General features: G+C 44.6%; 94 protein-coding genes (2 of these 94 running past the window's edge). 41 read left to right on the forward strand and 53 right to left on the reverse strand.

What is annotated here, in order from left to right; all coding sequences use genetic code 11:
- Positions 1-979 carry the 5' portion of a FecR family protein gene (locus FAM09_RS00505; RefSeq protein ID WP_136575123.1) on the reverse strand. Its footprint begins 320 nt before the window's first position, so the window shows 979 of its 1299 coding nt (coding positions 1-979); its start codon is at positions 977-979; its stop codon lies off the left edge, out of view.
- A gap of 674 nt (positions 980-1653) precedes the next feature.
- Here FAM09_RS00505 and FAM09_RS00510 point away from each other — a divergent pair.
- Positions 1654-2907: a DUF2130 domain-containing protein gene (locus tag FAM09_RS00510; RefSeq protein ID WP_136575124.1), complete on the forward strand. Its 1254-nt coding sequence runs from the start codon at positions 1654-1656 to the stop codon at positions 2905-2907.
- 51 nt (positions 2908-2958) lie between these two features.
- On the opposite strand, the gene FAM09_RS00515 is transcribed toward FAM09_RS00510, so the two are convergent.
- Positions 2959-3603 carry a 4'-phosphopantetheinyl transferase family protein gene (locus FAM09_RS00515; RefSeq protein WP_136575125.1) on the reverse strand — a complete coding sequence of 215 codons (645 nt, stop codon included), beginning with the start codon at positions 3601-3603 and terminating at the stop codon, positions 2959-2961.
- Positions 3604-3692: 89 nt separating this feature from the next.
- On the opposite strand from FAM09_RS00515, the gene dcd reads away from it, so the two are divergent.
- On the forward strand, positions 3693-4229 hold the full coding sequence (gene dcd / locus FAM09_RS00520) for a dCTP deaminase (protein WP_136575126.1): 537 nt from the start codon (positions 3693-3695) through the stop codon (positions 4227-4229).
- Positions 4230-4337: 108 nt separating this feature from the next.
- Here dcd and FAM09_RS00525 read toward each other — a convergent pair whose 3' ends face one another.
- Positions 4338-5417, reverse strand: coding sequence for a DUF3810 domain-containing protein (locus tag FAM09_RS00525; protein ID WP_136575127.1), 1080 nt, complete (start codon positions 5415-5417; stop codon positions 4338-4340).
- Between the two features lie 145 nt (positions 5418-5562).
- Between FAM09_RS00525 and FAM09_RS00530 the strand changes: the two genes are divergently transcribed.
- The 4 genes from FAM09_RS00530 to rnhA all read left to right on the forward strand — a co-directional run bounded on the left by FAM09_RS00530 (position 5563) and on the right by rnhA (position 9205).
- Positions 5563-6189 (forward strand): hypothetical protein, encoded by a 627-nt coding sequence (locus FAM09_RS00530; RefSeq protein WP_136575128.1) that lies wholly within the window; start codon positions 5563-5565, stop codon positions 6187-6189.
- 2 nt (positions 6190-6191) lie between these two features.
- The gene (locus FAM09_RS00535; RefSeq protein ID WP_136575129.1) at positions 6192-6857 is read left to right on the forward strand and encodes an O-methyltransferase; all 666 of its coding nucleotides are present in this window, start codon (positions 6192-6194) and stop codon (positions 6855-6857) included.
- Positions 6858-7060: 203 nt separating this feature from the next.
- Positions 7061-8689 carry an acyl-CoA carboxylase subunit beta gene (locus FAM09_RS00540; protein ID WP_136575130.1) on the forward strand — a complete coding sequence of 543 codons (1629 nt, stop codon included), beginning with the start codon at positions 7061-7063 and terminating at the stop codon, positions 8687-8689.
- A 36-nt stretch (positions 8690-8725) separates the two neighbouring features.
- Positions 8726-9205, forward strand: a complete 480-nt coding sequence (gene rnhA / locus FAM09_RS00545) for a ribonuclease HI (RefSeq protein ID WP_136575131.1) — start codon at positions 8726-8728, stop codon at positions 9203-9205.
- A 40-nt stretch (positions 9206-9245) separates the two neighbouring features.
- On the opposite strand, the gene manA is transcribed toward rnhA, so the two are convergent.
- Complete coding sequence (gene manA / locus FAM09_RS00550) at positions 9246-10466, reverse strand: mannose-6-phosphate isomerase, class I (protein ID WP_136575132.1); 1221 nt, start codon at positions 10464-10466, stop codon at positions 9246-9248.
- Positions 10467-10501: 35 nt separating this feature from the next.
- On the opposite strand from manA, the gene FAM09_RS00555 reads away from it, so the two are divergent.
- Positions 10502-10861 carry a YraN family protein gene (locus FAM09_RS00555; RefSeq protein WP_136575133.1) on the forward strand — a complete coding sequence of 120 codons (360 nt, stop codon included), beginning with the start codon at positions 10502-10504 and terminating at the stop codon, positions 10859-10861.
- 79 nt (positions 10862-10940) lie between these two features.
- On the opposite strand, the gene FAM09_RS00560 is transcribed toward FAM09_RS00555, so the two are convergent.
- A complete protein-coding gene (locus FAM09_RS00560; RefSeq protein ID WP_166436984.1) occupies positions 10941-11420 on the reverse strand; it encodes a YkgJ family cysteine cluster protein in 480 nt (159 codons plus the stop codon).
- Positions 11421-11439: 19 nt separating this feature from the next.
- Between FAM09_RS00560 and xerD the strand changes: the two genes are divergently transcribed.
- Complete coding sequence (gene xerD / locus FAM09_RS00565; RefSeq protein ID WP_317130669.1) at positions 11440-12423, forward strand: site-specific tyrosine recombinase XerD; 984 nt, start codon at positions 11440-11442, stop codon at positions 12421-12423.
- Between the two features lie 104 nt (positions 12424-12527).
- Here the strand turns inward: xerD and FAM09_RS00570 are convergent, their stop codons facing one another.
- Positions 12528-13568, reverse strand: a complete 1041-nt coding sequence (locus FAM09_RS00570; RefSeq protein WP_136575135.1) for a carboxypeptidase-like regulatory domain-containing protein — start codon at positions 13566-13568, stop codon at positions 12528-12530.
- A 63-nt stretch (positions 13569-13631) separates the two neighbouring features.
- Positions 13632-14687 carry a carboxypeptidase-like regulatory domain-containing protein gene (locus FAM09_RS00575; protein WP_136575136.1) on the reverse strand — a complete coding sequence of 352 codons (1056 nt, stop codon included), beginning with the start codon at positions 14685-14687 and terminating at the stop codon, positions 13632-13634.
- 181 nt (positions 14688-14868) lie between these two features.
- On the opposite strand from FAM09_RS00575, the gene FAM09_RS00580 reads away from it, so the two are divergent.
- The 4 genes from FAM09_RS00580 (at position 14869) to FAM09_RS00595 (ending at position 19045) form a co-directional block, all read left to right on the forward strand.
- Entirely contained in the window at positions 14869-15465 is a 597-nt protein-coding gene (locus FAM09_RS00580) for an RNA polymerase sigma factor (RefSeq protein ID WP_208025457.1), read from the forward strand.
- Positions 15466-15504: 39 nt separating this feature from the next.
- On the forward strand, positions 15505-16944 hold the full coding sequence (locus tag FAM09_RS00585; protein WP_136575137.1) for a TonB family protein: 1440 nt from the start codon (positions 15505-15507) through the stop codon (positions 16942-16944).
- A gap of 69 nt (positions 16945-17013) precedes the next feature.
- The gene (locus tag FAM09_RS00590; RefSeq protein ID WP_136575138.1) at positions 17014-17853 is read left to right on the forward strand and encodes a DUF2911 domain-containing protein; all 840 of its coding nucleotides are present in this window, start codon (positions 17014-17016) and stop codon (positions 17851-17853) included.
- A 241-nt stretch (positions 17854-18094) separates the two neighbouring features.
- Positions 18095-19045, forward strand: coding sequence for a bifunctional helix-turn-helix transcriptional regulator/GNAT family N-acetyltransferase (locus FAM09_RS00595; RefSeq protein WP_136575139.1), 951 nt, complete (start codon positions 18095-18097; stop codon positions 19043-19045).
- 142 nt (positions 19046-19187) lie between these two features.
- On the opposite strand, the gene FAM09_RS00600 is transcribed toward FAM09_RS00595, so the two are convergent.
- The 5 genes from FAM09_RS00600 to FAM09_RS00610 form a co-directional block, all read right to left on the reverse strand.
- The gene (locus tag FAM09_RS00600) at positions 19188-20933 is read right to left on the reverse strand and encodes a sodium:solute symporter (RefSeq protein WP_136575140.1); all 1746 of its coding nucleotides are present in this window, start codon (positions 20931-20933) and stop codon (positions 19188-19190) included.
- Positions 20930-21055 (reverse strand): hypothetical protein, encoded by a 126-nt coding sequence (locus tag FAM09_RS31350; protein ID WP_262711623.1) that lies wholly within the window; start codon positions 21053-21055, stop codon positions 20930-20932. The genes FAM09_RS00600 and FAM09_RS31350 overlap by 4 nt, the downstream gene beginning before the upstream one ends.
- A gap of 17 nt (positions 21056-21072) precedes the next feature.
- Positions 21073-21228, reverse strand: coding sequence for a hypothetical protein (locus FAM09_RS30585; RefSeq protein ID WP_153825433.1), 156 nt, complete (start codon positions 21226-21228; stop codon positions 21073-21075).
- The gene (locus FAM09_RS00605) at positions 21229-23745 is read right to left on the reverse strand and encodes a PIG-L family deacetylase (RefSeq protein ID WP_136575141.1); all 2517 of its coding nucleotides are present in this window, start codon (positions 23743-23745) and stop codon (positions 21229-21231) included.
- A gap of 204 nt (positions 23746-23949) precedes the next feature.
- Positions 23950-26481, reverse strand: a complete 2532-nt coding sequence (locus tag FAM09_RS00610) for a M14 metallopeptidase family protein (RefSeq protein WP_136575142.1) — start codon at positions 26479-26481, stop codon at positions 23950-23952.
- A gap of 457 nt (positions 26482-26938) precedes the next feature.
- Here FAM09_RS00610 and ggt point away from each other — a divergent pair, with 457 nt between their 5' ends.
- From ggt to FAM09_RS00630, 5 genes are all read left to right on the forward strand, one after another.
- Positions 26939-28651 carry a gamma-glutamyltransferase gene (gene ggt, locus FAM09_RS00615; protein WP_136575143.1) on the forward strand — a complete coding sequence of 571 codons (1713 nt, stop codon included), beginning with the start codon at positions 26939-26941 and terminating at the stop codon, positions 28649-28651.
- A 19-nt stretch (positions 28652-28670) separates the two neighbouring features.
- Complete coding sequence (locus FAM09_RS00620) at positions 28671-29222, forward strand: DUF1572 family protein (RefSeq protein WP_136575144.1); 552 nt, start codon at positions 28671-28673, stop codon at positions 29220-29222.
- Between the two features lie 180 nt (positions 29223-29402).
- Positions 29403-29819: a KilA-N domain-containing protein gene (locus FAM09_RS31175; protein WP_262711624.1), complete on the forward strand. Its 417-nt coding sequence runs from the start codon at positions 29403-29405 to the stop codon at positions 29817-29819.
- A gap of 161 nt (positions 29820-29980) precedes the next feature.
- Positions 29981-30166 (forward strand): hypothetical protein, encoded by a 186-nt coding sequence (locus FAM09_RS31500; RefSeq protein ID WP_243751625.1) that lies wholly within the window; start codon positions 29981-29983, stop codon positions 30164-30166.
- Positions 30167-30935: 769 nt separating this feature from the next.
- Positions 30936-35717 carry a translocation/assembly module TamB domain-containing protein gene (locus tag FAM09_RS00630; protein WP_136575145.1) on the forward strand — a complete coding sequence of 1594 codons (4782 nt, stop codon included), beginning with the start codon at positions 30936-30938 and terminating at the stop codon, positions 35715-35717.
- A 130-nt stretch (positions 35718-35847) separates the two neighbouring features.
- Here the strand turns inward: FAM09_RS00630 and FAM09_RS00635 are convergent, their stop codons facing one another.
- Positions 35848-37050, reverse strand: coding sequence for a bifunctional 3,4-dihydroxy-2-butanone-4-phosphate synthase/GTP cyclohydrolase II (locus FAM09_RS00635; RefSeq protein ID WP_136575146.1), 1203 nt, complete (start codon positions 37048-37050; stop codon positions 35848-35850).
- A 730-nt stretch (positions 37051-37780) separates the two neighbouring features.
- Between FAM09_RS00635 and FAM09_RS00640 the strand changes: the two genes are divergently transcribed.
- Together FAM09_RS00640 and FAM09_RS00645 are read left to right on the forward strand one after the other, a co-directional pair.
- Positions 37781-41032, forward strand: coding sequence for a TonB-dependent receptor (locus tag FAM09_RS00640; RefSeq protein WP_166436985.1), 3252 nt, complete (start codon positions 37781-37783; stop codon positions 41030-41032).
- 413 nt (positions 41033-41445) lie between these two features.
- Positions 41446-44784, forward strand: coding sequence for a TonB-dependent receptor (locus tag FAM09_RS00645; RefSeq protein ID WP_136575148.1), 3339 nt, complete (start codon positions 41446-41448; stop codon positions 44782-44784).
- Positions 44785-45310: 526 nt separating this feature from the next.
- On the opposite strand, the gene FAM09_RS00650 is transcribed toward FAM09_RS00645, so the two are convergent.
- Positions 45311-46138, reverse strand: coding sequence for an alpha/beta hydrolase (locus tag FAM09_RS00650; protein WP_136575149.1), 828 nt, complete (start codon positions 46136-46138; stop codon positions 45311-45313).
- A 139-nt stretch (positions 46139-46277) separates the two neighbouring features.
- On the opposite strand from FAM09_RS00650, the gene FAM09_RS00655 reads away from it, so the two are divergent.
- The 4 genes from FAM09_RS00655 to FAM09_RS00670 all read left to right on the forward strand — a co-directional run bounded on the left by FAM09_RS00655 (position 46278) and on the right by FAM09_RS00670 (position 49801).
- Positions 46278-47276: an ATP-grasp domain-containing protein gene (locus FAM09_RS00655; RefSeq protein ID WP_136575150.1), complete on the forward strand. Its 999-nt coding sequence runs from the start codon at positions 46278-46280 to the stop codon at positions 47274-47276.
- A 116-nt stretch (positions 47277-47392) separates the two neighbouring features.
- Entirely contained in the window at positions 47393-48505 is a 1113-nt protein-coding gene (locus FAM09_RS00660) for a carboxylate-amine ligase (protein ID WP_136575151.1), read from the forward strand.
- A 299-nt stretch (positions 48506-48804) separates the two neighbouring features.
- Positions 48805-49344, forward strand: coding sequence for a hypothetical protein (locus FAM09_RS00665; protein WP_136575152.1), 540 nt, complete (start codon positions 48805-48807; stop codon positions 49342-49344).
- A 43-nt stretch (positions 49345-49387) separates the two neighbouring features.
- Positions 49388-49801, forward strand: coding sequence for a DUF5004 domain-containing protein (locus FAM09_RS00670; RefSeq protein WP_136575153.1), 414 nt, complete (start codon positions 49388-49390; stop codon positions 49799-49801).
- Between the two features lie 133 nt (positions 49802-49934).
- Here FAM09_RS00670 and eutC read toward each other — a convergent pair whose 3' ends face one another.
- From eutC to eat, 3 genes are all read right to left on the reverse strand, one after another.
- Positions 49935-50705 (reverse strand): ethanolamine ammonia-lyase subunit EutC, encoded by a 771-nt coding sequence (gene eutC / locus FAM09_RS00675; RefSeq protein ID WP_136575154.1) that lies wholly within the window; start codon positions 50703-50705, stop codon positions 49935-49937.
- A gap of 190 nt (positions 50706-50895) precedes the next feature.
- Complete coding sequence (locus FAM09_RS00680) at positions 50896-52272, reverse strand: ethanolamine ammonia-lyase subunit EutB (protein WP_136575155.1); 1377 nt, start codon at positions 52270-52272, stop codon at positions 50896-50898.
- Between the two features lie 131 nt (positions 52273-52403).
- Positions 52404-53702, reverse strand: coding sequence for an ethanolamine permease (eat, locus tag FAM09_RS00685; protein WP_136575156.1), 1299 nt, complete (start codon positions 53700-53702; stop codon positions 52404-52406).
- Positions 53703-53994: 292 nt separating this feature from the next.
- On the opposite strand from eat, the gene FAM09_RS00690 reads away from it, so the two are divergent.
- The 4 genes from FAM09_RS00690 to FAM09_RS00705 all read left to right on the forward strand — a co-directional run bounded on the left by FAM09_RS00690 (position 53995) and on the right by FAM09_RS00705 (position 57320).
- A complete protein-coding gene (locus FAM09_RS00690) occupies positions 53995-54660 on the forward strand; it encodes an SGNH/GDSL hydrolase family protein (RefSeq protein ID WP_136575157.1) in 666 nt (221 codons plus the stop codon).
- Positions 54661-54765: 105 nt separating this feature from the next.
- Positions 54766-55614: a type 1 glutamine amidotransferase gene (locus FAM09_RS00695; protein WP_136575158.1), complete on the forward strand. Its 849-nt coding sequence runs from the start codon at positions 54766-54768 to the stop codon at positions 55612-55614.
- Between the two features lie 171 nt (positions 55615-55785).
- Positions 55786-56979 carry a circularly permuted type 2 ATP-grasp protein gene (locus tag FAM09_RS00700; protein WP_136575159.1) on the forward strand — a complete coding sequence of 398 codons (1194 nt, stop codon included), beginning with the start codon at positions 55786-55788 and terminating at the stop codon, positions 56977-56979.
- A 23-nt stretch (positions 56980-57002) separates the two neighbouring features.
- Positions 57003-57320 carry a cupin domain-containing protein gene (locus tag FAM09_RS00705; RefSeq protein ID WP_136575160.1) on the forward strand — a complete coding sequence of 106 codons (318 nt, stop codon included), beginning with the start codon at positions 57003-57005 and terminating at the stop codon, positions 57318-57320.
- Positions 57321-57433: 113 nt separating this feature from the next.
- On the opposite strand, the gene FAM09_RS00710 is transcribed toward FAM09_RS00705, so the two are convergent.
- From FAM09_RS00710 to FAM09_RS00720, 3 genes are all read right to left on the reverse strand, one after another.
- Entirely contained in the window at positions 57434-58570 is a 1137-nt protein-coding gene (locus FAM09_RS00710) for an efflux RND transporter periplasmic adaptor subunit (protein WP_136575161.1), read from the reverse strand.
- 7 nt (positions 58571-58577) lie between these two features.
- The gene (locus tag FAM09_RS00715) at positions 58578-62948 is read right to left on the reverse strand and encodes a CusA/CzcA family heavy metal efflux RND transporter (RefSeq protein WP_136575162.1); all 4371 of its coding nucleotides are present in this window, start codon (positions 62946-62948) and stop codon (positions 58578-58580) included.
- Positions 62949-63137: 189 nt separating this feature from the next.
- On the reverse strand, positions 63138-63527 hold the full coding sequence (locus FAM09_RS00720; protein WP_136575163.1) for a hypothetical protein: 390 nt from the start codon (positions 63525-63527) through the stop codon (positions 63138-63140).
- 134 nt (positions 63528-63661) lie between these two features.
- On the opposite strand from FAM09_RS00720, the gene FAM09_RS00725 reads away from it, so the two are divergent.
- Both FAM09_RS00725 and FAM09_RS00730 read left to right on the forward strand, forming a co-directional pair.
- Positions 63662-64543 (forward strand): LytR/AlgR family response regulator transcription factor, encoded by an 882-nt coding sequence (locus FAM09_RS00725; RefSeq protein ID WP_136575164.1) that lies wholly within the window; start codon positions 63662-63664, stop codon positions 64541-64543.
- 251 nt (positions 64544-64794) lie between these two features.
- Positions 64795-65481, forward strand: coding sequence for a hypothetical protein (locus FAM09_RS00730; RefSeq protein ID WP_136575165.1), 687 nt, complete (start codon positions 64795-64797; stop codon positions 65479-65481).
- A 2-nt stretch (positions 65482-65483) separates the two neighbouring features.
- On the opposite strand, the gene FAM09_RS00735 is transcribed toward FAM09_RS00730, so the two are convergent.
- The gene (locus tag FAM09_RS00735) at positions 65484-67481 is read right to left on the reverse strand and encodes a putative porin (RefSeq protein ID WP_136575166.1); all 1998 of its coding nucleotides are present in this window, start codon (positions 67479-67481) and stop codon (positions 65484-65486) included.
- Positions 67482-67652: 171 nt separating this feature from the next.
- Complete coding sequence (locus FAM09_RS00740) at positions 67653-68474, reverse strand: purine-nucleoside phosphorylase (protein ID WP_136575167.1); 822 nt, start codon at positions 68472-68474, stop codon at positions 67653-67655.
- A gap of 247 nt (positions 68475-68721) precedes the next feature.
- Here FAM09_RS00740 and sucC point away from each other — a divergent pair, with 247 nt between their 5' ends.
- Positions 68722-69933, forward strand: a complete 1212-nt coding sequence (gene sucC, locus FAM09_RS00745; RefSeq protein ID WP_136575168.1) for an ADP-forming succinate--CoA ligase subunit beta — start codon at positions 68722-68724, stop codon at positions 69931-69933.
- A gap of 277 nt (positions 69934-70210) precedes the next feature.
- Here sucC and FAM09_RS00750 read toward each other — a convergent pair whose 3' ends face one another.
- On the reverse strand, positions 70211-70735 hold the full coding sequence (locus FAM09_RS00750) for a hypothetical protein (protein ID WP_136575169.1): 525 nt from the start codon (positions 70733-70735) through the stop codon (positions 70211-70213).
- A gap of 1570 nt (positions 70736-72305) precedes the next feature.
- Between FAM09_RS00750 and FAM09_RS00755 the strand changes: the two genes are divergently transcribed.
- The gene (locus FAM09_RS00755; RefSeq protein WP_136575170.1) at positions 72306-72791 is read left to right on the forward strand and encodes a GNAT family N-acetyltransferase; all 486 of its coding nucleotides are present in this window, start codon (positions 72306-72308) and stop codon (positions 72789-72791) included.
- Positions 72792-72931: 140 nt separating this feature from the next.
- On the opposite strand, the gene FAM09_RS00760 is transcribed toward FAM09_RS00755, so the two are convergent.
- The 4 genes from FAM09_RS00760 to FAM09_RS00775 all read right to left on the reverse strand — a co-directional run bounded on the left by FAM09_RS00760 (position 72932) and on the right by FAM09_RS00775 (position 75131).
- The gene (locus FAM09_RS00760) at positions 72932-73546 is read right to left on the reverse strand and encodes a SprT-like domain-containing protein (protein WP_136575171.1); all 615 of its coding nucleotides are present in this window, start codon (positions 73544-73546) and stop codon (positions 72932-72934) included.
- Positions 73539-73943, reverse strand: coding sequence for a hypothetical protein (locus FAM09_RS00765; protein ID WP_136575172.1), 405 nt, complete (start codon positions 73941-73943; stop codon positions 73539-73541). Before FAM09_RS00765 ends, FAM09_RS00760 begins: the two co-directional genes overlap by 8 nt.
- 343 nt (positions 73944-74286) lie before the next feature.
- Positions 74287-74721: a bactofilin family protein gene (locus FAM09_RS00770; protein ID WP_136575173.1), complete on the reverse strand. Its 435-nt coding sequence runs from the start codon at positions 74719-74721 to the stop codon at positions 74287-74289.
- Positions 74722-74735: 14 nt separating this feature from the next.
- On the reverse strand, positions 74736-75131 hold the full coding sequence (locus FAM09_RS00775) for a hypothetical protein (protein ID WP_136575174.1): 396 nt from the start codon (positions 75129-75131) through the stop codon (positions 74736-74738).
- A gap of 137 nt (positions 75132-75268) precedes the next feature.
- Between FAM09_RS00775 and porW the strand changes: the two genes are divergently transcribed.
- From porW to FAM09_RS00790, 3 genes are all read left to right on the forward strand, one after another.
- Positions 75269-78376: a type IX secretion system periplasmic lipoprotein PorW/SprE gene (gene porW, locus FAM09_RS00780; protein ID WP_136575175.1), complete on the forward strand. Its 3108-nt coding sequence runs from the start codon at positions 75269-75271 to the stop codon at positions 78374-78376.
- 236 nt (positions 78377-78612) lie between these two features.
- On the forward strand, positions 78613-81006 hold the full coding sequence (locus tag FAM09_RS00785; protein ID WP_136575176.1) for a transglycosylase domain-containing protein: 2394 nt from the start codon (positions 78613-78615) through the stop codon (positions 81004-81006).
- 193 nt (positions 81007-81199) lie between these two features.
- The gene (locus FAM09_RS00790) at positions 81200-82309 is read left to right on the forward strand and encodes a DUF2911 domain-containing protein (RefSeq protein WP_136575177.1); all 1110 of its coding nucleotides are present in this window, start codon (positions 81200-81202) and stop codon (positions 82307-82309) included.
- Between the two features lie 184 nt (positions 82310-82493).
- On the opposite strand, the gene FAM09_RS00795 is transcribed toward FAM09_RS00790, so the two are convergent.
- The 16 genes from FAM09_RS00795 to FAM09_RS00870 form a co-directional block, all read right to left on the reverse strand.
- Positions 82494-83594, reverse strand: coding sequence for a TlpA disulfide reductase family protein (locus FAM09_RS00795; protein WP_136575178.1), 1101 nt, complete (start codon positions 83592-83594; stop codon positions 82494-82496).
- 1 nt (position 83595) lies between these two features.
- Positions 83596-84216 carry a bifunctional phosphoribosyl-AMP cyclohydrolase/phosphoribosyl-ATP diphosphatase HisIE gene (hisIE, locus tag FAM09_RS00800; protein WP_136575179.1) on the reverse strand — a complete coding sequence of 207 codons (621 nt, stop codon included), beginning with the start codon at positions 84214-84216 and terminating at the stop codon, positions 83596-83598.
- A 145-nt stretch (positions 84217-84361) separates the two neighbouring features.
- The gene (gene hisF / locus FAM09_RS00805) at positions 84362-85147 is read right to left on the reverse strand and encodes an imidazole glycerol phosphate synthase subunit HisF (RefSeq protein ID WP_449406768.1); all 786 of its coding nucleotides are present in this window, start codon (positions 85145-85147) and stop codon (positions 84362-84364) included.
- A gap of 85 nt (positions 85148-85232) precedes the next feature.
- Entirely contained in the window at positions 85233-86369 is a 1137-nt protein-coding gene (gene hisA / locus FAM09_RS00810; RefSeq protein ID WP_136575180.1) for a 1-(5-phosphoribosyl)-5-[(5-phosphoribosylamino)methylideneamino]imidazole-4-carboxamide isomerase, read from the reverse strand.
- 1 nt (position 86370) lies between these two features.
- Positions 86371-86973, reverse strand: coding sequence for an imidazole glycerol phosphate synthase subunit HisH (gene hisH / locus FAM09_RS00815; protein ID WP_136575181.1), 603 nt, complete (start codon positions 86971-86973; stop codon positions 86371-86373).
- Positions 86974-87029: 56 nt separating this feature from the next.
- Complete coding sequence (gene trpA / locus FAM09_RS00820) at positions 87030-87800, reverse strand: tryptophan synthase subunit alpha (protein WP_136575182.1); 771 nt, start codon at positions 87798-87800, stop codon at positions 87030-87032.
- A gap of 128 nt (positions 87801-87928) precedes the next feature.
- Entirely contained in the window at positions 87929-89179 is a 1251-nt protein-coding gene (gene trpB / locus FAM09_RS00825) for a tryptophan synthase subunit beta (RefSeq protein WP_136575183.1), read from the reverse strand.
- 12 nt (positions 89180-89191) lie between these two features.
- On the reverse strand, positions 89192-89923 hold the full coding sequence (locus FAM09_RS00830) for a CTP synthase C-terminal region-related (seleno)protein (protein ID WP_136575184.1): 732 nt from the start codon (positions 89921-89923) through the stop codon (positions 89192-89194).
- Positions 89924-89952: 29 nt separating this feature from the next.
- Entirely contained in the window at positions 89953-90471 is a 519-nt protein-coding gene (locus FAM09_RS00835; protein WP_136575185.1) for a GNAT family N-acetyltransferase, read from the reverse strand.
- A 12-nt stretch (positions 90472-90483) separates the two neighbouring features.
- Entirely contained in the window at positions 90484-91119 is a 636-nt protein-coding gene (locus FAM09_RS00840) for a phosphoribosylanthranilate isomerase (RefSeq protein WP_136575186.1), read from the reverse strand.
- Between the two features lie 49 nt (positions 91120-91168).
- Positions 91169-91954 carry an indole-3-glycerol phosphate synthase TrpC gene (gene trpC / locus FAM09_RS00845; protein ID WP_136575187.1) on the reverse strand — a complete coding sequence of 262 codons (786 nt, stop codon included), beginning with the start codon at positions 91952-91954 and terminating at the stop codon, positions 91169-91171.
- Between the two features lie 106 nt (positions 91955-92060).
- Positions 92061-93053, reverse strand: coding sequence for an anthranilate phosphoribosyltransferase (trpD, locus tag FAM09_RS00850; protein WP_136575188.1), 993 nt, complete (start codon positions 93051-93053; stop codon positions 92061-92063).
- 51 nt (positions 93054-93104) lie between these two features.
- Positions 93105-93782: an anthranilate synthase component II gene (locus tag FAM09_RS00855; protein WP_136575189.1), complete on the reverse strand. Its 678-nt coding sequence runs from the start codon at positions 93780-93782 to the stop codon at positions 93105-93107.
- A 162-nt stretch (positions 93783-93944) separates the two neighbouring features.
- Positions 93945-95369 carry an anthranilate synthase component I family protein gene (locus FAM09_RS00860; protein WP_136575190.1) on the reverse strand — a complete coding sequence of 475 codons (1425 nt, stop codon included), beginning with the start codon at positions 95367-95369 and terminating at the stop codon, positions 93945-93947.
- A gap of 316 nt (positions 95370-95685) precedes the next feature.
- Positions 95686-95868: a type II toxin-antitoxin system RelE/ParE family toxin gene (locus FAM09_RS31505; RefSeq protein ID WP_136575191.1), complete on the reverse strand. Its 183-nt coding sequence runs from the start codon at positions 95866-95868 to the stop codon at positions 95686-95688.
- Positions 95853-96098 (reverse strand): hypothetical protein, encoded by a 246-nt coding sequence (locus FAM09_RS00870; protein WP_136575192.1) that lies wholly within the window; start codon positions 96096-96098, stop codon positions 95853-95855. The genes FAM09_RS31505 and FAM09_RS00870 overlap by 16 nt, the downstream gene beginning before the upstream one ends.
- Positions 96099-96336: 238 nt before the next feature.
- On the opposite strand from FAM09_RS00870, the gene FAM09_RS00875 reads away from it, so the two are divergent.
- Complete coding sequence (locus FAM09_RS00875; protein ID WP_136575193.1) at positions 96337-96615, forward strand: GNAT family N-acetyltransferase; 279 nt, start codon at positions 96337-96339, stop codon at positions 96613-96615.
- 128 nt (positions 96616-96743) lie between these two features.
- Here the strand turns inward: FAM09_RS00875 and FAM09_RS00880 are convergent, their stop codons facing one another.
- The 9 genes from FAM09_RS00880 to FAM09_RS00920 form a co-directional block, all read right to left on the reverse strand.
- Entirely contained in the window at positions 96744-97460 is a 717-nt protein-coding gene (locus tag FAM09_RS00880; RefSeq protein ID WP_136575194.1) for a pyridoxine 5'-phosphate synthase, read from the reverse strand.
- A gap of 180 nt (positions 97461-97640) precedes the next feature.
- A complete protein-coding gene (locus FAM09_RS00885; protein ID WP_136575195.1) occupies positions 97641-97904 on the reverse strand; it encodes a hypothetical protein in 264 nt (87 codons plus the stop codon).
- A gap of 367 nt (positions 97905-98271) precedes the next feature.
- Positions 98272-98538, reverse strand: a complete 267-nt coding sequence (locus FAM09_RS00890; RefSeq protein ID WP_136575196.1) for a T9SS type A sorting domain-containing protein — start codon at positions 98536-98538, stop codon at positions 98272-98274.
- 603 nt (positions 98539-99141) lie between these two features.
- A complete protein-coding gene (locus FAM09_RS00895; RefSeq protein WP_243751553.1) occupies positions 99142-101628 on the reverse strand; it encodes a TonB-dependent receptor in 2487 nt (828 codons plus the stop codon).
- A gap of 739 nt (positions 101629-102367) precedes the next feature.
- Positions 102368-102697: a hypothetical protein gene (locus FAM09_RS00900; protein WP_136575197.1), complete on the reverse strand. Its 330-nt coding sequence runs from the start codon at positions 102695-102697 to the stop codon at positions 102368-102370.
- A 229-nt stretch (positions 102698-102926) separates the two neighbouring features.
- On the reverse strand, positions 102927-104009 hold the full coding sequence (locus FAM09_RS00905) for a Gfo/Idh/MocA family protein (RefSeq protein ID WP_136575198.1): 1083 nt from the start codon (positions 104007-104009) through the stop codon (positions 102927-102929).
- A 139-nt stretch (positions 104010-104148) separates the two neighbouring features.
- Positions 104149-104907, reverse strand: a complete 759-nt coding sequence (locus tag FAM09_RS00910; RefSeq protein WP_136575199.1) for a class I SAM-dependent methyltransferase — start codon at positions 104905-104907, stop codon at positions 104149-104151.
- Positions 104908-104912: 5 nt separating this feature from the next.
- The gene (rpe, locus tag FAM09_RS00915; RefSeq protein WP_136575200.1) at positions 104913-105566 is read right to left on the reverse strand and encodes a ribulose-phosphate 3-epimerase; all 654 of its coding nucleotides are present in this window, start codon (positions 105564-105566) and stop codon (positions 104913-104915) included.
- Positions 105567-105625: 59 nt separating this feature from the next.
- Positions 105626-106639, reverse strand: coding sequence for a tetratricopeptide repeat protein (locus FAM09_RS00920; RefSeq protein WP_166436986.1), 1014 nt, complete (start codon positions 106637-106639; stop codon positions 105626-105628).
- 327 nt (positions 106640-106966) lie between these two features.
- Here FAM09_RS00920 and FAM09_RS00925 point away from each other — a divergent pair, with 327 nt between their 5' ends.
- The 4 genes from FAM09_RS00925 (at position 106967) to FAM09_RS00940 (ending at position 111666) form a co-directional block, all read left to right on the forward strand.
- Positions 106967-108079, forward strand: a complete 1113-nt coding sequence (locus tag FAM09_RS00925; protein WP_166436987.1) for a TolB family protein — start codon at positions 106967-106969, stop codon at positions 108077-108079.
- A 126-nt stretch (positions 108080-108205) separates the two neighbouring features.
- Complete coding sequence (locus tag FAM09_RS00930; protein WP_136575203.1) at positions 108206-108673, forward strand: hypothetical protein; 468 nt, start codon at positions 108206-108208, stop codon at positions 108671-108673.
- 512 nt (positions 108674-109185) lie between these two features.
- Entirely contained in the window at positions 109186-110511 is a 1326-nt protein-coding gene (locus tag FAM09_RS00935) for a hypothetical protein (RefSeq protein ID WP_136575204.1), read from the forward strand.
- Between the two features lie 273 nt (positions 110512-110784).
- Positions 110785-111666, forward strand: a complete 882-nt coding sequence (locus FAM09_RS00940; protein WP_136575205.1) for a bestrophin family protein — start codon at positions 110785-110787, stop codon at positions 111664-111666.
- A gap of 136 nt (positions 111667-111802) precedes the next feature.
- Here the strand turns inward: FAM09_RS00940 and FAM09_RS00945 are convergent, their stop codons facing one another.
- Complete coding sequence (locus FAM09_RS00945; RefSeq protein ID WP_136575206.1) at positions 111803-112888, reverse strand: M48 family metallopeptidase; 1086 nt, start codon at positions 112886-112888, stop codon at positions 111803-111805.
- 289 nt (positions 112889-113177) lie between these two features.
- Between FAM09_RS00945 and FAM09_RS00950 the strand changes: the two genes are divergently transcribed.
- Complete coding sequence (locus tag FAM09_RS00950; protein ID WP_136575207.1) at positions 113178-114617, forward strand: DUF4403 family protein; 1440 nt, start codon at positions 113178-113180, stop codon at positions 114615-114617.
- Positions 114618-114914: 297 nt separating this feature from the next.
- Positions 114915-115343: the 5' portion of an RNA polymerase sigma factor gene (locus tag FAM09_RS00955; protein ID WP_208025460.1), read on the forward strand. Its footprint extends 159 nt past the window's final position; only the first 429 of its 588 coding nucleotides appear in the window; its start codon is at positions 114915-114917; its stop codon lies beyond the right edge, outside the window.

Genomic DNA, 115343 nt, shown 5'->3' on the forward strand with positions numbered 1-115343 from the left:
GGGCTTCCGGTTGGCGATCAGCAGTGGCAGGCTTCGTTTTTTGAGCAGCGTCAACAACACCTTCTGTCCGAAAATGGTTGCAGACCTTTACCTTTCCACGCAGCAGCGTTGTCTTTATAACCGGCTCATCGCCATAAGCATTTACATTAAAATGCGTACCTATCACTTCTATTCTGGCGCCTGCGCCCCTGCTGCCTGGCAAAGGATTCACGTTTACGATAAACGGCTTCCTCTCTCCTCCTGAACCAAGCGATACCGGATGTGGATTCACTTCAAAATACACTTCCCCTGTTATTTGTACCCTACGCTCCTTTTCAACAAAGGCCGTTGGGTACGTGATGCTTGAAGAAGCATTCAGCCAGGCCCTGCTGCCATCGGGCAATTCAAGGGTAATCTTTTTTGCCCGCGGGGTAATGATCGTATTATATTCCAGTTCAGGCTGGGCGTTGCCGGTTGACCATTCATACCGCACCAGGTCGCCTCGTTTATAGATAACTGATCTGTATTGCAAAGCAATATGACCATTCACGTTGCTATCCAGGTATACTATACGACCGTTTGCCAGTTTCAGTTGTATCCTGCGTTCGTCAAAAGCAACTTTTTCTTTCAATCCTTCTTTTACAGGGCTTTTAACAGATACGTTTTTTTTATCATGGCCCCTGTTCAAAATAGAATATACTGTCAACCCTGTTAATAATAAACCAATTACAATGGCCGCATACATTATAACTGTTACAAAACGGCGCTTTTTTCGATCAGGGAACATTTGTCTCACTTTACCGCCTTCTTCGTTTATTGCTTCGCTATATAATTCAACCAGGGTTCCTGTAGCATCACCGGCATCGTGCAACCGATTAAATAACAACTGGTTCTCTTCACACAGGTTACACCATGCTTGCAGTTCTTCTTTTTCCCGCTCGTTTAAAGTATTCCTACGGTACCTGACAATTAGTTCAGGAATATGTTTATAGGTAGCCACAGCGACAGGGGTTTAATACACAAATATGATTAACCGTTAGATATAACCATTTGCCATACGTTCAGTGCACTATATGTACATACATCCTTTGGTATAGTCGGGAATAACCTCTGTTATCTTTGAACTGCCGGGTCAGGAAACAGTGCCACCTTTCAGAAATATAATATTGAAGTTTAAAACCAGTGGTATTATTAAGCCAAAACGCCGTAGTAGACATATTGTACGGTATTATAATGACTTTAAATACATTCTGTCGGACAAGGTAGATTGCTTTGATCTGAAGGGATATAGAACAGTGGGCAATCTCTGATTTTTGCTATTGGCTGGGCCCTGCACGGGGAACAGGGTATGCAGGCTTATACGAAAATAACAAAATTCCTGAATGCTAAAAAAAAATATAGGACCAGCGGATAAAGGTTGGTTTTCGTTTACCGGTTACCAGTTGCCGGTTTCAGGGTATGTAAGTTTCAAGCTATTTGTTTAATGGCTGGCGAAATTAGGTGCCTGAAGCTTGAACGAGACTGCAATCAGGCGCACCTTTCACGCTTCAGTTTCCCGTTTCACGACCAATTACCGTTTCACCATTGACCACCACCCTTTTTCACCAATCAGCCCCCCACCAGCTACTTTCTACTTGCCACTTGCCTTTTCCTTAACTTGCGCAAAATTCGTACATGGCTACAGATATCAAATGCCCTAGTTGCGGACACAAGTTTGCCATTGAAGATGCTGTTTCTGAGGAATATAAAAAAGAGCTGCGCGAGCAGATGCTAAGTTTTAAAAAACAGAAGGAGGATGAATTTGCGCGGCGCGAAAAAGAACTGATCCAACAAGTCCAAAATAAAGAAGCTGAGTTTGCAAAAAAATTGCAGGAAGAAACCGTTCGGGTACAACAATCGCTCGAAGAAAACCTTCGTAAAACCATAACCGCCGACTTCGATACTAGACTGCGGTTACTACAGCAAACCAATAAAGATCAGGAAGATAAATTGATACAAGCCCGGCAAAAAGAACTGGAGTTCTTACAAAAAGAACAGAACCTGAAAAACAAAGAAGCCGAGCTGGAGCTTTCCGTACAACGCAAATTACAGGAAGAACGGGTTAAATTATCAGAAGAGTTGCGCAAATTAGAAGAGCAAAAAACAGCAACCCGGGAAAACGAATACCAGTTGCGGTTACGCGAACTGGAAAAGCAACTGGACGATCAAAAAAAACTGGCGGAAGAAATGCGGCGCAAAGCTGAACAGGGTTCCATGCAATTACAGGGTGAAGTTCAGGAACTTATCCTGGAAGAAATGCTGAAATCATCATTCCCTTTTGACCTGGTTTGTGAAGTGGGCAAAGGCGTACGCGGCGCAGATTGCATTTTGACCGTTCGCAACAACCTCGGACAGGAATGCGGGAAGATCATCTTTGAAAGTAAACGCACCAAGCACTTTGATAAGAACTGGATCGAAAAACTAAAGGCCGATATGCGAAGCACGGCTGCCGATATTGGCGTTATCGTAACCCAGGCATTGCCCGAACAGGTGACAACATTCGGCCAGTTAGACGGGATCTGGATCTGCTCGTTCAGCGATGTATCGGCCCTGGTGCATGTACTGCGGGATGGCATTTTAAAAATATTTATGGCCGCCAAAACGCAGGAAAACAAGGGCGATAAGATGCAAATGCTTTACAGCTATTTAACCAGCAACGAATTCAGCGAACAATGGAAAGCCATCCGGGAAGGTTTCCAGTCCATGAAACAATCTATACAAAAAGAACGGGATGCCATGGAAAAGCTGTGGAAGATGCGGGAAAAGCAATTGGAAAAAGTATTACTCAATGCCGCCCATATCAAGGGATCTATTGAAGGTATCGCTGGAAGCGATAATATTCAACTGGACCTTGTTGATGATACTGATCCGTTTTTGCTGGAAGATTGATCGGTACCGGGGAAATCAGATTGTAGCCAGCTGTATTGCTTGCAGCTTTTCCTACCCCCCCGTCAGCACCCAGGCCAGCGCCAGTTGGTCGAATATTCTCGCCTCTACTGTTAAGGGTACAGGGTCTTGTTTTCTGAACACGAAAGGCAACACAATGGTTTCATCGGCCTTGAAGGTAATAGGGCCAGATAACTGCATATGCTGCCTGAAATCAAGTTCCCCGTGACCATACCATTTGTAAATGGCTTCCTTGGCGCTCCACAGCACGGTGGTAAGCTCCAGGTGCATTTTGGTTAAATGGATCCAGTCGTTCAGGAACACTTTTTCATCGTGATGCAGGAATTTATGCGAAATAGCGATGATGCGGGGGGAAACCAATTCTATATCCACCCCTACCCGGCTATGGCTGCTCACAATGGCTGCGGCAAAATTGCCGCCATGCGAAATAGAAAAATGGTACTGTTCCCGCTCCAGGAAGGGTTTCCGGGTATCGGCCACCAGGATCTCTTCCAACGGAAAGTCGGCATATAATGTCGGCAGCAAAAACCGGCCCGCCAGGTGCTGCAACCGTTTATAGGGATGGGATACCCCCTTTTTCAGGGGAACTTTTTCCAGGTAAAACGCTTCCGGCTCTTCAATACGCCAGATGCCCAATTTTGTATGTTCGTTAATATTATGTTGATAAAACAATGCCACAGTAGCGTTTTAGATTTTACATTGCACCAATTTTCAGGTGCAGCAAAGTGTCTGGTAAACAACAATCAAATATAAACTAATCACATCACATGATCTTGTCGGATAAACGCATATTGGAAGAAATTGAGAAAGGCAGCATCCGCATTGAACCCTATAATCGTGAATGCCTTGGCAGTAATTCCTACGATGTGCACCTGGGTAAATACCTGGCTACGTACCGGGAGCATATCCTGGACGCCAAAAAGCACAATGAAATTGAATATTTCGAAATACCCGATGATGGGTTTGTATTATATCCCCATGTTTTTTACCTGGGCGTAACGCTGGAATATACCGAAACCCATGCCCACGTTCCGTTCCTGGAAGGCAAGTCCTCTACAGGTAGGCTGGGGATCGATATTCATGCGACCGCCGGCAAGGGCGATGTTGGTTTCTGCGGCAACTGGACGCTCGAGATCTCAGTAAAACAACCCGTAAAAGTGTATAAGGGTATGCCTATCGGACAGCTGATCTATTTTCCGGTTGAAGGGGAAATTGCCATCAAATACAATCAAAAGAAAAACGCCAAATACAGCGGCCAACCCGATAAACCGGTTGAGAGCATGATGTGGAAGAATAAATTCTAATTAGTAAATGTGAAATTGGAAAATGTGCAAATGAGGTGTCCGCCATTGAGAAGTGTATACAAAATTCAGCAACCAATTTGCACATTTTCGCATTTGCTAATTTGCAAATTAAATGGCTTCAGTTCCAAACTTCTTGTAATACGCCACCAGCCAGGCTACCACTTCATTATAACTTAATTTACCGCCTGGCTGCTCATTGGCTTTCAGGTATTCCCCGTATAATTTGTCGATGATCACTTCAACGGGGTTCCGGTATTTTTTTACAAATTCCCTTAATACCCGGTGATCGGCTTTTATCCCGGCCGGCAATTGCGCATCGAGCTGCTTTGCCGTTATAGAATCCTGTGCGTATAAGTAATACCGTGAATAGCTGTATAGGTCGAAGTACACTGAGTACCGGAATAATGCGTCCTGCGATGATTTAGCAGATAGATATCCGGCAAAATTGGCCTCATTCTCCTTGGCATATCCCAATTGGTGACCAATTTCATGACAAGTTGTAAAAGGCTGTACAAACAGCGGGACTGTCGTGTTCACCTGCGCTTCGCCGCTAAAAGGATTATAATACCCGGTATAACCCAGGTAATTGCCCAGGTAACTGTATAACGAAGGTTTTACCGATTGAAATGAATACGTGAACTTGGTTTCATTATGTGCCAACTGACCATAGGCCGATACCGCGCCATCAAATAAATTTCTTTTGCGCGCTAAGGCTTGCCGGTTCACCCTCGATGGAGAATCCAGTGCATGCAGCCGGTACACGATCGTTTGCATCAGTTGCACCAGGTCGTTCTTTGAATAGCGTTCAACCTTTAACCCTAACTGGTAGGCTACTCCGCGCCGGTTGTAATTCAGTCCCCACAACAAATTGAACGATACATACACCACCACCACTACAAAAGCAGTTTGCAACAGGGCATGTAACCAATACTTTTTATTCGTTTGTCTTTTTACAATGCGACGGGTAGTATGGTACAATTTGTATAACAGCCAAATAATCACCAATCCGTAAAAGATATCGCCCACGCTAAATGGCAGCCAGCCAAACAGGATGCGCTGCAATTTTGAAATAACAGGATAGATCCCCGAGGCATAATATTTTTCCACTGCATCGGGGAATAAAGAAAAAATTTTAATGCTTATTGCCAGACCTATTAAAACCAACCAGGCATTTTTTTTCCTCCACATAAATTGTTAATGTGCTGATGTGCTAATTGAGTTGTTGATTATTGAAATGGTCTTGTGAATTTAAGGCATTTCTTAATGCACATTAGCATATTAGCACATTATCTAATTAGCATATTTTGCTTAAATTCACAATAACAATACTACTATGAAAAGTTTAATTTTTCTTGTGGGTATACTTATAACCTGGTCTGCAAGCGCTCAGAATTACCCGTTTGCGCAGCATTTTGTACCAGGGACCATTACACTAAAAGATGCTACTCAACAAAAGGGGTTCGTCAAATGGTGGCCCTACCCAAACGAAAAACTCCGGTTTAAATTAAATGATCAACACGAAGATAAATATGCTGTTACCGATCTGCTGGGGTTTGCAACCGATAGCTTGCAGTTCAAAACCCTTACCAACCTGCAGGTATATGGAGAAGAATTTCCGATATTCAGCAGGATGTCGGTGCTGAAGCAAACATTTGCCCAGGTCGTTTATACCGGCAAGATCAATATTTATTATGTGTTGTATTATGGATACGATGCGCTACAAGGTGGTTTTGTAACATATCCGAATATTATCTTCGAGAAAACAAAAGAAGAGAAACAGGAATATGCCGCTTTTCCTGTATACATAAGAATGAAGGAAAAGAAATATGAGAAGGCAAAACAAAACCTGTATCCATTCTTTTCAGAGTATCCGGCTATTTTGGAAAAATTAAAGCAATACAGCCGGGGGAACGATATTATTACACTGGTGGAATTTATAAAAACAAATACCGACGATTAAAAATGAATAATGAATTGTTTGAATCTGTAGATAATTATATCAGCAACCTGCTGGGGCATGAAGATGAAGCGCTGATTGCCACCACCCGATCGCTCAAAGAAACAGGCATGCCTGCCATCAGTGTATCGCCTAACCAGGGTAAATTTTTACAATTGCTTGCCTTGTTGTGTAATGCCAAAAACATCCTCGAACTGGGCACGTTGGCCGGGTACAGTACCATCTGGATGGCAAGGGCATTACCGGAAGACGGACAATTGGTGACGCTTGAATCAGATCCCAAACATGCAGAAGTAGCACAAAAGAATATTGAGCGGGCCGGATTGGCATCCAGGGTACACATCAAAACAGGCAAAGCACTCGACCTATTGCCCCAATTGCATGCCGAGGGCGCCGGGCCTTTCGACATGATCTTCATTGATGCCGATAAACCGCCTTATGCCGAATATTTTCAATGGGCGCTTCGGTTATCGCGTCCCGGTACCCTCATCGTGGCCGATAATGTGATCCGCGAGGGAAAAGTACTTGATGAAAATTCAACGGAACCCGCTGTAGCCGGCGCACAACGATTTAATAAAATGCTTGGGAACAGTACGGCTGTTACCGCTACCATTCTTCAAATGGTTGGGGTGAAAGAGTATGATGGAATGGCGTTGGCAGTAGTAAAATAATTAGCCCAATGTGATAATGGGATAATGTGCTAATTTGCTAATAATATAGCGAGCAGTAAGAAGCGAGTAGCAAGTAAGAAAAACCTATAATAGGCATACGAAAACCTATAGTGAGTGCCGAATTTGAGCCGCCCCACTAGCCATTTTCCACTACCTACTGGCCTTTCACGATTCACGACATAAGCACATTAACAAACAACTACATGAATTTAGAGTTCAACCGCAACGAAGATGTTATAAAACGGGCCCTTAGCGAAATGCAACAACGTTTTGCACACGTAGCCCTTGGCGGTGGTAAAAAAGCGATTGCCAAACAGAAAGAAAAAAACAAATTAACGGCCCGCGAACGCATTAATTATTTGCTCGATCCCGATGCCCCGTTCGTTGAAATAGGCGCCTTTGCAGGATGGGACATGTATGAAGAACAAGGCGGTTGCCCGGCGGCAGGTACGGTGGCCGGTGTAGGGTATGTAAGCGGACGGCAATGTGTTATTCTGGCCAACGATCAAACCGTGAAGGCTGGCGCCTGGTTCCCCATTACCGGTAAAAAGAACCTGCGCCTGCAGGAGATTGCCATGGAAAACCACTTGCCGGTAATTTACCTCGTCGATAGCGCAGGAGTATTCTTACCCATGCAGGATGAGATCTTTCCCGATAAAGAACATTTTGGCCGCATATTTCGCAACAACGCGCGTATGAGCGCCATGGGCATTACGCAAATTGCAGCGGTGATGGGCGCCTGTGTGGCCGGCGGCGCATACCTGCCCATCATGAGCGATGAAACTTTGATGGTAGAAGGCAATGGCTCCATTTTCCTGGCCGGGCCTTACCTCGTAAAAGCAGCCATTGGTGAGAATACCGATACCGAAACCCTGGGCGGCGCAGCAACCCATAATGCTATCAGCGGTATTGCCGATTATAAATTCAAAACCGAACAGGAATGCCTCGACCAGGTAAAAAAGATCATGTCAAAACTCGGCCATACACCCAAAGCCGGCTTTGATCGCAGCACGCCCAAGGCGCCCAAAAAGAAGGCAAAAGATATCTATGGCCTTATTCCAGCCGATCCTACCCGTTCCTACGACATGCTGCAGTTGATTGAACACATTACCGACGACTCGGTATTTGAACAATTCAAACAGGATTATGGCAAAACCATTTTGTGCGGTTATGCCCGCATTGATGGTTGGGCAGTGGGCATTGTAGCCAATCAACGCACAATGGTAAAAAGCGCCAAAGGCGAAATGCAAATGGGCGGTGTCATTTATAACGACAGCGCCGATAAAGCAGCCCGCTTTATTATGAACTGCAACCAAAAGAAAATTCCCTTGCTGTTCTTACAGGATGTAACCGGCTTTATGGTAGGCTCGCGGAGTGAACATGCGGGCATTATAAAAGACGGTGCAAAAATGGTGAATGCCGTAGCCAATTCGGTAGTGCCCAAGATCACCGTCATTGTAGGCAATTCATACGGCGCCGGTAATTACGCTATGTGCGGAAAAGCATACGACCCGCGTTTTATTTATGCCTGGCCCAATGCCAGGATGGCTGTAATGGGCGGTGAACAAGCCGCCAAAACCCTGTTACAGATACAGGTAACCGCCATGAAAGCAAAAGGCAGCGAGGTATCGGCAGAAGAAGAACAAAAATTACTGAACGACATAAAAGGGCGGTACGACAAACAAACCACACCGTATTACGCCGCTGCCCGTTTATGGGTAGATGCCATTATTGATCCCGCGGAAACCCGGCAGATCATTTCAGAAAGTTTGGCCGCCGCTAATAACAATCCGGTTATTCCGCCTTTTAATACGGGTGTCATTCAGGTATAGTATCTTGCCGGCTCAAATCATTAATCTGTATTCAATTTGGCAACTTCTGCGAATAAAGAATTAGTTATTTATACCGATGGTTCATCCCGTGGAAACCCAGGTCCGGGCGGGTATGGCGCTATATTGCAATGGGGCAATAGCCGCAAAGAGTTATCGGCCGGTTACCGCCGCACCACCAATAACCGCATGGAATTGATGGCGGTGATCGCTGCGCTGGAAGCATTGAACCGCGAAGGATTAAAGATCACTATATACTCCGATAGCCAGTATGTTGTAAAAGCTGTAATGGAAGGCTGGCTGAAAAACTGGATCGCTACTGATTTCAGGGGTGGTAAAAAGAATAAAGACTTATGGACCCGCTTTTATAAGCTGATGCAAAAACACCAGCTCAAATTTGTGTGGGTGAAAGGTCATGCCGATAACCCATTCAATAATCGCTGCGATCAATTGGCCACCGCCGCCGCCGATGGCGGTAACCTCCTAATTGATTCTGGTTTTGAGAACGGGGACCTGTAAATCCCAAAATCCCGCAATCTCAAAATCCCGAAATCATACCTTACTGCGGGACCGTTGCCCTGAACACCACAGCATCATGCGATGGTTGCAATTCAAACGCGGCACCGGCGGTAGACAACAGGGCTTCTCCTTTGCGTAAGGAAATTTCACGCTGGCCATCTGTAGCTTTCACAGCGCCTTCATACACAAAGTAGATCTCGGCGGTAGCGGCTGTCAGCGAAACCGGGGAACCAGTTTTCAGCTCCAGCTTACGCAACTCAAAATCTGCAGCCGGCGTAGGAAATACCGTTTCAACAGCAACTGCCCCCGCCGTACCTTTTATAATATCAGGAATTACCGCTTCAAATTTCGTGTGGTGCATGAGCTCTGGCACATCGATATATTTATTCGTCAACCCGCCGCGCAATACGTTATCAGAATTGGCCATGATCTCCATGTTCTGTCCTTCGAGGTAAGCATGAGGAATGCCCGCATCCTGGAAGATGGCTTCGCCGGGTTGCAGTTTCACCAGGTTAAACAGGTAAATAGAAAAAATGCCGCGGTCAATTTTATTCGGCTCACAAAAGGTTTTCGCTGCCCTGGCTGCCCAGAAATCTTCCTGGCTTCTATTTAAAAAACCTTTTTCGTACAAGGGTACAATACGATCGAGTAAAGGTCGCAAATGTTCATCCACTTCAATCTGGTCCATAGTCATTACCATTTCATACAAAGCATGGTAATTTTTATTATTGAACACCGGTACTAAAAACTGCAGCTCGGGAGTTTGCATGAGGATGGATACCAATGCCTGAGGCGATTTAAACCCATGCAGCAGCCAGAAATTGCTCAGTGCCAGCATTAGTTCCGGCTTATGGTTATCGTCCTTATAATTGCGATTGGGCGCATTTAATGGTGTGCCTTTCATATTCTCTGCTGCAAAAGCCGACACCGCTGCCGCTTTGGTAGGATGCACCTGTATACTCAGCATGTCTTTTACATCCAGCACTTTCAGCAGGTACGGCAACCGGCCGAACCGCTGATGAACAGAATTTCCCAATAAGGCAACGGCATCCTGTTTTATAAAGGCATTCAACGGTTGCAGACTACCGTCAGGCAGCACAACTTCAGCGGGCACATTGTCATGAGCCCCCATCCAGTATTCGGCAAAAGGCTTCTTATCGGAATTGGAAAGGTGTAACAAGGCCGGAATAAAATCCATTCCGCCCCAGGTATAGTGTTGAACCTTACCCTGTAGTTTGAATATTTTAGTATTATTCGCCATAGAACTTCAGTAATTTGCAATGATACAAAAATGCAATGAGCTATCAGCATCATGATACAGGCAAAAAAGGAGAAGACATGGCTGTTGTTTATCTGCAGCAGCAAAACTTCACCATTTTACATCGCAACTGGCGACATGCGCGGTATGAAATTGATGTGATTGCATGTCGCGACAACGTGCTGCATATTATTGAAGTAAAGACCAGGTGCAACCTGTTGTTTGGCCATCCTGAGGAAAGTGTTTCAAAAAAGAAAATAAATCACCTGCTTCGCAGCGCAAGGGCTTTTATGTCTCAATACCCGCAATGGCGGGAAGTGCAGTTTAATATCTTATCGATTACAATGTTACCCAACCAGCCGGTAGAGTACTTTTTTATTGAGGACGTTTATTTGTAGTTCTGAGTTTTTAGTTTTTGATTTCATTTTTTATGAACCCAACTAAGAACTTCGAACCAAGAACTCAGAACTAAATAACTTACTTACTATTCGCATTCTCCATCATTCTCTCCACCAACCTGAAAGTAGCCGGACAATACTCAATGTTTTGTTTAAATACGTGCATGTAATCAATCATCTTACGGCGGGTATGGTGTGGAAAACCGGAACAATCTTTCGGCCGCACTTCATAAATGGAGCATTTATTATCCTTAAGGTTTAGGAATTGACATGGTTGACGGGTATTTACCCAATCGCCTGCCCGGTCTTTCTTCAGCCACTTCTTCTTAAAAGCCTCCTCCGTCATTTCAAGATGGGCAGAGATCCGCTTGATATCTGTATTGGTGAATGTGGGCGTCATGGTCTTGCAGCAATTGGCGCAGGCCAGGCAATCGGTTTCGGCCCATACTTCCTTATCAGCCTGTACTGCCATGTTATCGAGCCCGCGAGGCGGATTCTTCTCCAGTTTAGTCAAAAACCTTTTAAAAGCAGACCGGTTAAGGAGCATCTTTTTTTTCATTTTACCAAGACTAAGCAGCATGTCGACAGTTGATTTTAAAGTGGCCAATGATATGGAAACCTTATTTTTGAAGTACGAATATACAGCTTCAAACAACACTATGTGGGATCCGTATAAAAAAGGGTTTAAGGCATTCTTACAATTGGAAAAATCGCTTTCTGATAATTCGGTAGAAGCGTATCTGCGCGATATTGAAAAGCTCACCCAGTTCTTACAGGAGAAGAACAATGTGTTAAGTCCGGCCAATGTAACCCTGCCCGATCTGCAACAATTTATCCGCTGGGTAAGCGAGCTGGGCATGACGCCTACTTCACAAGCCCGCATTATATCAGGCATCCGCTCGTTTTATAAATATTGCCTTATTGAGAACATTGTTTCCAAAGACCCCACTACCCTGCTGGAAGCCCCCAAATTGAAACGCGCCTTACCCGATGTGCTCACCTTTGATGAAATAGAAAACATCATTGCACAAATTGACCTGAGTAAACCGGAAGGAGGTCGCAACAAGGCTATCCTGGAAACCATGTATAGTTGCGGATTGCGGGTAAGCGAGGTCGTGAACCTGAAGATATCCGCCCTTTATATGGATGTGGGCTTTATTCGTGTAACCGGTAAGGGCGATAAAGAAAGGCTGGTACCTATTGGCGATTCGGCCATTAAATATATTACGATATACAAAAGAGATATCCGCGTGCATGTACCGGTGAAAAAGGGCCATGAAGATATTTTGTTTTTAAATCGACGCGGCGCCAGGCTCACGCGGGTAATGATCTTTTTGCTGTTAAAAGACCTGGTAAAAAAAGCAGGCATTACGAAGAACATCTCACCACATACTTTTCGTCATTCCTTTGCCACGCATTTGGTTGAAGGAGGCGCCGATCTGCGAGCCGTACAGGAAATGCTGGGGCATGAAAGCATTACTACCACAGAGATATATACGCATTTAGATCGCGAGTTCTTACGCGACACTTTGCAACAATTTCATCCGGCGTTTAAAGGGTAAGCCACAAAAAAATACCGGCCTTGCGACCGGTATAGAACCATGAAATAGAAATAATCACTACCTCATTTAGAACTGAACGAACCCACATATAAGGGAAAGGGAAATTATTGTATGGCCACTTTTGCCTGGTAAATATTTCTGCCCGGCGTTGAAATGCGAATGCAATATATACCCGTGTTCCAGTCAGGCTGGGTGGGTATAGTGATCTTTTGCTCTTTTGAGGTCATCACTAACTTCTGTACAGCTACTACCCGCCCACCTATATCAAGCAATTCAAGATTATAAGTGCCGGATTTTTTTAATGATACATTGGCTTGTATCGCATTTCCCCGCGCCACCGGGTTGGGATAAATCCTTATGTCTTTCTTTGGCGTTGCAGGCACCCAATCGTTGACCCTCTTTGCAACATTTTCTTCCTCTGTAACTTTTTCCGCCTCTGTTAATTCTTCCTGATCCGGCACTTTTTCCGCCACTACGATCAGGCCCATGAACATTTCCTTTTCTGCCATCATCACTTTTATGTTCTGCCAGTTGGTCTTACTATCAACCACCAACGTTTTTGTTTCATAACCAATTACGCTGATCTCCAGTGTAACAGATTTTTTTGTTTCATCAATCAAGAGCATAAACTTACCAGTTGAATCGGTAATCACCCCTTTTGTAGTACCCTTTATCCAAACACTGGCGCCATCTATCGGCTGATTGGAATTACTATCCAAAACCAAACCATCGATTTGTTTTGGCGGTAAGGGATCGGGTACAACTACAGCTATAGCTCCCATTCTTGGTGAACAATCTGGCATCTGCACCACCGGCTTTTTTTTGATCACCGGCTTACCCTGTGCAAATGAATCGGTGAAAAGGAAAGTGGCCAGTAACAGGTTCCAGATATAAGCCCATGAAAAACGCCGTTTGTTTTCTGTAACTGTTATATCCGTATTCAACTGGTCATTCGAAAAACGGCCACATACATGTTGCCCCGCAGCTTTGGAAATATGATCCAGCATTTCTTTATCGCTCATTATACTAAAATCAATTACTGTTTTCTGACATGACCCACAAAAGCGGCCCTGTTCCTTAGGCGTCATGTTCTGCCAGTTCTCATGACAGGGGGAAGGGATCTGTATTTGTACGGCTTTAGACATAAACACTATTTTTATTAGGATGCAGATGCGTGAAAAATTCCATAACAAGCATTGCCCTCATTGTTAATGCAACAAAAATTTTTCCTGGAAAACATTTTTTGTATTAGGCGCAGAGATGCGTATCCAGTAAATACCGGCGCTCCAGTTTGCGGCAGTATGCAAATCAAGCAACTGTTCTTTTGTTTGCATTAATAAAGGCTGCACCAGCATTACCTGCCCCGCCGCATTCAAAACTTCCAACTTATAACTACCGGGTTGTTTCAAGGCAAGACTCACATTAATACTATTACCATGCATAACGGGGTTGGGAGATATTTTAACATTTTTCTTAAAGGCAGCAGGTAGCCAATCATTAATAAAGTTTTTTATGGTATCTACCTTTACTGTTTTAACCTGCCTAACACCGCCCATTATTACTCTACCCTTGGTAATGCTACTGGTAATGTACACATCCTTTAATACGACAGCGGCGGGTTGCAGGTATACCTGTATATCCTGCCAGTTGGTAAGATCATCTACTACCCGGGTTTGTGTTTCGTAGCCAATGGCACTGAATTCAAGCACAATGGAATCTTTCTGCTGAACTTTCAAAATAAACTTACCCGAGGTATCTGCCATGACGCCGCCTGTTGTTCCTGCTACACTGATACTGGCCCCAATAATCGGTTGGTTATTTGATTCATCAACCACCTTGCCTTTCATTATTATTGGTATCGCACTGTTAATTGCAGGTCTTCCGGGCACATAGGCAACTTTACCCATTTTGCGATCCTGAGGTATATTTTCTGTTACCGGCTTTTTGGGTTTAGGTTTTACCTGCGCATTGGTTTCGGTAATGAGTAAAGTGGCCAATATTACATTCCAGGCATAAGCCCAGGAAAAGCGTTTCTTCTTTCCAGTTACTACCAATTCCTTGTTCAACTGGTCGTTTGCAAACCTGCCGCAAACGTTATGGTCTGCTTTTAAAAAATAATTCATCACCTCCTGGTCGGTCATCAGGCTAAAATCCACAACCGTCTTCTGACAGGCTCCGCAAAAACGCCCTTGTTCCTGCGGGGTCATATTTTGCCAGTTTTCATGACAGGGTTCGGGTATTTGAAGTTGTATAGATTTCGGCATACAGATCGTATTTGCTATACTGGATGTAGCTACCGGAAAAATTACATACGCCCGAATTAAAAAATATTTTAACTCTCCTCCAACGCCGCCTTTTCAACCACCTGGCCATTGCAACCTATACACCGGTTATTCGTCTTATTATTAATTACATACGCCGGTTTTTTGTTAATTTTAACCGCCAGTGGCATTTTTAAAGAACATACCAACCAATGAGTTGCCCGATAAGGAATTGGTCAACCTGTTTCGCACATCCGGGAATATGGATGTGTTGGCTGTTCTTTTTCAACGTTATATGGACCTTTTATACGGGGTTTGCCTGAAATACCTGAAACAACCCGAAACGGCCAAAGACGCAGTGATGCAGATTTTTGAGGAATTAGTGGCCAAACTGCCTAAGCATGAGGTAGATAACTTCAAAAGCTGGCTGTATACCCTGGCTAAAAACTACTGCCTGATGCAGTTGCGAACGCCTAAAAACCTCAAAACAACAGAATTTAAGCCGGAGAGTATGCAATTGGAAGAAGAAGTGCATCTGAATGGCATACAGTTGAAGGAAGAAAACCTGCAAAAGCTGGAGCGTTGTTTGCAAACCTTATCATTAGAGCAGAAGAACGCCGTGGAACTGTTCTATCTGCAAAATAAATGCTATAAAGAAATTTCGGAAGCTACCGGTATTGAGTGGAATAAAGTACGCAGCTTTATCCAGAACGGCAGGCGCAATTTAAAAATATGTATGGAGAAGGGACAGGAAACAGAGGAATTGGAAATGAGAAAATAAAAAAGGGAAAGAAGAATAAAATGATCAGGCATTAGCATCATGAACGATCATAAGGAACATATTAGTCATTATTCAACGGCAGATATTCAGCGATATGTGCAGGGAAAATTATCTGCCCGGGAAATGCACGCAATGGAAAAAGCGGCGCTGGATGACCCGTTCCTGGCTGATGCCATTGAAGGAATGCAACAGGCTTTAACAGATCACCCTGAAAGTCTTGTAACCGGTCAATTTCAGCAGTTACAGCAACAATTTCAAACCCGTACAGCAGCCACCGGAAAAGTAGTATCGTTTAAGCCATTCCGGTATTGGCAGGCCGCCGCTGCTGCTTCAGTGGTGATCATAACCGGCGTTTGGATCTATACGCTTGTTACCAGGCCGAATGAAAGCAGTATGAGCCCGGTAGTGGCAAAAACGGAAGAACAAAAGCAAGCGCCCGCACCAGTGTCTACGTTACCAGATAGCGAAAAAAACATCAATTCAACACCTGCACAAGAAGTTACCGCTAATGCAACAACCGGTAAAACCAATACATTCCAGGAAAATAAAAAAGAAGTAGCGGCGGCAACCATTCCTGCTGCGGCCCCACCTGCTGAGCAAGCGCCTGCATTGGCACGCCAACAATTTGATTCATCCAAGGCAGGGGCGGAAGAGTTAAAGTTAACTGACCAACTCGCTGATAGAGCTAACGGTGTAGCTATTACAAAGCAGGAAACTGCCGAAAAACAGAAAGCTGCTGTAACGCCGGCCGCTGTTCCTGAAACATTGAGGTCCCGGAAAGAATCGGACACAAAAGCGTTCGATAAAGACCGGGAAACAGAACTGATCACAATTGCAAAAAGCGATAGCCATTATAACAAATATAAAAAATCGACAACCGTTAATAAAGAATTGTCGGGTGTTATTAAAGGCCAGGTGACTGATCTCAATAACAACCCGGTTGCCAATGCGTATATACAGATAACTAAAAACAACAATAATATTATTACGGATAAATCAGGATTTTTTAAAATACCCGTAACGGATTCCGTAGTAGATGTGGCAGTAAATGTTACCGGTTATGGTACGCAAAACTTCACACTACAAAATAATTTGGCCATGAACCAGTTGCAATTGCAACCTGCCAATGTGACCTTGAATAAGCCTGCTGCACCTGATGTAAAAGGGAAAAAAGCAGCGGCGGCTCTTAATACTTATCCCAATACCATGATATATGAGGCAGAACCGGTATTTGGGTGGGTAGCCTTCGATCAATATCTTGAAAAAAATAAAAAAATACCGGCTGGAAGTACAGGCACCACCGGTAATGTAGTAGTATCCTTCCAGGTCAATAAAAAGGGAACGCTTTCTGATTTCAAAATACAGCAATCACTGTCAAAAGCATACGATGAAGAAGCCATCCGGCTTATTTCGCAAGGCCCTTCATGGAAAGTGCTCAATGGACGCAAAGCCCGCGTAACTGTCATGGTACGTTTTTAATGATCCGTTCATCCCAACTTCCCATTGTACATACCTTTAATGTCTTACTTTCGCAAAAATTTGTTCGTCATGAGAAAGACATTACTGATAGGATGCTTGCTGGCATTTGCTTTTACCACTGAAGCGCAATTAAAAACACCTGCGCCTTCCAGTACACAAACCATTAAACAGGATTTTGGGCTGGGTTCAATTGAATTGTCATATTCCCGTCCAAATATAAAAGGCCGTAAAATATACGGCGACCTCGTGCCTTTCGGCAAAGTATGGCGTACCGGCGCCAACGCGGCCACCACCCTTACATTTGCTGATGAAGTAATTATCGGCGGTCAAAAAATTCCCGCCGGTAAATACGGTTTGTTGACCATTCCCGACAAAGGTTCCTGGACCATCATTATTTCCAAACAAACGGATGTAACCTCACCCGCTGCCTACAAACAGGAAAGTGATGTGGTGCGTGTACAGGCAAAACCTGAAAGCATTAAAAACAAGATTGAAACCTTTACCATGCAATTCGCCAATGTAAAACCAACCAGCATTGAGTTGCATATTTTGTGGGACAAAACCGATGTTATTCTGCCCATCACTGCCGATGTAGAGACCAAAGTAATGGCCAAGATCGATGAACTGATGAAACTGGAAGATAAAAAGAGCCATCCTTATTTCGGCGCTGCCATGTATTATATGGATAATGGCAAAGACCTGAACCAGGCGCTGGAATGGTTCAATAAAGCATCAGAACAAAATCCTAAAGCCTTCTGGGTGCTTCACCAAAAAGCCAATTGCCTGGCCAAACTGGGTAAAAAACAGGAAGCGGTTGAATCAGCTAACAAATCGATCGAGCTGGCCAAAGAAGCTAAAAACGATGATTATGTAGCCCTGAACCAAAAACTGTTGGCTACTTTGAAGTAGTTTAAGAAAATATTTTAAACAAAAAAGGTGTATCCGCCAGTTGGCGGATGCACCTTTTTTGTTTCCGGTTACCCCTGGGAGCCGGTTACCAGCTCCGGCGGCCAATGTCTTTGTTCTTCCCGGAAACAGGAACCGGGAACAGAAGCAATTCACCGTTGACCATGCAACCTTCCCGAATTTTAATATGCAAGTCCCAAATAAAGTCGTAAATTACGTAATCAATTACATAATTGCTTAAATAATGGACTTCTATAATAATATCGGCAAAATGGCCCTGGGGAGCAGACTGCGTCGTTTAAGTGAGCAAATAACTGAAGACGCCAGCCAGGTTTATAAGATGTACAATGTATCGTTGCAACCAAAATGGTTCCCGGTTTTTCATGCCTTATCACAGGGCCAGGATAAAACAATTACTGCTATAGCAGAGGAAATTGGCCACTCCCACCCTTCGGTAAGCACCATCATCAGGGAAATGGTTAAGCAAGGCATTGTAGTGGAGAAAAAAGATAAGCTCGATGGCCGAAAGAATGTGATTGGTCTTTCAAAAAAAGGCAAAGAAGTGGTGACCAACATGGCGCCGCAATACCTGGATGTGACCAATGCCATTGAAGAGGCCTTATCGCAAACCCGGTATGACCTGTGGAAGGCGATTGAAGAATGGGAGTTCTTATTAAAACAGAAATCTTTATTGCGCAGGGTGCAGGAGCAAAAAAAACTGCGCGAAAGCCGCGATGTACAGATCGTTGATTACAAACCGGCTTACCAGGAAGCGTTTAAGAAATTGAATGAAGAATGGATCTCAAAATATTTCAAGATGGAAGCGGCAGACCATAAGGCGCTGGACCAGCCGCAAAAAAACATTATCGCCAAAGGAGGACATATTCTGGTGGCCTTGTACAACAATGAACCAGTAGGCGTTTGTGCGCTGATGAAGATGGATGATCCGGTGTATGAATACGAATTGGCGAAGATGGCGGTATCCCCTGCCGTACAGGGTAAAAGCATCGGCTGGCTATTGGGAAAAGCTGCTATTGATAAGGCCAGGTCGCTGGGCGTTAAAAAACTCTATCTCGAAAGCAATACCATATTGCAACCGGCCATTAACCTGTATCACAAATTAGGATTTAAAAAAGTGATCGGGCATGCTACTCCGTATGAGCGGTGCAATATTCAAATGGAGCTGGTTCTTTAGTTAGTAAGTTTGCCGCGAGGTCTCAGAGGTTAATAGTTGTTGAGTTATTTGTTACCGGGTTCAGGGTTTATTTTTCATAATCCATAATTATAATTTACCTTCTCTTCCCGGGAACTGGAAACCGGTAACTGGTAGCTGGTCTTTATTTCTCAATGGCAGGTTGTTGTTTAACAGAGTTGTTTTTTCCCACAAACGCAACCTGAATAATCCCCGCGAACAACACAACGCCAACAGCGCCAATTACGTTCAACCATAAAAAAGAGATCAGATCGAGCGAGTATATGCTGATTACAATTGCTTCCGCAATAAGCGCGGCAATGAAAACCGCATGTCCGCCTACCCATTTCATATAAAAGGCAACGAGGAATATGCCCAATATGGTTCCATAGAACCAGGAGCCCAGGATATTCACGGCTTCTATTAAACTATTACCGAGGTTATAACCAAACTGAGCTACTACAATACAAAACACCCCCCAAACCAATGTATACGCTTGCGACCAGCGATATTCCTGCAATGGTGTAGCGGTAGATTTCGATAACCGTTTATGAAAATCTACCATAGTACAGGAAGCCAACGCGTGTAATGCCGCGGCAATACTGCTCCAGGAGGCCAGAAAAATAATGGCGATTATCAACCCCACTAATCCATTGGGTAAAAAATCACCAACAAAGCGGAGGAAAACATAATTGGTATCATTGCCATCACTGCCAGGAATTGTTTTTTTAACGATGTTCTTGATAGAATCGCGCACCAGCCCGGCCTGTTGCTGTTGCTGTTGCAATTGAGCGCGTAACCGGTTGATGTTGTTATGATCATGCTGTTGCAATGCCTGACCTAACGCTGCCACCGTTTTTCTTTTTTCGTCCTGTACCTTTTGATATTGTTGAGAAACAGCGGCATATTCACCGGCATTGCTACTCTGTTGTAATGTTCTTTCCTGTGCCAGGTTAAAATAAGCCGGCGCTTTATTGAATTGATAGAATGCAAAAAGAAAAATGCCTATAAGCAGGATGCTAAATTGCAAAGGAACCTTTACGAGTCCGTTCATCAATAAACCGATCCTGCTTTCCTTTTCGGTACGGGCAGTGAGGTAACGGCCAACCTGGCTTTGATCGGTGCCAAAATAACTCAACGCTAAAAAGAAACCGCCGATCACACCACTCCAGATATTGTACCGGTCTTTCCAGTCGAACCCCTTTTCTGTGAAGCCAGATGTAATTACATTCAGCTTGCCCGACTTGCCGCCAATGTGCAGCGCTTCTGTAAAACTTATTCCCTGCGGCAGCATTTTAATGGCCCACCAGGCCGCAATAAACATAGCCGCATAAATAATAATGAACTGTAATTGTTGGGTATAGGCTACCGCTTTAGCGCCACCGCTCACAGTGTAAATGATCAACAAACCACCCATAAACAAATTGGTGAAGATAATATCCCAACCCAGCATACTATGCAGTACAATGGAAGGTGCGAGAATGCTTATACCGGTGGATATGCCGCGCGACAATAAGAACAGGGATGAAGTGAGTAACCGGGTCTTTACATCGAACCGTTGCTCCAGGTATTCGTAAGCAGTGAAAACCTTTAACCGGTGAAAGATGGGCACAAACGTGATACATATCACGACCATGGCTATGGGCAATCCAAAATAGTATTGAACAAACCGCATCCCATCGCTATACGCCTGACCCGGCGCCGTTAAAAAAGTGATGGCGCTGGCTTGCGTACCCATGATGCTTAACAACACCAGCCACCAGGGCATTTGCCGGTCACTTAATAAATACCCTTCCAGGTTTTTAGACGTGCGGCTGCGATACACCCCATACACAATAATGAGTAATAGGGTGAACACCAATACTGTCCAGTCTAACCGGGAAAAGTTCATGCGAAGTATTTAGTGAAGAGATAAAATAGCACCACCAGCAACAACAAAAAACCGATCACCAGCCAGTACCAATACCGCCACTTTTTAAATACAGGTATTTGTTCGTTTTCTACCGGTGACATGCAACGTATTTAATGTATTATTTCTTTTTATTCGAAACGATCATGATCGCCATAATCGTCAGTAATAATCCCAATGCCAGTCCTAAGGTTACTTTTTTTAACAGCTTACCCAGTATAAGTCCAACACCAATAGCAATAATGAAGAACCATTCACGCTTTGTTAAAGGGCCCATCTAAAATCCTTTCTTTTTATTTAATGCAATAATATTTGCCAGCAACCGGTATGCACCGGGTACGCCGGCAGGTAACTCACGAAAGAACACCAGACCGGTATATACAAATTTTCCTTTGCCATAATTAGCAATGATCAGGCTGCCTTTCTGTTCTTTTTCATTCGGATCGGCCATTGCCAACGGTGTTTCATAAGCGGCGTCTAACTGGTCGGCAAAATAAATACCACGCTCCTGTACCCAGTTATTAAAATCTTTGGCGGTGATCTTGTTAGGATAGTTTAATACGGGATGACCGGGCAACAGGAAGTTAACGGTAGCCGTTTCATCCGTAACACGATTGCGTGAAATAGCAAATGGGTAAGGTCCTATTTTGGAAGTTACAGAACTGATAAAATTGCTGGTGTTGTATTGAACGATGAGGTTGCCGCCGTTCTTTACATAATCCATCAACACCTCGTGTTTTCCTTCCAGGTAATCATGCACGTTGTATGCCCGCACACCGGTGATCACTGCATCAAACTGCTTTAACATAAAGGGGTTGAGGTCCTTTTCTTTCAAAATGGTTACTTCGTACCCCATTTGCTGCAAGGCAATGGTCACTTTATCGCCAGCACCTTCAATATAACCGATCTTTTTGCCAACAGTCTTTATGTCTATATTCAACACTTTGATGGCATCCTGGTAAAAATAATGGATATGTGGAATATGATCGTACCGGATGTTGGTCAAATTTAAATAAGCAGGTTGTTCTTCCGTGCCATTCTTCAGTTCAACAAAGGCCTGCACAAAATCCTGCTCCTTTTCTTTTAACATGCCATTATCTATAGCAAATATGTATTGCCGTTGCATGCCCGGTTGCACCGTGAAGTTGCTATCGGTCTTTATGCTGTTATCATATGTAAGCCGCTTCGATACTTTTGCTTTATAACCGGTAAATCGTTTATTGGCGGTTACGGTAACAGCTACTTCAGCGCTTTGCTTTTCATTTTTGCGGAAGATGATGACGCTTGGTTCGGTAGTAACTATAGAAGAAGGCACTACTACCAATGGCTGGTACAATTCGCCTTTCACCGGATCGGTATGTTTGTACTGGACCGGTTTAAAAAAGGTGAACGGTTGCCCGGCGATAACCAGGTCGAAACGCGCCTGGTAAGCAGGATCGTTTTGTGGCATTCCTATCAACAACTGGTTATTAACGGTAAAGGACCCATCGTTCATCTTATGCTCCAGCCAGTAAGGTTGTGAAATGGGTTTGTTGGTAAAAACATAAAATGTTCGCTGCAGGCTTACATTCCGGTTCTTTTCCAGGTTCATAGCCATCGTTGTGTCCAGCACATCGAGGTTGATCTTGCTTAATTGAATGGGGGCGCCTAACCGGTTATTGATGGTGATATTAATTTTTATAGAGTCGCCTTCAACAGCCTGTTCATTACCGGTAGTGGCTTCCATAAATAATCCGCTGCATTGTTCAATCAGGCGTTGCACTTCTTCCATTTTCTGTTTCTTCCAATAATCATCTTTTAACGCCTGTAATGATTTATACAAATTCACCAGTGCAGGAATAGTGTTCTCAGGGTTCAACAGGGAATAGTTCTTTAGTATTTCATCTATCATTGCATCTATCGCACTCCCGCCTTCTATTTTTGCCCAACTGGTGTTTACGCCATCCATCAGGTCGCTTTGCGGCGCGTCGCCTTCCGTCAATGAAAAATATTCCAGTTGGCTGCCCCTGCTGGCCGGCACGCCAAATCCCTGGCTTTTATGCTGGCTACGGCTTTCAGCGGCTATTTCTCCATAACTTTTTCCTACTAAAGCATTGTATCCGCCTACATCAATTTTCAATTGATCGTTGCTGGTCGTATTGGTACTGCCGAAGTTATAGGTGTTCCAGAATATGCGCTTTGCTTTCCAGGGTTGTACGCCCTGTTTTAATTGTTCGGGAAAGCGGTTGGGATCGGCAGCCGCGCGAAATGCTTCATGAGCAACCACGGCTGATGCGGAGTGATGTCCATGACCGGCCCGGCTGTCTTCAGGGAACCGGGTAATAATTATATCGGGTTGAAATTTGCGAATGATCCAGACCGCGTCACTAAGCACTTTTTCTTTGCCCCACTTTTCCATGGCTTCATCGGTGCTTTTGCTGAACCCAAAATCATAAGCGCGACTGAAAAACTGTTCGGCGCCATCTGTACGGCGGGCAGCCAGTAGTTCCTGGGTGCGAATTAAACCCAGGTCAATACCCTGTTCGTCGCCAATGAGGTTTTGGCCACCGTCGCCCCGGGTCAATGATAAATAACCGGTGCGGTATAATCGTTCGCGGGCAAGCCATGCCAGTAAACGGGTATTTTCGTCATCAGGATGTGCGGCTATATATAATACCGATCCTAATACTTTAAGTTTTTTTAATTGCAGGAAGATATCGGCCGAGGTAGATGCAGCGGGCGACTGTCCTGATACAGGCAGTACATACAGCAAAGCAAGCAATATCAGTAATCGCCCGGGGTATAATTCATTCATTCGTTTAGTTTTGAGCTGAAACCGGGGACAAAATAACACAATGCGGAGGAGTGTGCCAATCCGCTGGTAAATTTTAACACCTTACGCAATATTGAATATCGAATTTTTAATTTCGAATAACGAAGTTCGGCCCTTTTCAGCAGGCTGACCTTTGTTAAGTTTTCCTTCAACATTCGAAGTTCATTATTCAATATTCGACATTCTCTACTGCCCTACCATAAATACCGCATTGCTAAACAGCAACCTCCCATTCTCCCAAAAGCTTCTGAACAGGGGATTGTCGGCCAAATAAATAACGTTACCCCTTCCCATGTCCTGAACGCCAAATAACAACCCATCTTTCAGCTTATCCTTCAATTTGGAGCCAACAAAGCCCGCCACCTGGTTGTCTTTTTTGATCACGCCTACGTTCCAGCCCATATCTTTAAAAAATTCGTAAATGGTATTGTCCTGCTTCAGGGTATAATAGGCATCATCATAACCGAACGCCAACGGGTGCGAATTATCCAATTCTACTTTATAAATAGAACCGGGATTGAAGCCGGGAATAAAATCCCGCTCACGGTTCTCATACCGGCGCAACAGACTGTAATCTTCTTTCTTCTCCTCTTTATCGCTTTTGTCATCATCGCTTTTCTTGATCTTGATCCCCCAGTCGGCCGCCGACAATTGCGCTACCCCACTTTCAAGGGCAATCAACCGGCCCCCGCTGCTCACCCAGTCTTTCAGAGCATCATTCATTGTGCGGTCTGCTAAAAAGCGGTAATTGCCATCGGGCATGATCAGTACATCCAGTTCGCGCAGGGTATTTTTAGTAAGGTCGTTCGACCAGATGATATTGATGGGATAACCGATCTGCACATCAAAAAAGTGCCAAACTTCGCCCATTCCTAATGAAGAAACGCCATCGCCTGCGAGCAAACCTATTTTGGGCGCCTGCATGCTGTGTACTTTTTCCGAACCGAAATCAAATCCTTTATCAACAAAAGAGGAAGTAACTTCAGTATACCCTATGTCTGCCTTGTCTGCAGCCTTACTGATAATATCCGCCAGTGAAGCGCCGATCGACTGGTTACTGGTACGGGTAATGATGAGGGTACCTTTATCAAAATCTTCATTGCCGATATTGAATGGTTGCTCTGCATACCGCACTTTTACTTTCTGTTGCAGAATGGAACTCAGGAATTGCACACTGTTCAATCCATTCCAACGTACAAGCCAGGCTACTGGTGACTCCTTAACCTGAGATTTTTTGGTAGTCGTGCTGGCTTCACGTTTTGTCAACCCTGTTACATAGGTATTCAGGCCGTAAGTAGTAAGGCCATATACAAAAGGCACCGACCAGGCGGTGATATCATAAGTCACAGAGTCGCTGAGGCGGGAATTCCTTTCAAAAAGCACTTTCACCAGGTTGGCATTGGGTTGATTGGCATTGATCACAACATCATTGCTATCTGTTTTAACCGTTGCCATTTTTCCGGTGAAATAATTAATGCCCGTATAATTGGCATTGCCGGCATCAGACCATTTAATGTTATTCCGGTCGAGCAATTGCTTCAGCCGGACAATCTTTTTGCCTTCATCTGCTTTTATAACATACGCTTTAAATTCGCCGGGAGGTGCAGTTCGTGCTTTGTCGTAATACTTTTTAAATTCCTGCACCACTTTATTTGAATGCTGCGCAGTAGCTTCAATGGTGCTCATACCAGTGGTGAAATGATGGTACAGCCGGTCCCACAAGGTAAGAGTATCGCCATCGTGGTTAATGACTGCCGCGCCACCACGACTATGGCCGCCTTGCTCATAGGTCATACCAATGGCGCCTTTATATAATGGATAGGTATCGCCATAACTGGGGTAGAAAAGATCGAATCGCTCTTTGGTGAAGAACAACCAGCCGTGCTGATCGAAATATTTTGCATTGTTTTTACCAATGATGGTTTGAAATTCGCGTTGCCAGCCGGTGATCACTTCATGATACGGCTCTGCAGCCGGCGCAAAGTAATAGGGACTATTATACGATTGTTCATGATAATCGACATGAACCTGCGGCAACCATTGGTTATATTTTACTATGCGTTGTTGCGTTTCAACCTGTGTTTGCCAGGCCCAGTCGCGGTTCAGGTCAAAATAATAATGATTGGGCCTGCCACCCGGCCAGGGTTCTGAATGCTCCCGCGTATAGGGTTGTGGATTGGGCTGTATGCCTACCACCGAATTGAACCAGTTTACATATCGATCGCGGCCATCAGGGTTTATACAAGGGTCGATTATAATAACTGTATGCTGCAACCATTCTTTTGCTTTTGTATTGGCAGGGTTTACCAGTTCATACAGCGTAAGCATAGCTGCTTCAGAAGAAGAGGTTTCATTACCATGCACATTATAACTCAGCCAAACGATGGCCGGCGCTTTTTCATCGGGCGCCATTTTATCTGATGTCATTCCCGCCAGCCGCAGGTTATTTTGCCTGACGGCCTCCAGGCGTTCCATGTTCCCGGGCGATGTTACATACAACAATAACAAAGGGCGGCCTTCATTGGTAGTCCCGTACTGCTCCAGCTTTACCATATTGGGTGCCGCCTCCGCTACCTGTTTACAATAGTTAACGATATTATAATGGGGTGTATACCGGGTACCCAATTTATAACCCAGAAATTGATCGGGCGATTTTACCTGCGACAATGCCAGACTCGTGATAAGCAATAATGCCAGAACTACCGGAACTTTCTTCATAATAAACAAAATGTACTGTGAAAGTAATTAAATCGCTGAAAATGAAAAAAGCACCTCACAAATGGAGATGCTTTTTATTTTCTCATGTGACCACTAAGAGTTTATAATAAACGCAAAGTAACTTTGCGCAAGTGATCGTTTTTAACCCCGCAGGGGTCACTACCTGCAAGGAATACTACTTATTGAAACGTCTGCGTGAATATATGGGTAAATAATATATTTAAACTGTGTGAATAACAGGGAAATGGCAAAAACCCGCAAAACACATGGGAATGTATATGGTAAGAAGATAGGTATACGCTCTGTACATATGCGTTCTCTCATAAGCTCATGTAGTTTGGTCCCCGTAAAACAGTTTTTGTTAGTGTTCTAAAATTAGAACTTTTACTTCAAACAGAAAAAAAACCGGAAGCTAATTTTGGTTTGTTAATTTTAGCTACTCAACTTATTCCTTAATATGAAAGTATTGTTTTTATACTCGTTCCCGTTAGTACTGCTTTTCACCGCATGTTCAGGTACGCGTTCCACCACTTCCCTGCCGGTTAACCCTTATGAATATACTATACAGAAAAAGGTAACGGGAACAAATGGCGCTGTTGTTTCTGCACATCCGCTGGCCAGCGAGATCGGTGTTGCCATTATGAAACAGGGCGGCAATGCCATAGACGCTGCTATTGCCACCCAGTTAGCGTTGGCAGTAGTGTACCCCGGTGCAGGAAATATCGGAGGTGGCGGATTTACGGTGATCCGGTTAGCGAACGGTTCAAACATTACGATCGATTACCGGGAGAAAGCGCCGGCTACTGCACACCGTGATATGTACCTTGATAAATCGGGCAATGCCCAAACTGAATTAAGTCAAAATGGTCATTTGGCAGCCGGTGTGCCCGGCACCATTGCCGGTTTATTCGATTGCATGAAGTACGCCCGCCTGCCATTTAAAAAGTTAATACAACCGGCCATTGACCTGGCCGAAAAAGGATTTGTATTAACTGCTTCAGAAGCCAAAAACTTAAACGGCAACAAAGATGAGTTTATTAAATACAATACCGTTACCCCTGTTTTTGTAAAACCCGGAGGCTGGAAAGCCGGTGATACATTGGTGCAGCAGGACCTGGCCAACACCTTAAAACGCATTCGAGATAACGGGGCGAAAGGTTTTTACGAAGGAGAAACCGCCCGGCTGATCGTTGAAGAAATGAAACGGGCCAATGGCATCATCAGTTATGATGATTTAAAAAACTATGAAGCCAAAGAGCGGGAGCCGGTAGTTTTCGGGTATAAAACATATAAAATAATCACCATGCCGTTGCCCAGCAGTGGCGGTATCTTATTACCACAAATGATGTACATGATAGAAGATCAGCCGGTGAAGCAGTATGGATTTCAATCGGCCCAGGCGGTGCAACTGATGACGGAAATAGAACGCCGCGCTTATGCCGACCGTGCTAAATACCTGGGTGATGCTGATTTTTATAAAGTGCCTGTAAAAAAACTTACCAGCAAGGCGTATGCCCTGGAAAGAATGAAAGATTACAATGCCCAAACGGCTGGCAGCAGCCAAACTACGCAGGCAGGTGTTATTACCGAAAGCGAAGAAACTACCCACTTCAATGTGTACGACAAAAACGGCAATGCCGTATCAGTGACCACTACCCTAAATGGATCTTATGGCAGCAAGACCGTCGTAGGCGGCGCCGGATTTTTATTGAATAATGAAATGGATGATTTCAGCATTAAGCCGGGCGTACCCAATATGTATGGCGCCATTGGCGCCGATGCCAATGCTATTGCGCCGGGTAAACGTATGCTTAGCTCCATGACGCCTACCATTGTTTTAAAAGACAACAAACCGTTCCTGATAGCCGGCACACCGGGCGGCACAACGATCACAACATCGGTATTTCAAACTCTTGTTAACATTATGGAATTTGAGCTGAGTACGGAAGATGCGGTGAACAAACCCAAATTCCATCATCAATGGCTGCCGGATGAGATCTTCGTGGAAGCCGAATTTCCGCAAGCGGTACGGCAACAATTGAAACAAATGGGATATAAAGTAACGCAGCGTAGTTCCATCGGCCGCACTGAAGTGATACGTATTAATGCAAATGGCGTTATTGAAGCTGTAGCCGACAATAGAGGCGATGATGCCGCGGCCAGTTATTAACTTGCATAAAATTCCAGTCATGCCAACCACATTAGGAACCGAATACCTGCAAACAGCCATCAGGCGGTTACGGTATTATAAATCGTTGGGTGAAAAAACATTTGAACAGTTAACAGATGCCGATTTTCATTTTACGCCCAATGAAGCCTCTAACAGCATAGCCGTTATTATTCAACATCTCTCGGGCAATATGCTCAGCCGCTGGACCAACTTTTTAACAGAAGACGGTGAAAAGTTGTGGCGGCAACGGGATGAAGAGTTTGAAGTGCACGATTATTCCAGGCAGCAATTGGTGGCGTTGTGGGAAAAAGGCTGGAACTGTTTTCTAAGCTCACTTACGGCTTTAACAGAAAATGACCTGTTAAAAACGATTTACATCCGGGAAGAACCGTTATTAGTAGTAGATGCCATCAACCGGCAACTGGCGCATTATCCCTATCACGTTGGACAGATCCTTTACATTGCCAAAATTATCAAAGACGCCGGATGGAAAAGCCTGTCGATCGAAAAAGGAAAATCGGAGGCGTATAATAAAAGCGATGGCATTAAAGACCCGGCGAAGAATCAATAGGCAATAGACATGGGCAAAAGCAGCCTAAAGCTATAACTGCCCTATCATCTGCAAGCAAGGCCAGAAATGTGCTGTAATAGATGCACATCAACGCCAATTTATATATTTATTTTTTGACCAATATTAAATAGCGCATAACCTACTTTGTTGTACTTTCAAACTGCTAAATCAAGTAGTGGTATGCCAAACAGTAAGGTTATTGTTGTAAAAGAAACATCTGTTAGGATCATTGAAGTAAATGAGCAGGACTATATTTCGTTAACGGATATGGTTCGAAGCATGGAAGATGGTACCGTTCTTATTGAAAAATGGCTTCGCAATAAAAACACCATTGAATTTATTGGAATTTGGGAAAAGATAAACAATCCTGAGTTTAATTCCCTCGAATTCGAGGGAATTATGCTGGAAGCGGGGATAAACCGGTTCACTTTATCGGCAAAAAAATGGGGTGAACGAACAAATGCAATAGGAATTATAGCCAAAACAGGCCGATTCAATAGCGGCGCACCTATGCCTACAAAGACATTGCCTTCGAGTTCGGCAGCTGGCTCAGCGCCGAGTTTAAACTTTATCTCATTAAAGAGTTCCAACGTCTAAAAGATGAAGAGAACAAAACCCTCCAACTGGAATGGAACCTGCAACGCACCCTGTCTAAAATAAATTACCGTATTCATACTGATGCCATTAAAGAAACTTTAATCCCTCCACAACTTACCCGCCAGCAAACCGGTGCTATTTATGCAAGCGAAGCAGACCTCTTGAACAGGGCGCTTTTTGGAAAAACAGCCGTAGAATGGCGTAAAGAAAATCCTGGTAAAGGGGGGAATATTCGGGATGAAGCTACCCTGGAGCAACTGGTTGTGCTCAGCAACCTCGAAAGTATTAATGCGGTGTTATTACGCCAGGAACTTCCACAATCGCAACGGGAGAGATCTCTCAAATAAGATCCCTGCTGGCAAACAATTCTATGAAAAAATTGAAACCCCAAACCTGACAGTTGAGAAGCTGTATTTGCCTTTGACTTTCAGCTTGCGGCTTAAAGCTTGCAGCTGTATTCGCCTTTGGTTTTCAGCTTGAAGCTTGCGGCTTGCAGCTTGCAGCTGTATTTGCCTTTAGTTTTCAGCTTGCAGCTTGCAGCTGTATTTGCCTTTGGTTTTCAGCCTGCGGCTTAAGCTTGCAGCTGTATTTGCCTTTGACTTTCAGCTTGCGGCTTAAAGCTTGCAGCTTGCAGCTGTATTCGCCTTTGGTTTTCAGCCTGCGGCTTAAGCTTGCAGCTGTATTTGCCTTTGACTTTCAGCTTGCGGCTTGCAGCTGTATTCGCCTTTGGTTTTCAGCTTGAAGCTTACAGCGTGAGGCGTATAGGGCAGCCTAAATAATTACCCACTCCCCTGCTTTGAAGGCCCGCGCCTTTTAACTATCTTTCCGCTTTCTCCCCCCAACCCATAGACCCCATTAGCCCCGTTTACCTTTTTTTGAACCATTCACCCAAATTATTCGTTAAAAACCAATGAAATAACCAACCTTCATATCCATTTTGCGTATGTACAATACAGCCACAGGCGCTTTGCGCGTTTTTATCAATGTTAAAGGCACTGAAAAGTTGCTCAAAAACAACTCATTGGTATTGATTTTGCGCAGGAAAGACAACGGTTTTATTACTTTTACATTTAATACGCCTTAACCCTGAGAAAGTTTTGGAAAATATCCCGGACCGTGCTGCTGATATTGATCGGACTGATCATATTAGCCTGGCTGGCTATACAAACCTCACTGGTCCAAAACTGGCTGGTAAAAAAGGTTACGACCAAGCTTTCCAAGAATCTCCACGCTACAGTTCGCATTCAACACGTTGATTTCGCTTTATTCAATAAAATGGTGCTGGAAGGCACACTGGTAAACGATCAGCACAACGACACCCTGCTGTATGCCGGCGCCGTAAAGGTCAACATTACCGACTGGTTTTTCCTCAAAGACCGAATCGTGCTGAGCTATATCGGTCTCGATAATGCGGTCATTCAACTAAAACGCAGCGACAGCACCTGGAACTACCGCTTCCTGGCAGAATACTTTAGCAGCCCGCAAAAAAAAGAAGTTAAAAAACAGGACGACATTGACCTGGACCTTGAAAAAATAGAGTTCCGCAACGTTAAGCTGATGCAGGTAGATGGCTGGCGCGGCGAAAACATGATGCTGCACCTGGGTTCCATGGATATAGATGCCGATGAGATCAACCTCAAAAAAAGGGTCGCCCATATAAACGACATTGAAATCGACAAACCGGTTTTCGCCATCTACAACTATGACGGTAAACGGCCCGATTCGTTACGGCCCAAACCTGACACCATCCCTATCGTCAACGATCCCAAAAATCTGCGCTGGAATCCCGGCAACTGGGACATAGCCGTTAACAAACTCACGCTGAAAAAAGGCACTTTCCATAACGATTTGCAAACAGAGCGCCAACCTTATGAGTACTTCGATGGCAACCATATTCTGTTCACCAATATCAACGCGGTATTCAGCAAGGTAGCCTTCAGGCAGGATACCATCACTGCCGGTTTAATGCTTTCAACCAAAGAACGCAGCGGACTGGTAGTTAAAAAATTAAATGCCCGCGTTACCTGGCATCCCGAAGCCATGGAATTTGCGCACCTTGATATTCAAACCAATCGCAGCCACCTGCAGAACTTTTTCGCCATGCGCTATGCCACGTTCGACGACATGAGCGATTTTGAAACCAAAGTTCGCATGGAAGGCGATTTTACGAATGCCGTATTGAACAGCGACGACATCGCCTACTTTGCACCCGAGCTGCAAGCCTGGAAAAAAGAGATCCGCATTACCGGTAAAGTAAAAGGTTCCCTCGAAAGCCTGAGCGCCCGCAAGCTGGTGATCGAGGCCGGTAAAGACACCTACCTCAACGGTAACATCCGGCTTAACAGTTTAACCAACATCGATAAAACCTATATCGACTTTGAAGCAAACGAATTCAGAACTACCTACCATGATGCCATCACCATCGTTCCCGATCTAAAAGAATTCGATCAGCCACGGCTCGATAAACTCGAATACCTCCGCTTCAAAGGCAACTTCACCGGCTTTATAAAAGACTTTGTTACCTATGGTACCATTGAAACAAAGCTGGGTGTGGTGGTGAGCGACGTAAATATGAAATTCCCGGATAACGGTCCAACCGTTTACACAGGTAGTATCGAAACCCGGTCTTTTGCCCTGGGCGAATTTGTAGATGCACCCCAGGTAGGTAAAATTAACTTCACGGGTTCGGTGAACGGCCGGGGGCTTAAAGCCAGTACGCTCAATGCCAAACTCGATGGCAACATCCGTTCGCTCGATGTAAATAATTACAACTACCAGAACATCGTGGTAAAAGGTACGGTGGCCAAACGCCTGTTCAATGGAGAAGTGATCAGCAATGATCCCAATTTAACCGCGCGCCTGAACGGATTGGTCGACTTCAGCAAAAAAGTACCCACGTTTAATTTCGAAGCGGAGATCAGCAAAGCCGACCTCAGAAATGTTAAACTAACCCGCGACAGTATTGAAGTAAAAGGAAAGTTCAGGATGAACTTCACCGGCGACAATATCGACAACTTCCTGGGTACCGCCCGCATTTATGAAGCCTCGGTACTGAAGAACAGCAAGCCGCTTTCATTCGATTCATTAAGCATTGAATCGAAAACCATGGGCACCAACAAAGTGATCACCGTTGTCAGCAATGAATTCGATGGCGCGTTGGTCGGCGAATTCTCTATCCGGGACCTGCCCGCCGCCGTAAGGTCTTTCCTGAATAAATACTACCCCAGCTACGTTAAGCCGCCAACGACGGTGCTGAAGAATGAGAATTTCAGTTTTGTGTTCACCACTAAAAGAGTGGATGAATACATGAGCTTTATTGATAAAAACTTAAGCGGATTTAATTACAGTACCGTTACCGGTCGTATCAACAGCAAGGAAAATCAGCTCGACCTGAATGCGGAGATCCCCCAGTTCAGTTATAAAAACATTTTTTTCTATAATCTTAACCTGAAAGGAAGCGGCAATTACGACACCCTGTCAATGACCAGTTCCATTGCAGATGTTTACATCAACGACAGCCTGCATTTTCCGGGCACCGACCTGCGGGTAAGATCTGCGAATGATATGTCGCTGGTACAGTTAAAAACAGCCGCCAATCAAACGCTTAACTCGGCCGACCTTTCTGCCCGCGTGCAAACCATGCCAACGGGTGTACGCATCCTGTTCAATCAATCGAACTTTGACCTGAATGGTAAAAACTGGACGGTTGAAAAGAACGGCGAGCTCGTATTAAGTAAAGAACTCGTATCTGCCGACGGCGTAAAAATTTATAACGGCCAACAGGAGATCCTGGTTACCACTCATCCTTCCGACATAGGCAATACCAATGACATCAAGGTAGAAATGAAAAAAGTGAACATTGGCGACTTTGCTCCCTATGTTGTTACCGATAACCGGTTGGAAGGTTTGCTTACCGCCACCGCCGATATTATTGATCCCTTTGGTAAACTGCAGGTAGACCTGGCAGGTGAAGCCGAAATGTTCCGGCTCGATAACGACTCCATTGGCAAACTGCAACTGAAAGCCAATTACAGCCAGCTGACCGGCAAGGTGAACTTCAATACCATTTCAGAAAACGACCAGTATAATTTTGACCTTACCGGATTATACAACCTGTCTGACACAGCCAATACTTCTCCGCTTGATATCACCGGTAATTTCAAGGATACGAAGATCAACCTGCTCGATAAATATTTGTCGGGTGTATTCACCGACCTGAACGGATACGCTACCGGGCAATTGCGCATTGTTGGCCCAACCGATAACCTGAAGTACCTGGGACGGATGCAATTGCGCGATGGTCAATTGCGGGTGATCTATACCAATGTATTGTACAAGATCCCATCAGCCGTGTTCGATTTTAAAGACGATGCCATCGACTTCGGCTCTTTTGCTTTTAAAGATGAGAAAGGCAATAGGGGGCATATTACCAAAGGCATTTTAAGACACCAGGCCTTTGATAACCTGTACTTCGACTTTGCCTTCAACACAAATAAACTACAGGTGTTGAACACGCCCAACACCAGCAAAGACCCGTTCTTCGGCACTATGTATGCCAGGGCCAATGCTACATTCAGAGGACCATTGGAAAACATGCGCCTGGATGTTCGCGGCGAGCCCGCCGATAGTTCGGAATTGTATATCCGTTCACAAACCGGTCGCGAAAGCGGCGAGGCTAATTTTGTTGTGTGGAAACAATACGGTAGCGAAATGAAGGCAGTACGCAGTGCTGATGCCAGCAACCTGTATGTAACGCTCGATGTAACGGCAAATAATTACGCCAAAATGTATGTGATCCTCGACGAGTTAACGGGCGACATCATTCAGGCTAACGGGCATGGCAACCTTAAAATGCAAACCGGCACCGATGGCAATTTCAGCATCACCGGCCGGTACGATATAGACCGCGGTAATTACAATTTCAATTTTCAATCCCTGCTGCGCAAACCCTTTAAATTGCGTGAGAACGTAGGTAATTATATTCAATGGCGGGGCGACCCATACGATGCAGATATTAAAATAGATGCAGAATACGAGGCAGATGATGTGCGCTTCAGTGACCTGGCAACAGAAGCAGTGACGAACGCCAACTCAAATGTGCGCAAATACCGGGGTAAAGTAATTGTAGTAGCCCAGCTCACTAAAAAGCTGATGAAGCCCGACATCCTGTTCCAGATAGAGCTGCCTACCAACAGCCCGTTAAAGGATGATCCGGATGCATTGGCCATTTTGCAATTGATCCAGCGCGACCAGAACGAATTGAATAAACAGGTGGCGTTCCTGATCGTATTCAACAGCTTCGGCCCCGTGTCTTCGTCCAGCAATCAAAGCGGACTTGGCTCCGGGCTTTTCAGTGGCGTGGTAGTAAACAGTATTTCCGGTGTACTGTCAGGGGCTCTCAGCAAACAGTTCTCCAGCATCTTCCAAAAACTGTTCAACGATAAAAGCATCAAGGTTAACTTCAATGCGCAACTGTACAATGGTTCTAACCTGGTCGACAATATTGACCGCAGTAAATTGAATATCGACCGCACCAACCTCAATTTCAATATTGGTAAAAGCTTTTTGAACGAACGGCTCACGTTCACGTTTGGCAGTGCGGTTGACTTTGGCCTATCGGCTCAACAGGTACAGGCGACAAAGAACCTGCAATTCCTCCCCGATATTTCGGCAGACTGGAAAATACGCCAGGATGGAAAACTGGTGCTTACCTTCTTTTACCGCGACTCGTATAATTATCTCTCCGGTGCAGGCGCCCGTCAAAACCGATCCGGCGCCAGTATCAGCTATCGCCGCGACTTTGAACGCCTGAGCGATCTGTGGCGCGCTGAAAGAAAAAAGAAATTGAAAGTTCCTGTTGTAAATGATACTTCGAAGTCTGATACAGGAAGCAATTAATTAGTTTGTGGTTAGAGCAACCACAAACAACAAACCATAAACCACAAATAAAAAATGCCAAGCTATTTAAACGTGGCATTTATAAAAAATTGATGCGGAAACCGTCGACAACTACCTTGTCAACTACCCCCTACTTCTTCAATATCTCATGTCCCAACTTGTCTCTTTTGGTAGTGAGGTATTTTTCGTTATGCGGGTTCGGTTCAACTTCAATAGGTACGGCTTCTACTATTTCCAAACCATATCCCAGCAAACCGGCGCGTTTTTTAGGATTGTTGCTCAACAACCGCAGCTTGGTAACGCCCAGGGAACGCAATATTTGAGCGCCAATGCCATAATCCCGTTTATCCATCGGGAAACCCAGGTGCAGGTTGGCTTCCACCGTATCAAAACCGCTTTCCTGCAGCTTATACGCTTTTAATTTATTAACCAATCCAATACCCCTGCCCTCCTGGTTCATATATAATATAATACCCTTTCCTTCTTTTTCAACATGTTGCATGGCAGCGTGCAGTTGCTCGCCACAATCGCACCGCATAGATCCCAGAATATCACCGGTAAAGCAGGAAGAATGCACCCGCACCAGCACCGGCTCGTCTTTCTGCCATTCGCCTTTTATGAGGGCCAGATGCTCGTTAGCCGTGCCTTTTTCGTTGAAGGCAATCAATTTAAAATTGCCCCATTTGGTTGGCATATCTACCCGTACAATTTCTTCGATCAGTGAATCCGTTTTCAGGCGGTATTCGATCAGGTCTTTTATGGAGATCAGCTTCAGATCAAACCTTTTGGCAATTTCCTGCAGTTCGGGTAATCGGGCCATGGTACCATCTTCATTCATGATCTCTACCAGTACCCCGGCAGGTTCAAAACCAGCTAACCGGGCCAGGTCATTCACCGCCTCCGTATGACCTGCGCGGCGTAAAACGCCACCCTTTTTTGCCCGCAGGGGGAAAATATGGCCTGGGCGGCCCAGGTCTTCAGGTTTGGTATTCGGGTCTAACAGCGCCTGAATGGTCTTTGCCCGGTCATGGGCAGAAATACCGGAGGTACAGCCATGCCCAAGCAGGTCGACCGACACGGTAAAAGCCGTTTCGTGCAGGGCCGTATTATTATTAACCATCAGGTCGAGTTGCAATTCCACGCAACGTTCTTCTTCCAGGGGAGCACAGATCAGCCCACGCCCGTATTTACTCATAAAATTCACTATCTCAGGGGTCACATTACGCGCTGCTGTCAAAAAATCACCCTCATTTTCACGGTCTTCGTCATCCACTACAATAACCAGTTTACCATTTTTAATGTCTTCAATGGCACTTTCAATAGAATCCAGCATGTTATGAAATTTCGGCAAAGTTAACATAAAACAGGAAAGCAAACAGCCCGTTCAAATGAACAGAAAACGGCCGCAGCAATACGCCCGTGCTTTACCATTCATTTGTAATCGATTGATTATTTGCTCTGTATGAATAGTTAAACAACAACCACTTGTATAAATTGTTTACTTGCATCAGAAACAATTATAAACACATGGAATTATCAAAATAATATACCCCATTTTTCCCTTTCCGGTTGCCTGACGTTTTGGCTTATTTTGACCTATATCAAGCAGCCTTTTCACCCTTCACATTGCCTCTATAGCAGATAGGAAAGCGAGTTTTTTACCAACTTATTCGAATAAAAATTAATACAGGAGTACCCAAGGTTTATGGGTAAAATTCAGTGTATATGTTAGCGTTAATAACCTGTGCACTGCTTTTACTACCGGAACAATACGTTTGATTTCAATTTCAGCTACATTTGCGCAACGATTAATTAACTATTCTAATAGCATGATACGTTGTGAATTGCTTTCAATATTATTATATACGATATATCTGAACAACGTATCTGCACTAAAATAAAACCCTGCCCTGGATTTGCCTGATGGATCATAGTAATTACTTATCAGTTTATTAATAACCCTAACAGGCACAGTCATGTGATGCCATTATAGGGCAATGCTTGCTCCGTTAACCGTTATCGTACCCCATGTAAATTATATTGACAAACTTAAACATCGATATATGAGAAAACTTAAAGCTTATTTACTAAGCCTATTATTGGTTTGTACCGGTGTGCTAAGCGGTTATTCGCAGGTTACAACCAGTAGTATGTCGGGCGTTGTTAAATCAAGCAAAGGAGAACCGCTGGTAGGAGCCACCGTGGTAGCACGCCACGAACCAACAGGTTCAGCTTTTACAACCATAACAAGAACAGGAGGCATTTTTGATCTCACCAACCTGCCACCCGGCGGACCATATACCGTTACAATTACATATGCAGGTTATGCTGCATATAAAAGAAGCGATATAAATATTCCATTAGGTGAAAAGTTCGACCTGCTGGGTGAACTGGCCGATAAAGAAATGACATCGGTGATCGTAACAGCCGCAGGCCGCAGAGTCGCCACCGAAAAAACCGGCGCTTCCACCAACATCAGCAACCGGTTGGTGCAAAACATGCCAAACATTGCGCGCAGTTTAACCAACTTAACCCGCGTTACGCCCCAAAGCAATGGAAACAGTTTTGCGGGTATGAACAACCGGTTCAATAATATTATGATCGATGGCTCGCTGTTCAATAACAACTTTGGCCGCAGCGGCGATGGCATGGTACCCGGTGGCGCCACATCAGCCGTATCAATTGATGCGGTAGACCAGGTACAGGTGAATATTGCGCCTTATGATGTTCGCCAGGCCGGCTTTGTGGGCAGCGGTATCAATGCGGTAACCAGAAGAGGTACCAACAACTGGTATGGAACAGCCTATGGTTATTACAGGAACCAGGAGTTCACTGGTAAAAAAGTAAAGGAAACAGATGTTCCCAACGCAAAAAGATCAACAAAGATATTCGGCGGCAGCATTGGCGGTCCTATTATTAAAGACAAGTTGTTCTTCTTTTTCAATGTAGAAAGTGAAAAAAGAACGCAACCCGGTCAAACGTATGTAGCTAAAAAAAGCGCCTCGGATACCGATCCCAATGCCACTTCCGTGCTGGCCAGCGACCTGAATACATTAAGAACATACCTTATTAATACCTACAGTTACGACCCGGGCGGTTATGAAGGCTATGATTTTGAAACTGACAATACCAAATTCCTGGGCCGTGTTGACTGGAATATTAACACTAAACACCGTTTAACACTCCGCTACACCAACTCAGAGACCAATGACGATGATATGGTGAACTCTGCCAGTGTTACTGGTGTTACCGCCAATCGTATCAACAACAGCCGTCGGGGCGGCGCTACAGGCGGTATGGCTTATGAAGGAACCAACTTCAAGAACAATGTGAAAGTATGGTCGGGGGTTATTGAACTGAACTCTACGTTCAACAACAAATGGAGCAACCAGTTCATTGCCTCTTATACCAATAATGAATTGATACGTGTTCCCAACAGCAATATGCCGTTCGCCGATATCATGCGTGATGCCAATAACGTGTATATTTCTTTCGGCACCGACCTGTTCTCTTACAAAAATGAAATACGCGATAAAGCCTTTAACGTTGCCAACAACCTTACCTATATCATGGGTAAGCATACGTTTACCGGTGGCGCCAACTTCGATGCCATGCAGTTTGCCAACTCTTTTACAAGTGCGGGCGGCCCCAGTTATTACCGGTATAATTCATTGAATGATTTTCTCAACAACACAGCACCGGCTGTATTTGCAGTAGCGTATGACCCCAGCAACCCAAAAGGAATAAAAGTGCCCGAAGCCAAATTTTCTCAATTGGGATTCTATTTGCAGGATATTTTCACCATTACCAATAAGCTTAAAGTTACTTATGGCTTGCGGATGGATATACCTATATATCCTTACGATCCACCACGCAACCCGGCACTGGAACAGGTTTATTTCAAAGACGAGAACCTGATGGACGAACGGTTTGACGTAAGCAAATGGCCCGATGCCAAACCGCTATGGTCGCCCCGGTTAGGTTTCACCTATGATGCAAAAGGCGACAAATCGCTTATAGTACGCGGTGGTACCGGCATCTTCACCGGCCGCATTCCGTTCATCTGGCTGGTGAACCAGGTGGGTGATAATGGCGTGGTCCGTGCTTTATATCAACCAACCGGCGCCGCATTGTCGGCTATCCGGTATAACAAAGACAGAACAACGTATATTCCTACGAATCCACCAGTAGTAGGTACCACCATTCCATCTGGCTCATCATACAGCGCCGCAGCCAAAGATTTCAAAATGCCACAGGTATGGCGTTCGAACCTGGCAGTTGATAAACGATTTGCCAATAATTACACCGCTACTTTCGAAGCTATATACACGAAGATGATCAACAACGTATATTTCCGCAATGCCAACCTGGGCTGGCAAACCGGGAACCTGGGCGGCGTTGCCGATAAGCGCCCTACCTACCAGACAAGACTTAATTCCAATGTTAGCCAGATGATCGTTATGGATAACACCAGCAAAGGATACAGCCTGGCATTAACAGCCCAGTTACAAAAGGCTTTCTCCAATAAATGGGAAGCTGGTATCGCATACACCTACACCCTGGCAAAAGAAGTTGCGCTCGGCAGCTCTGACCAAAGCGGCAGCGGCTGGAACACCAATAACATCATATTCAACCCCAATCAACCGGACTTAGGTTATTCCAATTATTCGGTACCACACCGCATTGTAGCGAATGTATCTTATCGCCTTGAATACCTGACTAATCGCATGGCCACTACCTTCAGCCTGTTCTATTCAGGACAACCGCAGGAACGGTACAGCTTCCGGTACGGCGGCGATATAAACGGCGATGGACAAAGCAATGATGTGATATACATTCCTAAAGACCCATCAGAAATTTCTTTTGTAGATGCATTCACAGCCAATGGCGTTACCTATACCGCCCAACAGCAGAGCGATGCCTTCTTCAAGTTTATTGAAAACGACAAATACCTGAAAGATCACAAAGGTGAGTATATGACGAAGTACGGTGCAAAGCTGCCCTGGAACCACACGGTTGATCTGCGTGTGTTACAGGATTTCATTTACAGAAGAGGCACTACCAAACATACCTTACAGTTCAGTGTAGATATAATTAACCTGTTGAACCTGTTGAACAGCGAATGGGGTTACCGGTATTCCTATAATTATGGAACCTTCCAGGATATGGGTATTTTAGGTTTACCATCCGGCTTCAGCCAGGCTGCGCCCCGATACACTTTCAACCCGACAAATCCGACAAAAGCGTATCAACCTAACTTTTCAACAACCAGCACCTGGGGTATTCAATTGGGCTTACGGTATATCTTTAATTAATAATAGTACAAAAAACAATTATATGAATCCGTCTCGCTTCTGCGGGACGGATTTTTTTATGTATGGCATATTAATATTACCCAAAAACCTTATCCCATTAACAAAAGGAGATAATAATAGCTTGCAGCATTTGGTGCATAACCTGTGTCTATTTTCACGTTAACATTTTTTTAATCTGAATCTCTTTTCAGTTACTTTTGGCACTTGTGCGTTTATATCAGTGCTAACCGGAATGTCAAAACTGCTACGATTCTTGTCTATTGCGCCTGAAAAACAAAGAGCTAACACCCAATATCATATTGCTGTAACGTATTGCTACAAATGAGATTTAATCATTTGGTAATAATGTATTTGTAATATACGTAATAACAGCCCTGTTTCTTTGCACCCGAATTAAAACCAAACAAGTCAATATGAGAAGATGCACTCTTTTGTTACTGGTAGCAGTACTATGCCTTGGAGTTGGGGTTTATGCCCAGGAAACAACTTCAGAGATCCATGGTACAGTAACAGACAATAACGGATCACCCCTGTCTGGTGCTACTATAATTGCCCTTCACACCCCATCTGGTACAAAGTATGCTACCACCACCCGTAAAGACGGTCGTTTTAACTTACCCAACCTGCGCGTTGGCGGTCCTTATACAGTTTCGGTTACCTATGTGGGTTTTAAAAAAATGGAACAGGATAATATCAACCTGTTACTGGGTCAGGAATTTAAAGCAGATTTCTCCCTCACGGGCGATGGAAAAGAACTGAAAGAAATAGTGGTGGCTGCTTCCAAACAAAACAAAGTATTCAGCACCAGCCATATTGGTAGCCAGGAGATAATCAATCGCACTCAGATTGAAAGATTACCTACCATCAACCGGTCGTTACAGGACTTTACCAAACTGGAACCTACCTCCAATGGTTTAAACATTGGCGGCCGCAGCAACCAGTACAACAACATGACCGTTGACGGCGCCAACTTCAACAACTCATTTGGTCTTTCTTCTGTATTGGGCGGACAAACCAACTCACAGCCCATCAGCATTGACGCCATTGAGCAGATCCAGGTGAACGTTTCTCCCTATGATGTAACACAAGGCGGTTTTGCAGGAACCGGTATCAACTCCGTAACCCGTAGCGGTACCAACCAGTTTAAAGGTTCTGTATACACTTATTTAAAAGGAAAAGGAACCCAGGGTTACAACGTTGCCAATACCAAAGTTGCCAAAACGCCTCTTACCTATAACTTACGTGGCTTTTCAGTTGGTGGCCCCATCATAGAAAACAAGGTATTCTTCTTTATAAGCGGCGAACAGGTTCGCCAGGAAGTACCCGCCACCAGCTTCACCGCATCTGATGCCAGCAAACCACCCGTATCTGGTAGTGTTTCAAGAGCGAACAAGGATTCGTTGGAAGCATTGATAAGCTTGTTGAAAAATTCACCTAAACTGGGCGGATACGATCCCGGCGCTTATCAGGGTTATAATTTCCTGACCAAAAGTGATAAACTGACACTTAAAATTGACTGGAACATTAACCGTAACCACACCCTTACCGTTAAATACAATTACCTGAAGTCTTATGCCGACCAGTTTGCCAGTGGCAGCCGGCCTAACAATGGTACATCAATGGTTACCAGTGGCTCAGGTGCAGCTAATAACACGGCCATGCCATTCTGGGCTGCCGGTTATGGCATCAATAATAACTTCAACATTTTTATTGCCGAGTTGAATTCGCGCTTCGGGAACTCCATGTCTAACAAACTGCAAGTAGGTTATACGGCATTAAGAGATTTCCGTTCACAGCACTCGCCTTCCGATACCATGCCTTTTGTTGACATCCTGGATGGCACCGGTAACATTTTTACTTCCTTCGGTTATGAAATGTTTACTTACAACAACAGGCTGAACACCGATGTATTCCAACTGTCAGATATCTTTAAGATGTATGCAGGAGCCCACGAATGGACCTTCGGTTTCCAGGCTTACCAGAGAAAATATGAAAATGCATTTGCACCCGGCTATCGCGGCGTATACCAGTTTAACAGCCTGAACGACTTCAGGAACAGTTTACTGAATGGAGCCGCCAATGCCAGAACTTTTTACTTACAATATTCTGCCTTACCTGGTGGGGCTTTCCCCTGGGCTGAAGCCGGTTCAACAGAAGCTGGTGTGTTTGTACAGGACAAATGGCGTTTGCACAAAAACCTGACCCTTACATTAGGTGTACGCGCAGATATGACCTTCTACAAACAATCATTCACCGATAACCCATACTTTAACGCCTTAAAGTTCAAAGACGGCAAATCGTATAACATTGGAAAAGCGCCTGGCAATGCACTGATCATCTCTCCAAGACTCGGATTTAACTGGGATGTATTGGGCAATAAAACATTACAGCTGCGTGGTGGCGCCGGTGTATTCTCTGGTCCCCCACCCTTTGTTTGGGTAAGCAACCAGGCAAGCAATAATGGTATACAGTTCGGCGCATTGCAAACCAGCAATGTACCCTTCGGTTATAAACCAGCAACGGGCGCCTCTAATACCAGTTACAGCGTAGCCCTGGTAGATGATAATTTCAAATATCCTACCGTATTGAAATCTAACCTGGCTATTGATAAAAAATTCGCCAACGACTGGACGATCACAGTGGAAGGGTCTTATTTCAAAGACCTTAATGCAGTATACTATTCTAACCTGAACCTGAACCAAGGCAACGCCTTTGAATTAAGCGGTTGGGATACCAGACCCCGTTATATTCAGGCAACAGGAAGCTCTTATGATATTTACAGAAGTAATAAATACTATTACAACAAGCCAAGCGCCAGCAACTTTACCGGCAATACCCTGGCCGATCCTTCCATAGGAACCGCCATCTTAATGAAGAACTCTAAAAAGGGATATGGCTATACGTTAACAGCCAGAATTGAAAAGAGCTTCAAAAACCTGTTTACCAGCGTAGCCTACACTTATAGCGCATCCAAGAACGTTGCCGAAGGCGGTAGCACCGCTTCTTCTTTGTGGAGCGCAAGAGCAGTTGGTAATATGGACCCCAATAGCGATAACCTCGCCTATTCTTCCTTCTATCAACCGCACCGTATTATCGCCTTTGCAAGCTACCGGTTTGAATATGCAAAATACTTTGCCACTTCATTCGGTGCCGTATTTGAGGCAGCACCTTCAGGCGCCAGCTCTTATATTTACAATGGCGACGTTAATGGCGACGGAAACACCAATGACCTGATCTACATTCCACGCGATGCTACTGAAATTACCCTGGTTCCTGTAAGCGGTACTGCCGATGTAAGAACTGCTTCACAGATCTGGGCGCAGTTAGACAACTACATTAAACAGGATAATTACCTCAGCAAACATCGTGGCGAGTATGCGCAGGCAAATGCCTGGACCTGGGCGTTCTACAAAAAGTTAGACCTGAATATCACCCAGGATATTTACTTCTATTCAAAAGGCAAAAAAGACATCAATAAACACACATTGCGTCTGACGCTTGATTTGATCAATGCAGGTAACTTCCTGAACAAATATTGGGGTTTGGTAAAAACACCTAACTTATTGAGCAACTCTTCAGGCTATCAATTACTGCGCTATGAAGGCCTTTCTGCCGATAACAAAACACCACGATATTCATTCCCTTACCAGGATGCTACCAACCAGGTTCCTTTTGCCAACAGCTATACCAACAATACCGGTATAACATCACGCTGGCAAATGCAATTTGGTATCCGCTACCTGTTTAACTAAGACAATAATTCGTGTTCTGAATAAGCCGTTCCGATCTTCGGGGCGGCTTTTTTGTTGTTTGGAGCTTTGCGGATTTTTGACAGACCGTTCGACCTTGATGCTACCTCAATGATACCTCATTGTGGCCTCTTTGGGTCCTCTTTGCTTCCTCGGATTCCGAGGAGCCAAAGAGGTGGAACAGAGGAGGAGCCGAGGAGGCAAAGAGGAGGCTGTGTTTTTCATCCCCCGTTTTCGACAGTTCGTCACACCATTTATCGAACAGCGTCCCAAAAAAAAGACGTTTTCGAGAAGAAAATGCTATTCATCACACCATTTCCCGAAGCCCGTCACATCAATAACAAAACACCATCACATTTTGGGAAAAAAGGTGGAGAAGCTGGTATACATTTGTAACATGCGTACGTGAAGATCTTTGAAAAGACGAACTTGAAGATTGTTTATTGCAGATTGTTTATTGTAAATTGGTTCTTTACTTTCAGCATTCGGCCTTAGGCCTTGTAGCGTATTTTGCTTACAGCTTGTGGCTTTAAGCTGTATTCCGCTTCCTCCATCCCCACTTCAAAAACACGGGCAGCGCTTTGGCCCAGGAACGGATATCATGTTTGCCATCGGGCAATTGCAGGTAATGCATGTTCTTTCCCTCAACCCAGCCTTTGGCCAGCAGTTCCCGCATCACGTCGATGGTATCGTCGATAGAATCGATCACGCCATTGTTATTGCGATCTTCGGTTTCATCGAGCTCGCCGCATTGAAAGAAGAATTTCAAACCAGGTTGATATTTCCCCTGCCTTATCTGCCGGTGCATCAGCCGGTCAGTGGCTTCGTTAAAATCTTTATCTTTTCTGTCTTTCGACCGCCACCACAAGGCCCCGGAAAATACCCCCACTTTAGAAAATAGATCCGGATGGTTCCACACCAGGTCAAGCGCACTTAAGCCACCCAATGAAAAACCGGCAAAGGCCATTTCATTAAACACCAGGTGACTATAACGCTCATGAATATATGGTAAAAGCTCTTCCAGGATAAACTGTCGGTACAAACCTGCTTTGGCGCCACGGCCTTTAAAATCGGGCCCACTGGTCATGCCATATTCCTGCAATCTATCTTCACCACTATGAATTCCAACACACAGCAAAGGCGTAATGGTTTCGGTTTGATGCAGGTATGCGATCATTTTATCAAAGCCCATGGCTTCAATATCCTGACCATCATTGAACAATAATAAACCGACTGGACTATTATCTCCGAGGTTACTGGCGGGACCGTAGAAATTTATCGTTATGGTACGTTGGAGCGCTTCAGATGGCAATTCTACCGTTTCTACCATTATTCCGGTACTAACTTCTGTTTGCATACCTGTCAAAATTAGTAATTCTGCTCAAGCAGTAACGTTAAAAGTACGGGAATTGTCCGATTTGTTTATTCACCAACCTTCCGATAAATTTGGTAAGAAAGTTTGTGAGAAAAGATTTGAATCACCCAAATGCGCTTGTATGAAAAAAATTGGCATTCTTTTCGGCCGCGAAAGATCATTCCCCATGGCTTTTATTGAGCGCGTCAACAGCAGGAATACACCCGGGATTACCGCAGAACCTGTTCATATAGACAAAGTAATACAAGGCGCCGCAGTTGAATATGATGTGATCATCGACCGCATTTCACAGGATGTTCCTTTTTACCGTTCCTTTCTTAAAAATGCAGCCATCTGCGGTACAGCCGTCATCAACAATCCCTTTTGGTGGAGTGCCGATGAAAAGTTCTTCAACAACTGCCTCGCCACAAAGATCGGCGTGCCGGTGCCTAAAACAGTGATCCTTCCTTCGTACGACCTGCCGGCTGATACCAGCAATGAATCATATGCCAACCTGGCCTATCCATTAGATTGGGAAAAGATCTTTGGGTACGTAGGCTTTCCGGCTTATATGAAACCCTTTGCCGGGGGCGGTTGGAAAAATGTATACAAACTTCATGATAAAGAAGAATTCTTTCATATTCATAAAGAAACCGGTCAACTGGTGATGTTGCTGCAGGAAGAAATTGTTTTTGAACAATATTACCGGTGTTATTGTATTGGCGGAAAATATGTGCACATAATGCCATACGAACCGCGTAATCCGCATCACCTGCGTTATAAATGTGATTTTACGCCCTCACCCGATCTCTTTCACCAGATGGAAGAAATTGTCATACGCATCAATCAATTCCTGGGGTACGATTTTAATACGGTTGAACTCGCCATTCGCGATGGCGTTCCTTATGCTATTGATTTCTGTAACCCGGCTCCTGATGCAGACCGCCCCAGTGTAGGCGATGATAATTTTGAATGGGTGGTTGAAACAGCAGCAACTTACGCTATTGAAAGAGCGCTTACCCATCAACCCGGGCACGATAATCTTACCTGGGGAGAATTTACCAAACGAAGCGTGAATCGTGTACCATTAGGGGAAATGAAGAATGAGAAATTAGAAACAGATACTTTTGTGGAAAGTTAACAGAGCTTGCCCCGACATGTGGGGGTTCATGAGTTAACAAGTTGACAGGCGAACATAAGAACAAACGAACTAAAACATTAGAACTCAAAACAAAGAACTCAGAACTAAGAACTCAGATGGCAAATATAAATTTAACGCATTTTACGCTTGGCATTGAAGAAGAATACATGGTGATTGACCCGGTTAGCCGTGAATTGAAAAGCCACCAGCAGCGGATTGTAACCGAAGGACAAAAAGTAATTAAAGATAAAGTGAAAGCCGAAATGCACCAGGCTGTGGTGGAAGTAGGTACTGATGTTTGCCGCAATGTTGATGAAGCCTATAAAGACGTAAGCAACCTGCGACGCACCATTTCACATATTGCCGGTGACCTTGGTTTCTGGGTAGGCGCGGCAGGTACGCATCCGTTCAGCCACTGGGAAAGCCAGTTAATTACCGACCATGTGCGGTATAAAGAGATCCTTGATGTACTGCAGGATGCTGCCCGTAGTAACCTTATTTTCGGTTTACATGTGCATGTGGGCATGGAAAGCAGGGAAATGGCCAATCACATTGCCAATTCAACAAGATATTTTTTACCGCATATTTATGCGCTCAGTACCAACTCTCCTTTTTGGGAAGGAAGGAATACCGGTTATAAATCATATCGCACGAAAGTGTTCGACAAGTTCCCCCGTACCGGTATACCCGAAACATTTGACACCATAGAAGACTATGACAATTTTATAAAGCTGCTGGTTAAGACCAACTGCATCGACAACGCCAAAAAAATATGGTGGGACCTTCGCGTGCATCCGTTTTACAACACAGTAGAATTCAGGATCTGCGATGTTCCGTTAACCGTACAGGAAACTGTTGCCATAGCGGCTTTATTCCAGGGTGTTTGCGCTAAAATATATAAGCTGCGCTTACAAAACCTCAACTTCATTCAATACTCACGGGCCCTCATCAACGAAAACAAGTGGCGGGCCAGCCGTTACGGTATCGATGGGTTACTGATTGATTTTGGAAAGGAAGAAGAGATCAACACCCGCGTACTGATCTACGAACTCCTCGATTTTGTAGATGATGTAGTAGACGAACTGGGTAGCCGCCATGCTGTTAATTTTATTACAAAACTGCTTGAAGAAGGCACCGGGGCCGATCGCCAGTTAAAGGTGTTTCAACAAACGAACAGCCTGGTGCCGGTGGTTGATTACATCCATAGCCAGTTCCTGGCGGGGGTATAGGCGTATTTGGTTTGTGGTTTATGGTTTGTGGTTGTTTTATTCGTGACGGCCGCTTTTCTTTATGACTCTTTACCTTGTTGCCTTTTCTTGCTTGCAGCTTGCAGCTTGAAGCTTGCAGCCTGTATTCTGATATATAAATATTTTCCATAACATATCCAAAGGATCAATTGTCGCTTATTGCACTTATTGTCATTATACGACAATATTTACCCACATTTGTCCGTTTATACGTCCAATCCCGTCCCTTCGCTCGCCGTAAATTCCCGAAATAAAATATCTTTGGTTAAATCTGTTCCGGTATGAAAAAAGTCCTGGTTAATGGCTGGCCTGCCTTGCTATTGCTGTTTTTAGTAGCGTCCTGTGGTAAAGAAATAAGTTCAGAAGAAGATCTGGGACAATACTATCTCAAATGCAAAATAGGCAACGTAGATAAAACATTTAATTTTTTTGCTTCAGCCGATAAAGAAGACCTGGGTGGCGGCGCTTCCAGCTATGCCATCATTGGAAAAGCGGTAGCTGATGCATCCAATTTCGAAAGCCTGGCCTTCTCCATTCAACTTTCCATTCCTTTTACGCCTGGTACATACACCGTAGCAGATCCCACCACCGATTACTTAATGATTGGTCTTTATAATCCCAACACAACCGATTCTGAAAAAATATTTGTCAGCCAGGAAAATGAATCGGATCCATTCCAGGTCACTTTTACAGAGATCACCAGCACTACTATAAGCGGTACTTTTAAAGGGAAACTGTTTCTCAATAATTCCGCCGATCCTAATGCAACTGCTGATTCTGTTGTTATTTCCAATGGGCAGTTTAAGTTGAAGGTTCAGTAAACACAAATACGCCCCTACTAATCTCCCTAATCTCAAACCGATTATGATGAAACTAATGAAGCTTTGGCTTTTAATAGTATGTAGTTTTATTTCCTTAACCGCATTGTCGCAAAAAAAAGAGGATATTACCGGCAATTGGAAAGTTATACGAGTGTTACTACCGGCAGAGCTTAAAGGTGACAAACAGGGAATCCAAAAGATGGAAAAAATAATGCTGCAAACCAGCTTTCATTTCAACAGCGATGGAAGTTGTACAGTAAACTCACCGGAAAAAGAAATGCAATTTAAAAAATGCAAGTGGACCTTTAATAATAAAGAAAAATCAATCAGTATCAATGGGGAAGTTAATGGTGAAAAAGGATTGCTGATGATAATTATTGTAAGCCTCAAAAACAACAAATGGTACTTTGAATTGGTTGAAACAACGGTAACACTTGAAGTTCAAAGAACTGGCTAGTAACCTGCCGGCAGGCAGGTAGCTAGTAGGGGTTCATTCCTTACTCCCCACTTCTGGCCATCCTCGCATATTTTCTTTCTTTTTCCCACTCGCTCCCGATAGCTATCAGGACTACTCACTACTCGCTGACCCATTAGCACATTAGCGTATTAGCATTCCCATTATCCTTCAACCCCACACCAGAAAGCTGCAATCGCAGCGATTCACTGATAAGAAAAAACAGCTTTTCCGCAGCAGCCTGATAGTTCAATCCTTCGGGTCGTATATTGGAGATACAGTTGCGCGACTCATCGGTTAAACCAGGCGTTGGATGAAATGTAAGATAAACCCCTAAGCTATCCGGCGAGCTTAGTCCTGGCCGCTCCCCGATCAGTACCGCTACCAGCTTTGAGCGCAACAAGTGGCCACATTCATCACCAATGGCAACCCGTCCTTCCTGTACTACACATACAGGAGCAACAGAGAGCCCTGCCTTCTCAAACAACGGCAATAATAATTTCAATACTGGTATAGTATGATTGTTCATCGCAGTGGCAGATAATCCATCGGCCAGCACAAGGCATATATCATATCCTGTACTGTTGAACGCCTTCAACCGCGCAATCGCTTTTTCATTCAGCCGTCTGCCGCGATCGGGGTATTGCAGGTATTCACTGCGGTTGGCAGCCTGGGTATGTAAAACAAAGGCAGCCTGCCGCAATGATCGTAGTTCATTTAACAGTAACTGCTGATCCAGTACAGCATACACCGCATCCCGGGCTTCTGCATGCGCCAGCCTGAATTTCAGTAGCGCATCTAATGGTTCGGCCGTGCCGGTCCTTCCCAAAGCAATACGGGCAGCAGTGTAAGTTTTTAACTCTGCCCAGGGATCGGGTTGTACTATCGTTTTTTGTATATCCTTCACGAGTTATTCAGTTATTCAGTTATTCAGTTATTCAGTTATTCAGTTATTCAGTTATTCAGTTATTCAGTTATTCAGTTATTCAGTTATTCAGTTATTCAGTTATTCAGTTATTCAGTTATTCAGTTATTCAGTTAAGCTCACGACTATTTATGAACTTAATAACTTACGAACTAAATAACTTATAAACTTACTAGTTGATCAATTGCAATAACCGATGTCTGTCTTCAACAGGAACCACTGCCCCCTCTTCATTCATGATCCCCTGTTTTATCAGCCATTGCTCAAACTCCGGCGCAGGCCGTAAGCCTAATACTTTACGCACATACAAAGCATCGTGAAAAGAAGTTGACTGATAATTCAACATAATATCATCAGCACCAGGTATACCCATAATGTAATTACAACCGGCCACACCTAACAAGGTAAGCAGGTTGTCCATATCGTCCTGGTCGGCTTCGGCATGATTGGTATAACAAACATCTACGCCCATGGGCAGCCCGAGTAGCTTGCCACAAAAATGATCTTCCAATGCCGCACGAATGATCTGTTTGCCATCGAATAAATACTCGGGACCAATAAATCCCACCACCGTATTCACCAGTAAAGGAGAAAATTTTCTGGCTACGGCATATGCCCTTGCTTCGCAGGTTTGCTGATCAACCCCTTCGTGCGCGTTAGCCGATAATGAGCTTCCCTGCCCGGTTTCAAAATACATCACATTCGAACCCAACGTGCCGCGTTGTAATGTCAACGCTGCGTCGTATGCTTCCTGCAACAGCGCCAGGTTTATGCCAAAACTTTTATTGGTCTTCTCAGTGCCGCCGATGGATTGAAACACGAGGTCGAGCGGCGCCTTTTGTTGAATCAGTTGTAATGAAGTGGTAACATGGCACAATACACAACTTTGTGTAGGTATGTTGAATCGCTGAATGATGGCATCGAGCATCTGCAGCAGCGTTGCTACATGATCGGGAGAATCCGTAGCCGGGTTAATGCCGATCACCGCATCACCGCTGCCATATAATAATCCGTCTACGATACTGGCGGCAATCCCCTTGGGATCGTCTGTCGGGTGATTAGGTTGCAGTCGAACCGATAACCGTCCCTTTAACCCAAGCGTATTGCGAAAGGTGGTGATCACTTCACATTTTCTGGCCACGCAGATCAGGTCCTGGTTGCGCATCAGTTTTGAAACAGCCGCAACCATTTCAGGTGTTAAACCCGGCGCTAATTTTTTCAACGTTACCGGGTCGGCTTCATCACTCAACAACCAGTCGCGAAACTGGCCGGTGGTAAAATGGGCAACCGGCGCAAATGCCTGTTCATTATGTGAATCAATGATCAGCCGGGTAACTTCATCCTGTTCATAAGGAATAACAGCTTCCTCCAGGAAATTTTTAAGTGGCACATCTGCCAGCGCCAGTTGCGCCGCCACCCGTTCTTTATAATCCGCAGCAGCTACGCCAGCCAGCGCATCGCCCGAACGAAACGGACTTGCCTTCGCCAGCAGGGTGGTTAATGTATCAAAATTATAAGTATGTTGTTGTATGGTATGGCGGTAAGGCATAAAATTCAAATAACAAGAACCAAATGACAAATTCCAAAAGACGAAAAAAGCTGTAAGCCATAAGTAGAAAGCCGAGAGCCAAAGGCCGTCGCGGCTTTAATATCTTCGAACTATGAACTAAGAACTAAAAATTAGGAACTATGAACTGGTTTCCGAAAGGCCATAAACAATATCACCAACAATCCTCCCAGCCCAAAGAAAATCGTACTCAACCAGGGATTATACCAGATAATAGCAATCAAACAAACTACTGCCAGTATCAGGGCCGTTAAGGGAAACCATGGATACAAAGGTACTTTGAAAGGGCGTTCCATGTTGGGTTGTTTACGCCGCAACACCAGTAAACTCATCATACTGATGATATACATAACCACAGCACCCAGGGCGCTTAAAGTAATTACCTCGCCGGTATTGCCGATGCATAAAGCAACGATGCCAATACCACCGCCGGCAATCAACGCAATATGAGGGGTCTGAAACCGGGTATTTACCCTGGCCAGCACTTCGGGCAAATAACCGCTTCTGGCCATGGCATATAACTGCCTGGAGTAACTGATAATGATGCCATGGAACGAAGCAACCAGGCCAAACAAACCAATTCCGGCGAAGATCTTTGTCCAGCTATTTTGTTTTCCCAATACAATGCTGATGGCCTCCGGCAACGGATAATCAATGCGGGCCAGGTTATGCCAGTTGGTAACACCACCCGTAAAGAACATTACACCCAGTGCCAGCAATACAAGGGTTACAATACCATAAATATAACCGCGGGGAATGGTGCGCTGGGGATCTTTCACTTCTTCGGCCACCATGGCCACGCCTTCTATCGCCAGGTAAAACCAGATGGCGAAAGGCAATGCGGCAAATACGCCGCTCCAGCCAAAAGGCATTGGGTCCTGTTTAAAATTTTCCCAGCGAAAGGCAGGCGCAACAATACCCATGAACAATAACAGTTCGGCAACGGCCAGCAACGTAACAATAAGGGAGAACATGGCCGATTCCCTGATGCCCAAAAAATTTATTAAAGTGAACACTACGTAACACCCAATGGCCACCGGCAACACCGGCAAGGCGGGGTGCAAAAAGTGCACATAACTACCAAGGGCAAAAGCAACGGCCGGCGGCGCCAGTAAAAATTCTACCAGGGTAGCATAACCGGCAATCAATCCTCCTAGCGGACCGAATGCTTTATATGCATAAGCAAAGGGCCCGCCGGCCTGCGGTATGGCGGCCGTTAACTCCGTAAAGCTGAAAATAAACGTAATGTAAAAGATGGTGACGAGCAGCGTTGCTATCAGAAAGCCGCCTGTTCCGGCTACGTCCCAGCCCAGGTTCCAGCCAAAATATTCTCCTGAGATCACCAATCCAACCGCCAGCGCCCACAGGTGCACGGGTTTTAATACTTTTTTTAAAGAAGGGTTGCTATGCATGCAATTTGTTTTTAATAATAGCTTTTGCTGATCGTTCAGGTCCTGTAAAGCAACCGTTGCATCTTGAATGAAACATAAATTAAGACAAACTAATTAAAAGTAAGCAAAGAGGTGAAAAAGAATTTATCATGAACGGGATCAGACAGTTATGTACTTGATCCACAAAGCCTGTACAGGCATTTAATGTGCAAAAAACGCCAACCAGACTCAATAGATATAAAAATTTGTGATTAGATTCGCTGCCGTTTACAGAGTCATATTTTGCACACTTTTACTTCTAAACTTATTACAAATGAGATTGCTTTTGTACATTTCCTTTATCGCCATTACATTAGTAAGCTTTACCGGTATGCAGCAAAAACAACGTATTGTTTTCTTTGGTGATTCCATTACACAAGCCGGCGTATCGCCTAACGGCTATATAACCGTGTTAGGCAACCTGGTAGAGCAAAAAGGATTAAAGGACCAATACGAATTAGTAGGCGCCGGTATCAGCGGCAATAAAGTGTATGATCTTTATTTAAGAATGGAAGATGATGTACTGGCAAAAAATCCCAATACCGTAGTGATCTGGGTTGGCGTAAATGACGTTTGGCATAAAAGAAATGGTACTGGTACCGATGCGCCCAAGTTTGAACAATTCTACAATGCCATTATCAAAAAACTACAGGCAAAAAATATTAAGGTTGTAATGTGCACACCTGCCGCCATTGGTGAAAAAACAGATTTCTCCAATGAACTGGATGGCGACCTGAATAAATATGCCAATATCATTCGCAGCATTGCAGTAAAAAACAATTGTCCGCTGGTTGACCTTCGCAAAGGTTTCCTGGCCTATAACCTGGCCAATAATGCAGAAAATAAAGACAGAGGGATCCTGACTTCAGACGGCGTTCACCTGAATGAGAAAGGCAACCTGTTTGTTGCCGAAGAAATGATGAAGGTGCTGGTGAAGTAATGAACGGTATGCCCTAACAATTTCCCTGTTTATTTGTTATTTATTGATAAGGCTGCAGACAATGACATCGTATAAAATGCGTTATGTTTGCAGCTTTACTTTACTATGACTAAACCAACTACCATACGGGTAGCCCTTCTTGATCTGTATGAAGGGCAGGTAAATGAGGGAATGCGATGCATAAGGGACATTCTGCACCAATATAGTAAAGCCCATGGTTTAAACCTGGTATGCAAAGAATTTGACGTACGGCTTAAATGCCAGTTGCCTGATTTACATTACGATATATATATATCTTCCGGTGGGCCCGGCTCACCGGTCGTCAGTGGCCACGAATGGGAACGCCTGTATTTTGAGTGGATCTATGAACTGGAGCAATATAACAAAAGCGCCCACGGACCTAAAAAGCATGTGTATTTCATTTGTCATTCCTTTCAACTCGCTGTGCAATATTTCAGGGTGGCCAAAGTAACCAAACGTAAGTCCACCGCTTTTGGCGTTTTTCCCGTGCATATGTTGCCTGCCGGAAAAGAAGAACCGGTTTTTGCCGGATTGCAAGATCCCTTTTATGCAGTAGACAGCCGCAATTACCAGGTTATAGAACCCGATCACCAACAACTCAATCGCACAGGTGTTGCTATCCTGGCTATAGAAAAGGAACGGCCGCACGTGCCGCTTGAGCGGGCCATTATGGGTTTCCGGTTCAATGACTATATGGTGGGCACTCAGTTTCATCCCGAAGCTGATGCGCCCGGCATGAGCCGTTACCTGCAACGCGACGATAAAAAACAAATGGTCATCAAGAACCATGGGATTGAAAAATGGCAATCCATGATCGAACAACTCAATGACCCTGATAAAATTTTATATACGTACTCGCATATTCTGCCTAACTTCCTGAATATGGCGATTGAAGCGTCACGAAAAGTAACAAGCTTGTATCGTGAAACGTGAATGTCGCTGTTACCGGTTACCGGTTCCCAGTAACCGGGCAAAAAATTTGAGACCCCGACGATCTGCAGAGTGATCGGGATTCAAGTCCTGGTAACCGGAACCCGGTAACTGGTAACTGTTAACAGGCATCCTGAAACTTCTTTGTATCTTCAGTTTCAAAACAATAGTAGCATGGTTCCCGGTTTACGGAAAGCATTTAATGAATCTTTTACCGATCAACAATACGAAGCATTTTCAAAAGACCTTAACAATAAATATCCCGGCGCCATTGAATTCAGATTATCAGAAACACCGGTATTTGCCGATAAACAGTTTGCCCAACAAATGATAGATGCCTGCGAGCACATCATTGATGTGATCACCGATCCGGCATTTAAACAAATTACCGAGGCATCCATCCCAAAAAACGAACGCGTTCCCAATGAAAGCAACCGGTGTGAAATGATCGCTTTTGATTTTGGCGTTTGTCTCAATGAGCAGCAGGAGCCTGAACCGCGGTTAATTGAAATGCAGGGCTTCCCTTCCCTGTTTGGTTTCCAGGTATATTATCCCGATCTGTACAGAAAATATTTTTCCATCCCGGATAATTACAGCCAGTACCTGAACGGCCATACCCGTGATACGTACCTGCAGTTGTTAAAAGAAGTAATTATCGGAGATGAGCCGGTTGAGCATACCATTCTGCTGGAAATAAAACCACACGAGCAAAAAACGCGGATCGATTTTTATTGCACCCAGGAATACCTGGGCATTCAACCTGTTTGCATCACCGAACTGATACAGGAAGGAAAAGACCTGTACTATATGCGCGCCGGTAAAAAAACACCCGTAAAGCGCATTTACAACCGCGTTATATTCGATGAACTGCAGGCAAAGAAAGATACATTGGGAAAATATACTGATATTACGCAGGAGCTGAACGTGCAATGGGTGCCGCATCCCAATTGGTTTTACCGCATCAGCAAGTACACGTTGCCATTCCTGCATCACCCGTACGTGCCTGCTACTTATTTCCTGAACGAAATAAAACAATTACCGGCCAACCTGGAGAATTATGTATTAAAACCGCTGTTCTCATTTGCTGGCCAGGGCGTGCTGATTGATGTAACGCCGGAAGACATTGAAAAAATATCCGACCCGCACAACTGGATCTTACAACGGAAAGTGCAATATGCCAGTATCATTGAAACGCCCGACGAACCGGCCAAAGCAGAGATCCGGATTATGTATGTCTGGAAAAACGGCTGGGACCGCCCTCAACCGGTTATCAACCTGGCCCGGTTAAGCAAAGGCAAAATGATCGGGGTAAATTTTAATAAAAATAAACAATGGGTTGGCGGCAGCGTTTGTTTTATTGAACGATAATCATTCTATTTAAAAACATATTTATGCAACACCTCGATGACGTAAAAGGCAAAGAGATCGTACCTGGATTATACGGCCGGTTTGTACATGGCGAAAATATAACGCTGTCATTCGTAGATATTAAACCAGGATCACAATTGCCCGAGCACAGCCATCCGCATGAACAAATAACCTATATCCTCGAAGGAGAACTGGAAATGGTTATTGGGGGTGAAAAAATGTTGCTCATGCCCGGCATGGTGCATGTTATTCCGGGAAATGTACCGCACAGCGCCTACGCCCGTACAGCAGTGAAGGTTTTAGATGCCTTTTCACCGGTAAGAGAGGATTACAGAATTTAACGATCCTGAGCGTAGTCGAAGGATCTGTTTTAAGGCATCGAGCGTAGTCGAGCTGCAACACCTCGACTACGCTCAGTGTTGCAGCCCATGCCTTCGACTTCGCTCAGGCCCTGTTATTCTTCCTCTTCAGTATTCTTCATCTTACCCAGTACTGCATACGCATTTTTAGTCACCACCTGCATGCCTGATAACTCAGTGGAGGTTGAACTTACGGCCACCCGCCCATTTTCACGCAGGCCCGTCTCTACATTCACCAGTTGAAAATGGTTCTTACCTGTTACCTGCACAATATATTGCTGGTTGCTATAGCGCACTACGGCATCTTCCGGCACGGTAAGCGACGGTACATTTTCAATATGGATGGATGCATTCAAAAACATGCCGGGTAACAGGTTTTTGGGCCTCGTTTTAAAATGGCAATGAATGATGCCGCTACGGTTGGCATCTACGTTGCGGGTAACCAGTATCACTTCACAATCGTATTCTTTACCAGGCTCATCAACAAAAGATACTTTCACCAACTGGTCTACCTTTATTTTAGGCATGTCTTTTTCAAAAACGGTAAGCGCGGCATGAATGTCATCGGGATTAATGAGTTCAAACAATACATCGGTAGCGTTTACAAACTTGCCAATATTTACATTCACTTTCGATACAAAGCCATTAATGGGCGAATACATGGGCACACTGCGGGAGATGTTATTCTCCGTTAACGAACCCGGATTAATATTTATCAGCCGCAGTTTTTCCGCCAATCCTTTTACCTGCACTTTCTGTGCGGCAAAATCAGCCTGCACCTGTTGAAAGGTCTTGGCGGAGCTTACCTGCTGTTCGCTCAATTCCTTTTGCCGGTCATATTCCTGTTGCAAAAAATGTAAACGGGCCTGTGCCATCAGGTAATCCTGCTGCAGTTGAACCAGTCCCTGGTCTTCAATGAGGCCTATTACCTGTCCTTTGTTCACATGCATCCCAGGCAGCAGCGTCGTATTTTTAAGATAACCACCCAGGGGAAAGCTTACCGATACAATATTCTGCGGCGGCACATCCACTACCCCATTCACTTTTAATACATCGTTCAGGTTTTGCGATTGCACGTTTCCGGTTTCAATACCGGCATTTTTAACCTGTGCATCAGTTAAGGTCGCCGCATTCTCTTCGGCTGGCGTTTCCGCTTCAATCGCTTTTTCTGAAGGGGAAGAGCAGGATGCTGATAAAAACAGAACAGCTATATATATAAACAGTTTCTTCATTTCGTGATCATTTTCCGGTTAAGTATTCCAGTTCTATAATGGTATTGTTCAGAGCATGCACCGCTTCCAGGTAACTCAATTCAATACGCACGGCATTGTTCATTTGCAACGTCCACTCCACATAACTAACATCACCTTTTTCAAAACCCAGGCGGGCATTACGGGTGATCAGCGCTGCTTGCTGCAAGCCGCTCGTTTCATAATACCGAACCTGTTCAGCGTATTTCTTATGGGCCTCGTTCAATTGCTGCCATTGATTTACCAGGTATTGACTGGTAGCGGCCACTTCCATACGGGCCGTTTCTTCCTGAACCTGGTCTGCTTTTATACGTGACTTCACCGCTTTATTAAATAAAGGCAATGCAACAGATAACTGGTAAATATGAAAGCGATCTCCTGCCCCATAGTATTGCTGATCTATGCCATCTTTTGTCTGGTACCCGATGATGGATTGGTTACTATAGCCAACTGTAAATCCGGGGGTAAGCCTTGCCTTGTCTATATTGGTTTGCGCCGCGTGTACTTTTACCTGTTGTTGTTGTGCCTGCACGGCGGGGTGACTGGTAATGGCCGTGGTATCTGTTGTCCATTCATGTTTTTTTTGCAAGGCCTGGTATTCTGGTAACAGGTTATCGCGGGTATTCAGTAACCACTGCAGTTGTTGCTGTTCAATACGCAGATCAGCTTTTACCTGTTCCTGTTGCAGCTTCAATTGTTGTATCTGGGCTTCGGCATTGCTTTTTTCCAGCATAGTGCTTTCGCCCGTCTTTAACCGCAAGGTGGCGGCGTTCAGGAAACGGCTATAAATAGAATCAAGCCGCAATAGCAGTTGTTGCCGTTCCAGCAGATCAACCATGTTATAAAAAACGGTCTTTACAGCTTTATGCAACTCCTGTTGTTTTAACGCTACCTGTTTTGTTACCGCCTGCTCCTGTGCCTGGTACAGTTCTTTTTGCCGCCGGTATACGACCGGCAGTTCAAATGATTGATTAATATAAAAACGGGTATCATTTTGAAAACTGTTTACGTTGCCATACTCTGCACCCACCTGCGTTCGTGGTAGTTCGGTGGTAGCGTTTTGCAATTGCCGCCAATAGCCAACGCCCGATTTGCTGGCTTGTAACGACAAATTATTGGAATTGGCTTGTTGTAACATTTGTTCCAGTGGCATTTTACGGGCAGCAGGTGTTTGCGAAAAAGCCGGTTGACACAACCCCAGCAAAATAATTATTCCAGCTACTTTGGTTGTACCCTTTATTGAAGGCATGCGCTTTTCGAACCACATATACAACACCGGTAATACAACCAGGGTAAGAAAAGTTGCGGTGATCAATCCGCCAATAACAACCGTAGCCAGTGGTCGTTGCACTTCGGCGCCGGGCCCATGGCTTAAGGCCATTGGTAAAAAACCAAGTGAGGCTACTGACGCGGTCATCAAAACCGGGCGCAGCCGTACACGTGTTCCTTCCATAATAATTTGTTTAATATCGTGTATACCCTGATGTTTTAAACGAATGAATTCAGCAATCAATACAATGCCGTTCAATACGGCTACGCCAAACAGGGCAATAAAACCAATGCCTGCCGAAATGCTGAATGGCATGCCCCGCATCCATAAGAACAGAATACCGCCAATAGCAGATAAGGGAATAGCGGAGAAAATCAGCAACCCGTACCTCACCTTACCAAATGCGAAATACAACATTACCAGTATCAGCAATAGGGCTACCGGTACGGCAATAGACAACCGTGCCTGTGCTTCTGTTAAATTCTGGAACTGGCCGCCATAATCGATGTAATACCCCGCTGGCAGATGCACTTGCTGCTTTATCTTTTTATCCAGTTCTTCAACAATGCTTTCAACATCCCTGCCCTGCACATTGAACCCCACAATGATCCGCCGTTTGGCATCTTCGCGCTGTATTTGATTAGGTCCTTCCTTTATGGCTACGGCAGCTACCTGGCTCAACGGTATCTGCGCGCCTTTGGGCGTAGGAATCAACAAATTCTGTACATCGGTTACATCCTGGCGTTGGTTATCCTCCAACCGCACAACCAGGTCAAACCGTCGTTCACCTTCATACACCAGGCCGGCGCTTTGCCCCGCAAAAGCGGTATTCACGACCCGGTTAATAGCTGAAATATTCAACCCGTAATGCGCAATAGCCGTTCTGTTGTAACTGACCAGTATTTGTGGTGTGCCGGTCACTGTTTCTACATACAGATCAGTTGCGCCTTTAACGCCATTTATTATAGAACCCAGTTTATTGGCGTATTGCGACAGTGTATCCAGGTCTTCGCCAAAGATCTTGCACACTACATCCTGCTTGGCCCCGCTGATCAACTCATTAAACCGCATTTGCACCGGGTACTGAAAACCGAACGTGGCATCGGGAATATCCTGCAAGGCTACCCGCATTTTTTCCGCCAGTTCATCAAAAGTGCGGGCGCTGGTCCACTCCCTTTTGTCTTTCAGTATTATCATCAAGTCGCTGGCCTCAATGGGCATAGGGTCGGTAGGTATTTCACTACTGCCGTTCTTACCTACTACTTTTTGCACTTCGGGAAAACGGCTCTTTAAAATATGGGCGGCCCTGGTTAATGTGCTCACCGATGTATGAATGTTGCTGCCCGTCAATATCCGCGTCTCTACGGCAAAATCGCCCTCTTCCAGCTCAGGAATAAATTCTCCGCCCAGTTTGGTAAAAATAAACAGACTGGCAGCCAGGAACAGTACACAGCCGCCAATAATTGTTTTAGGAAAGCGAAGCATTTGTACAAGCGCACGCTGATATGCTTTTTCCAGCCACGCCATCATGCGGTCGCTGATACTTTTTTTGTGCGATAACTTTTTGCTTAGGAACAGGGATGTCATCATCGGCACGTATGTGAACGACAGCAGGAAAGCCCCCAGTAAAGCAAAGGTTACCGTTTGCGCCATAGGCCGGAACATTTTTCCTTCAATGCCCTGTAAAGAATAAATAGGCAGGTAAACAACCAGGATAATGATCTGTCCAAAGATGGCGGCGTTCATCATCTTCGATGCACTTTGCTGCACTTCTTCATCCATGGTGCTTTGGTTAAGCCGGTTCACCGCAGCAAAATGCCGCGAATGACTTAAGCGATGCATCACAGCTTCTACAATGATCACCGCGCCATCTACGATCAATCCGAAGTCAATAGCACCCAGGCTCATCAGATTACCGCTTACGCCAAACACATTCATCAATATAATGGCGAACAGCATCGATAAGGGAATAACAGACGCCACTACAAGTCCGGCCCGCAGGTTACCCAAAAACAGCACCAGTACAAACACCACGATCAATGCGCCTTCAATCAAATTCGTTTCAACCGTACCAATGGCCTGGTTCACCATTTTTGTGCGATCGAGAAACGGTTCCAGCACCACCCCTTCCGGTAATGTTTGCTGGATCTGCTTCACTTTTTCCTTTACCCGCTTGATAACAGCCGATGAATTTTCTCCTTTCAACATCATCACCACCGCACCGGCTACTTCACCTTTATCATTATACGTTAGCGCTCCATAGCGGGTAGCGCTGCCCATATGTACAGATGCTACATCGCGCATCAGCACCGGGATACCCGTGTCTGTCATTTTCACTACGATGTTAGCAATGTCCTGCTCACTGGTTATTAATCCTTCGCTGCGGATGAACAACACGGCGGGTCCTTTTTCAATGTAAGCGCCGCCGGTGTTCTGGTTGTTTTTTTCCAGGGCACTGAATACATCGTCCATCGTAAGGTTATACGATTTAAGCCGTGACGAATTCACGCCTATTTCATATTGCTTCAACAGTCCGCCAAAGCTGGCCACATCTGCCACACCGGGCGTACCTAACAATTGCCGGCGAATGATCCAGTCCTGGATGGTACGCAATTGCATGGCATCGTATTGCTGCTCATAACCCTTTTTCGGTCGCACCACATACTGGTATATTTCGCCCAAACCTGTTGTAACAGGCCCCAGTTCGGGTTTGCCTAGTTCCTCAGGTATCTGGCTTTGCACCTGCTGCAGCCGCTCGGTTATTTGTTGCCGGGCCCAGTATACATCGATATTATCATTAAAAACAATGGTTACTACCGACAAGCCAAACCGCGAAAAACTCCTGATCTCCTTAAGGCCGGGTATATTGCTATTTACCTGCTCAATGGGGAAAGTGATCAACCGTTCTACATCGGGCGCTCCCAATGATGGCGACGTAGTGATCACCTGTACCTGGTTATCGGTGATATCTGGCACTGCATCAATGGGTAGCCGGGTTACCGAATAACCGCCCCATATTATAAGCCCCAGGATAAATAAACCGATGACCAGCTTATTCTTTATTGAAAAACGAATGATTGAATGGATCATGAAATGCTTTTTGTACAAAGTGCATGCATGCTATAAGCAACATGCATTGCATACGGTATATACCTGTATACAATCATGCATCGCCTAAGTATGCACTTTGCCTGATTGGGGACCAATACGAAATAAACATAGGGTGATGCTGATTCAACAACACTCTACTTCGTTCAATAAATTAAAACAGCTATAGTTCTAAGCGCAACGGGGAGGTTGAAAGATATCTGCTACTGAAAGTAAGGAGTGGTTATCTTCATCGGTAAGAATAAACTCATTCTTTATTTCGGTTGTGCGTACCGGCCATTCAATGAAGGCATTAGCCGGACATTCACAACAAATATTGGCATTGGTTACACAACAATCGGTATGACGGAAAGGCAATTCCTTATCGTGTTGGTAATCCTCGTCTTTCACATACTGATGAATGTAATGCTGGCTTAAAAAAGAAAGTAAAGAGATAGAAGGGTCCTGATGCCTGTGCTCTACAAAATGTTGTATCAATACCGGCATTCGCAAAAACTGGTGTAGTTCTGCGAACGACAGCATATAAATACTCACAAAGAATATGGCAACGGCCTTTTTCACTTGTCAAATGTACAAAACAGCCCCGAATATCGAATATCGAATATTAAATATCGAATGTAGAAGTAAGGTATTAATTTCGGGCATTTGGATTCAACTTCAACATTCAATATTGGACATTTAACATTCAATATTTTATGATATTACGTCGTCCTTTTCCGCTAGATACGCCTTCGCGTCACACATTCCGGTATACTTTTTATGCCGCATTATGTGTATTTCTGATCCTGGTGCTGCTACAACCCTTTGGCCTCGATGAGTTACCCTTTCTTACCCGCAGCTTTCATGCTGCCTTATATGGACTGGTCACATTTATCTCAACTACGGTAAATTCATTTCTGCTTCCCGGGCTTTTTCCGGCCGTTTACCGCGAAGAAAAATGGACGGTTGGTAAAGAATTGCTGCACATGTGCTGGCACCTTGTTCCAATTACCATAGGTAACTGGTTGTTGACCCATTGGCTTTACGGTGTACCATTATCGTTGCATACCCTGTTCACGTTTTTATGGATCACATTCGTGGTTGGTATTTTTCCGCTATGGTTAAATGTTTTATTAAAGCAACAACGCTTATTAAAGAAATACCAGGCCGGCGCCACCCGGCTCGATGAACAATTGCACCAACCTCAAAGCATCTCCCAGGAAACAACGCACTTGCCGGCTGCCATTGTATTTGAGAGCGAAAATGGAAAAGAGCAATTTACCGTGGCGGCTGCCGACATCAGGTATATCACATCTGCAGACAATTACATGCGCATTTATTTTTTACAGGAAAATAAATTGGCATCCCACCTCTTACGCAATACCCTGCGGAAAGCTGAGGGGGTACTATCCCCTTTCCCGCAATTTTTCCGGTGTCACCGGGCATACATTGTAAACCTGGCGGTAGCAGAACATGTGAGCGGAAATGCCCAGGGGTACAAACTGCATTTGAAAGATGTGGCGGAAGTGATCCCCGTTTCGCGCAATTTTAATGCTAAACTTACTGAAGTATTAACTCAACAGCAAAGCGTGAAATAAAATGCAGTTACAAGTTTCAGGGTACAGGTTCCAGGGTTTTAGTCATAAACTCAAACTATAATTCAATTTCTCCAATCCAGGCCCAGGAACCTTGCATCACGCCCCTGGCAACTGGTAACCAGTACCCGGCAACCTTCATTCTGTCCCAAATCCTTGCTATTCACCCCTTGCATTTGGAAAACGCACTGATATACAGGCATTTTTGCAATAGACAACAAAACGGTTTGTCTGTTATATTAAAACACAATCGTATGACCAGCCTGTTAAAAATTATGCTCATTCTGCACATCATCAGTGGTTTTATTTCATTAGCCTGTGGGCTGATTTCCATGCTCAACAAAAAAGGGGCGCGGCAACATCGCCTTACCGGTAAAATTTTCTTTGCGGGCATGACGGGGGTATTTATTACGGCTACGTTCATTTCCATCGCCAAAAACATTCCCTTCCTGTTCATGGTAGGCTTTTTTAGTTATTACCTGGCCTGCTCAGGATACCGGGTCTTATATCTTAAAAAAGTGCATGCGCAGCAGCAACCTGCTTTTTTAGACTGGACCATCAACATCATAGGGATAGTTTCCGGATTGGCACTGGTTGCGTTCAGCTATGTATGGTTCACTCAACGGGGCATGTGGGGAGCTGTGCCGCTTTTATTCGGTCTTACTTGTTTAATAAGTGGCTTTAAAGACATTCGTTTATTTTACAAACGGCCTGCTGAAAAACAACATTGGTTTTTCACGCATGGCAGCCGGATGGGTGGCGCTTTTTCCGCAACGGTTACCGCATTTATAGTGGTGAATGTACAAATAGGCTCGTTGACCTGGCTGTTGTGGATCCTGCCCGGTGTATTGATTGGTTTTTGGATAAGCGCCATTTTAAAACGCTATCGTAAAATTTTTCAGGGGAAGAAAACGACCGGTGTTGCTGAACCAGCCATTTGAGATTAATTCACAAAACTCCAGAAAATACCTACGCGTACCTGTAATCCGGGATAGGGATAATTGATGGTAGGTATATTATTCTTGAGGAATCCACCCTGCGGGAATTTCAGGGAGTTCAGGTTTTCACCACGTACATAAGCGGTAAAGCTTTTAATGCGGAAGTGTAAGTAGGCACTTATATCCGGCATTTTTAAACTTACGTTTTCGGCATCCTGGAAAAAGTATTGTCCTATTAACGGAGAATACTGCGGCGCTTTATACGAAGTGAAATAACGCATTTCGGCGCCAAAACTAATACGCAGGTTTTTAAAGCCCAGGGAACCGTCGTACCCCACCTGGTTGCGGGTACTAAGCAATGGCATATTTACCGGGCCGTCGCCTATACGCTGCTGTAATACCAGCCATGTTTTCCAGTTCCAGTTTCCACCGATCCGGAAGATCTTTTCAGCTGATACCTGCAATACATTGAACAAGGTAGAAGCCTGCCCTACCTGGAAGTAACTGTTATAATACGCATAATTGGTAACCAGGTAATAGCGTCCTGTTAATTTCAGCTTCAATTTGGGTTGTACAAAAGATGCAAAAAGAACAGTGGTATTTTCTTTTTTAAAATCTATAGGGCTGGCGGCTGTATCAAGGTAAAATGAACTGAGCGGGTTGAACACGAAAGAAGGCGTACGGTTCGTGTTTTGGAAACCGATCTGTAAATAACCGATCTGCCGGCTGATCAATCGTTGCAGGCTGATGTATGCGTTGTAATCTCCGGCATTGAACCCGGTCACATAAAAATTACCGAGGGCCTCAATATCCCATTTTTTATTACGGGTACGGTTACGGTATTCGCCGTGTACAAAGAAGTTATAATAATCTTTACTGGTAGAAACAACATCCACATAACCCGAATCGAACCTTCCCTGCAGGGTTTGAAAAGAAGCGCCCAGCTTCAGGAATTGTTGCGGATTCTTTGCATCAGGGAATGTATAGATCGAAAAATCATTCACCAGTTCCCGCCAATGGTCCCTGATCAAAAAAGAATCCCTGCTTTTTGTGAGTTTTGCATCGTATAAACTATCATAATACACGCTATCAGCATAAGTATCCCTGAAGCGGTAATGATAGGTGCTCAACGCAATGGTATGTTCCAGTCGCAGGCGCGGATAAAATAAAGGAATTACCGTAGTATCATTTACAACCATGGAATCTTTTTGTCCCAGGTCGTACTGCTGCCGCATTAAATAAGAAGCATTGGTATAATACGTACCGGTTGCAATACTGGTGCTGAAAAAATTACGGCCGCCCGGTTGATCGGGTCCCAGTTTGGTGGGAATATTCGAACGCTCATCATAGGCGCCACCGGCACTGTCTAAAAAGTTATTATCCTGGATGCCTCCGTTTTCTCCTGATTGCAGTTTGTTACCAACGATCACTATGAAATTCTGGTATCGCTTGTTTTTCGATTGGTACCAGGAAGTAAAGCGGTAATTATTGTGATTGGTATTCTGGTTTTGGAAAAACCCGGGCGCATTGATCAGCCGGTATTCAAAAGCCATATTCCAGTTGGGTTTTAAATTCTGGGTATGCATCAGGCGAATAAACTGCTCTGACTTTGAGCCCAGCATATAATTTATTTCGGCATAAGGCCGGGTAGTATTATAAAATCGGGCATCGCTCACCGTTAAATTATAAATATCATAGGCATGAAACCCATGGTCCCAACCTGCTTTCATTTCCGGAGTAAATAACAGGCTGCGGGAAGCGTTGCCAAAATTACCCAGGGTAATATGATACCAGGGTAAAGGTATGCGTTTGGTAAAATCGTATAATACTGAATCAAAATCCTGTAACCGGCTGGTGTCCATATAGCGGAAACGGATAGTAATAGAATCTTCCAGACCGGTACGGTGTGCAATGGAATCGCCGCCGCCCTGTCCCATGGTCATACCACTAAACCGGCCCTGCGCTTTGCGAAGCAGATCATCCTGTGCCTTGGTTGTGTTCACAAAGCCTGTGAGTAAAAACAGGGTCCCAATAAATATGTACCAGATCCTTAACAAGTATGAACGATTATTAAACAAGGCGACAAATTAATAATTATTAATCCGATACGGGTTATAAGAAAGTTAATTGTGCTGACTAAGCAAAGCCGTCAGCACGTCGACAGTGCCGGCATATTACAGTTCGGCCACCATTTGTTTGAAAATAGCGGTAAGCTTTGGTTCTGCTTCTTTGGCCGCCTGCAACACTTCTTCATGTGTTATTATATTATCTTCTTCCCGAATACCAATATCGGTAATTACGCTAACCGCAAACACAGGCAAATTCATATGCACTGCTATGATCACTTCCTGTACGGTGCTCATACCCACCGCATCACCACCCAGTCGATGGATCAGTTTGTATTCCGCCCTTGTTTCAAATGTTGGACCAGTAACGCCAAAATAAACGCCTTCCTGTACTTTTATTTGTAAAGCGGCCGCTATGGCGCGGGCTTTTTTTATGATTTCTTTTGAATAAGGCTCACTCATATCAGGGAAACGCGGTCCCAGTTCAGAAAGATTTTTACCTATCAGCGGATTTACCGTGCTAAAGCTGATATGATCGGTAATAAGCATCAGGTCGCCCACTTTAAACGCCGGGTTTACCCCGCCAGCTGCATTGGACAACAGCAAATGCCCGATACCCAGTTGCTTCATTACGCGTATAGGATAGGCCACCTGTTCGGGCGTATACCCTTCATAAAAGTGGAACCGGCCTGCCATTACCACGATCTTTTTTCCGCTTAATTCGCCAAAGATCAGTTTACCATGGTGGCCTTCTACAGTAGAGACCGGGAAATGCGGAATAGCATCGTATGGAATTTCTTTCTCTACTTTAATTTCCTGGGCAAAATTTCCTAATCCGCTTCCTAATACAATGCCCACTTCGGGTGTATGGGAATAATTGCTTTTTATAAAGGCTGTGGTTTCCTGTAATTGCTGGATGATTCCGGGCATAATGATTAATAATATTGATGGCTGATCGCTGGTTGAAAACGGGTGCAAATATAAGAGTTTCCGGGTACCGGGTGCCAGTTCCCTGGTCACACCCCGCGACTAACAATTGTTTCCCCGGTAACCGGTAACTGGTAACCGGTAACTATTCTCTCCCCCGCAATCGTTCCCGTAAATAGAGGCCGGTAACTGGTAACTAACTCAACACTTAACAGCTTTTTTCATTATTTTCGCCAAAATTTTTTACGGCATGAATCTTCACGAATACCAGGCAAAAGAATTACTGAAAAAATACAATGTACCGGTGCAGGAAGGAATACCGGTTGACAGAGCCGACGCGGCAGAAGAAGCATATAAGAATTTAAAGGTTCAATTTGGCAACAACTTCGCGGTTGTAAAAGCTCAAATTCATGCAGGTGGTCGCGGGAAGGGCAAGATCCAGGGCACTGAACAACGCGGTGTGGCAGTAGGTAAAAGTGCCGAAGAAATTAAAACAATCGCCTCTAATTTACTGGGTGGCACCCTGGTTACCATTCAAACCGGTGCTGCAGGTAAAGTGGTGAATAAAGTACTGGTTGCACAGGACGTTTATTATCCTGGTCCCAACCCGGTAAAAGAGTTCTACTTATCTATTCTGCTCGATCGTACAAAAGGACAGAATGTGATCATGTACAGCACCGAAGGCGGTATGGACATTGAAGAAGTAGCTCACAATACCCCCGACAAGATCTTCAAAGAATGGGTTCACCCCGGCGGCGGCTTACATGGCTTCCAGGCACGTAAAATTGCCTTCAACCTGGGCCTGAAAGGCGAGGCGTTCAAAAACTGCGTAAAATTCGTTACTAACTTATATAATGCATACGTTGGGTTGGATTGCGCTATGCTCGAGATCAACCCGCTGTTCAAAACAGCCGACGAAAAGATCATTGCCGTTGACTGTAAAATGGGTCTCGATGACAACGCATTGATGCGTCATCCTGAACTGGAAGCATTGCGTGATATCAGTGAAGAAGATCCTACCGAAGTAGAAGCCGGTAAATATAACCTGAACTTCGTAAAACTCGATGGTAACGTAGGTTGCATGGTAAACGGCGCCGGTTTGGCCATGGCTACCATGGACATGATCAAGCTCAGCGGTGGTGAGCCTGCCAACTTCCTCGACGTAGGTGGTACTGCCAACGCTACTACAGTAGAAGCTGGTTTCCGTATCATTTTAAAAGACCCGAAAGTAAAAGCGATCCTCATCAACATCTTTGGTGGTATCGTACGTTGCGACCGGGTTGCTCAGGGTGTTATTGATGCATACAAATCAATCGGCAACATCACCGTTCCCATCATCGTACGCTTACAAGGTACCAATGCCGAAGAAGCTAAAAAACTGATCGAAGACAGCGGCCTGAAAGTACAATCAGCCATCCTGTTAAGCGAAGCGGCGGCATTGGTAGGTAAAGCGGTAGCTTAATTCGAAAATCAGCTAAAAGATATACACTAGCCCCATTCATTGAGTGGGGCTTTTTTTCATGAATATGAGTCGTGAAAACCGCTGCAAGCTATAAGCCGTAAGCTTTAAGAAAGCAGAAAGCAAAAAAGAAGAAGGTACTCCACTTGCAGCTTATTCCTTTACCGAGTTATCACAACTTGTCACGACTTTAGTTAGGATTATCAAATTATAACATTATTACTCCGCTTACAGCTAATGGCTTGCAGCTTGAAGCTTTATTCCATTAGCACATTCTGCATTACTCCTCCCCTTTCATATACCGTTTCAGCCAGCCTATTACAAAGCTTACGCGTTTATGGGTGTTTTGAAGAAGCTGGTCGTATACCAGTGATTTTACCTTAGCAGGCTTGTCCTCCAGCGGGTATTGAGGCTTGCCTTCTTTATCAATAACTTCAAAATGATTTACCGTATAGCGGTATCTGCCGTTTATTATTTCAATGCTGAAGTGCAGGGAAACCGGAACAAAGGAAGGCGTTGATAAGCCATGTTGTTTGGCTTTTACATTGATGTACCCAATGCCTTTTACCAGCATATTGGCCGGCTTTTCAACCCGGGCCACTGAATCCCAATGCACTAAAAAAGGTTGATTAAAGAAGGACTTCGCCCTTTCCATGGAATGGGCTGTATTCTCAGCAACTACCTCACCATAATATTGAAACTGGCCAGAATTGGCGCGCGGGATCTGGCTTACCGCCGTAGATACCAACACTATATTTAACCATATTACAAGTACAGGCCGCATATTCAGTATACAAGATAACATATTGCTAGAATAGAAGAAAGCCGCTCAACACAAATATGAATTTTGATTAATTATGTTGCGGTTCTTTCCTCTATAAAAACAAATGCCCCCGCTACGGAAAGCGGGGGCAATTTTTTTTGAGAGACGGTTTCTGTTTTCAAAGGATTACTGGATCGTTTTCAAGAGGACTTTCGGATTTTTTGGTTTTTTTCAAAGGGACATGGATCCTGGTTTTTCAATTGGACGATGGACCTGTTTTTTTTTCAAAGGAACAATGGATTTTGGTTTTTACGGACATTGGACATTTGGACGGTTTTACACAGGGATACGTTCTGGTTTTTCTTTCGGACTTTGGACTTGGTTTTTCTTTTGGATTTTGGATACTTTAATATCTTTCTGTTTGACTATATAAATATCGAAATATTATCTGCTTTTATTTCATTTTCGACCCTCTTATTCGCTCATCTCCTTGGTAAACTTATTTGCATCTAGGAATATACCCTTAACCATACACGCGTTTTTATAATGCCATATCGCTAACGGGTATGGACATAAAAAAACCCGCCGATACCAGACGGGAAATATTGTTAGTTGTTACATTACAATATAACTCAGTTGCACTGGTTTCAAAAGATACAGGATTGATATTATTTCTATTTTCGGTTTTCATTGAACGTTGGATTGCGCAGCAAAAATATTTAAAAGGTTTATTTCTGCGTTGCTAATATAAATATGTAACTATTTCTTTAAATTAGAAAGCTTTTGAAACTATAACTTGAACGATATCTGCGATTAATTTAGAAAGCGCTAGGATGAAACATGTAGGCCACGTATAATCACAATAAAAGTTCTTCGTACATTTACTATTTGCGTAAAACATTCATTTACTACCGGCAACACATTACATAGTGGATATTTAAAATCGCAGTAAACAATTGCGAAACTCACCTACAATTATATCTTTGTATACTTAAGTACGAATAAGGAAAACACACGTGCCGCTGCGATTTCAACTGTTACTGTTACTGATATGTGTTTTCTATAACCGCCCCATATTAACCTCTACTCAGCCCTTAGTGTTGTTACGAGCAACACACCGTATTTTCTGTAATTCTAAAAATTAGTAATTATCTCTTGTGGATAACTGGCGTTTGGCATAGAATTTTGTCAAAATAAAAAGTTAAACATTTCGTTAACCTGATTAATCTGTAGCAAATGAAAAATCCCGTACGACTATTTTTCGGTTTCATCTTTGTAACCTATGTGATCATTTACAGCCTGATGGCCCTGTTGGCATAGCGTTGTTTTGAATCAGCTCACTTGTTCCCGATTACAAAGTTTTCTTCCCCACCCCTACGTTTATACTTCCTCCTTACTGTATATCCGGTTGTTACCGTAGAACGCATAATGTTTAACGCTTAAGGCATAACGCTTAAGGCTTTTTACCGAACTTCGGGATTCATGCGCTTCCCGCATCTCGGTGTTTGCCTTTCACGTTTTGCGTTCCGCATTTAGCGCTCGGCAGAATTCAGCCTTCCGCGTTCAGCCTTCGGCCTTCAGTGTTCCGCGTTTTACTTGTTACCTTTGTAACATGTCACCTGCTACCATTAGGACCATTCAGCCTGCCGATAACCAGTCACTTGCCATCATTATAAGAAATGCATTGGCCGAATTCGGCGCCAATAAACCGGGTACCGTTTACTACGACGCCACTACCGATGCCTTGTATGACCTGTTTCAACAACCCGGAAGTATTTACTATGTAGCGGAAGAAAATGGCCAGCTTATTGGCGGCGCAGGTATTTATCCTTCGCCCGGCTTACCACCCGCCACCTGCGAACTGGTGAAAATGTACCTGTCGCCCATTGCGCGGGGAAAAGGAATTGGAAGAACGCTGATAGAAAAAGCCCTGCAGTTTGCCAGCGAAACCGGCTACCGTCAGGTGTATCTTGAAACCATGCCCGAACTGCGCAAAGCGATGTTAGTATATGAAAAATTTGGCTTCCGGTATTTAGATGGGCCGCTGGGTAATACAGGTCACTTCGGTTGTGGAATATGGATGCTGAAAAGTTTATAGTGTATGGTTATTAGTTGATTGTCCTTTAATCAGGTATTTTATCCGATCAGTTTTGAACAACCTTTTTTTGAAGAGAGTCGGGCGCTTCAAAGCGCGAAGCAACCACAAACAACAAACAACAAACCACAAACAACAAACTTTCAACACGCTTTCACCTCATAAATCGGGCTGAACAAATACAACTTCCCCGTATCTACTTCAATACACTGGAACCGCTTGCGCAATTTCTTTCCTTTCTTAAAAATGCGGCCTTCGCCAATATCAAACAACTGCCCTTCGGGCAACTGCTCTACCATTACGAGGCCGTTATCGCGGTCGAACGTTTTCAATACCCGCATCAACCCTTCATCGGCACAACTGCTGGCCGGCAGGTCGTGCATGGATTGTTTAAGCGTTTGCTCCACCACAGGCGGAAAGATCTCTTTACCCATAAAGTCACTCAACAATAGGGCATAACAGTTCTTCCACTCCCTGCCATGGGGCGATACCCGATGCCCAAATTGAATGAACGTTACCAGGTGGGCCAGTTCATGGATCAAAGTGATGAGGAATGCATACTTATTCAAATTGCCATTTACACTGATGCGGTGATTTTTTTGCGTAGTGGCGTGGCGGTAATCGCCCAATACTGATTTTCGTTCGCGGGTGATGGTTAAATGTACTTTGTACTGGTGCAGGTATTCCAGCACACGGGGTACGGCCGCTGCGGGAATGAACTTACTGAGATATTCTAAAGGCGCCTGCTGCTTAGACATTCTTTTTTTGCTTGCTCAATTTCATCACTGCGATAACCTCAAAGGTTGTATAAAGCATGTACAGGAACATACATCCAAAAACACCTGCTTTATTTACACCTTTACCTGCTACGCTAATATAAACAAAGACAGTCAACAGACAAACCACCATTTTCGACAATACACCCCCATACACCGTACGCACAACAGCCTGCGCGTTTTTAGAGTTCAGTTGACGGGTGAACAGATAGAATGAAAGGGCAGTAGCGGCAAATAAAACCAGGTTACCGATTATTAAAACATCCACATCTGCATCCCATTGGCTTAACCGGGCACGATTGGTTATCAGCAACGCAGTAGTAGCAATAAAGATCACCATTAACGGACGAAAAGCCCTGAAAACCGAATTATTTGTCATTGTGTAAAAAATGGACCGCAAAGATAGAGGGGAAATGAGAAATGAGGAATTAAGAATGAGAAATGAAAATATAGTTGATAAGTTAACAGGTTAACAAGTTGACAAGGTTGGAACCGGATGCTCAACGCAAGTTTTAAGTTTCAGGGCTATCAGAGGTAGCATGCTGATTAACAGTCGGGATTCACAAATTCAGGGCCTTGAAACCTGTAACTTGTACCTTGTAACAAAATCGGTATTCCAATAAACCAACCTATTTTTTAGCAAAGACCCTCCCCTTCCGGTAACTTCAAGGTTATCGAATAGTGCATCAATAGGTATTAGGGCGCGTAACCAGTTCTTTGTCTCAGGCTTTCTGAAGCTCTTTTGCCTTTTTATCGGCAACCACTTCATTCACCTGGCCATTGGTAGCTGTTGTCATGTGGCATTGGCCATTGAAATTGGCGCTGGGCTCTATCTGCAGTTTTCCTGCATATAAATTCCCGCTTACATAACTTCCGCCTTTCAATTGCAACAACTCTTTTACCTTAATAGTGCCGGTTACTTTACCCATGATGTCGGCCTGCTGACCCGAAATATCTCCATCAACTGAGCCATTGGAACCAATAACTACTTTGGCCTGGCATTGAATGTTCCCCTGAAGGGTGCCATCAATACGAATATCGCCATTGCTGGAAATATCGCCTTTCAATGTGGTTCCGGCAGCAATAATGGTAGCAGCCCCTGTTCCGGGTGCAGAAACTTCGCCAGCAGTTTCGGATTTGGATTTCTGATTAAACATACGGAATGGTTGGTTTATTCATCAATATTCTCAGGCTGAGGAATAGAAAGCGTCGTAGTATCCAGTTTAACGCTGATATTCCCCTGCAAAACACTTTTTACATTGTCTAGGTACCTGTCTTTATACTGCATTGCCTGCTCCAGTGAATCGGTACGAACCTTCAGCTCCCGCAACTCACGCATGGTGTTAACATCACCATATCCGGGAATATACATACGCAGAGGAGTGAACACTATGAGCGCCACCGTTAACCCGGTGAGCAACACAAAAATGGTGCTAAGTGTAATATAAACACTCAGTCTGGATAATTTAAACGTCACAACCTCTTCGTAAGTATCGTCGTTCATCACTACCAGCCGGTACCGGTTCTGCAAGCGCTTCAGGGTAGATTGGGCATCGAATTTAGCCATAGAGAGAGTTTCAAAACGCTAAAGGTAATAAGTTATTTTAATTGATCGTCATGAGTATAAAAATTAACGTATTTACAAAATATTTTTCTTGAAAATCAGTTAATAAGATTTTAGTTTGTGGTAGAAATTCAAAGGTTTTGACGAGGATATTTGCATTAATTATTGTCTTAATAATATCGCTGCCGAAATTATTTGCGCAGCCCACGCTTTCTTTTGACCTGAAAAAGCCTCAAAAGTTCGAAAGTCGCAAACTGGCTTCCGAAAAAACCGAAGACCGGAAATTCCATGTTGTTCGCCGCTTCACCCAGAACGGTACTACCAAGTTCAACTATCATTTCAACGCGAATAAAAAACTGGAAGACGTTATAGCCCGCGCCAAAGCACAGCATAAAGACGATTATTCACGCCTGCTTTCCTTTTATAACTACAGCTTAGAGGTAACCGCAAAAGACAAAACAGAGCTCGATTCGGTTATTTACAAGGCCAATGCCGGCATCCTGCTGCACGACCTGCGCAACAGTTGGGTAGATAATATGTACATGCTGATGGGCGAAGCCTATTATTTCAAGAATGTGCTCGACTCTGCCTATTTCAGTTTCCAATACATCAATTACGCCTTTTCGCCCAAGGAAAAGGATGGGTACGATAAACCAATCGGTTCCAACGCCAATGAAGGCGGCAGTGCTTTCTCTATTTCTACCAAAGAAAATACCAACCTGCTTAAAAAAGCCTGGACCCGCCCTCCCAGCCGCAACGAATCGTTCATCTGGCAGCTCAGGACTTTCCTGGCAAAAGATGAATTGCCCGAAGCGGCCGGATTAATTGAAACCCTGAAGCATGATCCGCTGTTTCCGGAGCGGTTGAAGACCGACCTGCACGAAATGCAGGCCCTGTGGTTCTACAAACAGCAGATCTACGACAGCGCCGCTATTTACCTGGAACTGGCGCTGGATAATGCAGAAAACCGCGAAGAAAGAGCCCGGTGGGAATACCTCATCGGTCAGCTATACGAAAGAGCCGGAAAATCGGAAGACGCCGCTAAGTATTATGAAAAAACAGTCGGCCGTACGCTGAACCCGGTACTGGAGGTATATGCCCGCCTGAACGCCATTCGCCAGCATAAAGGCGACGATAAAGTGATCCAGGAGAATATTCAGGAACTGGTGCGGATGGCGCGGAAAGACCGCTACCTGGCCTACCGCGATATTATTTATTATGCCGCTGCCGAAATGGAGCTGGAACGGAACAATGTAGCCGGTGCCAAAATACTATTGCTTAGGGCAACCGCCAATCCGGGTGATGATCCTTCCGTGCGCTCCAAAGCATTTTTGTTGCTCGGCGACCTGTCATTTAAAGAAAAGAATTATGCCGATGCCAAACGGTATTACGATAGCATTACTACTATAAATCCCGATATAGCCGACCTGGCAACGTTGAATAAATTAAAATCAGCGCTTGCAAAGATCGTAGCCTGCCAAACCACCATGCACCGGGAAGATAGTTTGCAACGCGTTGCCGCCATGCCCGAAGAAGAGCGCGAAGCATATATCAAAAAACTGATAAAACAATTACGCAAACAACAGGGGTTGAAGGAAGAATCATCGGGCGATGTGTCTGGTGGCCCATTGTCGTTTAATGATAACAGCGGCCCCAGCGATATGTTTGGTAATACCACCAAAGGCGACTGGTATTTTTACAATGCCTCGCTGAAAGGAAAAGGCTTTACTGAATTTAAAGGTCAATGGGGTAATCGCCCGAACGTAGATAACTGGCAACGCATGGCTGCCATAAAACAATCGACCGTAGTGGCTGCCAACCTCGATGAGGCACAAGGCGGAAGCACAGCGCCGGCAGGCCCACTCACCTACGAAGAATTATTGAAGGCACTACCACTGACGCCAGAGCAGATAAATATTTCGAACGATTCTATAGAGAAAGCGCAGTTCGGCCTGGGCAAAGCTTACCTGGAAGGGTTGGAAGATTATGAATCTACCATCAACACCCTCGAAGCGTTCCTGACGCGTTTCCCTAATAGCAAGCACCGGCCGGAAGCTTTGTTCCTTTTGGCTTATTGCTATACTAAAACCGGTGACGCGTCAAAAGCCAATGCGGCCCAGAATGAGCTGAAGCAAAAATATCCGGGTACGAACTTCGAACAGATCGTGTCAAATCCCAATGGCGTTTCGCCCGACAGTACCAGGAAGCTGGATATGACGCGTAGGTATGACAATATTTACAACTTATTTATTGAAGGCAATTTCGAAGAAGCGCAGGCGCAGAAGAAAGTTGCCGACAGTATGTACAACAAAAATTACTGGACACCCCAGTTGCTGTACATTCAATCTGTTTATTACATCAAGCAACGGCAGGATGATTCGGCCAAAAAATCATTGCAGGAGATCACCATCCTGTTCCCGAATTCACCCATGGCCGCAAAAGCGCGTGCATTGATCGACGTTTTAAGCCGTCGCAAACAAATTGAAGATTACCTTACCAACTTACAAATTGAACGCCCGGCTGAAGACAGCACGGCCGAACCAACTGCTATAGTAACGCCGCCAACGGTAGCGCAACAACCTGTTGTTACACAACAACCAGCCGTAACACAACCGCCTGTTGTTGCGAAAACCGATCCGGTACCACAACAACCGGTCGCCAAAACCGATCAACAGCCGGCCAGTAAAGATCCCAAACCACAACAGCCACCGGTTACTGAGCCAGCAACGCAACAACCTAAGCCAGCTATTGCCAAAGTTGACAAGCCGGTTACGCCACCAGTGAAACCGGCTGTACCCCAATTGCCGCCGCCACCAGTGAAAAAAGATTCAGTGAAAGCGAAAGTAGATGCGCCAAAACCGCTTGTATTGACCAATAATGCAGAATTACCGCATTTTGTTGCTATCGTATTGGATAAAGTAGATCCCGTTTACGTGAACGAAGCACGCAATGCGTTTACCCGCTACAACCGCGAGCAATATTCGACCAGGGGCTTAACGGTTAACAACCAGGCGGTGAATGATGAATACAAACTGGTTTTGATCGGTTCCTTCCCCAATGCCAATGACGCCATTGCTTATATCGATAAAACCCGCAAGCTGGCTGCCAGCGAAATTATTCCCTGGCTTCCTGCCAATAAATACTCTTTTGCAATTATTACCGACAGCAACCTGGGAGTGCTGATGAGCACCAAAGATGTTAACGCATTTAAAAAATTCCTGTCGCAGAATTACCCCGGTAAGTTCTAATAAAGCACCATATTCTTTTTTCTCATTACCAGGACATTAAAATAACATTAGCAACCGGTCAATCGGAAAAAAGCCGAACCCGGACCTGCAAACCGGGCAGCTGGCCTAAAATAGTGGCCGGAGAAAATTATTAAGAATACTTTCGTAGTCGTCAGTAGATTTATCCGCTATAAAGCATGATTTTTGCAATTCGTAATATCCGGTCGTAAAATTCCGGTTTTACAAAACTCTCAACTATGACGCGCGCTGTTAAAATATTCTGGAAAACATTTCTCATTGGATTCCTGGTAGTTGTATTATTCCTCACCCTTATAAGCTTTGGCTTATTTGGAAAAATGCCTTCTTTAGCCCAGTTGGAGAACCCCTCCATTACCCTGGCTACCGAGGTATACGGCGATGACGGCACCATGCTGGGGAAATATTATAAAGAAAAAGGGAACCGCAGCTTTGTTCAGTATAAAGACATCTCAAAGCATGTGGTTGACGCGCTGGTAGCAACGGAAGACGAACGTTTTTACGACCACTCGGGTATTGATGGCCGCTCACTGGCCCGGGCTATTTTCTTCATGGGAAAAGAAGGTGGTGGCAGTACCATCACCCAACAGTTGGCGTTGAATATGTTCGACGAAAGAGCAGAGAACAAGATCGCCCGGTTAATACAGAAGTTAAAAGAAAATATCATTGCCGTAAAACTGGAAAGGAATTTCACCAAGCAGGAAATTCTGGCCCTGTACCTCAATACGGTTTCGTTCAGTGATAACGTATACGGCATCCGCAATGCATCGCGCACGTTCTTCTCAAAAGAACCCGACCGCCTGAATGTAGAAGAAGCAGCCGTTCTTATTGGAATGCTGAAAGCAACCGGAACGTATAACCCGCGCACCAATTACAAGGCCTCATTCGAACGCCGCAATACGGTGATCGATCAAATGGCGCGCAACAGTTACCTTACCGAAGTAGAAGGCACCGACCTGAAAAAACACCCCATCCGGCTCAATTATAAAAAGCTCAACGAGAACAACGGTATTGCACCTTACTTCCTGGATGTGATCAGGGAAGATGTGAAAAAATGGTGCAGTGAACACAAAAAACAGGATGGCGACAATTACGACATCTATGAAGATGGTTTGCATGTGTATACTACCATCAATCCGCGTATGCAGTTGTATGCCGAAGAGGCAGTAGCCAAACACCTGCCGGTACTGCAACGCGCATTGGCCAGCCAGAGAAGTTTAAAAACAGATGGCGTTTGGAAAGGACATGAAAATGTGCTGGAAAACAATATGCGCAACTCCGACCGCTGGCGGAACCTGAAAGCAGAAGGATTGAGTGACGATGAGATCAGGAAATCATTCAAGCAGAAAGTGCGCATGAAAGTATTTGCATGGAACAGCAAACGTGAGAAGGACACCATTATGACGCCGCTCGATTCCATTAAATACCATCGCGAAATGCTGCAAACCGCCTTTATGGTTACCGATCCTATGAGCGGACAGGTAAAAGCATGGGTAGGCGGCATCGACTTCAAGAACTACAAATTAGATCACGCTAACCTGAGAACAAAACGGCAGGTTGGTTCATCAATAAAACCATTTTTGTATGCGCTGGCTATAGAAGAATACGGCTTTACGCCCGAAACCATGTGCGAAGCCACGCAGCAATACTTTCCCGGTTCAGGTTATGTGCCTGCAAAGCCTAACCCCAAAGTATCAGGGGTACGTACTATGGCTACCGGTTTAGCTTATTCAATTAATGAAGTAGCAGCTTACATTATAAAACAAACCACCCCCAAGCGGTTTGCCGAGTTTTTGCACCAGATCAACATTCCAACCCCGGTAAAGCCCTACCCTTCTATTAGTTTGGGTACCTGCGATCTGTCGTTGTACGAAATGATGTGGGGTTACAGCATGTTCCCTACGGGCGGCTTTAGCATTAAACCCGTTTACATCACCCGCATTGAAGATAAGAACGGCAATGTGCTTGCCCGTTTTGATACAGACCGTAAAGAAGTGCTGAGCCAGGCTTCGGCCTATACCATGGCCCGCATGATGCAGGGACCGGTTGATTTTGGTACGGCGGCCGGTTTACGGGGTCGTTTAGGCGTTGCCGAAATGGGCGGTAAAACCGGTACTACCAACGATAATTCCGACGCGTGGTTCATTGGTTATACACCCCAATTGTTGGGCGGCGTATGGATCGGTTGCGACGATCGGTTTATACGCCTTGAAAGCGGATTAGGATATGGTGGCGCTGCGGCACGACCCATTTGGGAATATTTCTTTGCCAAAGCGTTTGCCGATAAAACACTGGGGCTCGACAAACAGGCCAAATTCGTGAGGCCCGAAAGCTTACGGAACGAGCAGTTCTACGACATGGGCAATCTTATCGATCATACGCCTCCGCCCGGTGCTGAAGGCGAAGATGTGGGCAATGGCGGCGCTGATGCCTATCTTGGCAAGCCCGACACACAAAATGTTCCAACCGAATCTAAAGAGGCGATGGAAGAACAAAAGGTGCTGAAAGAAGCTACCAACACCAGGAACCAGGTACCCAAAGACTCTATACTGCCCGACGAACAGAAGAAAAAGAAAGGTTTCTTCAGGCGGTTGTTTGGGAAGAAAGATGATTAGTTACCGGGTCCCGGTTTCCGGGCAAAAAATTCGAAGAGACCGATTACAGGGAGCGAGTTGACATTCAAAGCCTGGGAACAGGTAACCGGTAACCGTGCCATATAACCATCTAACCATATGTTTAGCCAGCATATGTAATATCTATGCAGTGGTTTTGAAATACTATGTAGCTTTTATTTCAAAACTAACTGACATGAAAAAGCTATTGCTTGTTTGTCTGGCATTTACCTGTTATATCATTTCTTATTCCCAGTTATTGGTTCCGCCCTTTGGCGGTAATAAGAAAGCCGTGGTTGGCGAACGCATCGGCATTACCGATGTAACCATCCATTACAACCGGCCTGGCGTAAAAGGCCGCGAAGGAAAGATCTGGGGCGCCCTGGTTCCCAAAGGTTTTACCGATCAGGGTTTTGGCACCAGTAAAGCCGCTCCCTGGCGGGCAGGCGCCAACGAAAATACGACCATCGAATTTTCTACGCCCGTTAGTATTGAAGGACAAACACTACCCGCCGGTAAATATGGGTTCTTCATTGCTTATGACCCCGATGAAAGCACCGTTATTTTCTCTAAAAACAACACTTCCTGGGGGAGCTTTTATTACGAACCCAAAGAAGATGCGCTGCGGGTTAAAGTAAAACCGCAACCGATTGACAAAAGCGTTGAATGGTTAACGTTTGCGTTCACCGATCAAACCGATACCAGTGCTACCTTAGCTTTACTGTGGGAGAAACTGAAAATACCATTCAAGATAGAAACAGATTACAATAACCTGCAACTGGAATCATTCCGTCGGGAGTTGCGTAGTGAAAAAGCCTTTAATCCGGGCTGGCAGAGTTATAACCAGGCGGCGCAGTTCTGTTTATTGAACAATGTCAATCTGGAAGAAGGAATGCAATGGGCAGAGAATGCCATCAGCCTGCCATTTATCGGGCAAAAGAATTTTGTAACGCTCTCAACCAAAGCCAGCTTTTTAAAGAAACTCAATAAAGAAGCAGAAGCAAATGCTCTGATGAAAGAAGCTTTGCCATTAGGTACGGTACCACAGATCCATAACTATGCCCGCCAGTTATTACAACAGAAAAGAAGCAAAGAAGCCTTCGAAGCATTCAAAGTAAACTACGATAAAAGTCCTGAAGAATTTACAACACAGGTGGGCATGGCAAGGGGCTATTCAGCAATAGGAGATTATAAAAAAGCGCTGGCATTTGCCCAGAAAGCGCTCCCCAAAGCACCGGATAGCGGCAATAAAGTGAATGTAGAAAGAATGATAAAGACGTTGCAGGAAGGGAAGGATATAAACTAGTTGACAAGGGTGATAAAGGTGAGGTTGATAGAGGTGATAAAGTTGATACAGGGAAATGCAGAGTTTTGCGTCTGCCGTTTCACGTTTCACGAAAAAAGCCACTTGAATATCAGGTGGCTTTTTTTATAAAACAGTAATCATTGTTAACTTTCTTACTCCCCCTTTAGGGGGCTGGGGGGCAACACTACTTACATCCCAACAACTCGCACAACCGCGCTTCCAAATCGGGACCGCGAAGATTTTTACCTACTATTTTTCCTTTGGGATCGATGAGGAAATTCTGCGGAATGCTTTCAATCTTATACTTGCGGGCTACTTCATTATTCCAGTATTGGAGATCGCTCACTTGCGTCCAGGCAAGATTATCGTCTTTAATAGCCTGTAACCACGACTCACGGGTTTTATCAAGCGATACGCCCAGAACGGTGAAATTTTTGTCTTTAAACTTGTTAAAGGCGGTAACTACATTCGGGTTCTCCATGCGGCATGGTTTGCACCAGCTTGCCCAGAAATCAACCAGCACATATTTCCCCCTGAACGAGTTCAATGAAACCGGTTTGCCGGTAGTATCGTTCTGGGTAAACTCAATGGCATCGCTGCCAACGGCGCCCACTTTGCTATTGGCTATCCCCTCCTGTAATATTTTACCATAAAATCCCTGTTGCCTGGCAGGGCTTAATAAGTTATACCGTCTCTCCAACGTAATTGGGTCCTGTTCCAGTTCGCGGGTAACCACCAACATGAACGGCGTTACAGGAGAGCTCTTTTTTTCTGTAACAAACTTATCGATCGCAATCACAATGGCATCATATGTTTGTTTATACAAGGCCATCAACGAATCGTTTGGCTGCGCGTTGGGTTGCGCGTTAGGCCTGCCATAGATCTGCTGGTTAAGGGCTGTTAATCGTTGAAATAACGGGTTGAAGATGTTCTGGAAAGCCATGAAATCGCTGTTGATGGCCGAACCCTTTACATCAAATTGTTGTACGTTATCGATATTGCCTTTTACGGTTATGGTCTCATTGCCCATAAACAGTACCGACTTCTTTCCAGCCACATCAAAGTTCAGTTGATGCAGGTTGGGCTCTGCTATCGATCCTTTTAATACAAAGCTGCCTTTTGTAACCAGCGCTTTTGCCAGGGTATCTGTAGGTTTGTTCAGATCAACTAATGTAACCCGGGAATTCTCCTTCAGTCCCGTGATCGTTCCGGTAATAACAAATCCCTTTTGCTGCGCCATCACCGCAACCGGTATTAAAAAAAGTCCTACTATCAGCTTCTTCATGTTACTTTTTATTGGAATGTCGGTTTTGTAAAATGCTTACCACCTGCTGCAAATTATAACCTTTTGCGTTAAGTAATACTAAATAATGAAAGAGCAGATCGGCGGCTTCGTTTAAAAACAGGCTTTCGTTGTTGTCTTTGGCTTCAATCACCAATTCCACTGCTTCTTCGCCCACTTTTTGGGCAATTTTATTGATCCCTTTATTAAAAAGCTGGCGCACATACGACTTTTCGTCTTCGCTCTTTTTACGTAACTCAATGATATCCTGTAGATAATACAAAAAGTCGTCAGAATGGTTCCGCTCACTCCAGCAGGTATCGGCGCCGGTATGACAGGTAGGGCCCAGCGGCTGTGCTTTTATGAGGAGGGTATCGTTATCGCAATCAGACAAAATTTCTTTTACCAGTAAGTGGTTTCCGCTCTCCTCGCCTTTCGTCCACAGCCTTTTTTTACTGCGGCTGAAAAAAGTAACTTTCCCTTCAGACATTGTCTTATGCAGGGCCGCTTCGTCCATAAACCCCATCATTAGTACCTTATGGGTAACAAAGTCCTGGATGATGGCAGGCACCAGGCCATCGCTGTATTTTTTGAAATCTACTTTCATTGCGTTCGATTGTTCGATTGTTTGATTGTTAAATGGCTGGTGGTTTAGTTTTCAGATGGTCGAATACTTATCGAAGGTCCGGAAATGCGGACATAGCCATCAAGCTATCGAACCATCAAACCACGACACCTGCAACTGGCTCCTAAATCCACAACCTTACACTTTATACTGGGCGTATATTAATCTGTTTTCCCTGCAAATATCCCTTTAATTCCGGAATTGCTATTTCTTTAAAATGAAATATGCTGGCGGCCAGGGCGGCATCGGCCTGCGCCTGTTCAAATACGTCTACAAAATGCTGCATGGTACCACCGCCGCCGGAGGCAATTACCGGCACAGGTAGTTGAGTGGCCAGTTCACGCGTTATATCAAGCGCAAAGCCCTGTTTGGTACCATCATGATTCATGGAAGTAAGCAGGATCTCACCAGCCCCCAGGTCAACTCCCTGCTTTGCCCAGTCGAAACAACGGGCATCGGTTTTGGTGCGGCCGCCGTTCAGGTACACATACCATTCACCGTCTTCTTCCTGCCTGGTATCAATAGCCAGCACCACACACTGACTGCCAAATTCCTTTGACAGGTCCTGGATCAACTGCGGGTTTTTAAAGGCTGCGGTATTTACTGAGATCTTGTCGGCGCCATTCTGCAACAAAGCGCTTACATCGGCTACACTGCTGATGCCACCGCCTACAGTAAACGGAATATTGATGTGGTGCGCAATGCGGTTTACCAGTTCACGCAATGTTTTCCGCTTTTCAACAGTAGCGGTTATATCTAAAAACACCAGCTCATCGGCGCCCTGTTGTGCATACAATGCACCCAGTTCAACCGGATCGCCGGCATCACGAAGATTTACAAAATTTGTCCCCTTCACCGTACGGCCATCTTTTATGTCTAAGCAAGGGATTATTCTTTTACAAAGCATCTTTTGTTTTTTATCGTGACTCATCAGTGATTTCTGATTTCGGGATTTTGAGATTTTGGGATTTGAAATCACGAAATCTCTAAATCAAAAATCCCCAAATCGCCACTTCCTAATTATTAAAAAGTTTCAAATCATCTAAAGATATTCTATTCTCATATATTGCTTTACCAACAATAGCGCCCGTACAACCGATAGCAGCCAGGCTTTCCAGGTCTTTCATATTACTTACGCCGCCACTGGCAATGAAATGAAGTGCCGGGAAGCGCTCAATAATTTTTTTATACAAGTCAGTGGAAGGACCTGCCAACAATCCATCTTTACTTACATCGGTGCAAAATACCTGCTGCACACCGTGATCAATGTATTTCTGCAGAAAATCGTAAATAGAAATGTCGGTCGTTTCGAGCCAGCCGCCTACTGTTATCTTTTCATCTTTTACATCAGCGCCCAGCAGGAATTTATCAGCACCAAATTGCAGTAACCATTTCACAAACTCCGTTTCATTCTTCACGGCCAAACTACCGATGGTTGCCAGGGCTGCACCTGAATTAAATACGATGTTTACGTCTTTTTCGGTTTTTATGCCACCGCCAAAGTCAATCACCAAAGCAGTTTTACCGGCAATGGTTTCCAGTACCTTCCAGTTCTTTACCGCGCCTGCTTTAGCCCCATCCAGGTCAACCAGGTGCAACCGCTGTAACCCGGCATCTTCAAATTGCAAGGCAACTTCCAACGGATGCTCATTGTAAATTTTCTTTTGGTCATAATCGCCCTGCGTTAGCCGCACGCATTTTCCATCAATAATATCTATAGCCGGAATGATCTGCATATGCTTTGATTGCGATAATTGTTTTTCCATTTTAATAAAATCGAAGCCCCATTTCTGCCAGGTTTTTCCCACAGCCTGCATCCCGAATTTTTTATAAATAGCGGTCGCTGTTAACCGGGCATTGCACCAGATATCCTTTTTACCATTAGCACGCGCCCAATCCATTACATGTTGCAACAAGGTAGTTCCAAATCCCCTGCCCTGCCTGTCGGTTCGGGTTGCAAACTTTCTGAACTGAATGGAATTGTTTCTATCAAACAGAGAAATTACAGAAACTAATTCCCCTTCTGCATACAAGCCCCAATGCAAGCCTGCTTCATCATCCTCCAGTTGAACAAATTCAATGCTTTCCTGCGGATACATCACTGCCTGCCGCATGGCCCACACTTCGTTTAAAGGAACCGGTTGTATTGGCATATTATAAGCTCAAAAAGTTCTTTAATATCTGTTCTCCTGCTTTAGCGCTTTTTTCGGGGTGGAATTGGGCGCCATAAAAATTATGCTTGTGCAGGGCAGCACTATACGGTTGAATATAATCGGCAGTAGCGATGGTATGTTCACCCAGCGCAGCGTAATAGCCATGTACAAAATAACAATAACTGTTCTCGGGCAACCCGTTGAACAGTTTTGTCTTTAAATTGAAGATACTATTCCAGCCGATCTGTGGTACTTTAACCCGCCCGGCCGCGCCATTTGTACCGGGTTTAAATAATTTCACCTGTTCATCAAATATGCCCAAACAGGTAGTATCATTCTCTTCACTGTACGCACACATCAACTGCATACCCAGGCAAATGCCCAGCACGGGTTGTTGCAGGTTCTTAATCACTGTATCCAGCTTATGTTCTTTCAGGTACCGCATGGCGCTGCTGGCCTCGCCTACACCGGGAAAGATCACTTTACCGGCGCTTTGAATCTGTTCGTAGTCATCGGTAACAACCGCACTCACCCCAATGCGTTCCAGCGCATACAGTACCGACTGAATATTACCCGCATTGTATTTTATAATTACCAGGTCCATTATCTATTTTTTATTGTAAACCGTGCCACGGTTTGGAACTGTGACACAGCTCCATATCAGCTTTTAATATCAGTTATAAACTTTTTTGTTGCGCCTTCCACATCAGTTGCATCTTCCAGCGCTTTTATGAACGCTGTTCCAATAATGGCGCCATTGGCAGCCTGACAAGCCTGTTGAAAAGTAGGTTTGTCTTTTATGCCAAACCCAACCAGTACCGGGTTTTTGAGATTCATCTTCTGCAGCCGTTGCAAAAAGTTGTTCACGGCATTCATATCCTTGTCTTTACCTGTGGTAGAAGATGATGAAACCGCATACAGGAAGCCAGTACTTAAGCTATCCAGTTTACGAATGCGCTCTTCAGACGTTTCGGGTGTAACCAGGAAAATAAAATTCAATCCATAGCGCTGCATAATGGGGCCATACTCTGTTTCAAATTCATACTCTGGCAGGTCGGGCAAGATGAGGCCATCTATCGGGGCATCAGCCGCATGCTGACAAAACCGTTCAAACCCGTATTGCATTACCGGGTTCATGTAACCCATTAAGATAACAGGTACATACACCTGCTGGCGAAACCCTCTTAACTGTTCAAATAAAGTAGCGATGGTCATGCCATTGGCCAGCGCTTTGGTGCTGCTTGCCTGAATCACGGGGCCATCGGCCAGCGGATCGCTGTACGGCATTCCCAATTCTATCATATCTACCCCGCTATCCTGCAACGCCTTCATTACCGGTACAGTGCTTTCCAGTTGCGGATAACCGGCCGTGCAGTATACGTTGAGAATACCGTCTTTTTTCCGTTTAAAAAGTTCATTTATCCGATTCATATAATTGCCTGTTTCAGGTTACCAGTTACCGGGTACCAGATACCGGGACTCAAATTTATTACAGGTTGAATAAAAGCGGGCTTTCCGCAATAAGAACCTGGCAAACCGGAAACCGGTAACCGGTAACGTTATTTATTTATGTTCATCGCCTTCATATACGTCGCCATATCTTTATCTCCTCTTCCACTTAAGCAAAGCACTACCACCGAATCTTTGGTGAATTTTGCTTTATCAGGTATGGGCGCTTCTCCTTTTTTTGCGTTCACCGGGTTCAGGAACTCCAGGGCGGCGAGCGCATGTGAGCTTTCCAATGCCGGTATAATGCCTTCCTGTTTTGCCAGGTTGAAAGCGGCCTGCAACGCTTCTTCATCGGTAGCGCTTAAGAAAGCGCCGCGTTGGGAGTCGAATAAATGCGCATGCAGGGGACCGATACCGGGGTAATCCAATCCGGCAGAAATACTGTGCGGCTCCACTACCTGGCCATCTTCGGTTTGCATTACAATGCTTTTGCTGCCATGCAATACACCCGGTTTCCCTAGCTGCGTGGTAGCAGCGCTGAGACCGCTGTGTATACCGTGCCCTGATGCTTCTACAGCTACCAGTTGTACAGCAGGCTCTTCCAGGAAATGATAGAAAGCGCCGGCGGCATTACTTCCACCACCCACACAGGCAATTACGTGCGTTGGTAATTCACTGCCTGTTTTTTCTTTTAACTGCCACCGTATCTCTTCGCTGATCACGCTTTGAAAACGCGCCACCATATCGGGATACGGGTGTGGCCCTACCACACTGCCAATGATATAATGCGTATCAACGGGATTATTGATCCAGTCGCGGATGGCTTCGTTGGTAGCATCCTTCAATGTTTTACTGCCACTGGTAGCCGGAATTACAGTAGCGCCGAGCATTTTCATGCGGGCTACATTCGGTGCCTGGCGCTCGATGTCCTTTTCGCCCATATACACAATACACTCTACTCCTTTCAACGCACATACCGTAGCTGTAGCCACACCATGTTGACCAGCGCCGGTTTCGGCAATGATCCGTTTCTTACCCAATCGTTCTGCCAGCAAGATCTGACCAATGGTATTATTCACTTTATGCGCACCGGTATGGCACAGGTCTTCCCGTTTCAGGTAGATTGTTGTGCCGTATTGTTTACTGAGACGTTGTGCATGATACAATGGCGTAGGCCGGCCGGCATAATCGTGTAACAGGTCCCTGAATTCTTTTTGGAATGCAGGATCGTAAATAATGTCGAGGTATTTCGATCTCAGCTCTTCCACATTCCGGTGCAGCATTTCGGGAATGAACGCACCACCGAACTTTCCATAATACCCCTGTACATTGGGTTGTTGATATTTTGTTGTTGTCGTCATTTGCATTTCTATTTAACTGCTAACGCTCTGTTCAACGTTTGCCCGCTTATACTGTTCCATGGCATTGAGCAGCGCTATTAAAATCGGATGCGGTTTTTCATAACTGGAATTCACCTGCGGAACAAAAAGCGTGGCGATATAAAAAGGATGGCTTTTCAATTCCATAATCCGCGCTTCTTTATGTTTATCACTGGCCACCATGGTAAACCCGGCTTTATGGATCTGTTCCTGGTACTCAGGGTTCAACCCGAAATTGCAATAATAGTTTTCTGTGATCGTATTGGTATTAAAAATGGAAGATACCAATGAATCTTTGTCTGTTATTTCAATGTCGAGCTGCTGGCCTTTCAGCGAACAGCTTAACGGATTTATTACCAGTTTCGATGCATAGGGATTTGTTTCCGCATGCTCCGCATCTGTTATCCCCAGCACATTCCGTGCAAACTCAATGATCATATGCTGAAAGCCTCCACAAGTGCCCAATGCAGGCACCTGGTGCGTACGCGCGTATTCAATGATCTTCAAAACACCCGACATGCTTTTGTACGGACTACCGGGTGCTATCAGTAATCCCTGGTACGAATGAATGAGGGTGTCAAATTCCGGTTCAATGCGGTCGGTTGCAACCCATTCGTACTGAAAAGCTTTTCCAAATTGTTTGGCGGCGTGATCAATTGCTTCATTGTTTGCGATATGCGTACTATTTGAAGCAACAAAATCACCCATGATCCCTAACTTTATCATAGCATAAAGGTTTAGTTTCTGTTCCTTCTCTACTCTTCTACCGGTTGTTCCGGTGTCTTCAGCAACAATTGCATAAACGTAAGATCGAGCCAACGGCCAAACTTGTAACCTACCTGTTTAAAATTGGCTACTTCTACAAATCCAAAACTCCGGTGCAACATAATGCTGGCTTCATTGGTTGCATCGATTCCTGCTATTATGGTATGCATATTCAATTGTTCTGCCGCCTGTATCAACGGTTCTATCAATTTCTTACCAATCCCTTTGCCTCGTTGGTCAGCGGCTACATACACCGAATTCTCAACAGAATATTTATATGCAGCCCAGGCGCGAAAAGGCCCGATTGAACTAAAGCCAGCCACCCTGCCATTTTCTTCTGCCACAAATACCGGAAAGCCCTGCGCTTCTTTGATACGGAACCATTGCCGCCGCATTTCCAGCGTATGCGGTTCATAATCGTACACCGCTGTTGTGTTAACAATAACGTCGTTGTATATTTCCAGCATTGCCTCCAGGTCTTTCTCTATGGCAGTGCGTATTTGAATCATAATTGATGTTTTTTACCGGCCATTCAGATTGGTGACAAATTCCTTCACTTTCGCCATGTCTTTAACACCAGGGCTTATCTCGAACTTACTATTTATATCAACCGAAAACAATGCTTTACCAACCGGCAGGGAGGCGAATTCTTTCAGCTTTTCCTCATCGCCCGGCTCAATACCGCCGCTCAGGAAAAAGGGTTTGCCAATGGTTGCATCTTTCAGCATATTCCAATTGAACTTTTTACCGGTACCGCCATAACCTGCTCCCATCGTATCGAACATAAACATATCACACATATCCATATACGACCGTACCATCCATTCAATATTATCGTTCTCACTGATCCGGAAAGCCTTTACTACCGATACATAATCGGCGATCTTTTCACAATACTTCGGAGTTTCATCTCCATGTAACTGTACCATGTGCAGCCGGCATTCGTCTACCATGTGCAACACTTCTTCAATAGAGGCGTTTACAAAAACACCCACCTTGTTAATGCTGTTCTCCTTTCGGATCTGGCTGGTGGTAAGGCCTTTGAAAACATAGCGCTGACTTTTGGGATAAAAAATAAATCCTGCAAACGTCACCCCCATGCCTCCCAATTGTTCCAGTTGTTCAGGTAGTGTCATACCGCAAACTTTTACTCGCATAGCTAGTCAGATTTTTTAAGTGTTAGGGTTGGGCCATGCAATCGCTACATTACTTTGATTCCAGTTGCGCTATGAATTTATGAAATGCCTCGCCAGGCTGGGCTTCTTTCATAAAATTTTCTCCAATTAAAAACCCACGAAAGTTATGTTGCTTGAAAAGGTTGATATTGGCCACAGAACTAATTCCGCTTTCGGCAATTTTTATTTTGTCAGAAGGAATGCGTTCTGCCATTCGCAGGCTGCGGTCAATATCTACTTCAAATGTTTTCAGGTTACGGTTGTTAATGCCTACCAGTTTCGTTTCATCGCAAATATGATCCAGTTCCTTTTCGGCATGCAACTCCAGCAATACTTCCAGTTGTAAAGAAGCGGCAAAAGATGCTAACCGTTTAACGTCAGCCGGTGTCAGGCAGGCTGCAATTAATAAGATCACATCGGCGCCCATGGCCCTGGCTTCTACGATCTGGTATTCATCGATCATAAAATCCTTGCGCAGGATAGGCACCTGGTTAACCCGCGCTTTTATAAGATCGCTGGTGCTGCCGCCAAAGAATTGTTCATCGGTCAATACAGATAAACCGGAAGCGCCAAAGCGTGCATATGCGGAAGTCACTTCTACCACGTCGGCGGCGCCATTGATAATTCCCTTGGAAGGCGATTTCCTTTTGAACTCGGCAATAATGCCGGTCCTGGATCCATCCAGCAAAAACCGGCCAAGCGATAATACCGACCTTTTAAATCCCTCCTGCTTTTCCAGTTCCTGCACAGGCGTTTGTGCCTTTCGTTCTGCAACTTCTTTTCGTTTATGCTCAATTATTTTATCTAAGATGTTCATTCTTTAAGTGATCATTTGTGAATTAAGAAACAGCTACAAGCTGTACGCTGCAAGCTGCAAGCAAATACATATTGCGTTTTACTTTATACCTCGTTGCCTTGTTGCCTTATTGTAAGGCTACCAACTTCTTCAACGCCTCATTCGCTTTTCCACTTTCCAAACTATCAACCGCTTTCCCATACGCTTCGTCATAGCTTTTAAAGTTGCCGGTGCAATGCAGGGCCATGGCCGCATTGGCCAATACCACCGCGTTCTGCGCCCAGCTACCTTCCCCTTTCAAAATTTTAGTGAATATTTTAGCTGCTTCTTCCACCGTGTTGCCGCCATAAATATCAGTAGGGTTCACCATGCGTTTTCCCAATTGCTCAGGCGTCATTATTTTTTCGCCGTTGTTGGTGATCACCTTGGTGTCGTTGGTCAATGAAATTTCATCGTACCCATCTAACCCATGAATTATGGTAAAGGCTTTATCGGTTTGCTGTAACAGGTAATTATAAATGCGCGCCATTTCGAGGTTGTATACACCTATGAGCTGAAAGGGCGGGAAAGCCGGGTTCACCATGGGACCGAGCATATTGAAAAAGGTACGCATGCCCAGGTTCTTCCTGATTGGCCCTACTGTTTTCAATGCCGGGTGGAACAATGGCGCATGTAAAAAACAAATATTGGCTTCGTCTACCTCTTTCTTTAAACGGTCGGGATCGTTCTTGAATTTATAACCCAGTTGTTCCATTACGTTGCTGGCGCCGCTGATAGAAGAAGCGCCGTAGTTACCATGCTTGGCTACTTTCTGCCCGGTACCGGCTACAATGAAGCAACTGAGCGTGGAAATGTTGAACGTATTCTTTCCATCGCCGCCGGTGCCTACGATATCAATTACCGGGAAACCATTCAGGTCTACTTTTACGCACAACTCCAGCAAAGCATCCTGAAAGCCCTGCAACTCTTCAATGGTCACACTTCGCATGAGGTAAACAGTCATAAAGGCCGTTACTTCATGTTCGTTGTAAACACCTTTACCAATGTTCATTAAAACGTCTTTTGCCTGCTCGCGGCTCAGCGTTTTATGTTCAAACAGGTATTGTAATATTTTTTTCATATTGTTTGTGATGAATCGTTATCGGAGAATGGTTCAATGGTGAATATCACATTAGGCTTTCAGCCAGTTTCTAAGAATTTCCTCTCCCCTCGGGGTCAACACACTCTCCGGATGAAATTGCACACCCTGCACATCATATTTCTTATGCTGCAAAGCCATGATGAAATTGTTGGCATCCCGGGCGGTGATCTCCAGTTCTTCCGGAAACCCTTCTTCGCTGATCACCCAGCTATGGTAACGGCCTACCTCGAACTCATCCGGTAACCCTTCGAAAAGCGAGTGGTGAGTGGTAAGTGGTGAGTGGTCGATGGTCAATGATGAATGGGTTTCTTTATTCGCAGTACTCGCTGCTTTTTTGCCAATTGCCGTTTGCCGTTTCACGTCTGCCGATTCACGATTCACGATCTTCACCGGCGTGGCCACTCCGTGATACACGGTACTTAGGTTAACCAGTTTTCCGCCAAAAGCCTGTCCAATAGCCTGGTGCCCTAAACAAACGCCCAGAATCGATTTGGAGGCGGCGTATTCTTTTATCAGCGGCAGTAATAAACCCGCTTCTTCGGGTATACCAGGACCGGGAGATAAAATGATCTTATCGTATGCCTTTATATTTTCCAAAGGGATCTGGTCGTTGCGGTAAACATCTACTTTCTGATGCAATATCTTTTCAACCAGGTGAACCAGGTTGTAGGTAAAGGAGTCGTAATTATCGAAAACTAAAATCTTCATATCTTTTTATTTCTCGCCTAAAGGCAAAGTAAATTGTTTATGCTTGATGGTTTTATTGTTACATGATTACGAACTCCGAAAATTAAGCAATCCCTACTTTCTTCGGCCTTCCAGCATTCGGGTTTCACAGCCATTAAACCATCTAACAATCGAACAATCGAATTAAATTATTTCCTGGGCAAACACGATCGCCTTTTTCAAAGCGCCCAGTTTGTTATTTACTTCCTGCAATTCACTTTCGGGTTTGCTGGCAGCAACCACTCCGGCGCCTGCCTGGTAGATCAGTTTGTTCTGCCGGCTCATGAACGTGCGGATCATGATGGCATGATTGCATTGCCCATCAAAACCCATAAACCCAATAGCGCCGCCGTAGTAGCTTCTGGCAGTAGGTTCAAACGCATCGATCAGTTCCATGGCTTTGAATTTAGGCGCACCGCTTAATGTACCGGCCGGAAATGTTTTGGCCAGCAAAGAAAACGGATTGCTACCGGTACGCACCTTACCGCTTACTTCACTCACCAGGTGTATAACGTGCGAATAATATTGCACCTCGCGGTAGTGCTCTACTTTTACTTCATCGCACAGGCGGCTCAGGTCGTTACGCGCCAGGTCAACCAACATCACATGCTCTGCATTCTCTTTGGCATCCTGCAACAGCCGCTCTGCTTCGCGTTGATCGGTTTCATCATCGCCGGTTCGTTTAAAGGTACCCGCTATGGGGTGTACCACCGCTTTACCATTTTTCATGATCAACTGGGCTTCGGGCGAAGAACCCATCAGCTTGTAATCGCCATAATCAAAGAAGAACAGGTAGGGCGAAGGGTTGATGCTGCGCAATGCGCGGTATACGGCAAATTCATCACCCGTGAAGCCTTGTTCAAAACACCGGCTCAATACGATCTGGAACACATCGCCGCGGAGGCAGCTTTGTATGCCTTTCTTCACCATGTCTGTATAATCGTTGTCGGTCATATTGGATGCTTCGGCGCCTTTTGTTTTAAAAGGATATACCGGCACATCTTTACTGCGGATCAACGATTCTACAACGGGCAGCTCGCTTTCTACACCCGGAGTGATGTTTTCGCAAATGTATAATTCGTCTTTATGATGATTGATGGCAATTACATATTGATACAGGCGATACCGCATGAGGGGAACAACCGGTTGTCCGTTGGGCGATTTGCGCTCAACATTCAGTTGAATGGTATCGAAAAACTGAACGGCATCATAGGTAGTGTAGCCGTATAAACCCTGGGCAAATTTTGTTTCTTTTGCACCCGGAGTAGCTTCAAAGCGCTGCATGAATTCCCAAAGTTTCTCAGGTACTTCGGCGCTGTTGGAAATGGCTGCTTTTTCGGGTGGCAGGCCTGGCAATTTGAATTCGATGCTTTTGGTAGAAGTGATCTCAATACCGGCAATGGCATTGATACAAATGAAAGAGTAACTGTTATCTGCTGCATGGTGGTCGGTGCTTTCGAGCAGAACTGTATCGCGAAAGCGATCGCGCACCCGCAGATAAATGCCAACCGGCGTAAATACGTCGGCCAGCAGCTTTTTACAATTGGTAGTAATGTTTATCTTTTTCATTATGTTGCCCTATCAAAAATTCAAAAAAAAAGCCCCGATGATACATCGGGGCCTGAATATGGTGTTTAATAAAACATCAACAGTAGCTTACAAGCCCCTTTTTAGGTTTGTATGCCACCACCAATGATTATTTTGTAATTGCTTTTTCATTATGTGTACAAAAGTGCTTTGCAAAAATGATTTGACCAAATTTTTTTTCTTTAACCGTAGATATTTTTATCGGGGTGCTGCCGGGTGTCGAAAATGTTTAAGATTATCAGGGAGTCCATTTCAACCCTATAATAGAGCCTGTTATATTTTGAAATTTTTATACTTCTCACTGCAGGACATTTTTTGGGGCCATTCCCATATAAGGCTGTCCCGACAGCGTTTTAATTTTATCCAAAAGTAACTCTACAAATTTGTCGGCTATTGCTTCTGACCATTCACCTTCAATGTAACTAACAATTGTTTCCAGATCTTGCAAAACCGGTTCTGTCCATTCTATTTTGACCTCCATGATGCAATCCTTTTCATTGCCTCCTCGTGAGAAATAGTTTTGCCTTCATCAGCCTGTTTGATCGATTCCTGCAACCGTGCCAATTGATCAGGGTTTAAATCATCAAGAATATCCTTCCCTCCTAACCTTTCATATTCCACCGCCGCCTCATGAAGCATTTGCAAGGATGCCTCATCCTCAAGATTATCAATATATTGGTGTAATTTTTCTTTCAATTTCTTCTTATCCATAACCAACTATTTAAATAAAAATACGAATTTTAGCGGTGAATTGCACCCAGGCCCGAATTAGTTGAAATTGATCAACCTACATTGCCAGCCTTGCAATTACTTAACCCCCGACCACTTGCCGGAACGAAGTAATTTCGAGATTTCGGGATTTGGAGATTTTGAGATTTGTCGTAAGGCTAATATCAAAAGAATCGAAATCCCTAAATCGCAAAATCAGAAATTGTTATTCCTATTCATTATGGTTATACAACACAAACAATTACAAGGGAAAGGTATGTTCTATGTAGGACAGGATGGCGCTATTCTGGCCGAAATGGTATATAGTATGGCTCCTAACAAAATGATCATCGAACATACTGAAGTAGATGATTCCCTTTCCGGAAAAGGCGTCGGCAAACAATTAGTACAAACCGCCGTTGAATATGCCCGCACCCATAACATCAAGATCGTGCCGCTCTGCCCTTTCGCCAAATCGGTATTGGATAAGATGGAAGAATGGCAGGACGTATTAGCCTAAAGGGAAAAGCTGAAGCACTAATAACAAAAAGGGAATTTCGAATGAAGCGGAAGTCCCCTTCTCCATTCAAAATTCCTTTTTTGATGCCTTCACTTCGGCATTCAATATTCAAAATTCGATATTCGATATCACCTGAGCTGCCGCTTATACAACTGTATGGCATTCTCATACCCCAGGTACAAAGCATCGCTTATCAATGCATGTCCTATTGACACTTCCAGCAAACCGGGGATGTTCTGGGAAAAATAGGCCAGGTTATTCAGATCGAGGTCGTGGCCTGCATTAATGCCCAACCCCAGTTCATTGGCCCGTTTGGCCGCCGCTACATAAGGGGCAATAGCATTTTCTTTATTGTTCGCATATTCCCGGGCGTAACCTTCGGTATATAGTTCAATGCGGTTGGTACCGGTTTCGGCTGCGCCGTTCACCATATCAACAACCGGATCAACAAAAATTGATACCCGTATGTTGGCCTTTTGAAATACCTGGATCATTTCCCGCAGGTAATCGCGGTGCTTAATGGTATCCCAACCGTGGTCAGATGTCAATTGCCCTTCGGCATCGGGCACCAGCGTTACCTGGTGGGGTTTTGTTTCAAGCACCAGGTCAACAAACTTTTGTTCGCTGCAATTGCCTTCAATATTAAACTCTGTAGAGATGATCTTTTTAATAGCCCGTACATCGCTATAACGGATATGCCGCTCATCGGGCCGGGGATGTACAGTAACGCCATCGGCGCCAAACCGCTCGGCATCTATAGCCGCTTTTACTACATCGGGATTATTGCCGCCGCGGCTATTGCGCAGCGTGGCAAATTTGTTGATGTTAACACTCAGCTTTGTCATGCCCAAAATTAAGACATAGTTACCAGTTACCGGTTACCAGTTTCCGGCTCCCGGGCTTATTACAAAACACAATTTACTGCCACGCGTTTGGCGTTAAGCATTCTGCGTTGAGCGTTATTAAGCATAAAAAAAGGAGCTGTTTTTAAACAACTCCTCCGGGGTTAGGGGTTCTTAATATGTTTATCCTTTCGAAATATGTGTACTGTATAAAACATCACCTTCCAGGTCAACAATATCGAGCGAATAAACGCCTGTTGGCAAAAATTCTACTTCGCTTATATTGGTAATGTTTATTCCTTTTACCAAAAACCAACTGAACATTTTGACGATCTTATCATCCTCATCGAACATCCGCACAATTACATGTTTGCCTTGCGCGCAGGTTACATCCAGCGTTATGGAGGTGAAGAAGGGGTTTGGGCGGACAACAACTTTAGGGATCATAATTTCTGGGTTTGAAAAGTCTGAGGTACTATTACCACCTGGTACAGTATGGTCACTTTGCAATAGTCGATTCAGCTTTTGCCTCATAGAAATAGAGTTCTTTTCCGCCTTGTGTTCTTGTGTGTTATGATTATGGCTTAATGGTATCACGAAAAATGGTTTAGAATAGAATTACTAATGGAATGCCACTTTTTAATTAGCTCATAATCAAACACATACCTAATCGTCACTTGTCCTTTCCGTCTCTTTTTGGGATAAAACTTTATTAATTTGGGAAAGTCTGATCACTTTTTTGCGCACGTCTACATGTTTTTCTTTCCTGGTGCAGGAAAACCTGTATACTCTTCTATCGCTCTTCGGTTGATCATTACTTTTCTACTCTTGTACTGCATATAATTTTACCTGCCTCATCCAACACATCGAGCTTATACAAGCCGGTATCTAATTTATTCAGGTTATTAATATTACTGATATTAACGCCTTTCTTCAGTTTCCATAAAAACAGGCTGATGATCTTTCCGGTTGCATCTATCATCCGAACTACTCCGGGCCGATCTTCAGTAGTAGTGATCTCGAGGGTAAGGGATGAAATGAAAGGGTTGGGTCGGGTTGTTATTACGTTTACAGCCATCATAAGCTTTCAATTAGGGTTTGGTATGGAATGATGCCCTCACAGGGTCATGATATTATATTCTATTAAAATGCCAAAAGCTGAGGCCTTGATATACAGAAAATTACGCATTAAAGTTGAAACATTACATTCTCATTTCAGGAAAATAGAATGGAAATTGGGAAAACACCAATCAATAGGCAATAGACAAGATGCAATTGGCAATAAATAATGCCATACCGGCAACCTTTGGAAACTCCCTTTGCTATTTTTTACACCCGGCTTCGGAGCTAGGTCGTATTTGGGTCGTATTTGGGTAACCAATATCCCGTATATATTTCGTACATGTCTCGTATATGTGTCGTATATGTCTCGTTTCTTTAATAGATACGGAACATATGCGAAAAACCAACGAAATACATTGGGGATAAACCAGAAATAATAGTTATTCAAATACGACCCGGGAGCGAAGAAAAGGCGAATGTGGCTTGCAGCTTGCGGCTTGCGGCTTGTGGCTTGCAGCTTGCGGCTTGCAGCTTGCGGATTGCAGCTTGCGGCTTGCGCCTTGCAGCTTGCAGCTTGCGCCTTGCAACTTGCAGCTTGCACCTTACAGCTTGCGGCTGCCTTCTAAAACCTCGCCACCAGCTTCAGGTTCAGCAAACGGGGCGTAAGCCGGTTCGGCATGGCAAAAACAGTGTTGGAAAAATCTTTGATCAGCATGTAAGAAATAGTGTTATCGCGATCGATCAGGTTAAACACTTCCAGCGTAGCCCAGATGTTCTCGAAATTGCGAAAAGGGCTATGGCTGCGGCGATTGCTTTTTTCGCTATCCAGCAGCAACGCGCTGAACCCTATATCAATGCGGATGTACGGTTCAATCACCAGTGCATTGCGGTATTTTACACTATTGGGAATGTTATAGGGCAAATTGCTTCCATACAGGAAGTTGAGGTATACTTTCAAATTCTTATTCGTGCTGAGGTAATCCTGCAGGAACATCCCAAAAGTGAGGAACCGGTCAGACGGGCGGCGTAACCAGCCAGCTTCTTTCAGGCTGCTGTCTTTTATTGTGCCCAGCGAATCGATCGTATAATCGTAATAGGTATCGCCTTTCAGGTTTTCGCGGGTGCGCATAAAGCCTAAGCTGATCCAGCTTTCTGCATCTTTCACCAGCTCGCCAAACAAGCGGGTTTCAAAACCGGCGGCGTAGGCTTTCGCCCGGTTCTCGCCAAAATACCGCAACCGTACATTGTCTATGTCATACGGCACCACATCCCACATATTCTTGTAGTACGCCTCGGTGGTCAATCTAAACGGACGGTTTCCGGAGCGGAAGTTATAATCGAACCCGGCGGCTACCTGCCAGCTCTTTTGCGCTTTCAGGTCTTTGTTCACAGAGCCATCGTACCGGCGTAATTCGCGATAGAATGGCGGCTGGTTATAAATACCGGCGGCGCCGCGGAAAATAATATCCCGTTTCCAGTGGGCCGGCTTCCAGGAGAAGCCTACCCGGGGCGAGATCAATAATTCGTTGTTCAGGGTATTGTAATTGTACCGAACACCGGCCTGCAGCACCAGGCCCATGGAATCGTGCACAATGATATTATCCTGGAAGTAGCCTGAGAGCCGGGTGATCTCCAGGTCGGCTTTTGAATTAAGCACTTTATTCATTACCAGGTTATCGGGAATATGTGGCAAACTGTAACCGGCCGAATCCTGGTATTCCCATTCATGCAATTTATCGTTTATGGTTTGCCGTTCTACGCTTTGTCCCCACTGCAGGTAATGACGGCCCTTATCGAGCATGCCCTTATGCGATGCATTCCATACCTGTATATTGAGTTTGTTGCGCGCATAGGTTTGATACAGCCCTGCTCCCAGCGGATTGTTGATCAACCCGAAATCTGATTTGCTTTTATCAAATTCCCGCTCGCCAAAAATGTAGGCGCCGGTAATGTCGAGGGCTTCGCGTTCATCGTTCTCAAAACGGCTCAGCATCCATTTTAACCGCAGGTTCTTTTTGGGCTGTTGCGTTAATGATAAACCCAGCATGTTGGTGCGGTACCTGTCCTCTTCCCGGCCATCAAAATAAATATCCAATCCCAGGTTGGCGCTGAAGTAAGGCGAAAACACAGAAGATGTAAGCTGGCTGTATTCTGGAATTAATGTGAACTTGGTTTGAGAGATATTACCCAGCAGTTCGATGGTGTTCTTTGCATTGATCTGGTAGGTTAACAACGCCTGCAGGTCGGCAGAAGAGGGCACATAATTACCCTGTGTTTCCTGGCTTTTGAGCAGGTTGCGGTTGCTGCGGTTACGAACGCCTATGAGGTAGCTGAACTTATTGTTTTTAGTAATGCCTTCGAGGTGCAAACCCTGTTCAAGCAAGCCAACATAAACCGAACCGCCGAATTGCCGCGGCTTTTTATACTGAATATCCAGGACCGACGACATTTTATCGCCATACTTTGCCTGGAAGCCGCCATTATAAAAACTAACATTGCGCGCCAGTTCGGGATTGATAAAACTTAAGCCTTCCTGCTGGCCACTGCGCACCAGGTATGGGCGGAATACTTCAAAGTCGTTTACATATATCAGGTTCTCATCATAGTTGCCACCCCGTACAGAATATTGGGAGGTTAATTCGTTGTTTGAACCAACAAATACTTTTATGAGGCTTTCTATTCCACCGGTGGGCGAAGGAATGTTGATGGCATTTTTTGGGTTGATGACCACCAGTCCGGCCTCGCGCCGCTGCCGCTGATCGGTAATTACCACGGGCTCCAGTTCGCGGGTACCGCGTTCCAGGCGGATCACCACATGCTCTTCTTCATTTTCGTTCAGCAGGAAATTGCGTTGCTCCGATTTATAACCGGTAAAGCTGAATACAATGGCAAAAGCTTTATCAGCAGGTACCCGAAGGCGAAAAGTTCCGGAATCGGAGGTGACGCTGCCTTTCAGCCGCCCTAAGATCACCACTGACACATTATCCAGGGGTTGCTCATTTTCACCCACCACCCGGCCTGTAACCCAGGCCGTCTTTTTTTGTGCTACCGCCTTACCGGCAATACAAACTGCGAAGATCACCAGTAAAAAAGGGACAATTTTCTTCACCCAGGTAAGTTTTAGTGCGGTCGAAATTAATTGAAATTGACATCATTGTAAACATAAAAAGGGGGATTTTATTGTTGGGGAGACAAAGGCAACGAGGCATAAAGGCATAGAGGCAACGTGGCAACGAGGCATAAAGTAAAATGCAATATGTATTACTTGCAGCTAGCAGCTTGCAGCAAACAGCATTATTTTGTATTTGCTTTGGACTTTTGACTTTAGGCTTATGCGTACTTATCACAAATCAATTGTAACCTACACATGCTGGTAAGTACTTCTGTGTATTGTGTTTACCATGCCAACCTATTCCTGGAAAATCATTCCCCCGGAGGGACGATGCCCGAATTGGCATACACTTAAAACACTGATAATTAACAATTTAATTTTTGGCACCCGATTGGAAATTACTATACCAACAACGCAATCAGCAAATAAGAAGAAAAGAGATCAGGAGCGAGACAAAACAGAGAAGGATAATGGAGAAAGAAAGCTGATTGCAGGCTTCCGCTAAAGGCGGGACAGGCTGTGGGGGCTGGGGGATTTCTTACTGTTAATAAACTTATTCAAAATAATTACTTGGAAGGCGTGTTTTGTACAGGGGCTGAATGTCTATTCAGCCCATTTTTTTTATTACATGCTGTCTTGCATTCTACATATTCAATAAAAAAACCGGAGGACATTGCGGGTACGTATACACGTTTGCAATAATCCGCCGGTTTAACGAAAACGGAACGAACTTCTATTACAAGTTAATTTCAAAAGTTTTTTGGATCCAGCCTGTGGTAAAGCCCACTACAACCAGTACAACAACTATAAGTAAAAGGATCGCCCATGCTGGTAATCCCCGGCGATGAACAGCCGTACGTTTTGTACCGTTACCATCACGATAATTGGTAACCAATTCATTTTCCCGTACCACTCTTGCTTTTATAACATATCCGGCGTACCGGCTGCTAAACGAATCTGCTTCAGCCTGGTTACGCACCATTTGTTCTGCCACAAACAATTCTCCGTTAGCCGAAGGTTGATATGCCTGTACTACTACCGGGAACTCTTTTTCGTTTATTACCATAACTCACGATTTGTTACTATATCATTTATGCAAAACCATTGCCATGAAGGCAACCCAATTATTGCCTGAAAATTAATGATCTCTGTTACTGAGGAATTATTTACTCAGCAACAGTTACATATTCTCTATCTCAATGGGGTCTTTCTTTTTCCTGGTGCACCGGGTAATAGCTTCTATAAATAGTAATTCTGTAGACTTTTTTTCTCAGGGAAGAAGGTTCGCTCCCCGGCTATAGTGGCCAGCGAACGGGTTGTCGCTCCTTCATGGAACGATATAAAGCAGTGAACAACTCCACCGTTTTTCTTCCTTCTTTCGCTGTTACCAGCGGTTCCCTGTTTTCGGCTATTGCTACAATGAAGTCCCTGTTCTGTTGACGGATATAATATTCCACGGGGTCTGAAGCATTGAATTCTGCAGTATCGGCAGCCTGCCAGGTTGCTAATTGTTGCTCGTCGCCGGGCACCGTCCAGATATCGTTTAACGGCGCTTCCAGGATCGTTGATTGTCCTGGTAAAAACATGGACCCGCCATCGGTTTGTACGCCAGCCGAAGCGCCATTAGAACCATGTATATGCACTTTACCATAAATGCCCGGTTTTTGTGCATTGCTTACAACAATGTTAGCAACTGCTCCACTCTTAAACCTGACAATGGCCACCGCGGTATCTTCTACTTCTATATACGGATGATTGATATTTTGCCAAACACCATACAACTCTTCCATTTCACTGCCCATATACCATAACAACAGGTCCAGTTGGTGCGGCGCCTGGTTTACCAGCACACCTCCTCCCTCCTGCTCCCAGTCCCCACGCCATGGATCGCTCTTGTAATATTTTTCATCGCGCCAGCCATACATCACCACTGTACCCAACATGGGCGTACCCATTTTACCATTATCAATCGCCTGCTTTATGCGCCGGCATGCGGGGTAGAACCGGCGCTGGCTCACCATGCCCAATTGTTTATTATACGTAGCGGCCGCTTCCATCATGGCATTACAATCTGCCAGTGAAACAGCCAGCGGTTTTTCTGTGAGCACATGCGCCCCGTTCTTCATAGCTATAATAGCAGCCTCCCGGTGCGCCGGGTGCGGCGTACATATAACTACCACCTGCACCTGCTCTCGTTGTATCATCTCTGCAATATCAGTATACGCTTTTACCCCAAAGCGGGCGGCTGTTGCAGTGGCCTTCTCTTCACTTCGGCTCTGCACGGCTACCAGTTCTGTTTCTGCAATATTTTTTAATGCCTGGGCATGTACCTGCGCAATTTTGCCACAACCGATTATTGCCGACCTTAACTTATTCATATGTTGCAGTTATTTTTATAATTAGCTTTTTCTTAAAGTAAGGCACATGTGTTTATTTGATTTTGGGATTTTGGGATTTTGGGATTTCTTTTAATTGAACATTTGGATTACATCCCCAAATCTCAAAATCTCTAAATCTCTAAATCCCGACATCCTTCTTCACCCTTCCCAACTTCAAAAACAAGGGAAAATAAAAATTCTTGTAATTATCATTCTGCCACAACTTCTCAATAGCCGCGGCCAGTTCATTTACCGGATTATATTGATGCGCCTTTATAAAATGCTGCACGCTCGACCAGGTATTGAAGTACCCGATCAGTTGCTGCCGGTTCCATTGAACGCTTATATGAAAATCTTTCGAGGGTAATGGTTCGTACGGAAAAGGAACGGTGGTGTAGTGATCATCGATATACCTTCTTTCCTTATCCCAATACGCGCCAACTTTGTCGCGATAAAATGTATTGATGAGTGTATTGATCGCCTCGTCTTCACACACCACCAGGCTGTAGCCCCAAATGGCTACCACGGCGCCCGGTTTTGCAATGCGCATTACTTCTTTTTCAAAGGCGTCAAACTGAAGCCAGTGATAGGCTTGCGCTACGGTAATGCAATCAAAACTGTTATTGCCGAATGGAGTTTGCTCTGCGGTGGTTACTGAATAGGTGATCTTTTCATGCGGCTGGGCTTGTTGCAATTGCTTTTCGCTGATATCCGTGGCCATTACCCGGTCAAAATAGCGCGCCAGTTCAACGGCCGCCTGCCCATTCCCAGTGGCGCAATCCCAGGCCAGCGTTCTGCTGTTTACATGCTGTACTATATACTCATATAACTCGCGCGGATAGCCCGGGCGGTATTGTGCGTATAATGATGCCTGGTTACTGAAAAGATCTTTTGCCATGCCTGCTATCTGGTTATTTTTTTCAACTGCGCAATGGTGTCTTTGGGATCTTTTGATTTGAACACCGTGTTGCCCGCCACCAGTACATGCGCACCGGCTTTAATGATATCGGGTGCATTTTGTAAGGTTACCCCGCCATCAATCTCTATTTTGGTAGCCAGTCCCTTTTCATCGATCATCCGGCGCAGGTTGGTGATCTTTTGCAGTGTTTGCTGAATAAATTTCTGTCCGCCAAAACCGGGGTTCACACTCATGATCAGCACCAGGTCAATATCATGCAACACTTCTTTCAGGGCTTCTACCGGGGTATGCGGATTCAGCGCTACGCCTGCTTGCATGCCCAACGATTTTATCTGTTCAATATTTCTATGTAAATGCGTGCAGGCTTCCAGGTGCACGGTTAAGATATCAGCGCCGGCCTTTTTAAAGTCTTCAACATATTTCTCGGGTTCCACGATCATCAGGTGCACATCACATACCTTGGTAGTGGCTTTTCGAATGAAATCAATGATCATCGGGCCGAACGTAATGTTGGGAACAAACCGTCCGTCCATAACATCCAGATGAAACCAATCGGCTTCACTCTCATTGACCATTTTACAATCTGCTTCCAGTGTAAGAAAATTGGCCGATAAAAAAGATGGTGCTACAATTGCCATGTAGTTGGTCTTAGTTTTTAGTTCTTAGTTTTTAGTTCCTGGTCCATTGATCCTGCTTCTTATTTCTTCATTCTCTCGATACCTTCCCGTGCTTCTTCAAAGTTTTTATCAATGGCTGCAGCACGTTGATAGTTCACCAGGGCCAGGTCTTTTTTTCCAAGCACTTCATAACAACGGGCCATCCAGTACCAGGCATCGGGATTGGTGTTTTGTACGGTGGCAGCCATGGTGAACACTTTTAATGCGCTGTCATATTTCTTCAGATCATGTAATACAATCCCTTTTTCAATATAGGCATCCGCAAATTTCCAGTCGCGGCTTATACATTCATTGAACATCTGCATAGCCTTATCGTATTGCTTCGTGTCTGAATAAAAACTGCCTTTCAGGTACAACACATCGTTGATAATACCTGAGGTGTCTTTGCGTATGAGGTCGTCACAAAGGGTGATCACTTTGGGATTCAGGGTAGCCGCATACAAACTTGCAAGGGCCAGCCCATTGTAATTAATAGGCTGAACTTTGTATGATTGTTCCAATGCCTCAATAGCTGCCGGGGTATCTTTTAACTGGGCTAACAATACCCCTTTTTCATACCACACTTCAAAATTGAGCGAGTCTTGTTGCGCCCATTCATTGTATTGTGAAATGGCTTTTTGGGGTTCGCCCATTTGGGTATAGGCCTCGCCTAAACGGCGATGCAGATCAGGATTGGCTGGCCATTTGGCCAGGCTTTCTTTTAACAGGCTGATCGCTTCTTCGGGCCGGTTTATCAGCATCAGGTTCGATACATATTGCAAGGCAATATGTTCCTCCGGTTTCAACTCCCAGGCCTTTTTATAATCAGCCATGGCAATTTCATGCCGGTTGTTTTGCGAAAGCAATACGGCTCTTTGTAAATACAGCTCGTGGTTTTGTGGAAATTGCTTAATGCTGTCGGTTAAACCTGCATAAAGAGGTGAGCTCAAAACTTTTTCTGCCGATTCCTTATCCTTGGTTCCGGAATTGCAACTGCATGCCCAACATAATACACCCATCAGCAATAAACCGGGTAAAGAGAACCATTTTTTCATCTGCGTTATATATTTTTCAAAGGCCGGCATGTTGAATGAATATTATAAATTACTTAAATATCCATGCCTCATCCGGGGCAAATCTAACCGATTTTTATAAAGTACTTATGACAATATTCTGACATGCAAACTATTTAACAAAAATTATCTTCATTAATGGTTATATGGATGGCCCGATGGTTAGATGGCTTAATGGTCGATTGCTCGATGGTTTGATGGTTTGATGGCTGCTGCAGCAATATTTAAATGCCTAAAATTCATTCGGAGGTCCGAACTTCGGAAATTATAACCATCAAGCAATCCAGCCATAAAACAATATATTTAGGTATGACAAAAAAATGGATGCTGCTTCCACTGCTGATTGGCATGACCGGTATTTTTATTACCGCATTTAATCACCAGCCATTGCCATCGGTTGTTCCTTCGCCACTTGCCGACACATTACTATACCCCGAAGAAAAGCATTTCAGGAACATTCAACAGTTGACGTTTGGCGGCGACAATGCCGAAGCTTATTTTAGCTACGATGGCCAATGGCTCGTTTTTCAACGCACCAGTGCAAAGGATGGCATCCCCTGCGATCAAATATTTGTTGGAAAGGTACCGGCGCCCGGCGCTCCCTTCCAATACAAAATGGTAAGCACCGGTAAAGGCCGCACCACCTGCGGCTTTTTTACAAAGGATGGCAAGCACGTCATTTATGCTTCTACCCACCTCGGCGGCGATAGCTGTCCGCCATTGCCCGACCGCTCGAAATATGGTAATAAATACATCTGGCCTTTGTACAGCAGCTACGATATTTTTATGGCCGACCTCAATGGGAAGATCGTTAAACGGCTAACCCATAGCAAAGGCTATGATGCTGAGGCCACACTTTCACCCGATGGCAAAAAAATGATCTATACCAGCGTTAAGGACGGCGATATTGACCTGTACATAATGGACCTGCAAACTGGTAAAGAAAAAAGGATCACCAACACACCGGGTTATGATGGCGGCGCCTGGTTCAGCCCCGATGGCAAAAAGATCATCTGGCGCGCTTCACGACCGCAAACACCCGAAGCATTACAATCTTACAAGGAACTATTGGCTGAAAACCTTGTAGCGCCTACGCAAATGGAAGTATTTATAGCCGATGCCGATGGCAGCAATGCGCACCAGGTTACACAATTGGGACAAGCCAATTGGGCGCCGGCGTTTATGCCCGATAGCAAACACATCATCTTCGCCTCGAACCATGAATACAAAAGAGGTTTTCCCTTTAATTTATATACCATGCCGGCAGATGGCGGTCAGTTGCAGAAGATCAGCCGCGACAAAGGGTTCGATGCATTTCCGATGTTCAGCCCCAATGGTAAGCAGATCGTTTTTTGCAGCAACCGCAACAACGGCGGAACACGCGATACGAATATCTTTATTGCCGATTGGACTGAAGAATAATGAATCTTGAATGTTGAATGATGAATGTCGAAGGCTTTTCCCAAGCCACTGAACTAAGAACTAAAAACCAAAAACTAAGAACTAAAAACTAAGAACTAAGCATTAGCTTTGCGCCAAATCTCCAATATGAATATTTTAGTTGCACTACATAACTTGCTTCGCTGGGTATTGTTAATACTGCTATTGGCTTCTATCGTAAAAAGCTTATCGGGTTTAAATGGTAAGAAAGCATTATCAGCAGGTGACAAGAAAATATGGTTGTTCACTATGATCTCGGCCCATACCCAATTCCTGGTTGGCCTGATCCTGTTGCTGTTTGGACGTTTCGGCATGTTCACGGCATCGCTGCCAGAAGGTACCAGCGTGATGAAAGATAGTTTTTACCGTTTCTTCTGGGTAGAACATACCACAATGATGCTGATTGCTATTGTACTGATAACGATCGGCAGAGGTCAGGCTAAAAAGTCAATACCCGATGCCGTTAAATACAAAAAAGCATTCTGGTTCTTTTTAATTGCGCTGATCGTAATATTAGCGGCTATTCCCTGGCCATTCCGGGAAGCTGTTAGTCGCCCATGGTTCCCGAGCCTGTAAGCGATGAATATAAAGTTTTTTTATATAAAAAATGCCACGTTGATATGTGTGGCATTTTTCTTTTTATAGGGTGTCATATTCAGTTACTGACTGCTATTATCATACGCCAATTTGTCTATCGGCACGAATAAAAACCCTCCTATCTGCTTCATTTCAATTCAATTATACCATTTACCATGACATATAACAAAATGAAATACAACACAATAATAGATATATAGCGGCGTTTTTGGAGGCAGTGCCGAACCACCTGAAGGCGGGAGCAGGACACTACAGGACATTCGTTTGAGAAAACACTATACATTTGTGCACCCAAACTTGACCCTAAAGGCCACGAATCCTCAACACTAATAACCTATCCTTAGTGGCTATGTGTAGTTCTATCGTATATATAAAAACGATATGCTTACTTGCTTGCTCCTGTTGAATAAAATTTCATAAAACTTATTGGTTCTGTATTTATTAGTTTAATATTTCGGCAGACTTTTTGAATTTCATACATAAACGTTATCATGACATTTAACACCTTGGCGAGAATCCGTACTAGCGTTTTATTTTTTTGCTTACTATTCTCCTGTTCCACCATTGTTGCCCAAAATCAAACCATCAATGCGGTGTATGCAGGTACTGCATATGAGTATGACCAGAGTTCTGATGCAGGCGAAATGGTTAGAACCGATTACGTGTTTTACTTCAGACCTAACTCTTCTTTTTGCAACGAACTGGATAAACCGGATTGGCAAAAAAAAGTGAACGGAACTTACTCTATTACAGGGAACCAACTGAAAATGAAATTCCTGAACGATGGTTCTGAAAAGATAATCCTGTTGAGCGTTACCGGCGAAACCGGTCAGTCAGGTGCTGCTACCTTTATCAAACTGAATATATCTAATACTGTACCTACCGGGTTTTACAAATATGTAAGATCAAGTGGTAAACAGGATGGTTTTTATTTTACCGACGGTAAATTCAAACGTACTACCAGCCTTACTACTGTTTCTGGTGGAAGCAACAATACCGGTGATAATGGTTCCTATACTATTAACCAAAGCCAGTTGGCGCTTAAGTACGACAATGGTCGCACAACCAATTATAGCTTTTTCACCAACGCTGATAAAAAATCAATTGTTGTTATCAATGGTGAGATCTATTATTCCGATGAAGAAGAACTGGCAAAGCATGTTGGCGAAGCAAATCCCGCAGCCGTTAAACAAAGCAATGCACTGGAAGCAGGTATGAACCTGTTGAAACAAGCCAATCAGGCCCATGGTGGTAAAAGCCTGGATGGCCTCACCACATTGAAAGCGGTGATGAACACCAACAATCTTACCCTGACCATGCAGGCTGACTATACCCGCCAGATAGTGCGCCTGGAATCGGCACTGCAAGGCAATACCATTCTGTTAGAGCAAATGGAAGGCAACAGCGGCTGGAGCTTTGATGGAACGGGTTATGCAACCCTGTCGCCACAACGGGTTGTAGAATTGAAGCGCTACCTCTATTGTGGTTTATTAGGATTAAAATCGGATGTGCTGGCAAAATCAACTGCCACTTTACAAACGCAGCAATATGAACTGTCGTCAATAATGGTGGCGGTGAACAGTATGCGCGTCGGTTATATTATCAATAACCGCAACAACCGCCTGGAAGCGCTGATCATGGTTGATCCTCTGAGCGGTACTACTACCTTTACCTATTCTGATTTCAAGAAAACAGGCAACATTTTGTTACCATATACCGAGATCATGCAGGCTGGTAAGCACGCACAAACCATCACCTATGAGAGCTATGAAGTTAACCCAACTTTCCCGGCCAATACCTGGGCGAAACCTAAGTAGGTTTGTGGTTTATGGTTTGTTGTTTGTGGTTGCTACCGCGCATTGAGCAGTGCTTACTATAGGCAGCCGCATAAAGTTTGGAAATGTTAAGTCATAATACCAAGGCCTTGAGGATTTAAACCCTCGGGCCTTTTTATTTTCCAGCTTCTTACCTCCGACTTCCTACTTCTTACTTCCCTCTCCATCAACTTGTCAACTTGTTAACCTGTCAACCTACCTACCCGCTTCTTCCCACTAGCTATTTTCCGTAACTTGCCACCCAGAACAGCCACTATGATCACATACAATCCTAAAGACTGGTTTACTTTTATATTCCGCTTTCATAAAGCCGATACCCTTCGACAACTGGCACCCCTTATTATTGGAATATGTGCCTATTGCTGGATCATTGCATACCTGGAGCTGAATGTGTTTAAGCTATCTAAAAGCAGCCATATAACAAATATAACCTCTATGCATAGCCTCCTCAGCTTCGTTATCTCGATGCTGCTGGTATTTCGTACCAACACGGCATATGATCGCTGGTGGGAAGGGCGAAAATTATGGGGTTCCCTGGTAAACAACAGCCGTAACCTGGCTATTAAACTGCACAGCATGCTGGGGGTTGAAGATGAAGTGCACAGGTCGTTCTTTAAAAAGATCATTCCCATGTATGCGTCGGTATTGTCGCATCATTTGCATGCAGAATCTACGCGCCTGGCTTTGGATGAACAGGAGCAGCCTGAATTGCGCAACCTCGATACCAACCGTCATATACCCAACCAGGTAGCCAGCCTGCTGATACAGCGGGTGAACAGGTTGTTTGAAGAAGGGAAGATCAAAGGCGAGCAGTTGATCATTCTCAATAACGAACTGCAATCATTTACCGATATCTGTGGCGCCTGTGAGCGCATCAAGAATACGCCTATCCCCTTTTCATATAGCGTGTTCCTGAAAAAATTCATCTTCTTTTATGTAATGACCCTGCCCTTCAGCTTTGTCATTAGCCTGGGCTATATTGCCATACCAGTGGTAGCTTTTATTTTTTATGTACTGGCCAGTCTTGAACTGGTGGCAGAAGAAATTGAAGACCCGTTTGGCGGCGATGAAAATGACCTGCCCATGAATAAAATGGCGCAGAACATTAAAAAGCACGTAACGGAAATACTGGGTTAACCAGTATGATTGCTTAATGATTCGATGGATAGATGGCTGAATTCTCCGACTGTTCAGTATAATGCATTTTATCGAACGATTCGCAATTCACGAGTCTCAATCATCAAGCCATTAAACAATTAAACCATTTAACCAGTTACTCATATATGTCGTGAAATAACTTTTTCAAATTATCATTGGAAGTGGTTACGGCAGGCAATTGTTTCATCTTTTCTTCAATATTCTGAATGCGGTCTTTAAAAACCGGGTGGGTGCTTAAAAAAGAAGCCGGTTCACTTCCACCACTTTCCTTTTGCAACATATTCATCAAACGAACCATGCCCTGCACATTGATGTTATTTTTTGACATCAGTTGCAGGCCGTTGTTATCGGCCTCTGTTTCGAGCGCCCGGGAGTATTCGAGTTGCTTTAATTGATTGGCGTTATTCACCACTACCGAAGTAACACCCGATTCATTGCCTACGATCAGTGCAATAAACATGCTGCGCGCCAGGTCGCGAAAGATATTACGCAAAGAATGGCGCAACGCAACATGTGAAGCTTCATGACCAAGCAGGGCAGCCAGTTCTTCCGGCGTTTTCATATTATCTAAAATAGAACTATACACAACAATATGACCGCCGGGTATGGCAAAGGCATTCATGTCGTTCGATTCCACTACAGTTATTTGAACAGGGTATCCTGTTTCATAGTGTAATTGCTTATAAAAATCATTCAGGATAGCTGTTTTACGGGCGTCCACTTTATATTGTTGTATCACCGACTGGTACATTTGCTCGCCCATGCTGACCTCCTGTTCTTTTGCAAATCCTTTCGCCATCCGTTCACCCAGCCAGGGCACCAACCACAGGTATAAGCCTACCAGTATAGCAAGAAGGATCAAGGCAATTATTCCCAATTTCATCCAAACACTGCCCAGTACGCGGGTATGCGTGTTACCAAAGGCCCGGTGATGTGAAAGGGTTTTCTTAAGCGCCTGTATAAACTGTTCGTCGCGGATGCACAGACGTTCCGTTTCTCCCCTGTTGTTTTTATATTGTAATTCGCTTTGTATGGTCTGTTGCAGAAAGCCGGTAATATCCTTTGTAAGCCAGTACACATCTTTTTCCTGGTTATTTTCATTAAGGTACCGGATGGTAATGGTAACAGCCGACAGAAAAATGGTGGCCGGATAAGAGCGGCCAGCAGCATCATAGTAAATAGCAGAAAAAGTAGTACTCATGCTGCAAATTACGAAGTAGGAGATTCAATTTCTGATTTTGAGATTTAGAGATTTTGAGATTTCATCAAGCTTTTACCCTCTAATTAATCTCAAAATCCCCAAATCCCGAAATCTCTAAATTTCTTACTCATAAATTCAATTTCTCATTTTGAGATTTAGAGATTTTGAGATTTCATCAAGCTTTTACCCTCTAATTAATCTCAAAATCCCCAAATCCCGAAATCTCTAAATTTCTTACATCTCCTACTTCGGCCTTATATTTGATTAAAGAAACTTTTTCTCCCTTAATATGAAACATATCTTTGGTATTCTGCCTGTAGTAGCCTTACTTATCTGTATCACAGCCTGTAACAGCAGCAAAAAAGTAACTATTCAACCCACAACCGAAACCCCGGCGCGGCTTTTACCGGCGTTGCCTTCTTCCCAGATCAATATACCTTTCAAGATATACATGAGGCCTTTGCTGGCTATAATGGATTCAGGGACCGCCAGGGAATTCACCAACGATAAATGGCCCAATTACACGCAATCGGGCTGTGATTTCCGTTATAAATTCCGCTTTGTGCGTTCTAATTTTGTTTTTGGCTGCGTTAATAATAAAGTCACCATTGGTTTTCGCGGCAATTACCAGATCGCGGGCAGTAAAGCAGTATGCGCATTCGATAAACAGGTATCGCCCTGGGTAAGCGGCAGTTGTGGTTTTGGTAATGAAGCCCTGCGCCGGGTTGACCTGAACATCAGTTCCAACCTTACCCTGCTTCCCAATCACCAGGTGCTTACCGCAACCAAATTAGATAAACTGAATCCGCTTGATAAATGCGAGGTCACCCTCATGCAAAACGACATGACCGGTGAAATTATGGACAGTATCAAAGCATCGATAGAAAGTTATTGCTCTTCCTTCGATAAGTTTGTTCAAACCCTGAACAACAATGAAATGCTGCGCCAGTGGCGGAGTGGAGGCAGCCGCGTTATGCCCATCAGCACCTATGGTTTTTTAAACCTCAATCCATCCATGCTGCGCGTTAGCAAATTCAATGTATTCAGGGATACATTATACTTTTCGATCGGTTATAGCGGTCAGCCTAAATTCTCGTCAGACAGCTTACGCCTGGTGACCCGCGCTGCGCTGCCACCCATCAGCAATTCTGATTACACCGCCGGCATCAGCACTTACCTGGATGCCGTTTACCAATACAGTTTCTTTAACAAGCTCATGAACGACAGTTTGGTGAATAAACCTTTTGAAGTGGAAGGAAGAACGTTCGTGATTAAGGATGTAAACATCAGCGGCACCAACGATGGTAAAATACAGGTAGATGTTTCTTTCACCGGAAACCGCAAAGGCGTACTGCACCTGAAAGGCACGCCCATTCTGGATGCCGAGAAACAGGTATTGTCAATGCCCGATATAAGCTTTGCCGTTGATACAAAAGACATGATGATCAATATTGCCAAGGCGCTGTTCCGCAAAAAGATCATGAAGCAGTTGGCCAACCAGTCGGTGCTGGACATTGCCGCCCTGATAGAAAAAAATAAGGCCGCTATTGAAGCCCGGTTAAATCAAACCGTAACACCCTGGATGAGTACCACCGGTACCTTTCAACAGTTCCGCCTGGTAGGGTTACTTCCGCAAAAAGATTACATCCAGGTGCAGGCCTATATCCGCGGTACGCTCATGATCATCGGGCAGCCGCCTGCAAGTATGCTGGCCGGAGGTAAGAAGTAAGAAGTAAGAAGTACGAAGAAAACTTTTTTCAGCAGTCCTTCTAATTCTGACATAAAATATGCAACCCGGTATTAATTTAACCTGAATCGCTGTTGAATCAGGTTAAATTAATATTGAAAACTGACAACGAACGACTACCTCGTTCTCCTTATTTCGATTACATTTGCAATCAGACTCATATAAAACCAAAAACTTTTCTTAAAACCGCAGGCAACCCGGTAACCTTTTCCACCGTAATAGCCATTGAGTTATGAAAAACAATGAATTAGCAATGTAATATCCCGCAAACCAACACCCTTGCTAGATAACTCAAACATTTCCTCATTATTGAGCGGCTGTCGCAAAAATGAACGCAGCAGTCAAAAGGAGTTGTATTACCTGCTCCGGGGATTCGCTATGAAAATCTGTTACCGGTATACTAATGCTATGGAAGAGTGCGAGGAGATTGTGAATGAAGGATTTGTAAAACTCTTCAAGAATATTCATCAATTTGATGAAACCCGGCAGGAGGATACTTTACTATCGTTGAAAGGATGGTTCAAACGAATCTTAATTAATACTTGTATTGATCATTACCGAAAATCCAATTCGTCGGTCAATGGCCACGTACTTACGCATGAATCAGAAACCATTGCAGATCAGGGAGAAAACGGTCTTGATATGTTATCTTACAAAGAAATTATTGAAGCCATCCGGTTGTTATCACCGGCATACCGGGCGGTATTC

The organism is Niastella caeni, from assembly GCF_004834005.1.
Lineage (GTDB): Bacteria > Bacteroidota > Bacteroidia > Chitinophagales > Chitinophagaceae > Niastella > Niastella caeni.

Bases quoted from the DNA above. Each gene is read 5' to 3' on its own strand.
- FAM09_RS00555 (WP_136575133.1), top strand. From the start codon at position 10,502: ATGAGCTATCAGCATCATGATACAGGCAAAAAAGGAGAAGACATGGCT.
- FAM09_RS00695 (WP_136575158.1), top strand. From the start codon at position 54,766: ATGACTAAACCAACTACCATACGGGTAGCCCTTCTTGATCTGTATGAA.
- FAM09_RS00880 (WP_136575194.1), bottom strand. From the start codon at position 97,460: ATGACAAAGCTGAGTGTTAACATCAACAAATTTGCCACGCTGCGCAAT.
- FAM09_RS00920 (WP_166436986.1), bottom strand. From the start codon at position 106,639: ATGAAAAAATGGTTCTCTTTACCCGGTTTATTGCTGATGGGTGTATTA.
- FAM09_RS00770 (WP_136575173.1), bottom strand. From the start codon at position 74,721: ATGTTTAATCAGAAATCCAAATCCGAAACTGCTGGCGAAGTTTCTGCA.
- FAM09_RS31175 (WP_262711624.1), top strand. From the start codon at position 29,403: ATGCCAAACAGTAAGGTTATTGTTGTAAAAGAAACATCTGTTAGGATC.
- FAM09_RS00670 (WP_136575153.1), top strand. From the start codon at position 49,388: ATGATGAAACTAATGAAGCTTTGGCTTTTAATAGTATGTAGTTTTATT.
- FAM09_RS00530 (WP_136575128.1), top strand. From the start codon at position 5,563: ATGAAAAGTTTAATTTTTCTTGTGGGTATACTTATAACCTGGTCTGCA.
- FAM09_RS00560 (WP_166436984.1), bottom strand. From the start codon at position 11,420: ATGAAAAAAAAGATGCTCCTTAACCGGTCTGCTTTTAAAAGGTTTTTG.
- FAM09_RS00710 (WP_136575161.1), bottom strand. From the start codon at position 58,570: ATGAAGAAACTGTTTATATATATAGCTGTTCTGTTTTTATCAGCATCC.
- FAM09_RS00890 (WP_136575196.1), bottom strand. From the start codon at position 98,538: ATGATGGCTGTAAACGTAATAACAACCCGACCCAACCCTTTCATTTCA.
- hisH (WP_136575181.1), bottom strand. From the start codon at position 86,973: ATGGACCTGGTAATTATAAAATACAATGCGGGTAATATTCAGTCGGTA.
- FAM09_RS00855 (WP_136575189.1), bottom strand. From the start codon at position 93,782: ATGAAGATTTTAGTTTTCGATAATTACGACTCCTTTACCTACAACCTG.
- FAM09_RS00935 (WP_136575204.1), top strand. From the start codon at position 109,186: ATGACATTTAACACCTTGGCGAGAATCCGTACTAGCGTTTTATTTTTT.
- FAM09_RS00925 (WP_166436987.1), top strand. From the start codon at position 106,967: ATGACAAAAAAATGGATGCTGCTTCCACTGCTGATTGGCATGACCGGT.
- FAM09_RS00785 (WP_136575176.1), top strand. From the start codon at position 78,613: ATGACGCGCGCTGTTAAAATATTCTGGAAAACATTTCTCATTGGATTC.
- FAM09_RS00830 (WP_136575184.1), bottom strand. From the start codon at position 89,923: ATGATAAAGTTAGGGATCATGGGTGATTTTGTTGCTTCAAATAGTACG.
- FAM09_RS00610 (WP_136575142.1), bottom strand. From the start codon at position 26,481: ATGAAGAAAGTTCCGGTAGTTCTGGCATTATTGCTTATCACGAGTCTG.
- FAM09_RS00730 (WP_136575165.1), top strand. From the start codon at position 64,795: ATGACCAGCCTGTTAAAAATTATGCTCATTCTGCACATCATCAGTGGT.
- FAM09_RS00940 (WP_136575205.1), top strand. From the start codon at position 110,785: ATGATCACATACAATCCTAAAGACTGGTTTACTTTTATATTCCGCTTT.
- FAM09_RS00945 (WP_136575206.1), bottom strand. From the start codon at position 112,888: ATGAGTACTACTTTTTCTGCTATTTACTATGATGCTGCTGGCCGCTCT.
- FAM09_RS00870 (WP_136575192.1), bottom strand. From the start codon at position 96,098: ATGGATAAGAAGAAATTGAAAGAAAAATTACACCAATATATTGATAAT.
- FAM09_RS31505 (WP_136575191.1), bottom strand. From the start codon at position 95,868: ATGGAGGTCAAAATAGAATGGACAGAACCGGTTTTGCAAGATCTGGAA.
- FAM09_RS00655 (WP_136575150.1), top strand. From the start codon at position 46,278: ATGAAAAAAATTGGCATTCTTTTCGGCCGCGAAAGATCATTCCCCATG.
- hisF (WP_449406768.1), bottom strand. From the start codon at position 85,147: ATGAGTCACGATAAAAAACAAAAGATGCTTTGTAAAAGAATAATCCCT.
- manA (WP_136575132.1), bottom strand. From the start codon at position 10,466: ATGGCGAATAATACTAAAATATTCAAACTACAGGGTAAGGTTCAACAC.
- FAM09_RS00575 (WP_136575136.1), bottom strand. From the start codon at position 14,687: ATGCCGAAATCTATACAACTTCAAATACCCGAACCCTGTCATGAAAAC.
- FAM09_RS00900 (WP_136575197.1), bottom strand. From the start codon at position 102,697: ATGGTAATAAACGAAAAAGAGTTCCCGGTAGTAGTACAGGCATATCAA.
- FAM09_RS00860 (WP_136575190.1), bottom strand. From the start codon at position 95,369: ATGAAAAAGATAAACATTACTACCAATTGTAAAAAGCTGCTGGCCGAC.
- FAM09_RS00700 (WP_136575159.1), top strand. From the start codon at position 55,786: ATGGTTCCCGGTTTACGGAAAGCATTTAATGAATCTTTTACCGATCAA.
- FAM09_RS00885 (WP_136575195.1), bottom strand. From the start codon at position 97,904: ATGATCCCTAAAGTTGTTGTCCGCCCAAACCCCTTCTTCACCTCCATA.
- FAM09_RS00910 (WP_136575199.1), bottom strand. From the start codon at position 104,907: ATGGCAAAAGATCTTTTCAGTAACCAGGCATCATTATACGCACAATAC.
- FAM09_RS00790 (WP_136575177.1), top strand. From the start codon at position 81,200: ATGAAAAAGCTATTGCTTGTTTGTCTGGCATTTACCTGTTATATCATT.
- FAM09_RS00740 (WP_136575167.1), bottom strand. From the start codon at position 68,474: ATGCCCGGAATCATCCAGCAATTACAGGAAACCACAGCCTTTATAAAA.
- FAM09_RS30585 (WP_153825433.1), bottom strand. From the start codon at position 21,228: ATGGGCCCTTTAACAAAGCGTGAATGGTTCTTCATTATTGCTATTGGT.
- FAM09_RS00660 (WP_136575151.1), top strand. From the start codon at position 47,393: ATGGCAAATATAAATTTAACGCATTTTACGCTTGGCATTGAAGAAGAA.
- FAM09_RS00755 (WP_136575170.1), top strand. From the start codon at position 72,306: ATGTCACCTGCTACCATTAGGACCATTCAGCCTGCCGATAACCAGTCA.
- eat (WP_136575156.1), bottom strand. From the start codon at position 53,702: ATGCATAGCAACCCTTCTTTAAAAAAAGTATTAAAACCCGTGCACCTG.
- FAM09_RS00795 (WP_136575178.1), bottom strand. From the start codon at position 83,594: ATGAAGAAGCTGATAGTAGGACTTTTTTTAATACCGGTTGCGGTGATG.
- sucC (WP_136575168.1), top strand. From the start codon at position 68,722: ATGAATCTTCACGAATACCAGGCAAAAGAATTACTGAAAAAATACAAT.
- FAM09_RS00705 (WP_136575160.1), top strand. From the start codon at position 57,003: ATGCAACACCTCGATGACGTAAAAGGCAAAGAGATCGTACCTGGATTA.
- FAM09_RS00715 (WP_136575162.1), bottom strand. From the start codon at position 62,948: ATGATCCATTCAATCATTCGTTTTTCAATAAAGAATAAGCTGGTCATC.
- dcd (WP_136575126.1), top strand. From the start codon at position 3,693: ATGATCTTGTCGGATAAACGCATATTGGAAGAAATTGAGAAAGGCAGC.
- FAM09_RS00650 (WP_136575149.1), bottom strand. From the start codon at position 46,138: ATGCAAACAGAAGTTAGTACCGGAATAATGGTAGAAACGGTAGAATTG.
- trpD (WP_136575188.1), bottom strand. From the start codon at position 93,053: ATGAAAAAAATATTACAATACCTGTTTGAACATAAAACGCTGAGCCGC.
- FAM09_RS00775 (WP_136575174.1), bottom strand. From the start codon at position 75,131: ATGGCTAAATTCGATGCCCAATCTACCCTGAAGCGCTTGCAGAACCGG.
- FAM09_RS00690 (WP_136575157.1), top strand. From the start codon at position 53,995: ATGAGATTGCTTTTGTACATTTCCTTTATCGCCATTACATTAGTAAGC.
- FAM09_RS00875 (WP_136575193.1), top strand. From the start codon at position 96,337: ATGGTTATACAACACAAACAATTACAAGGGAAAGGTATGTTCTATGTA.
- FAM09_RS00535 (WP_136575129.1), top strand. From the start codon at position 6,192: ATGAATAATGAATTGTTTGAATCTGTAGATAATTATATCAGCAACCTG.
- FAM09_RS00835 (WP_136575185.1), bottom strand. From the start codon at position 90,471: ATGATTCAAATACGCACTGCCATAGAGAAAGACCTGGAGGCAATGCTG.
- rpe (WP_136575200.1), bottom strand. From the start codon at position 105,566: ATGGCAATTGTAGCACCATCTTTTTTATCGGCCAATTTTCTTACACTG.
- FAM09_RS00840 (WP_136575186.1), bottom strand. From the start codon at position 91,119: ATGCGAGTAAAAGTTTGCGGTATGACACTACCTGAACAACTGGAACAA.
- FAM09_RS00585 (WP_136575137.1), top strand. From the start codon at position 15,505: ATGAACGATCATAAGGAACATATTAGTCATTATTCAACGGCAGATATT.
- FAM09_RS00595 (WP_136575139.1), top strand. From the start codon at position 18,095: ATGGACTTCTATAATAATATCGGCAAAATGGCCCTGGGGAGCAGACTG.
- FAM09_RS00590 (WP_136575138.1), top strand. From the start codon at position 17,014: ATGAGAAAGACATTACTGATAGGATGCTTGCTGGCATTTGCTTTTACC.
- FAM09_RS00605 (WP_136575141.1), bottom strand. From the start codon at position 23,745: ATGAATGAATTATACCCCGGGCGATTACTGATATTGCTTGCTTTGCTG.
- FAM09_RS00665 (WP_136575152.1), top strand. From the start codon at position 48,805: ATGAAAAAAGTCCTGGTTAATGGCTGGCCTGCCTTGCTATTGCTGTTT.
- hisA (WP_136575180.1), bottom strand. From the start codon at position 86,369: ATGCCAATACAACCGGTTCCTTTAAACGAAGTGTGGGCCATGCGGCAG.
- FAM09_RS00635 (WP_136575146.1), bottom strand. From the start codon at position 37,050: ATGCTGGATTCTATTGAAAGTGCCATTGAAGACATTAAAAATGGTAAA.
- FAM09_RS31350 (WP_262711623.1), bottom strand. From the start codon at position 21,055: ATGTCACCGGTAGAAAACGAACAAATACCTGTATTTAAAAAGTGGCGG.
- FAM09_RS00760 (WP_136575171.1), bottom strand. From the start codon at position 73,546: ATGTCTAAGCAGCAGGCGCCTTTAGAATATCTCAGTAAGTTCATTCCC.
- FAM09_RS00930 (WP_136575203.1), top strand. From the start codon at position 108,206: ATGAATATTTTAGTTGCACTACATAACTTGCTTCGCTGGGTATTGTTA.
- FAM09_RS00680 (WP_136575155.1), bottom strand. From the start codon at position 52,272: ATGCCTTACCGCCATACCATACAACAACATACTTATAATTTTGATACA.
- FAM09_RS00905 (WP_136575198.1), bottom strand. From the start codon at position 104,009: ATGAATAAGTTAAGGTCGGCAATAATCGGTTGTGGCAAAATTGCGCAG.
- FAM09_RS00600 (WP_136575140.1), bottom strand. From the start codon at position 20,933: ATGAACTTTTCCCGGTTAGACTGGACAGTATTGGTGTTCACCCTATTA.
- FAM09_RS00510 (WP_136575124.1), top strand. From the start codon at position 1,654: ATGGCTACAGATATCAAATGCCCTAGTTGCGGACACAAGTTTGCCATT.
- ggt (WP_136575143.1), top strand. From the start codon at position 26,939: ATGAAAGTATTGTTTTTATACTCGTTCCCGTTAGTACTGCTTTTCACC.
- FAM09_RS00750 (WP_136575169.1), bottom strand. From the start codon at position 70,735: ATGTTATCTTGTATACTGAATATGCGGCCTGTACTTGTAATATGGTTA.
- FAM09_RS00950 (WP_136575207.1), top strand. From the start codon at position 113,178: ATGAAACATATCTTTGGTATTCTGCCTGTAGTAGCCTTACTTATCTGT.
- FAM09_RS00540 (WP_136575130.1), top strand. From the start codon at position 7,061: ATGAATTTAGAGTTCAACCGCAACGAAGATGTTATAAAACGGGCCCTT.
- xerD (WP_317130669.1), top strand. From the start codon at position 11,440: ATGTCGACAGTTGATTTTAAAGTGGCCAATGATATGGAAACCTTATTT.
- FAM09_RS00620 (WP_136575144.1), top strand. From the start codon at position 28,671: ATGCCAACCACATTAGGAACCGAATACCTGCAAACAGCCATCAGGCGG.
- trpB (WP_136575183.1), bottom strand. From the start codon at position 89,179: ATGACGACAACAACAAAATATCAACAACCCAATGTACAGGGGTATTAT.
- FAM09_RS00765 (WP_136575172.1), bottom strand. From the start codon at position 73,943: ATGACAAATAATTCGGTTTTCAGGGCTTTTCGTCCGTTAATGGTGATC.
- trpA (WP_136575182.1), bottom strand. From the start codon at position 87,800: ATGAATCGGATAAATGAACTTTTTAAACGGAAAAAAGACGGTATTCTC.
- FAM09_RS00725 (WP_136575164.1), top strand. From the start codon at position 63,662: ATGATATTACGTCGTCCTTTTCCGCTAGATACGCCTTCGCGTCACACA.
- FAM09_RS00640 (WP_166436985.1), top strand. From the start codon at position 37,781: ATGAGAAAACTTAAAGCTTATTTACTAAGCCTATTATTGGTTTGTACC.
- FAM09_RS00525 (WP_136575127.1), bottom strand. From the start codon at position 5,417: ATGTGGAGGAAAAAAAATGCCTGGTTGGTTTTAATAGGTCTGGCAATA.
- trpC (WP_136575187.1), bottom strand. From the start codon at position 91,954: ATGAACATCTTAGATAAAATAATTGAGCATAAACGAAAAGAAGTTGCA.
- FAM09_RS00570 (WP_136575135.1), bottom strand. From the start codon at position 13,568: ATGTCTAAAGCCGTACAAATACAGATCCCTTCCCCCTGTCATGAGAAC.
- FAM09_RS00645 (WP_136575148.1), top strand. From the start codon at position 41,446: ATGAGAAGATGCACTCTTTTGTTACTGGTAGCAGTACTATGCCTTGGA.